General features: G+C 63.3%; 93 protein-coding genes, 1 other RNA gene and 3 pseudogenes. 36 read left to right on the top strand and 61 right to left on the bottom strand.

Annotated features, from left to right (window positions below; translation table 11 throughout):
* Positions 1-215: 215 nt before the first annotated feature.
* The 9 genes from FB597_RS10705 to FB597_RS10665 all read right to left on the bottom strand — a co-directional run bounded on the left by FB597_RS10705 (position 216) and on the right by FB597_RS10665 (position 12,682).
* A complete protein-coding gene (locus tag FB597_RS10705) occupies positions 216-2,639 on the bottom strand; it encodes a TonB-dependent siderophore receptor (protein WP_370454676.1) in 2,424 nt (807 codons plus the stop codon).
* A 203-nt stretch (positions 2,640-2,842) separates the two neighbouring features.
* Entirely contained in the window at positions 2,843-3,814 is a 972-nt protein-coding gene (locus FB597_RS10700) for a FecR domain-containing protein (RefSeq protein ID WP_255463928.1), read from the bottom strand.
* A 10-nt stretch (positions 3,815-3,824) separates the two neighbouring features.
* Positions 3,825-4,322, bottom strand: a complete 498-nt coding sequence (locus tag FB597_RS10695; protein ID WP_141911892.1) for a sigma-70 family RNA polymerase sigma factor — start codon at positions 4,320-4,322, stop codon at positions 3,825-3,827.
* Positions 4,323-4,581: 259 nt separating this feature from the next.
* Positions 4,582-5,433, bottom strand: coding sequence for an ABC transporter permease (locus tag FB597_RS10690; RefSeq protein WP_141911890.1), 852 nt, complete (start codon positions 5,431-5,433; stop codon positions 4,582-4,584).
* On the bottom strand, positions 5,423-6,307 hold the full coding sequence (locus tag FB597_RS10685; RefSeq protein WP_141911888.1) for an ABC transporter permease: 885 nt from the start codon (positions 6,305-6,307) through the stop codon (positions 5,423-5,425). Before FB597_RS10685 ends, FB597_RS10690 begins: the two co-directional genes overlap by 11 nt.
* A complete protein-coding gene (locus FB597_RS10680) occupies positions 6,304-7,407 on the bottom strand; it encodes an ABC transporter ATP-binding protein (protein WP_141911886.1) in 1,104 nt (367 codons plus the stop codon). The genes FB597_RS10685 and FB597_RS10680 overlap by 4 nt, the downstream gene beginning before the upstream one ends.
* On the bottom strand, positions 7,404-8,513 hold the full coding sequence (locus FB597_RS10675; RefSeq protein ID WP_221628545.1) for an ABC transporter substrate-binding protein: 1,110 nt from the start codon (positions 8,511-8,513) through the stop codon (positions 7,404-7,406). The genes FB597_RS10680 and FB597_RS10675 overlap by 4 nt, the downstream gene beginning before the upstream one ends.
* Positions 8,514-8,543: 30 nt before the next feature.
* Positions 8,544-10,556, bottom strand: coding sequence for a hydantoinase B/oxoprolinase family protein (locus FB597_RS10670; RefSeq protein WP_141911882.1), 2,013 nt, complete (start codon positions 10,554-10,556; stop codon positions 8,544-8,546).
* On the bottom strand, positions 10,553-12,682 hold the full coding sequence (locus FB597_RS10665) for a hydantoinase/oxoprolinase family protein (protein WP_141911880.1): 2,130 nt from the start codon (positions 12,680-12,682) through the stop codon (positions 10,553-10,555). The genes FB597_RS10670 and FB597_RS10665 overlap by 4 nt, the downstream gene beginning before the upstream one ends.
* A 289-nt stretch (positions 12,683-12,971) precedes the next feature.
* On the opposite strand from FB597_RS10665, the gene FB597_RS10660 reads away from it, so the two are divergent.
* Positions 12,972-14,477: a M81 family metallopeptidase gene (locus FB597_RS10660; protein WP_144769523.1), complete on the top strand. Its 1,506-nt coding sequence runs from the start codon at positions 12,972-12,974 to the stop codon at positions 14,475-14,477.
* Between the two features lie 9 nt (positions 14,478-14,486).
* Here FB597_RS10660 and FB597_RS10655 read toward each other — a convergent pair whose 3' ends face one another.
* Positions 14,487-15,302, bottom strand: a complete 816-nt coding sequence (locus FB597_RS10655; RefSeq protein ID WP_144769522.1) for an ABC transporter substrate-binding protein — start codon at positions 15,300-15,302, stop codon at positions 14,487-14,489.
* A 273-nt stretch (positions 15,303-15,575) separates the two neighbouring features.
* Between FB597_RS10655 and FB597_RS10650 the strand changes: the two genes are divergently transcribed.
* Entirely contained in the window at positions 15,576-17,321 is a 1,746-nt protein-coding gene (locus tag FB597_RS10650; protein WP_144769521.1) for an IlvD/Edd family dehydratase, read from the top strand.
* 155 nt (positions 17,322-17,476) lie between these two features.
* Here FB597_RS10650 and FB597_RS10645 read toward each other — a convergent pair whose 3' ends face one another.
* Positions 17,477-18,370: a LysR family transcriptional regulator gene (locus FB597_RS10645; protein ID WP_144769520.1), complete on the bottom strand. Its 894-nt coding sequence runs from the start codon at positions 18,368-18,370 to the stop codon at positions 17,477-17,479.
* A gap of 188 nt (positions 18,371-18,558) precedes the next feature.
* On the opposite strand from FB597_RS10645, the gene rarD reads away from it, so the two are divergent.
* Complete coding sequence (rarD, locus tag FB597_RS10640; RefSeq protein ID WP_141911869.1) at positions 18,559-19,452, top strand: EamA family transporter RarD; 894 nt, start codon at positions 18,559-18,561, stop codon at positions 19,450-19,452.
* Between the two features lie 150 nt (positions 19,453-19,602).
* Positions 19,603-21,129 carry a GGDEF domain-containing protein gene (locus tag FB597_RS10635; protein ID WP_255517141.1) on the top strand — a complete coding sequence of 509 codons (1,527 nt, stop codon included), beginning with the start codon at positions 19,603-19,605 and terminating at the stop codon, positions 21,127-21,129.
* Between the two features lie 124 nt (positions 21,130-21,253).
* On the opposite strand, the gene FB597_RS10630 is transcribed toward FB597_RS10635, so the two are convergent.
* Together FB597_RS10630 and pepN are read right to left on the bottom strand one after the other, a co-directional pair.
* Entirely contained in the window at positions 21,254-22,255 is a 1,002-nt protein-coding gene (locus tag FB597_RS10630) for a class 1 fructose-bisphosphatase (protein WP_144769518.1), read from the bottom strand.
* 56 nt (positions 22,256-22,311) lie between these two features.
* The gene (gene pepN, locus FB597_RS10625) at positions 22,312-25,005 is read right to left on the bottom strand and encodes an aminopeptidase N (RefSeq protein WP_144769517.1); all 2,694 of its coding nucleotides are present in this window, start codon (positions 25,003-25,005) and stop codon (positions 22,312-22,314) included.
* 335 nt (positions 25,006-25,340) lie between these two features.
* Between pepN and FB597_RS10620 the strand changes: the two genes are divergently transcribed.
* A complete protein-coding gene (locus FB597_RS10620; RefSeq protein ID WP_144769516.1) occupies positions 25,341-25,994 on the top strand; it encodes a DUF4136 domain-containing protein in 654 nt (217 codons plus the stop codon).
* Positions 25,995-26,027: 33 nt separating this feature from the next.
* Here FB597_RS10620 and FB597_RS20240 read toward each other — a convergent pair whose 3' ends face one another.
* The 4 genes from FB597_RS20240 to FB597_RS10605 all read right to left on the bottom strand — a co-directional run bounded on the left by FB597_RS20240 (position 26,028) and on the right by FB597_RS10605 (position 30,034).
* Positions 26,028-26,198 (bottom strand): hypothetical protein, encoded by a 171-nt coding sequence (locus FB597_RS20240; protein WP_183405774.1) that lies wholly within the window; start codon positions 26,196-26,198, stop codon positions 26,028-26,030.
* A 30-nt stretch (positions 26,199-26,228) separates the two neighbouring features.
* Positions 26,229-27,203, bottom strand: coding sequence for a quinone oxidoreductase (locus FB597_RS10615; RefSeq protein ID WP_144769515.1), 975 nt, complete (start codon positions 27,201-27,203; stop codon positions 26,229-26,231).
* 63 nt (positions 27,204-27,266) lie between these two features.
* Complete coding sequence (locus tag FB597_RS10610) at positions 27,267-28,184, bottom strand: DMT family transporter (RefSeq protein ID WP_144769514.1); 918 nt, start codon at positions 28,182-28,184, stop codon at positions 27,267-27,269.
* Positions 28,185-28,441: 257 nt separating this feature from the next.
* Positions 28,442-30,034: a helicase HerA-like C-terminal domain-containing protein gene (locus FB597_RS10605; protein ID WP_144769513.1), complete on the bottom strand. Its 1,593-nt coding sequence runs from the start codon at positions 30,032-30,034 to the stop codon at positions 28,442-28,444.
* Positions 30,035-30,189: 155 nt separating this feature from the next.
* Here FB597_RS10605 and FB597_RS10600 point away from each other — a divergent pair, with 155 nt between their 5' ends.
* The 10 genes from FB597_RS10600 to FB597_RS10555 all read left to right on the top strand — a co-directional run bounded on the left by FB597_RS10600 (position 30,190) and on the right by FB597_RS10555 (position 39,422).
* The gene (locus tag FB597_RS10600) at positions 30,190-30,915 is read left to right on the top strand and encodes a YebC/PmpR family DNA-binding transcriptional regulator (RefSeq protein ID WP_141911850.1); all 726 of its coding nucleotides are present in this window, start codon (positions 30,190-30,192) and stop codon (positions 30,913-30,915) included.
* A 126-nt stretch (positions 30,916-31,041) separates the two neighbouring features.
* Positions 31,042-32,310 (top strand): phosphoribosylamine--glycine ligase, encoded by a 1,269-nt coding sequence (gene purD / locus FB597_RS10595; protein WP_141911847.1) that lies wholly within the window; start codon positions 31,042-31,044, stop codon positions 32,308-32,310.
* A gap of 267 nt (positions 32,311-32,577) precedes the next feature.
* A complete protein-coding gene (locus FB597_RS10590) occupies positions 32,578-33,408 on the top strand; it encodes a mechanosensitive ion channel family protein (RefSeq protein ID WP_144769512.1) in 831 nt (276 codons plus the stop codon).
* Positions 33,409-33,530: 122 nt separating this feature from the next.
* On the top strand, positions 33,531-34,451 hold the full coding sequence (gene hemF, locus FB597_RS10585; protein WP_144769511.1) for an oxygen-dependent coproporphyrinogen oxidase: 921 nt from the start codon (positions 33,531-33,533) through the stop codon (positions 34,449-34,451).
* Positions 34,451-35,125: a nicotinate-nucleotide adenylyltransferase gene (locus FB597_RS10580; RefSeq protein WP_144769510.1), complete on the top strand. Its 675-nt coding sequence runs from the start codon at positions 34,451-34,453 to the stop codon at positions 35,123-35,125. Before hemF ends, FB597_RS10580 begins: the two co-directional genes overlap by 1 nt.
* Positions 35,125-35,889, top strand: coding sequence for a ribosome silencing factor (gene rsfS, locus FB597_RS10575; protein WP_144769509.1), 765 nt, complete (start codon positions 35,125-35,127; stop codon positions 35,887-35,889). The genes FB597_RS10580 and rsfS overlap by 1 nt, the downstream gene beginning before the upstream one ends.
* A 15-nt stretch (positions 35,890-35,904) precedes the next feature.
* Entirely contained in the window at positions 35,905-36,375 is a 471-nt protein-coding gene (rlmH, locus tag FB597_RS10570) for a 23S rRNA (pseudouridine(1915)-N(3))-methyltransferase RlmH (protein ID WP_141911836.1), read from the top strand.
* Positions 36,376-36,401: 26 nt separating this feature from the next.
* On the top strand, positions 36,402-37,016 hold the full coding sequence (locus tag FB597_RS10565; RefSeq protein WP_141911834.1) for a nucleoside triphosphate pyrophosphatase: 615 nt from the start codon (positions 36,402-36,404) through the stop codon (positions 37,014-37,016).
* Positions 37,013-38,476: a ribonuclease G gene (gene rng, locus FB597_RS10560; RefSeq protein ID WP_141911832.1), complete on the top strand. Its 1,464-nt coding sequence runs from the start codon at positions 37,013-37,015 to the stop codon at positions 38,474-38,476. The genes FB597_RS10565 and rng overlap by 4 nt, the downstream gene beginning before the upstream one ends.
* A 52-nt stretch (positions 38,477-38,528) precedes the next feature.
* Positions 38,529-39,422: a glycosyltransferase family 9 protein gene (locus FB597_RS10555; protein WP_144769508.1), complete on the top strand. Its 894-nt coding sequence runs from the start codon at positions 38,529-38,531 to the stop codon at positions 39,420-39,422.
* On the opposite strand, the gene FB597_RS10550 is transcribed toward FB597_RS10555, so the two are convergent.
* From FB597_RS10550 to dnaE, 7 genes are all read right to left on the bottom strand, one after another.
* Positions 39,410-40,834 carry an O-antigen ligase gene (locus FB597_RS10550; RefSeq protein WP_144769507.1) on the bottom strand — a complete coding sequence of 475 codons (1,425 nt, stop codon included), beginning with the start codon at positions 40,832-40,834 and terminating at the stop codon, positions 39,410-39,412. The two genes, FB597_RS10555 and FB597_RS10550, sit on opposite strands and share 13 nt — an antisense overlap.
* 145 nt (positions 40,835-40,979) lie before the next feature.
* Positions 40,980-42,074 (bottom strand): glycosyltransferase family 9 protein, encoded by a 1,095-nt coding sequence (locus FB597_RS10545; protein ID WP_144769506.1) that lies wholly within the window; start codon positions 42,072-42,074, stop codon positions 40,980-40,982.
* 73 nt (positions 42,075-42,147) lie between these two features.
* On the bottom strand, positions 42,148-43,131 hold the full coding sequence (locus FB597_RS10540) for a glycosyltransferase family 8 protein (RefSeq protein WP_144769505.1): 984 nt from the start codon (positions 43,129-43,131) through the stop codon (positions 42,148-42,150).
* On the bottom strand, positions 43,128-44,243 hold the full coding sequence (locus tag FB597_RS10535; RefSeq protein WP_144769504.1) for a glycosyltransferase family 9 protein: 1,116 nt from the start codon (positions 44,241-44,243) through the stop codon (positions 43,128-43,130). Before FB597_RS10535 ends, FB597_RS10540 begins: the two co-directional genes overlap by 4 nt.
* Position 44,244: 1 nt before the next feature.
* Positions 44,245-45,441, bottom strand: coding sequence for a glycosyltransferase family 9 protein (locus FB597_RS10530; RefSeq protein WP_255517140.1), 1,197 nt, complete (start codon positions 45,439-45,441; stop codon positions 44,245-44,247).
* A gap of 29 nt (positions 45,442-45,470) precedes the next feature.
* The gene (msbA, locus tag FB597_RS10525) at positions 45,471-47,255 is read right to left on the bottom strand and encodes a lipid A export permease/ATP-binding protein MsbA (RefSeq protein ID WP_144769503.1); all 1,785 of its coding nucleotides are present in this window, start codon (positions 47,253-47,255) and stop codon (positions 45,471-45,473) included.
* 144 nt (positions 47,256-47,399) lie between these two features.
* The gene (dnaE, locus tag FB597_RS10520) at positions 47,400-50,861 is read right to left on the bottom strand and encodes a DNA polymerase III subunit alpha (protein WP_144769502.1); all 3,462 of its coding nucleotides are present in this window, start codon (positions 50,859-50,861) and stop codon (positions 47,400-47,402) included.
* A 211-nt stretch (positions 50,862-51,072) separates the two neighbouring features.
* On the opposite strand from dnaE, the gene FB597_RS10515 reads away from it, so the two are divergent.
* The gene (locus FB597_RS10515; RefSeq protein WP_141911809.1) at positions 51,073-51,963 is read left to right on the top strand and encodes a sulfurtransferase; all 891 of its coding nucleotides are present in this window, start codon (positions 51,073-51,075) and stop codon (positions 51,961-51,963) included.
* Positions 51,964-52,034: 71 nt separating this feature from the next.
* Here the strand turns inward: FB597_RS10515 and FB597_RS10510 are convergent, their stop codons facing one another.
* Positions 52,035-52,610 (bottom strand): flavodoxin family protein, encoded by a 576-nt coding sequence (locus FB597_RS10510; RefSeq protein WP_141911807.1) that lies wholly within the window; start codon positions 52,608-52,610, stop codon positions 52,035-52,037.
* 84 nt (positions 52,611-52,694) lie between these two features.
* Positions 52,695-53,396, bottom strand: coding sequence for a pirin family protein (locus FB597_RS10505; RefSeq protein ID WP_141911804.1), 702 nt, complete (start codon positions 53,394-53,396; stop codon positions 52,695-52,697).
* Positions 53,397-53,558: 162 nt separating this feature from the next.
* On the opposite strand from FB597_RS10505, the gene FB597_RS10500 reads away from it, so the two are divergent.
* Positions 53,559-54,497 (top strand): LysR family transcriptional regulator, encoded by a 939-nt coding sequence (locus FB597_RS10500; protein ID WP_141911802.1) that lies wholly within the window; start codon positions 53,559-53,561, stop codon positions 54,495-54,497.
* Positions 54,494-55,378, top strand: coding sequence for a tRNA glutamyl-Q(34) synthetase GluQRS (gene gluQRS, locus FB597_RS10495; RefSeq protein WP_141911799.1), 885 nt, complete (start codon positions 54,494-54,496; stop codon positions 55,376-55,378). The genes FB597_RS10500 and gluQRS overlap by 4 nt, the downstream gene beginning before the upstream one ends.
* A gap of 105 nt (positions 55,379-55,483) precedes the next feature.
* On the opposite strand, the gene FB597_RS10490 is transcribed toward gluQRS, so the two are convergent.
* Together FB597_RS10490 and FB597_RS10485 are read right to left on the bottom strand one after the other, a co-directional pair.
* Entirely contained in the window at positions 55,484-56,938 is a 1,455-nt protein-coding gene (locus FB597_RS10490; RefSeq protein WP_141911797.1) for a DEAD/DEAH box helicase, read from the bottom strand.
* 420 nt (positions 56,939-57,358) lie between these two features.
* On the bottom strand, positions 57,359-58,042 hold the full coding sequence (locus tag FB597_RS10485; RefSeq protein ID WP_144769682.1) for a fumarylacetoacetate hydrolase family protein: 684 nt from the start codon (positions 58,040-58,042) through the stop codon (positions 57,359-57,361).
* A gap of 347 nt (positions 58,043-58,389) precedes the next feature.
* Here FB597_RS10485 and FB597_RS10480 point away from each other — a divergent pair, with 347 nt between their 5' ends.
* On the top strand, positions 58,390-60,207 hold the full coding sequence (locus FB597_RS10480) for a tetratricopeptide repeat protein (RefSeq protein WP_141911795.1): 1,818 nt from the start codon (positions 58,390-58,392) through the stop codon (positions 60,205-60,207).
* A gap of 259 nt (positions 60,208-60,466) precedes the next feature.
* On the top strand, positions 60,467-61,495 hold the full coding sequence (locus FB597_RS10475) for a glucokinase (RefSeq protein WP_141911793.1): 1,029 nt from the start codon (positions 60,467-60,469) through the stop codon (positions 61,493-61,495).
* 94 nt (positions 61,496-61,589) lie between these two features.
* Here FB597_RS10475 and ffs read toward each other — a convergent pair.
* Positions 61,590-61,688, bottom strand: an RNA gene (gene ffs / locus FB597_RS10470) — signal recognition particle sRNA small type.
* Positions 61,689-61,818: 130 nt separating this feature from the next.
* Complete coding sequence (gene ubiD, locus FB597_RS10465) at positions 61,819-63,303, bottom strand: 4-hydroxy-3-polyprenylbenzoate decarboxylase (protein WP_141911791.1); 1,485 nt, start codon at positions 63,301-63,303, stop codon at positions 61,819-61,821.
* 466 nt (positions 63,304-63,769) lie between these two features.
* Here ubiD and FB597_RS10460 point away from each other — a divergent pair, with 466 nt between their 5' ends.
* Positions 63,770-64,756, top strand: a complete 987-nt coding sequence (locus FB597_RS10460) for a transglycosylase SLT domain-containing protein (RefSeq protein WP_141911789.1) — start codon at positions 63,770-63,772, stop codon at positions 64,754-64,756.
* A 118-nt stretch (positions 64,757-64,874) separates the two neighbouring features.
* Here FB597_RS10460 and FB597_RS10455 read toward each other — a convergent pair whose 3' ends face one another.
* From FB597_RS10455 to FB597_RS10385, 15 genes are all read right to left on the bottom strand, one after another.
* Complete coding sequence (locus tag FB597_RS10455) at positions 64,875-66,053, bottom strand: pyridoxal phosphate-dependent aminotransferase (protein WP_144769501.1); 1,179 nt, start codon at positions 66,051-66,053, stop codon at positions 64,875-64,877.
* Between the two features lie 119 nt (positions 66,054-66,172).
* Positions 66,173-66,640, bottom strand: a complete 468-nt coding sequence (nusB, locus tag FB597_RS10450; RefSeq protein WP_141911784.1) for a transcription antitermination factor NusB — start codon at positions 66,638-66,640, stop codon at positions 66,173-66,175.
* A 102-nt stretch (positions 66,641-66,742) separates the two neighbouring features.
* Positions 66,743-67,231 (bottom strand): 6,7-dimethyl-8-ribityllumazine synthase, encoded by a 489-nt coding sequence (ribH, locus tag FB597_RS10445; RefSeq protein WP_141911781.1) that lies wholly within the window; start codon positions 67,229-67,231, stop codon positions 66,743-66,745.
* A 60-nt stretch (positions 67,232-67,291) separates the two neighbouring features.
* Complete coding sequence (gene ribBA / locus FB597_RS10440; protein ID WP_141911779.1) at positions 67,292-68,413, bottom strand: bifunctional 3,4-dihydroxy-2-butanone-4-phosphate synthase/GTP cyclohydrolase II; 1,122 nt, start codon at positions 68,411-68,413, stop codon at positions 67,292-67,294.
* An 84-nt stretch (positions 68,414-68,497) separates the two neighbouring features.
* Positions 68,498-69,499: a tRNA dihydrouridine(20/20a) synthase DusA gene (gene dusA / locus FB597_RS10435; RefSeq protein ID WP_255463932.1), complete on the bottom strand. Its 1,002-nt coding sequence runs from the start codon at positions 69,497-69,499 to the stop codon at positions 68,498-68,500.
* A 271-nt stretch (positions 69,500-69,770) separates the two neighbouring features.
* Positions 69,771-70,067 carry a hypothetical protein gene (locus FB597_RS10430; protein ID WP_144769500.1) on the bottom strand — a complete coding sequence of 99 codons (297 nt, stop codon included), beginning with the start codon at positions 70,065-70,067 and terminating at the stop codon, positions 69,771-69,773.
* A 67-nt stretch (positions 70,068-70,134) separates the two neighbouring features.
* A complete protein-coding gene (typA, locus tag FB597_RS10425) occupies positions 70,135-71,976 on the bottom strand; it encodes a translational GTPase TypA (protein WP_141911774.1) in 1,842 nt (613 codons plus the stop codon).
* 172 nt (positions 71,977-72,148) lie between these two features.
* Positions 72,149-73,165: a tRNA pseudouridine(55) synthase TruB gene (truB, locus tag FB597_RS10420; protein ID WP_144769499.1), complete on the bottom strand. Its 1,017-nt coding sequence runs from the start codon at positions 73,163-73,165 to the stop codon at positions 72,149-72,151.
* A gap of 129 nt (positions 73,166-73,294) precedes the next feature.
* On the bottom strand, positions 73,295-73,687 hold the full coding sequence (rbfA, locus tag FB597_RS10415; RefSeq protein ID WP_141911770.1) for a 30S ribosome-binding factor RbfA: 393 nt from the start codon (positions 73,685-73,687) through the stop codon (positions 73,295-73,297).
* A 134-nt stretch (positions 73,688-73,821) separates the two neighbouring features.
* Positions 73,822-76,671, bottom strand: a complete 2,850-nt coding sequence (infB, locus tag FB597_RS10410) for a translation initiation factor IF-2 (RefSeq protein WP_141911767.1) — start codon at positions 76,669-76,671, stop codon at positions 73,822-73,824.
* Positions 76,672-76,723: 52 nt separating this feature from the next.
* A complete protein-coding gene (gene nusA / locus FB597_RS10405) occupies positions 76,724-78,283 on the bottom strand; it encodes a transcription termination factor NusA (RefSeq protein ID WP_144769498.1) in 1,560 nt (519 codons plus the stop codon).
* Positions 78,280-78,774, bottom strand: coding sequence for a ribosome maturation factor RimP (gene rimP / locus FB597_RS10400; RefSeq protein WP_141911764.1), 495 nt, complete (start codon positions 78,772-78,774; stop codon positions 78,280-78,282). The genes nusA and rimP overlap by 4 nt, the downstream gene beginning before the upstream one ends.
* A 367-nt stretch (positions 78,775-79,141) precedes the next feature.
* A complete protein-coding gene (gene rluB / locus FB597_RS10395; RefSeq protein WP_144769497.1) occupies positions 79,142-81,016 on the bottom strand; it encodes a 23S rRNA pseudouridine(2605) synthase RluB in 1,875 nt (624 codons plus the stop codon).
* Positions 81,003-81,950, bottom strand: a complete 948-nt coding sequence (scpB, locus tag FB597_RS10390) for an SMC-Scp complex subunit ScpB (protein WP_141911760.1) — start codon at positions 81,948-81,950, stop codon at positions 81,003-81,005. Before scpB ends, rluB begins: the two co-directional genes overlap by 14 nt.
* A 436-nt stretch (positions 81,951-82,386) precedes the next feature.
* Positions 82,387-84,528 (bottom strand): bifunctional diguanylate cyclase/phosphodiesterase, encoded by a 2,142-nt coding sequence (locus FB597_RS10385; RefSeq protein WP_141911758.1) that lies wholly within the window; start codon positions 84,526-84,528, stop codon positions 82,387-82,389.
* 270 nt (positions 84,529-84,798) lie between these two features.
* On the opposite strand from FB597_RS10385, the gene FB597_RS10380 reads away from it, so the two are divergent.
* Positions 84,799-86,394: an FMN-binding glutamate synthase family protein gene (locus tag FB597_RS10380; RefSeq protein WP_141911756.1), complete on the top strand. Its 1,596-nt coding sequence runs from the start codon at positions 84,799-84,801 to the stop codon at positions 86,392-86,394.
* Between the two features lie 136 nt (positions 86,395-86,530).
* Here FB597_RS10380 and FB597_RS10375 read toward each other — a convergent pair whose 3' ends face one another.
* From FB597_RS10375 to ugpQ, 5 genes are all read right to left on the bottom strand, one after another.
* Positions 86,531-86,767 carry a sulfurtransferase TusA family protein gene (locus tag FB597_RS10375; protein WP_050469046.1) on the bottom strand — a complete coding sequence of 79 codons (237 nt, stop codon included), beginning with the start codon at positions 86,765-86,767 and terminating at the stop codon, positions 86,531-86,533.
* 123 nt (positions 86,768-86,890) lie between these two features.
* Positions 86,891-87,445, bottom strand: coding sequence for an NUDIX domain-containing protein (locus tag FB597_RS10370; protein ID WP_141911754.1), 555 nt, complete (start codon positions 87,443-87,445; stop codon positions 86,891-86,893).
* Between the two features lie 17 nt (positions 87,446-87,462).
* Positions 87,463-90,090, bottom strand: coding sequence for an alanine--tRNA ligase (gene alaS, locus FB597_RS10365; protein ID WP_141911753.1), 2,628 nt, complete (start codon positions 90,088-90,090; stop codon positions 87,463-87,465).
* Between the two features lie 364 nt (positions 90,091-90,454).
* On the bottom strand, positions 90,455-90,655 hold the full coding sequence (locus tag FB597_RS10360; RefSeq protein WP_141913310.1) for a hypothetical protein: 201 nt from the start codon (positions 90,653-90,655) through the stop codon (positions 90,455-90,457).
* Positions 90,656-90,871: 216 nt separating this feature from the next.
* Positions 90,872-91,648, bottom strand: coding sequence for a glycerophosphodiester phosphodiesterase (gene ugpQ / locus FB597_RS10355; RefSeq protein WP_141911751.1), 777 nt, complete (start codon positions 91,646-91,648; stop codon positions 90,872-90,874).
* Positions 91,649-91,952: 304 nt separating this feature from the next.
* Between ugpQ and FB597_RS10350 the strand changes: the two genes are divergently transcribed.
* Both FB597_RS10350 and FB597_RS10345 read left to right on the top strand, forming a co-directional pair.
* Positions 91,953-93,122, top strand: a complete 1,170-nt coding sequence (locus FB597_RS10350) for a sensor histidine kinase (RefSeq protein WP_141911749.1) — start codon at positions 91,953-91,955, stop codon at positions 93,120-93,122.
* Positions 93,123-93,133: 11 nt separating this feature from the next.
* Complete coding sequence (locus tag FB597_RS10345) at positions 93,134-93,940, top strand: LytTR family DNA-binding domain-containing protein (RefSeq protein ID WP_141911747.1); 807 nt, start codon at positions 93,134-93,136, stop codon at positions 93,938-93,940.
* Positions 93,941-93,948: 8 nt separating this feature from the next.
* On the opposite strand, the gene FB597_RS10340 is transcribed toward FB597_RS10345, so the two are convergent.
* Together FB597_RS10340 and FB597_RS20235 are read right to left on the bottom strand one after the other, a co-directional pair.
* Positions 93,949-94,413: a DUF2269 family protein gene (locus tag FB597_RS10340; protein ID WP_141911745.1), complete on the bottom strand. Its 465-nt coding sequence runs from the start codon at positions 94,411-94,413 to the stop codon at positions 93,949-93,951.
* 251 nt (positions 94,414-94,664) lie between these two features.
* The gene (locus FB597_RS20235; protein WP_186442768.1) at positions 94,665-94,805 is read right to left on the bottom strand and encodes a hypothetical protein; all 141 of its coding nucleotides are present in this window, start codon (positions 94,803-94,805) and stop codon (positions 94,665-94,667) included.
* A 239-nt stretch (positions 94,806-95,044) separates the two neighbouring features.
* Between FB597_RS20235 and FB597_RS10335 the strand changes: the two genes are divergently transcribed.
* On the top strand, positions 95,045-96,796 hold the full coding sequence (locus FB597_RS10335; RefSeq protein ID WP_141911742.1) for a glutamine--tRNA ligase/YqeY domain fusion protein: 1,752 nt from the start codon (positions 95,045-95,047) through the stop codon (positions 96,794-96,796).
* 132 nt (positions 96,797-96,928) lie between these two features.
* Complete coding sequence (locus tag FB597_RS10330; RefSeq protein WP_141911740.1) at positions 96,929-97,291, top strand: hypothetical protein; 363 nt, start codon at positions 96,929-96,931, stop codon at positions 97,289-97,291.
* A gap of 28 nt (positions 97,292-97,319) precedes the next feature.
* On the opposite strand, the gene FB597_RS10325 is transcribed toward FB597_RS10330, so the two are convergent.
* From FB597_RS10325 to FB597_RS10315, 3 genes are all read right to left on the bottom strand, one after another.
* Positions 97,320-98,333, bottom strand: coding sequence for a transporter (locus FB597_RS10325; RefSeq protein ID WP_141911737.1), 1,014 nt, complete (start codon positions 98,331-98,333; stop codon positions 97,320-97,322).
* Between the two features lie 213 nt (positions 98,334-98,546).
* The gene (locus FB597_RS10320; RefSeq protein WP_141911734.1) at positions 98,547-98,780 is read right to left on the bottom strand and encodes a hypothetical protein; all 234 of its coding nucleotides are present in this window, start codon (positions 98,778-98,780) and stop codon (positions 98,547-98,549) included.
* Between the two features lie 344 nt (positions 98,781-99,124).
* Positions 99,125-100,420: a solute carrier family 23 protein gene (locus FB597_RS10315; protein ID WP_141911732.1), complete on the bottom strand. Its 1,296-nt coding sequence runs from the start codon at positions 100,418-100,420 to the stop codon at positions 99,125-99,127.
* Positions 100,421-100,736: 316 nt separating this feature from the next.
* Here FB597_RS10315 and FB597_RS10310 point away from each other — a divergent pair, with 316 nt between their 5' ends.
* The 5 genes from FB597_RS10310 to sbcB all read left to right on the top strand — a co-directional run bounded on the left by FB597_RS10310 (position 100,737) and on the right by sbcB (position 104,827).
* Entirely contained in the window at positions 100,737-101,180 is a 444-nt protein-coding gene (locus FB597_RS10310; RefSeq protein ID WP_141911729.1) for a DUF2721 domain-containing protein, read from the top strand.
* A gap of 157 nt (positions 101,181-101,337) precedes the next feature.
* On the top strand, positions 101,338-101,640 hold the full coding sequence (locus FB597_RS10305) for an antibiotic biosynthesis monooxygenase (RefSeq protein ID WP_141911726.1): 303 nt from the start codon (positions 101,338-101,340) through the stop codon (positions 101,638-101,640).
* Between the two features lie 175 nt (positions 101,641-101,815).
* Complete coding sequence (locus tag FB597_RS10300; RefSeq protein ID WP_141911723.1) at positions 101,816-102,406, top strand: DUF3828 domain-containing protein; 591 nt, start codon at positions 101,816-101,818, stop codon at positions 102,404-102,406.
* A gap of 226 nt (positions 102,407-102,632) precedes the next feature.
* Positions 102,633-103,187, top strand: a complete 555-nt coding sequence (locus FB597_RS10295; protein WP_144769496.1) for a hypothetical protein — start codon at positions 102,633-102,635, stop codon at positions 103,185-103,187.
* A gap of 203 nt (positions 103,188-103,390) precedes the next feature.
* Positions 103,391-104,827, top strand: coding sequence for an exodeoxyribonuclease I (sbcB, locus tag FB597_RS10290; protein WP_144769681.1), 1,437 nt, complete (start codon positions 103,391-103,393; stop codon positions 104,825-104,827).
* Positions 104,828-104,861: 34 nt separating this feature from the next.
* Here sbcB and FB597_RS10285 read toward each other — a convergent pair whose 3' ends face one another.
* The gene (locus FB597_RS10285; protein WP_144769495.1) at positions 104,862-105,446 is read right to left on the bottom strand and encodes a PadR family transcriptional regulator; all 585 of its coding nucleotides are present in this window, start codon (positions 105,444-105,446) and stop codon (positions 104,862-104,864) included.
* A 285-nt stretch (positions 105,447-105,731) separates the two neighbouring features.
* On the opposite strand from FB597_RS10285, the gene FB597_RS10280 reads away from it, so the two are divergent.
* Positions 105,732-106,313, top strand: a complete 582-nt coding sequence (locus FB597_RS10280) for a peroxidase-related enzyme (RefSeq protein WP_144769494.1) — start codon at positions 105,732-105,734, stop codon at positions 106,311-106,313.
* A 7-nt stretch (positions 106,314-106,320) separates the two neighbouring features.
* On the opposite strand, the gene FB597_RS10275 is transcribed toward FB597_RS10280, so the two are convergent.
* Entirely contained in the window at positions 106,321-106,818 is a 498-nt protein-coding gene (locus FB597_RS10275; protein WP_144769493.1) for a nucleoside 2-deoxyribosyltransferase, read from the bottom strand.
* 322 nt (positions 106,819-107,140) lie between these two features.
* Positions 107,141-108,288, bottom strand: a pseudogene (locus FB597_RS10270) (IS481 family transposase).
* 461 nt (positions 108,289-108,749) lie between these two features.
* Here FB597_RS10270 and FB597_RS10265 point away from each other — a divergent pair.
* From FB597_RS10265 to FB597_RS10250, 4 genes are all read left to right on the top strand, one after another.
* A complete protein-coding gene (locus tag FB597_RS10265; RefSeq protein WP_144769492.1) occupies positions 108,750-109,550 on the top strand; it encodes an enoyl-CoA hydratase in 801 nt (266 codons plus the stop codon).
* Between the two features lie 111 nt (positions 109,551-109,661).
* Positions 109,662-110,531, top strand: a complete 870-nt coding sequence (locus tag FB597_RS10260) for a TorF family putative porin (RefSeq protein WP_144769491.1) — start codon at positions 109,662-109,664, stop codon at positions 110,529-110,531.
* A 30-nt stretch (positions 110,532-110,561) separates the two neighbouring features.
* Positions 110,562-110,954: a hypothetical protein gene (locus FB597_RS10255; RefSeq protein WP_144769490.1), complete on the top strand. Its 393-nt coding sequence runs from the start codon at positions 110,562-110,564 to the stop codon at positions 110,952-110,954.
* Between the two features lie 94 nt (positions 110,955-111,048).
* Complete coding sequence (locus FB597_RS10250) at positions 111,049-111,636, top strand: hypothetical protein (protein ID WP_144769489.1); 588 nt, start codon at positions 111,049-111,051, stop codon at positions 111,634-111,636.
* A 21-nt stretch (positions 111,637-111,657) separates the two neighbouring features.
* Here the strand turns inward: FB597_RS10250 and FB597_RS10245 are convergent, their stop codons facing one another.
* The 3 genes and pseudogenes from FB597_RS10245 to FB597_RS10240 all read right to left on the bottom strand — a co-directional run.
* The gene (locus tag FB597_RS10245) at positions 111,658-112,368 is read right to left on the bottom strand and encodes a response regulator (RefSeq protein WP_141911556.1); all 711 of its coding nucleotides are present in this window, start codon (positions 112,366-112,368) and stop codon (positions 111,658-111,660) included.
* 10 nt (positions 112,369-112,378) lie between these two features.
* Positions 112,379-112,735: pseudogene (locus tag FB597_RS20570) on the bottom strand (sensor histidine kinase); the annotation flags it as partial.
* A gap of 156 nt (positions 112,736-112,891) precedes the next feature.
* Positions 112,892-115,102 (bottom strand): annotated as a pseudogene (locus tag FB597_RS10240) (DUF4118 domain-containing protein); the annotation flags it as partial.
* Between the last annotated feature and the right edge of the window lie 241 nt (positions 115,103-115,343).

The raw sequence follows: 115,343 nt of genomic DNA, 5'->3' as shown, positions 1-115,343 counted from the left end.
GAGTAATCATGCGCAAGGACAAAGTTCCAGCCGACATCGTCATGCCGTTCAGTTAAGCGCTGAACGGCATTTTCGTTTGTGGAGGTTTGTGGAGTCCAGACTCCGTTCGCCCTGAGTAGCTGCGCAGCAGCATATCGAAGGGCAGGCAAGACTGGTAAATCACGCCAGAATAAAAGCTGCCCGCAACGATGCAGGCAGCTTTTCTTTCGGGAGTATCACCAGCGATGGCTGTAGCTCACGCTCATCACCGCCCCGGAGCCTGGCAGGCGGCTGGTGTTATTGCTGTTGCGCATGAGCTGGCTGTAGGCCGGGATGTAGTACCGGTTAAGCAGGTTCTCTATCCCCAGGGAAACCGTGTCCTTGGGCGTGAGCTGATACCGGCTCACCAGGTCGACGGTGGTATAGCTGCCGACCTCCCGGCGGCCAAACGCCGTTTGTCCGTTGAGGCGGTAATCGCGTGAAGCGAAATAGCTCGCCTGCAGGCGATTGCTCCATTTGCTATTCGGCTTGTATTGCAAATAGGCCGTGAGCTTCATCGGCGGGATGCGGTAACCGCTCATCACCTGGTCGCTGGCGCTGCCCTGCGCAGTCTCGCGCCCCCACATCATTGCGTACGTCGCGCCGCCGCCCCATGCCGAGTCGTCCGGCAGATAGTCGGCGCCGGCTTCGATGCCGGAAATCTTTTCCGCGGTGCGGGTCAGGATCAGGCCATTGTTGAAGCTCTGGATATCGCCCAGCTTGGAGGTGGTGTGAAATATCGCCAGGTTGCCGAGGACGTTGCCGAACGCGCCGCGCCATCCCAGCTCGTAGCTGTTGGTCTTCACCGGCTCAAGGGAGGAGGACGAAATATTAAAGGCCGGGGTGGCATTGCGGATCTGCACGCCGATGTCGGGAAGCTGGAAGCCCTGGCTGAACGAGGCATAGACTTCGTGTCCGGCGACAGGCTTGAATACGATGCCGGCATTGCTCATCCAGGAACTGAAGGAAACCGAACCGCCGCGAACCTTTTGCGGAGAGGCTGCTTTGCTCTGCGACAACGGGATGAAATCGTCGTAGCTGGCGTAGGCGCGCTCATAGCGCAAGCCTGCCTCAATCGACCATTGCTCATTGATTTTGTGTTGGAGCTGGGCAAAGCTGCCAATGGAGCGGGTGGTCAGCAACGGCATATAGATCAGGGTTCCGGTGCGTTGGAAGACGCTGCCGCCGCTTGCGTCGTACGCTGCGGCGTTGAAGATGTCATCCGGCATGTCGCTGCGCTCCTGGTTGAAGTCCAGGCCCCAGAGCAGCTTGGTCTTGTCACCCAGCGGCGTATTCAAGGTAGCGCGGCCGCCAAGTACGTGGGAGTTCTGCATCACCTGGTCGACATTGTTGCCGCGCGTGGAAACCGCGCGCGCATCGAAAGGGGTAAAACGGGTGAAGTAGTCGCGGTAGTACAGCTGGGCCGACAGTGTGCTGCCCAAGACATCCTGGTTCTGGTAATCCATGCTCACCAGGGTATTCTTGATCTGGTTCTGCTCCGCCAGCTGCAAGCCATCCAGGGGACGCGCGACGGCGGCGCCTGCCGGCAGTTTCGCTACCGCCGGATCCGAGCCGTAGGCGCTGTCCTGTTCCGCGACGTAGCGGCTGACAGACAACTGCAAGCGCTGGTTCTTGTCGATGCGAAAGCCCAGTTTCCCGCCCAGGGTGTAGTTGTCGCTATCGAACAGGTCGCCCTGGCTGGGTTCGGGCGCAATGCGCTTGCCTTTGCCATCGAAGGAGCCGCCCACATGCTGGTAGCCGACGTTGAACGCATAGTCCACCGCACCGCTGGAGCCGGACATATAGTGGTTCACCTCGCCGCCGAGGCCGTCGCTCCCAAGGCGGGACAGCGCGGATTTCAGCGTGAAGGTAGTCTCGGCATACGGTTCGCCGCCGGCGGGACGGGTGGTCACGGCGATCATGCCGCCGGCGGCGCCAGCGCCATAAATGGCGCTGCTCCCGCGCAGCACCTCGACCTTGTCGATGCTGGCCAGGTTCAGCGTGGCCATGTTGCGGGATGAATCGCGGTTGGTATTGAGCGGAATGCCGTCAACCAGGACCAATGTGTTCCGGCCGCGCAGCGTTTGCCCGTAGTCCGTGATCGTGTGGCTGGAATCGGCCATGCCGGGAACAATCTTGCCAAGCACGGTTGCCAGGCTATCGGACGACTGGCGCAGCTCATTGAGCTCTTCGCGCTCAATGACATTGCTCTGGCGCGTCGGCCGGATGATGGTGCTGCTGGTGCGTTGCGCGCTGATTTCAATCGGTTGCAGCTCGCCGATGGAGGCGCCCGGCGCAAGCGTGGGCGTCTTGACGGTATAGCCGCCGCCGGGCAGGCGCTGCGCCTGGAGACCGGTTCCCTGCAACAGGCGGGAAAAACCCTCATCGACGGAGTAAGTGCCCGTCAGCCCGGGACTGGTTTTGCCTTCCAGCAGCCGGCCATCAAATGACAAAGGCACGCCAGCGTGCGCGGCGAATGCCGGCAACGCCTGTGCCAGCGGACCTGGGGCGATGCTGAAGCTTTGCGCGGCGCTGGCGGTTTCCGCGGCGGCCGCCGGGGCCATCCAGGCCAGCGACGACATCGCCATCGCCGCGGCAGCCCAATGAACGGCTACCGCCATCGCCGATTTGCGCATCAATGCCGCGTCAGCCGGCCTTTCATCCGGCCGTTTACACACTGCTTTCCCGGGGTTTTCTGGGTAATTCATACTGAACCTTTCAATGTCCGAATTGAGCGTCTTCACTGGTATGCCCAACGAACGTTGAAAATGGCTCGGCTTTTCCGAAAAAAATTTCCGTGACGTCGACCGTGGCGGCGAAATGGCTATTTGGACACAATGCGCGCCCAGTAACGGGTGAAATAGTGGATGCGCACCGGCATGGTCTGCTCAAGCAGCGTCAGGCTGGCCGTCGTGTCTGCCAATGGGAATACGCCGGAGACGGGCAGTTTCCCGACACCGGAATCGACCTGCAGCAGCCCCGCGCGGTAGCGCCCCAGCTCTCCCGCAAAGGCCGCAAGCGGCATCTGGTCGACCACCAGCATGCCAGTGGTCCAGGCCAGGCCCAGCTCGCTGCACTGCGTTGCGGGTTCCACGGCATGCGCGGAGAAGGCGGCCTGGTACCCTGCCGGGACAAGCCGTTTTTCGGCGGGCGCGTCCGCAGGAACGAGTTCCACCGCGCCCTCATACACCGCAACATGCGAGCGCCCATCCAGTTGCCTGGCGGTAAAGCGCGTACCGAGCGGCTGCAGTCGGCCCTCGGCCGTTTCCACGATGAACGGCCGGGCCGGGCTGCGGTTATCCGTTGCGGTGGCGACCAAGATCTCCCCCTGCAGCAAGCGCACGCGGCGCATCTCATCGCTGTAGCGGACCTGGATCCGGGTCGACGTGTTCAAGGTGATTTTTGTGCCGTCCTCCAGCAGCAGGTCACGCTGCCCGCCGCGCTCCGTCACCACCGCGTCGCCCCGGCCGGGCCAGGGCGACAAGCGGTACGCCGCCCATGCGGCTGGACCTGCGGCCAGCACTAGCGCCAGCGTTTTGACGGCCGCGCGGCGTGAGGGCGCCGATGCCGCCTTGAGCGCCACCGCCCCCGGCGCCGGCACGCCTTTCAACTTGTCGAGCAGCACCGAGGCCTTTTGCCAAGCCATCTCGTGCTCGGCGCTGCGCTGGCGCCATTGGTTGAAGCGAGCACGCTCCTTGGGCGTCAACGGGCCATCGTGCATCTCCATCAGCCAGGTGGCGGCCTCCTGGAGAATTTCCTCGGATAGTGGCTGGCGTGGGGCTTGCTCCATCATCATTCGGCCCGCCCTAAACCACGCGCAGGCAATGACTATAGGCCTTGACCATGTAGCGCTTTACCGTCGCCAGCGACACGCCCAGCAAATCGCAGATGTCGGCATAGGGAAGGCCGTCCAGCTGGGCCAGCAGAAAGACCTGTTTTACCTTGGCCGGCAGACCGTCGAGGATCCTGTCTATGTCGGTCAATACCTCCAGGACCAACAAGCGTTCCTCAGGCGAGGGCTGCACCGGCTCCGGCGCGGCGGCGAGCGCTTCCAGATAGGCTTGCTCAAGATTCTTGCGGCGCAGATAGGTATTGACGACCCCTTTGGCCACCGTCGTCAAGTAGGCCTTGGGGTTGTCCAGGTTGCCCGGCAGCCGCCCGGAAAACAGGCGCACGAACGTGTCTTGGGCGAGGTCTGCGCCCAGATAGCGGCATTTCAGTTTCTGGCTGAGCCAGCCGGCCAGCCAGTTGTGGTGCTCGCTGTAGAGAACCCCGATTTGTTGATGCACCCCTGCATTGGACATGATTTACCTGCCTTCCAGGCGGCGATCCGCTGCTGGCGGCCGTCACACCTAAAATGATCAATCGAACAACAAGGAGTTTTCTCCCCCTTTACGCTTTTTCGACATGCGTTTATCCCCGTATTGTAATGACAATCATTACTATTTACAGTATTTATAAAAATAGTTCTCATTGAACATGCCAACCGCCAAAAAGAACGGCCGCGACATGGCGCGGCCGTTCTTCTGATCCTGCTGGGGACATACGCCTGCCGCTTGCGCGCTACATCGCCTTGGTCAACCCGATCGTGCGTTCGATCAGCACCAGCGCCAGCACCGCCAGCACGATGAAAATGGCGGACACGGCATTGACCACCGGATCGAAGGTCTGGTCGATGTAGGTGAAGATCCGCACCGGCATCGATACCGTGCCCGGCACCGTCAGGAACAGGCTGACCGAGACTTCGCCAAATGAAGTTACCGCCGCAAACACGGCGCCGGCCACAATGCCCGGCTTGATCAGCGGCAGCGTCACATGGCGGAACGTGTAGGCCGGCGTGGCGCCCAGGTTCATCGAGGCCGTTTCGAGACGGCGGTCCATCGATGCCAGGCTGACGCTGACGGTCCGCACGGCATACGGCAAGGCCACCACGATATGGCCCGCCGCCAGCCCGAGCAGAGAGCCGGCCATCCCGGCGCCGGTCAGCACATACAGCAAGGCGATGCCCAGCACCACTTGCGGAATGATCAGCGGCGAGAGCACGAATGCCTGGATCACGGAACGTCCCGGGAACTCCAGCCTGGCCAGCGCATAAGCCGCCGTCGTCCCCAGCAGCGTCGTCACCGGCGTGGCGATGAGCAGCAGCCAGGCGCTGACTTCGAGCGCCCGCAGCCAGCCCGGATTGTCGATGAAGGCGCGGAACCAGCGCAGCGAGAATTGCTGCGGCGGGAACTGCGGATACGCCTCCGGGCTGAATGCCGACAGGAAGATCACCAGCACCGGCAGGCTCAGGAACACATACACCAGCGCCCCGGCGCCGATCCCGGCCAGCCGCCAGGCCTTGGCCGACGCCGTGCTTTGCGCGGCGGCCGCGGTAGCCGCAGTGACATGGACAGCAGGCTGATCAGTGGCCATAGACACGACGCTCCCAACGTTTTTGCAAGTAAGTCATCACGCCCGCGATGCCGGCCGTCACCGCCAGCAAGGTCAGCGACAAGGCGGCCGCCAATGGCAGGTTGGCAATCTGGAGCGCCTGCTGGTAGATGCCGATGGGCAGCAGCGGCTGCAGTCGCCCGCCGATCAGCAATGGCGTGACATAACTGCCCGCCGCCAGCGCGAAGACGATGATCGCACCGCTCATCATGCCGGGAATCGTCAGCGGCAGGATCACGCGGGTGAACGTATGGAACGGCCCGGCGCCCAGGCTTTGCGAGGCGCGCGGCAAGGCTTCGGGAATGTCGCCCAGCGACGTCGCCAGCGGCAGCACGGCGAAGGGCAGCATCACCTGCACGTAGGCGACGATGACGGCCTTCATGTTCCACAGCAGCGCCAGCGGCGAATCGATCAGGCCGGTGTGGCGCAGGATGTCGTTGATCAGGCCGTTTTGCGCCAGCAGCACGATCCACGCGAACGTGCGGATCACCACGCTGGTGAGCAGGGGCGAGATCAGGATCACATACAGCAGCGTGCGCCAGCCGCGGCTGCGCGTGGCCACCAGCAGCCATGCCGCCGGATAGGCCAGCAGCACGCACAGTGCCGCCGTCAGCGCCGCCACCCACAAGGTGGTGCCCAGCGCCGACAGGTAATGCGGCGATGTGAACACCTGCGCATATTGCGCCAGGCCATAGGTCGGCAGCAGCATCAGCATGCTGTCCACGTTGCGCAGGCTCAGCGCCGCCAGCAGGATGCCCGGCACTGCCAGGAATGCCGCCAGGAACAACATCGACGGCGTCAGCAGCAGCCAGGGAAACAGCGTGCCGCCCGGCCCTTTCTTGTCGGCCAGGCTCATGCGGCGCTCCCGGCCGCGCCTGCTTCGGGCGGCAGCGGCACGAGGTCTTGCGCCGACCATGACAATTGCACCGGCGACCCCGGCGCGGGAATGGCCGCGAATGCCGATTCGGGGGCATCGACCGCCAGCTCGCCGTGGCCAGCCAGCGCCACGGTGATATGGATGCCCGCGCCAGTGTAGCCGGCGTCGCGCACGATACCGCTGGCAGCGTTGATGGCCGGCGCGGCAGCGCCGCCGGGCGCCAGGCGGATGCGTTCCGGACGCAGCAGGAACAGGGCCTCGTCGGCGCTGCCGTGCGCCGGCAGCAAATGCAACGGCGCCTGGGACGCCCCTGCGTGATGCAGGGCGGCATAGCCGCCGTTGGCCTCGCGGCGCGCCGCGATCAGGTTGGCCTGGCCGACGAATTCGGCGACAAAGCGGTTGGCCGGCTGGCGGTACAGTTGCAGCGGCGTGCCGACCTGCTGCAGGCGCCCGCGGCCCAGGATACCGATGCGGTCGGACAAGCCGAGCGCCTCTTCCTGGTCGTGCGTGACCATCACGGTCGTGATGCCCACGTCGCGCTGCATGCGGCGCAATTCGGCCTGCATTTCCTTGCGCAGCTTGGCATCGAGATTGGACAGCGGTTCATCCAGCAGCAGCACCTGCGGGCTGATGGCCAGCGCGCGGGCGATCGCCACGCGCTGCTGCTGGCCGCCGGAGAGCTGGTGCGGCATGCGATGTCCCAGTTCGGACAGCCGCACCAGGTCCAGCATGTCCCCCACCCGCTTGCGGATCGCATCGCCGCCCGACTTGCGCACGCGCAAGCCATAGGCCACGTTGTCGAACACATTCAAGTGCGGAAACAGGGCGTAGTTCTGGAACACCATGCCGATGTCGCGCTGGTGCGGCGGCAGCGCCGTGATGTCGCGTCCGCCGATGGCCACCCGCCCGGCGCTGGGCGCCAGGAATCCGGCAATGATGTTGAGCAGCGTGGTCTTGCCGCAGCCGCTGGGACCGAGCAGCGAGAAGAACTCGCCCTGCCCGATCGCCAGGTCTACGCCGTCCAGCGCCTTGAGCTCGCCGAACTGCCGCGCAACGGCATGGATTTCAATTGCGCTCATTTACCGCCGCCCAGCGCCTGCGCCCAGCGGTTGGTCCAGTCGGCCACCTTCGGCGTGGCCGTTTCATAGTCGATCCAGATCAGCTTCTTGTACGCCTCTTCGCCGACCTGCACCTTGGTCTTGAGTTCTTCGTCGTACTGCACGTCGCGATTGGTCATGCCGTACAGCGACTTGTCGGAGAACGCCTTCTGCACCTGCGCGCCGGAGAGGAAGTCCACCAGCTTGTAGGCATTGGCCAGGTTAGGCGCGCCCCTGGCGATGACCCAGTTGGCCGCGCCCACCACAGGGCCATCGGTCGGGTAGGCGAAGCCGACCTTCAGTCCGCTCTTTTGCAGCGCGAACACGCGGCCGTCCCAGTAAGGCACGACCCATGCGTCGCCGCGTTCCAGCAAGGTCTGGATGGCGCCCGGGCTGTCCGGGAAGGCAACCGCGTTCTGCTTGAGTTCGGCCAGCTTGGCAAAGGTCTTCTCGACGGCGGCATCGTCCTTGAGTTCGCCGCCCAGCGCGTGGGTCAGGCCGGCGAAGAATTGCAGGCCGGCGGCATAGGCCGGGGACGATACGGCAACGTGGCCCTTGTATTCAGGCTTCCACAGATCCAGCCAGCTGGTCGGCGGCGTCTTGACCAGGTCCGTGCGATAGGCCAGGCCCAGTTGGCCCAGGCTGAAGGCGGCGGCGTAGGTCTTGCCGTCGCGCACGAATTTTTCCTGCACGGTGCCGTAGAGCTTGTCCAGGTTCGGGATGTTCCTGGCTTCCAATGGCTCCAGCAGATTGGCGGCGGCGGCGCGCTGCACCGAGTCCGGCTGGAAGACCACCACGTCGAATGCCGGGTTGTTGCCGTTGGCTGCGCGCAGCTTGGCCAGCCATTCCGCATCGGCGCCCGGTACGATCTCGACATTGATGTTGTTGTCCTTGGCGTATTGCTCAAGGCCGGCGGCGCGGATGTTCTTTTCCCAATCGCCGCCATAGACGCCGATGACGACCTTGTCGGTCGCCGCCGGCGCGGCAGCTGCCTGCGGGGCATCGGTTTTCTTCTCGCCGCAGCCGGCCAGGACGGCCACTGCCAAGACGGTCATGGCCAACGTCGGAATAATGCGGATGGATTTCACTTGCTTGCTCCAGTCAGGTTGGGTGGATGGTTAGTTATGCATTGCCGATACGGCGGAAACCAGTTCCGCCACCGCGGCCTCAAAGCGTGAGGCCGCGTCGGCCAGTGCGGCATCGGCGGCCGTTTCGCGCGGGAACTCCGGCGGCAGCCCGCCAAGCGCCGCGGCGAAGATCTGCTTGCGGCGGCGGCTGCGCGCGGCCGCAGGCAAGGCAAACAGGGCGGCGTTGAGGCGATCCAGGTGTTCGGGCCTGAACACGCGTTCCCACGCATCGCGCTCCGGGCCGAAGCGGCCGATGCCCTTGCTGCCTTGCGCGCGCGCCTGTTCTGTCGCCGCCGCATCGACCGCCAGGCGGCCTTGCCCGCCGATGACGACGCCGTATTCGCTGCGCGCCGCCTGCGGCGACAACAAGCCGCGCTGCACATCGGCCAGGACCGCCGCGGCATCGCGCCGGAACGGATCGCCCCAGCCGCCGCCGCCGGGCGTACGGATTTCGATTTCATCGCCCGCCAGCACCGGCAGCAAGTCGATCTTGCCCAGTTCGCGCGGCGCCTCGCCCTGGCGATGCAGGACCAGGCCGGCCGCTGCGCCGGCCTGGCCGCCGTGGGCGCCCCACGGGCGGAAACGCAAGCGCTCCATGCCGCGCGCCAGCACGAAGGTATCGTCCTGCAGGATACGGAAGCGGATCTCCTGGCCATTGCCGCCGCGCCACTGGCCGGCTCCGGCCGAGCCGGGGCGCAAGCCATAGCGCAGGATCTCGATGCCGGTCTCGGCCTCGACCGTTTCCACCGGATTGTTGGACAGGTTGGAAATGCTGCTGTCGCGCCCGTCTGCGCCATCGTAACCGCGGCGACCGCCGGTGCCGCCGACCATCGGCTCGACCACTTGCACGTTCTGGCCGTGGCCATGGCGCGCGGGTTCGGCCACCACCACCGGAATGATGGTGCCGCCGCTGGCCGCCGGCATGTGTTCAGGCAAAGCCTGGCCGAGCACGCCGTTGAGCGCATCGTTGACGCGCACGGCCGCCGCATGGCGCACACCGACGGCGGCGCCCGGCAAGGGATTGACGATGGTGCCGGCCGGTGCAATCACCGATACCGGCGCCAGCAGGCCGGCATTGATCGGCACGCCCTTGTCGAGCGTAGCGATGAGCGCCAGGATGCGCAGCGTCAGCCAGGCGTGCGGCAAGCCGTGGCTGGGGATGTTGATGGCGGCGGCCACTTGCGGATCGCTGCCGGTGAAGTCGAGCGTGATGTTGCCGCCGGCCAGGGTGACCGCCAGCGCGATACGCACGGGCAAGCCGGCGCCGGCTTCATCATCCAGGTAATCGACAAAACGGTAGGTGCCGGCCGGCACTTTCGACAGCACCGCCCGCGCGCGCCGCGCGGCATAGTCGACCAGGTCGGTCTGGGCATCGAGGAAGGAGGCCACGCCGTGTTGCGCCACGGTCTGCGCCACGCGGTCCCGGCCGGTCGCCAGCGCGCCGAGCATGGCCTTCAGGTCGCCCATGTTGGCGTCCGGCGTGCGGCTGTTGGCGGTGAACAGCAATACCACGTCGTCATTGATCTGGCCGCCGCGCATGATCTTCACCGGCGGGATCTGCAAGCCTTCCTGGAAGATTTCATGGTTGCTCGGCGAAATGCTGCTCGGCACCTTGCCGCCGACGTCCGACGCGTGCAGGAAGCCCCAGCCATACGCCACGATGCGGCCTTCATGGAAATAGGGCTGCACCACCTGCAAGTCCGGCAAGTGCGTCGCCAGGCCCTTGGAACGGTACGGATCATTGGTCAGGATCACGTCGCCCTGTTGCAGCGGGCCGACCGCCTCGATCGTGGTCGTGCAGTCCAGGCCGACGAAGCCGGAGACGCCCAGCGCGCGCGGATAGGCGAAGAACTTGCCGTCCAGGCCCACCAGCGCGCAGCAGAAGTCGGCCGTTTCCTTGACGTAAAGGGTGCGGCCGGTGCGCTGCAGCGTGAGGCACATTTCTTCGGCAATGGAGGTGAGCTTGTTGCCGAGGATTTCGATGCTGACGGGATCGAGCTTCATGCTGCGCCTCCTTGTTCCGACGGTTGCGGTTGCAGTTGCGCCGGCCCTCGCCCTTGCGCGGGGGTGAGATGCAGGTTGCCCAGCGCATCCGTGCGCGCCTGCCAGCCGGGCAATACCAGGACGGTGGTGTCGTCCTGCTCGACAACCGCCGGGCCGTCGAACGCGTCGCCGGCGCCCAGGCTGTCGCGGGCATAGATGGCGGCGTCCTGCCAGGCGTCGCGCAGGAACACCTTGCGCGTGGCGCGCGGCGCGGGCTTGCCCTGGCCGGCGAAACGCGGCACGTTGGCCGCCGCCACCATGTGGCCGACAATGGCCAGCCGCACGGTCGACACATCGACCGGCGCCTGCGCATCGCGGAATCCATAGAGGCGTTCATGCTCGCGGTGAAAGTATTCGGCCAGCGTGGCCGCATCCAGCGGCGACGGCAGCGGATGCGGCAAGGCTACGTTCAATTCGTAGGCTTGTCCGGCATAGCGCATGTCCAGCGCCGGCCAGAACGACGGCGCGCCGGTGCTGGCCACGCCCTGCGCCTTGAGCCAGCCTGCGGCCTGCGTTTCCAGTTCCTGCCAAATGCGGCCCACCGCGCCGGCCGCGGTGTCGTCGAGCGTCACGCGCAGGCTGCGCACGAAGTCGCGGCGCAGGTCGGCGGTGGCGGCGCCCAAGGCACAGAAGGTGCCCGGTTTCAGGGGCACCAATACATGCGCCAGGCCGGCCTCCTCGGCCAGCCAGTTGGCGTGGGTGGGGCCGGCGCCGCCGAAAGGCACCAGCGCGAACTCGGCAGGATCGAGGCCGCGCTGGGCCAGGTTCTTGCGCAGTTCGGAAGCCATCTGCGCCGACGCCACCGCCAGCGCGCCGGAGGCCGCGCGCTCGACGCCATCGGCGCCATCCAGTTTCAGCGCGCCGGCGACCTTCTCCAGCGCGGCTTGCGCGCGTTCCGGATAGAGCGACATGGCGCCGCCGACAAACGCGGCGGCATCCAGCACGCCGGTGGCCAGGTAGCAGTCGGTGACGGTCGCATCGACGCCGCCCCGACCATAGGCGGCCGGGCCGGGATCGGCGCCGGCGCTTTCCGGGCCGACTTTCAATACGCCATGTTCGTCCACCCGGATCTTGGAACCGCCGCCGGCGCCGATGGCAGACACGCCAATGACCGGCAATACCAGCGGCAAGCCGCCAATGTCGGTACGCGTGACCATCTCAGCCAGGCCATGCTGGGACACGGCTATGTCGCTGCTCGTGCCGCCCATGTCGAAGGTGACGATGCGCGGCACGCCGGCCGCCGTGGCCAGGCGCGCGGCCGCCACCACGCCCGAGGCCGGCCCCGACAGCACGGTATCGATCGGGCGCGCCAGCGCCGCATTGAGCGACAGCGAACCGCCATTGGAGGCCGTCACCAGGATCGGCGCCGCTACCCCCAGCTCATCAACCAGTTCGGACAAGCGTTCGAAATAACGCTGCATCAAGGGTTGGATATAGGCGTTGAGCGCAGCGGCCACGGTGCGTTCGTATTCACGGATTTCCGGCCAGACCTGGGCCGCCGAGATGATCTTGGTGCCGGGCGTATGCGCCTCGATGTCCCGCGCCAGCGCCGCCTCCTGCTCAGGCTGGAGGAACCCGTTGATCAGCATGATCACCGCGGTATCGACTTCCAGGGCGCGGACGTCTTCGGCGGCCCGGCGGATGGCGTCGGCCTGCGGCCAGCGCGTGGCATCGCCATCGCGGTTGAAACGGGCGCCGATTTCCACCACGCGCTCGCGCGGCAGGAACGGCTCTTCCCGGGTGGCATGGAAGTCGAAGGACGATGGCATGCGCGCGCGACCGATTTCCAGCACGTCGCGAAACCCCTCGGTCACGATCAGCCCCACCCGCGCGCCGCGCCGCTGGATGATGGCGTTCAGGCCGATGGTGGTGCCATGCAGCAGCACGCCGATATCGTCAGGCTTGAGGCCATGCTTGCCGATCAGCGCAACCAGGCCGTTGCGCACCGCCAATGCCGGATCGGCGGGCGTGCTGGGTTCTTTGTGATAGGCGAGCTGTTGGCGTGCCGCATCGTAGAGGACAAAGTCGGTAAAGGTGCCGCCGACGTCGATGCCGATGCGCGCGCCCGTCGAATGGACGGAATTCAATGCAGAGGCTCCAGAAAATTGCCCCGTTTCCCATCAGCCGGGAAGCAAGCTGATCCTTGGGAATTCGAAGCAAAGTGCGAAATTTTAGGATCTGGCCATGACCAGGAGAAATGAATTTTCGGAATTAACTTATGCGATATTCGACTGTAGTCGAAGGACTCTCATGCTGCCAGCACCATTATGATCGAGTCTGGCCACCGATGCTTCCCGGCATGTTTTCGCGGTAACTTATCGGCCTCGCCCTTGTTCGCTTTTACCCGATTGACTTGATCGATTGTCAGGATCTCGCATGCGCATCGCCATTGGCGGCTTCCAGCACGAAACCAATACGTTCTCCCCCACGCCTGCCGGCTGGCAGGATTTTCTCGCCGCCGACACCTGGCCTGGCCTGTTGCAAGGCCCGGCGCTGCTGGCGGAGATGACGCCGGCCGGCGGCGCCCAGGCGCGCAATATCCCGATTGCCGGCTTCATCGGCGCGGCGCGGGATGAGGGTGCGCATACGCTGCTTCCCCTGTCCTGGTGCGCCGCCGGCCCCTCCGGCCGCGTGACCGAGGACGCCTTCGAACGCGTCGTGGCGCTGCTGCTGGAGGGAATCGCCCAGGCCCGGGCCGACGCCGTCTATCTCGACTTGCACGGCGCCATGGCCGCCGCCCACATCGACGACGCCGACGGCGAGATCCTGCGCCGCGTGCGCCTGGCCATTGGCGACGATATCCCGCTGGTGGCCAGCCTGGACCTGCATGCCAATGTCTCGCCGCTGATGGTCGACAGCGCCGACCTGCTGCTGGTCTACCGCACCTATCCGCATGTGGACATGGCCGCCACCGGCGCACGCGCCTATGCCTGGCTGGCGCGCCGGCTGCAGGGCATGCCGCGCCCGCGGGCGGCATGGCGCCGCATCCCCTTCCTCATTCCGATCTGCTGGCAATACACCGGCGCCGAACCGGCGCGTTCGCTGCGGCGACTGCAGGAAGCGCTCGACAGCGACACGCTGGCCGCCGGACTGGCCATGGGTTTTCCCGCGACCGATGCTGACAAATGCGGCCCGGCGGCATGGTCCTATGCGGCCAGCGCCGACGCCGCGCGCGCCGCGGCCGACCGGCTGGCCGCAGCCGTCGAGGCCGCCGAATCCGGTTTCGCGGGCGACATCCTTGACGCCCGCGACGCCGTCGCCCGCGCCCAGGCGCTGCTGCGTTCGCCAGGCGTCACCGGCCCGGTCATCATCGCCGACGGCCAGGACAATCCCGGCGCCGGCGGCAGCGCCGACACGACCGGCCTGTTGCGCGCCCTGGTCGCGGCCGACGCGCGCAACGCCGTCATCGGCCTGCTGGTCGATGCGCAGGCTGCGACGCAAGCGCATGCGGCTGGCGCAGGGGCCGAGGTGCGCCTGGCGCTCGGCGGCAAATCCGGGATCGCCGGCGATGCGCCTTTCGAGGCGACGTTTCGCGTCATGCGCCTGCACGGCGGCGATGTCGATGCCACCGGCAGCGTCTTCAAGGGTTACCGGCTCACGCTGGGTCCATCGGCCCTGTTGCAGATCGGCGGCGTGCAGGTGATCGTCGTTTCCCGGCCGGTCCAGCTGTTGGATCTGGCGCTGCTGCGTTTCGTCGGCCTGGCGCCGGAGAGGCTGGACATCATCGCCGTCAAGAGCGTGGTGCATTTCCGCGCCGACTTCGAGCCGCTGGCGCGCGCCGTGCTGCTGTGCGCCTCGCCGGGCGCCTTTGCGCTCGACCCGTCGACGCTGCCCTGGACCAAGCTGCCCGGCGACATACGTCGCAAGCCGGCGTCGCCCTGAGGCGCCCGGTTATTTTGCCGGCGCGATGACCGGTGCTGACGTTTGCCCCTTGGCGGGTGCATCGAACTTGAGTGCCGAGGTATAACGATCCAGGATCGCCTGCAACTCGCCGCGTTTTTGCATCGACTCCAATTGGGCGTTGATCCTGGGCAGATACTTGACGCAGGGATTGGCCTTGCTCAGGGCGATGAAATTATCCGTTGCGGTCACATACGGCTTGAGCGCCATGAAGCGGTCGGTCTGCCGGGTCTGGCTCAGATAGACCATGCCGCTGTAATAGCCGGTGATGAGATAGTCGATGCTGCCGGCATCGAGCTTGCTGAAGTTCATATAGGCCTTCTGCGCCTGTTCCACCTTGAGGTTATCGCGCAGGAACTCGTCGAAACCGCCGCCGAACTGGTTGCCCATGGTGATGGCGCCGCGCTTGCCGGCCAGGTCCTTCCAGCCTGAATAGCTGAAACTGCGGTCGCGCGCGACAAATACCGCAATCGGATTGGAGAAAAGCGGAACCGCAGTGAAAGCCAGGTATTGCTGGCGCTCGGGCGTGTTCTTCAGGGAAGCCACCATGGCCACTTCACCGCTTTCCGCATCCTTCAGTACGCGATGGAACGGCCCCACATAGCGTACCTCGAACGGGATCTCCAGCGCGGCCAGCGCGTGCGAGGCGATTTCGATGCTGGCGCCGGTCAGGCGCTTGCCGTCGTACCAGTGCAAGGGCGCATAGTCGGAATCGGCGGAAATGACGACTTTCGTGCATTCGGCCCCTTGCGCCGCCGTGGCGATGGCCGCGACCATCAGCAGGCCGGCAGGCATGAATCCCTTCATGGCATCTCCTCTGTGCCGGGCAGCGCCGGGCGCGCCTCCCGCATCCCTTGTTTTTTTCTTGGTGCGATGAAACCAGCATAACAGCAACTCGCGACAGCGCAACCGCAATCCCGCCGGCCAAACCTAAAAAATTTTTTGGTATGAAGATCAAGACACGCGCTGTTTGGCTCTCCATCCCTTTGAAATACTTGTCGCAGTTGAAAGGATGATCGCGGGCCGCCGCCCTCTCCGTTTGAACGCCCTCCTCCAAGAACGCTTCCAGGGAAATCAACCATGCGCAAGAAACCACCCGCCGATGACAAGGCACAGCCCGCCACCGGCATGCGCCGCGGATTGACATCCTACGGCGACCAGGGCTTTTCGCTGTTCCTGCGCAAGGCGTTCATCAAGGGCGCCGGCTATACCGACGATGCGCTGGCCCGCCCGGTGATCGGCATCGTCAACACCGGCAGCGCCTACAACCCCTGCCATGGCAACATGCCGCAGCTCATCGAGGCGGTCAAGCGCGGCATCATGCTGGCCGGCGGCTTGCCGATGGACTTTCCCACCATCTCCATCCATGAGAGTTTCGCCGCGCCCACCTCGATGTATCTGCGCAACCTGATGTCGATGGATACGGAAGAAATGATCCGCGCCCAGCCAATGGATGCCGTGGTATTGATCGGCGGCTGCGACAAGACGGTGCCGGCGCAGTTGATGGGCGCCGCCTCGGCCAAGCTCCCTGCGATCCAGCTCATCACCGGTTCGATGCTGACCGGATCGCACCGCTCCGAACGCGTGGGCGCCTGTACCGATTGCCGCCGCTACTGGGCCAGGTACCGCGCCGACGAAATCGACGACGAGGAAATTGCCGACGTCAACAACCAGCTGGTCGCCAGCGTCGGCACCTGTTCGGTGATGGGCACGGCCAGCACCATGGCTTGCATCGCCGAGGCCATCGGCATGACGGTGGCCGGCGGCGCCTCGCCGCCGGCGGTGACCGCCGACCGCATCCGCGTGGCCGAACAGACCGGCGCGCGCGCCGTGCAACTGGCCCACAGCGGCCTGACGATCGACCGGATCCTGACCGAAAAGGCTTTCGACAACGCCCTGCGGGTGCTGCTGGCCATCGGCGGCTCGACCAACGCCATCGTGCACCTGGCCGCCATTGCCGGACGCGTGGGCCTGGAAATCGATCTGGCCAGGCTCGACCGCATGGGCCGCGAGACGCCGGTACTGCTCGACCTCAAACCCAGCGGTTCGCACTACATGGAGGATTTGCACAAGGCAGGCGGCGTCACCACCTTGCTGCGCGAACTCAAGCCGCTGCTGCATCTGGATGCGATGACGGTCAACGGCATCACGCTGGGCGAACAGTTGGCAGCGCAAGGCCCCGGCTTCGCGCAGGACGTGGTGCGCAGCTTCGCCGATCCGATTTACCCGCAAGGCGGATTGGCGGTATTGCGCGGCAACCTGGCGCCCGGCGGCGCCATCATCAAGCAATCGGCGGCCGATCCGCAACTGATGGAACATGAGGGCCGCGCGGTGGTGTTCGATAACCTGCAGGACCTGGCCGAACGCATCGACGACGAATCGCTCGACGTCCATGCCGACGACATGCTGGTGCTCAAGAACATCGGCCCGCTGGGCGCGCCCGGCATGCCGGAGGCAGGCTACATCCCGATCCCGCGCAAGCTGGCGCGCCAGGGCGTCAAGGACATGGTGCGCATTTCGGATGGCCGCATGAGCGGCACCGCGTTCGGTTCCATCGTGCTGCACGTCACGCCCGAGGCAGCCATTGGCGGGCCGCTGGCCTATGTGCGCACGGGCGACCGCATCCGCCTGTCGGTGTCCCGGCGTGAACTTTCCCTGCTGGTTTGCGAACAGGAACTGGCCCGGCGCGCGCAAGAGCATCCGGTCGTCAAGCCCGTCGCCGGGCGCGGTTACCGCAAACTGTTCCTGGAAAACGTGACGCAAGCCGACCAGGGCGTCGACTTCGCATTCCTGCGCGCGGAAAACCTGCAGCGCAAGGATACTTAGAAGCTGTTGCGAAATGACCTGATCACCGTTCGAACTGAGCAGATCCTTCGGGGCCGTATCGAAGGCGTATCGTCCGTGAGCCTTCGATACGCGGCTTCGCCGCTCCTCAGTCCGAACGGACGGATACAACCCAACAACAATGTCGCAACAACCTCTTAGCGCACGCTCGTCCGCGCCCCGGCCAATGCCCTCACCGCCTCGTCGGCGAACACGCGCGCCAGCGCCACATGCGGCGAATGGCGCGCGGTGATCAGGCCGACGCGGCGTACCGGCGCACGGCCTGGCAGCTCGACCTTCACCAGTGCCTGGCCGCCGTCCCACAACGCCGACCAGTCGGGCAACAGCGATACGCCCAGGCCTTTGCCGACCATCGCCGCAATCGCCAGCAGGCTGTCGATCTCCAGCCGCTGATGCGGCACGATGCCATGGTCGCGCAGATAGCGGTCGGCCAGCTGGCCGCCCAGCACGTTGCGGTTGTAGCGGATGAAGGGCTCATGCCGCAGCAACGCGTGGGCGTCTTTCCCCGCGCTGCCGGCCGGCGCGATCACCACCAGCGGCTCCTCCATCAGCGGCAGCCATTCGCAGGTCTTGGGCACGGCGAACTGCGGTTCCACCACCACGGCGGCATCGAGTTCGCCGGCCGCGACCTTGCGGCACAACTCCACCGAGGCGCCCGGTTCCACGTAAATGCTGACGTTGGGATAACAGCGATAGAAACGCTGCAGCAGCGACGGCAATACGCCGGTCATGGCCGAGACGAACACGCCAAGGCGCAGTTCGCCGACCTCGCCTGCGCCATCGCGCGCCAGGGCCTGCATGTCACGCGCCGAGCGCAGCAAGGCATGCGCGCTTTCCAGCACTTTCAGCCCTTGCGCGGTGGGCCGCACGGAACGTCCCGAACGCTGGATCAGCGGTGCGGCCAGGCTTTGTTCCAGCGAACGCACGCGCGCGGCCACCGCAGCAGCGGTCAGGTCGAGCCGGCGGGCGGCCTCCGCGAGCGAACCGCTTTCCACCACGGCGACGAAGCTTTGCACATATCGGATATCCATCGGAACCGGTCTCATCCATCGTTTTAGAACTCATTCCATAAATAGGAGTGAGTTCTAGTTGTCCACGCAGTGTAGCGCGTCAAGGCGGCATCTTGTGTCCGGCCTCTGACGCCGGCATCCGCATGCCGTAGAATCGCGTCTTTGCCGCTGCCCGACCGAGGCGCAGCGGCCAACCCGATTGGCATCGTATGAACCACCATGAAACCGTCCGCGGCATCGGCCTGTCGGTGCTGGCGTCCACGCTGTTCGCCCTCCTCTCCGGCTATACCCGCCTGCTGGCGCCGCTCGACGGCCTGGACATCTTCGCCTGGCGCATCCTCTGGACCACGGTCGCGGTACTGGCCCTGATCGCCTGGCGCCGCCACGGCGCGCAACTGAAAACGGCCTGCGGCGAGATCGCCCGCGATCCCGGCAAGTGCCTCTCGCTGCTGGCCATGGCCGCCATGCTGGGCGTGCAGCAATGGCTGTTCTTGTGGGCGCCGGTCAACGGCCGCGCGCTGGAGGTGTCGCTGGGATATTTCCTGCTGCCGCTCACGATGGTGCTGGTGGGACGTTTCCATTACGGCGAGCGGCTCAATTTGCTGCAGCGCATGGCGGTACTCTGCGCACTGGCCGGCGTGGCGCACGAACTCTGGATGACGCGCGCGTTTTCATGGCCCACGCTGCTGGTGGCGCTGGGCTATCCACCCTACTTTATCTTGCGTCGCCGCATCAGGCTGGATTCGCTGCTGGTCTTCACGGTCGAACTGTTGCTGCTAGTGCCGGTCGCCGCCCTGGCGTTGGCGCTGAACGGTTCGTTCTCTCTTACGGTGCGGGAACCGGCAATGTACCTGTTGCTGCCCGGGCTGGGCATACTCAGCATGGTGGCGCTGACCTGCTATCTGCGCGCCGGCAAATTGCTGCCGATGGGATTGTTCGGCATCCTCGGCTATGTCGAGCCGGTGCTGCTGGTGCTGGTCGCCATGGCGGTGCTGGGCGAGTCGCTCGGCGCGGCCCAGTTGGGCACTTATGTGCCGATCTGGATATCGGTGGGACTCACTGCCGTCCATAGCGTGCGACTCATGCGCCGGCCGCCGAATTAAGCATGTTTTCCCTTTCAATTTTCCGGCTGCGGGCTTAACCTTCTCCCTATACTGATCCTTACGGCTGCCAGCTGGGGGGACAAAAACAGGCGGCCGATTTCAAGGGGTATTCGCATGCAAGCGATACGGCCAGGGGAACGCCAGGAAAAGATGCACCCCGTATCAAAACGCGCCAAGCTGTTTGTCGTCCTGGCCTGCGTGGCCATTACGGTACTGCATGGATGGCAAAGCTGGGGGGCGCGCAACAGCGACCTGGACAACGCCCGGATTTCCTCCGGCAACATGGCCAGGGCGCTGGCGCAACATGCCAACGATGCCTTCCAATCCATCGACGGACTGTTGCTCAACGTGGCCGACCGCGTCGCCTCCCAAGGCATGGGCAATCCCCTGGTGGCGGAGATGGCGCCGTTGCTGCATCGCCTTTCCGTTGAAATGCCTGAACTGGATGGCTTGCTGATCTGCGACGAGCTGGGCAACTGGGTCGTCAACTCCTCCGGCGAGCCGCATCAGGACGGCAACAGCAGCGACCGCCCCTACTTCATTTTCCATCGCGGCCACGACGACCGCACTCCGCTGATCGGCACGGTACTGCGCAGCCGCAGCACGGGCCGCTGGGTCATCCCGGTCTCCCGGCGCATCAACCACCAGGACGGCAGTTTTGCCGGCGTCGCGCTGGCGACGATCGACCTGGCCTACTTCACCGAGTTTTACCGCACGTTCGATGTCGGCGCCCGGGGATCCATCGGATTGCTGCTGCGCGACGGGACGCTGCTCACGCGCCAGCCTTTCGATGAAAAACTGGTCAACCGGGACTTCAGCGACAGCCGGCTGTTCCGCCAGTTGCTGCCGGCCGCCCAGACCGGCGCCATCGCCAACAATTCACGCATCGACGGCGTGCGCAGGCTGTTCAGCTACCAGGCGATCAGGAAGTATCCGCTGGTGGTTACGGTCGCCTTGTCCGAAGACGATGTCCTGGCCGACTGGTATCAGGAAACGGCGGTCTACAGCATAGGGGTTCTGCTCCTGCTGCTGCTGATCGCGACCTTCGGCTGGCACCTGATCGGCCAGATCGAATTGCGCCTGCAAGCCGAGCTCAAGGCTCTCAAAGCCAAAGACGAACTGCAGGAGTTGAACCGTACCCTGGAAACGCTGGCGCACCAGGATGGCCTGACCGGACTGGCCAACCGCCGCCATTTCGACCATGTGCTGGAGAAAGAGTACCGGCGCGCCTGCCGGGGCGGCGGCCCATTGTCGCTGGTGCTCATCGACGTCGATTTCTTCAAGCAATACAACGACATCTATGGCCACCAGGCCGGCGATGAATGCCTGCGCCAGATCGGAAAAGTGCTCAAGAACCAGGAGCGCAGGTCTTCCGATCTGGCCGTGCGCTACGGCGGCGAAGAGATGCTGTTGCTGCTGCCCAATACCGATGAAGCCGGCGCGGCGCAAATCGCTGAAACCATCCGTGCCGGCATCCAGGCGTTGGGCATTGCCCACAGCGCCAGCCCGGCCGCCGTGGTCACCGTGAGCGCCGGCGTCAATAGCATCCTGCCCGACCGGCAGCACATCCCGCCGATGGAAGAACTGCTCGGAAAAGCCGATGCCGCGCTGTACGAAGCCAAGCGCGGCGGACGCAACCAGGTGCGGCAGGCCAGGCAAACACCCGATATCGCCTGAGCCGAAAACCCGCGGCATGAAAAACGGCGCCGGCATGCTGCATGCCGGCGCCGTTTTCGATGCTGTGCAAGCCGTCCTGCGACGGCCTGCTGCTTCAAGCCCGCTTATTGCCGCTTATTCCCGTTTATTCCTTGTGATAGGAAGTCACGCGCTCCACTTCGTTCTTCGATCCCAGGAACACGGCCACGCGCTGGTGCAGTTTTTCCGGCTGGATGTCGAGGATGCGCTGCTTGCCATCGGTGGCGGCGCCGCCTGCCTGCTCGACGATGAAGGCCATCGGGTTGGCTTCATACATCAGGCGCAGCTTGCCTGGCTTTTCCGGTTCGCGGGCGTCGGCCGGGTACATGAAGATGCCGCCGCGATTAAGGATGCGGTGCACGTCGGCCACCATCGAGGCGATCCAGCGCATGTTGAAGTCCTTGCCGCGCGGACCGGTGACGCCGGCCAGCATTTCATCGACATAACGCTTGACCGGCGGGAACCAGTGGCGCTGGTTGGAGGCGTTGATGGCGAATTCCTTGGTGTCGGCCGGGATCTGGATGTCCTTTTGGGTGAGCACCCAGGCGCCCATTTCGCGGTCCAGCGTGAAGCAATGCACGCCGTCGCCGGTGGTCAGCACCAGCACGGTTTGCGGGCCGTACACGGCATAGCCGGCGGCGACCTGCCTGGTGCCGGGCTGCATGAAGTCCTTTTCGCTCGGCTCGGCCATGCCGTCCGGCGCCTTGAGCACCGAGAAGATGGTGCCGATGGAGACGTTGACGTCGATGTTGGAAGAGCCGTCCAGCGGGTCGAACATCAGCAGGTATTCACCCTTCGGGTAGCGGTTGGGGATGCGGTGGATGGTCTCCATTTCCTCGGATGCCATGGCCGCCAGGTGGCCGCCCCATTCGTTGGCTTCCAGCAGGATCTCGTTGCAGATCACGTCCAGTTTCTTCTGCACTTCGCCCTGCACGTTTTCGCTGCCGGCGCTGCCCAGCACCTCCCCCAGCGCGCCCTTGCCGACGGCGTGCGAAATCGACTTGCAGGCGCGGCCGACGACTTCGATCAACAGGCGCAGTTCGGACGGAATCTTGTTGTGCAGGCGCTGCTGCTCGATCAGGTGTTGCGTGAGGCTGATGCGTTTCATGGTGTTCTTCCCTGTTTGAAAATGATGAATGCTATGTCTGTGCGCGATTCCTGGGCTCAATCCGCCAGCGCCTTGGTGACGACTTCGGCAACGTCGCGCGACAAATCGGGCGACGACGCCACCTGTTGCAGCGCCAGGCGCATTTTCTCCTGCAGCGCCGGCGTGTATTTGCGCCAGCGGTCCAGGCTGCGCGCCAGGCGCGCGGCGACTTGCGGATTGCTGCCGTTGAGTGCGATGACCTGTTCGGCCCAGAAGGTGTAGCCATTGCCGTCCAGCGCATGGAAAGCCGAGGGGTTGCCGTTGCAGAAGCTGAAGATCAGGCTGCGCGCGCGATTGGGGTTCTTGAGCGTGAATGCGGGGTGCGCGGCCAGCGAGCGCACGGTGTTGACGTCGGCATCGCGGGCCGTGGCTTGCAGCGTGAACCACTTGTCGATCACCAGCGCCTCGCTGTCGAACTCGTCGTAGAAACCTTGCAGCGCCTCGCTCTTGCCGCTGGCGGTACTGTTGACCAGCGCCGCCAGCGCGGCCAGGCGGTCGGTCATGTTGTTGGCCTCGGCGTCCTGGCGCTGCGCCAGTGCCAGCGCTTCGGCGTCATCCAGCTCGGCCAGGTAGGACAGCGCCACATTCTTGAGTGCGCGGCGGCCGGCCGAGGCGGCATCCGGACTGTAGGCGCCGGGCGTCCGGTTGGCATGATAGGCCGCCAGCAGATCGTCGCGCAGCGCGCGCGCCAGCGAACGGCGCAGGAACTGGCGGGCGATGTGGATGGCGTGCGGATCGATCACTTCCATCTGCTCGGCGATCATGGTTTCGGACGGCAGCGTCAGCGCCAGTTCGCGGAATGCCGGATCGAGCGACTCATCGTTGAGCGTGGCGCGCAGCGCATCGGCCAGGGCGCCATCGTGTTCGATGTTGTTGAGCACGGTATCGACCGCCACCACATGGCCGGACTGGCGCGCGGCCTGCACCGCGACCGTGAGGTTGAGCAGGCGGCGCATGGCCAGGCGCTGCCCGGCTTCCCAGCGGTTGAACGAATCGCTGTCGTGCGCCATCAGGAAGGCCAGCTCGGCATCGCTGTATTCGTATTTCAGCACCACCGGTGCCGAGAAGCCGCGCAGGATCGACGGCACCGGCGCCGCATCGATGCCGGTGAAGCGGAACGTCTGCCTGGCCTTGGTCAGTTCCAGCACGCGGGTACCGGCTGCTGCCCCGGCGCCCTCGCCTTCGAGCTTGAGGGGGATGTCGCGTCCCTTGGCGTCCAGCAGTCCGACGGCGACGGGGATATGGAAAGGCAATTTCTTCTTCTGGCCGGGCGTGGCCGGGCAGCTTTGCTCCAGCGTCAGTTCCAGGGTCTTGCCCCTGGCGTCGTAACGCACGCTGGCATCGACCTGCGGGGTGCCGGACTGGCTGTACCAGCGTTCGAACTGGCTCAGGTCGCGCTGGTTGGCGTCGGCCATGGCGGTACGGAAGTCGTCGCAGGTCACGGCCTGGCCGTCGTGCCGCTTGAAGTACAGGTCCATGCCCTTGCGAAAGCCCTTGCGGCCCAGCAGGGTCTGGTACATGCGCACCACTTCGGCGCCTTTTTCGTAGATGGTGACGGTGTAGAAGTTGTTGATCTCGACGTAGGAGTCGGGCCGCACCGGGTGCGCCATCGGGCCGGCGTCTTCCGGGAACTGCGCCTGGCGCAGCACGCGCACGTCGTCGATGCGCTTGACGGCGCGGCCGCTGTCGGTGCCGATCATGTCGGCCGAGAATTCCTGGTCGCGGAAGACGGTGAGGCCTTCCTTCAGCGACAGCTGGAACCAGTCGCGGCAAGTCACGCGGTTGCCGGTCCAGTTGTGGAAATATTCGTGCCCGACCACCGCTTCGATGTTGGCGAAGTCGACATCGGTGGCGATGCGCGGGTTGGCCAGCACGTACTTGGTGTTGAAGATGTTCAAGCCCTTGTTTTCCATCGCGCCCATGTTGAAGTCGCCGACGGCGACGATCATGAAGCGGTCCAGGTCCAGCTCCAGGCCGAAGCGCTCGACGTCCCAGGCGATGCTGTTCTTGAGCGAATCCATCGCATGCTGGGTCTTGTCGAGGTTGCCCTCTTCCACCCACACCTGCAGCAGCACTTCGCGGCCGGACTTGAGCTTGTAGGTCTCTTCCTGGCAGACCAGGTCGCCGGCTACCAGCGCGAACAAATAAGACGGCTTCTTGAACGGGTCTTCCCATTTGGCGTAGTGGCGGCCGCCGGGCAGGTCGCCCTGCTCGACCAGGTTGCCGTTGGACAGCAGCACCGGGTATTTCTTCTTGTCGGCGCGCAACATGACGGTGTACTTCGCCATCACGTCCGGACGATCCGGGAAGAAGGTGATCTTGCGGAAGCCCTCGGCTTCGCACTGGGTGAAGAAATTGCCGTTGGAGACGTACAAGCCCATCAGCGAGGTATTGCGGTCGGGATGGGTGAGCGTCTCGATCTCCAGCACGGCCTTGGCCGGCGCCGCCGGAATGGTCAGCACGTGGCCGGCCAGGCGGTAGTCGCCCTTGGCCAGCGTCTTGCCGTTGACGCGCAGGGCGACCAGTTCCAGCTCTTCGCCGAACAGCACGATGTCGCGGCCGGCCGCGGCCGGGTTGCGGCGCATGGCGATGCGGGTCGCCACGCGGGTGGCGGCGGGTTCCAGGTCGAATCCCATTTCAACGGTATCGACCAGATAGTTGGGAGCGGCGTAGTCTTTACGGTGGATCGTCTGTGGCGTATCGGTGCGCATGGAGCCTGTCCGGGAAAGGAAATGAAGAAAAAACGGGCCAAAGCCGGATTTTACCAATCAACCCGCGCCTCGCGGACAGAAAGACGGCAATCGCGGCGGCGAAATCCATCCTGCTTCTGGCACAGACCTGCGCTGGCGCGGAACGTTCTTGCCTTTCCGGAAAAGCAGGGGTTGCCGCCTGTGCTGCGACGGCAACCGCTTTCGCCTGCCGCACTACTGCCGCACTACAATAGACGCCATGCTCGCCCGGGATCGAAACACGCCTGTGCCGGTCGAAGCTTCATCGCCCGACCCGGCCACGCCGCGGGCAGTTTTATCTTGATTGGAGATATGCCATGAAACACCGGCTCTTTTTATTTATCGCGGCCGCCAGCCTGCTGCTGTCGGGCTGCGCTTCCGTGGTCGAAAGCGATGTGACCGCCTTCCACGCATGGCCGGCCGAGGCCAATGGCAAATCCTACGTGTTCGCCCCTGCCAAGGAACAGGAGAACAATCTCGAATACGGCAACTATGCCCGCCTGATCGGCCAGCAGTTGCAAGCCCTGGGCTTTCGCGAGGCGGCCGACAAGAAGTCGGCGCAACTCAGCGTCAGTTTCCGCTATGGCATCAACACCGAGCAGGTGGTGGTGACCCGCCCGGCCTACGATCCCTTTTTCTATGGCCCGGCGCCCGGCTGGGGCCGTTTCGGCCCCCACCCTTACGGCTTCTACGGCCCCTACGGGCCTTTCTACGATCCGTTCTGGTACGGCGGGCCGATGCAGACCACCAGCTATCCGGTATTCCTGCGCCGCCTGCAGATCGGCATCGCCAACGCCGGCGACGGCAAGCCGCTGTATGACGTGGTGGTCGACAGCGACGGCAACCGCGGCGGCCTGGCGGCGGCCATGCCCTACATGGTGCGCGCGGCCTTCTCCGAATTCCCCGGTCCCAGCGGCGTGACCCGGCACATCAAGATCCAGGTCGAAAAAGACGGCAAACCCGCGCCATGACCTGCGCCTGAATGCCAGGCCCAACCGTGGCGGTTACGAGAAATAGGCTTCGCTGCCAAAGGTAATGGCCACGATCAGCAACACGGCGCAAATCAGCACCGCCAGCAAGCGCCCGAACCTGGGCGAGCCGTCATCCCCGGCCGGCTGCTCCGGCGGATGCCCCATCGGGTTGCTGCGCCCGGGATCGTTCTGCAAGTCACTCATGGCATTGGCCTCCAGGCCTCGCGGCAATGGTCAGGGAATCAGGATAGTCGAGCCGGTGGTCTTGCGCGCTTCCAGGTCGGCATGCGCCTGCCCCGCATCCTTGAGCGCATAGCGCTGGTTGATCTCGATGCTGATCTGCTTGCTTTCGACCATGGCGAACAGGTCGGCGGCGGTGGCGTCGAGGTCGGCGCGGGTGGCGGTATAGTTGCCCAGCGATGGCCGGGTCAGGAACAGCGAACCGCGCGATACCAGTTCCGACACGCCGAACGGCGCGACCGGGCCGGAAGCGCTGCCGAAGCTGACCATCATGCCGCGCGGGCGCAGGCAATCCAGCGAACCGATGAAAGTATCCTTGCCGATCGAATCGTAGACCACCGGCACGCCTTTTCCACCGGTGATTTCCTTGACGCGCTCGACGAAGTTCTCCGTCTTGTAATTGATGACATGGGTGCAGCCGTGCTTGAGCGCCAGCGCCGCCTTTTCGTCGCTGCTGACGGTGCCGATCACGTTCACGCCCAGCGCGCGCGCCCATTGGCAGGCAATCAGGCCGATCCCGCCGGCGGCGGCGTGGAACAGGATGGTCTCGCCGGCCTTGACCGGATAGGTCTGGCGCAGCAGGTATTGCACGGTCATCCCTTGCAGCATCATGGCCGCGGCGGTATCGAAGCCGATCGCATCGGGCAGCTTGACCAGTATGTCGGCCGGCATCACACGCTCTTCGGCATAGGCGCCGTTGGGGCGGCCGGCATAGGCGACGCGGTCGCCCACCTGGAAGCCGGCCACGCCGGGACCGACCGCCTCGATGGTGCCGGCCGCCTCTTGCCCCAGGCCGGCAGGCAGCGGCTGCGGATACAGCCCGGAACGGAAATACACATCGATGAAGTTCAGGCCGACCGCCGCGTGGCGGATGCGCACCTCGCCCGGCCCGGGTTCGCCCACCTCGACATCGACGTATTCCATCACCTCGGGGCCACCGGTCTTGCTCATGCGGATTGCTTTTGCCATGTCAGTCTCCTTTTTTCACTGGATCGATCGGGATATCGGATTGGCCGTCTCGAGACAGCCGGTTCAAATCTTCTTGCGCGACAGCAGCCAGATGCCCGACAGCACCAGCGCCGTGCCGACCAGCTGGATGCCGGTAATGGGTTCGTCCAGCAGGGCCGCGCCCATGAACAGCGTCGACACCGGCCCCACCAGCCCGGCCTGGGCGGCGGTCGGAGCGCCGATGCGCGCCACCGCGACCATGGTCAGGAACACCGGCAACACCGTGCAGAACACGGCGTTGAACAGCGACAGCTGGTAGACGCCGGCGGCCTGGACGAACAATGCGGACGGCATGCGCAAGATGAAGAACTGGATCACGCAGGCGACGGTGGACACGCACATCGCATACGCCACCAGCCGGATCGCGCCGACGCGGCGCACCAGCTCGCCGGAAGAAATCAGGTAGATCGAATAGGTGAAGGCCGAACCCAGCACCAGCGCGCTGCCGAGGATGACATTGCTGCCGCCGGTATTGAGGTCGTGCAGCAGCACCAGCACGGTACCGAAGTAAGACACGGCCAGCGCCGCCCATTCGATCCAGCCGACCCGGCGCTTGAAGAAAGCAAAGGCAATCAGCATCACGAAGGACGGCGTCAGGAACAGGATCAGCCGCTCCAGCCCGGCGGAAATGTATTGCAGGCCGAGGAAGTCGAGGAAGCTGGACAGGTAATACCCCATCAGGCCCAGCACCGTGATGCGCAGGTAATCGGCGCGCGCCAGCGGCGGTTCGCTGCGGGCCTTCCAGATCGCCACCGCGAGGAACATCGGGAAGGCGAAGATCATGCGCAAGGTGAGCACCATCACGGCGTCGACCTGGTAGCGGTACATCAGCTTGGCGACGATGGCCTTGGCGGAAAAGAAGACGGCGCCGACGATAGCCAGCAGCAAACCGCCGAGGAAGGCCTGGCGGTGGGAAGAATTATGGGCGATGGTAGAACTCATTTCATCAGTAGGCGTGAGTGCGAGCGTATCCCGTCTGGGATGGAGTACAAGGCACGAACTTGGGTCAAGACTGGGCGTCTTGATGCAAGTTCGTAACGCGGCAATCCGCCCAAATGAGCCGCTCCCTACGGGTTCTGTTCAGAACGCATTTCACGCCTACTGATGAAATGAGTTCTCGTGGTCGCGATTGTAAACCGTCCGGCGAATGGCCGCCGGACAGGGGTTTATCCGGCCCCCGCCTGCCGCTGGCAAGCGGTTCAACGTTTCTTCATCAGCGAACCCAGCACGCCGCGGATGATTTCGCGCCCGACCTGCGAGCCGATGCTGCGCGCGGCCGACTTGACCATCGCCTGCAGCGGCGAATCGCTGCGGCGGCTGCTTGCGCCGCCGCCGAACATGCCGCCGGCGGCATCCTTGAGCAAGTCGCCCAGGCCGCCGCCCTCGTCTTGCTGCTGCGGTTGTTGTGATGGTTGCGGCTGCTGCGGTTGTTGCGATTGTTGCGCCGGACGCCCGGCCGAAGCACCCCAGGCATTCGGATCGGCCGGGACGGACTGCGGCGCCGGCTGCTGCTGGGCTGTACGGCCCTTCAAGCGTTCATAGGCAGATTCGCGGTCGATCGCCTGTTCGTAGATGCCGGTCACCAGCGAAGCGGCCATCAGCGCGCGCCGCTCGTCGTCGGTCACCGGGCCGATCTGCGAAGCCGGGGTCAGCACGTAACCGCGCTCGACCACGTTGGGCCGGCCTTTCTCATCCAGGAACGACACCAACGCCTCGCCCACGGCCAATTCTGTGATGGCTTGCGCGGTATTCAACTGGGGGTTGGCGCGGAAAGTCTCGGCGGCGGCCTGCACCGCCTTCTGGTCGCGCGGGGTGTAGGCGCGCAGCGCGTGCTGCACGCGATTGCCGAGCTGGCCCAGCACGGTGTCGGGGATGTCCAGCGGGTTCTGCGTGACGAAGTACACGCCCACGCCCTTGGAGCGGATCAGGCGCACCACCTGCTCGATCTTTTGCAAGAGCGGCTTGGGCGCCTCGTCGAACAGCAGGTGGGCTTCGTCGAAGAAGAAGGCCATCTTGGGCTTGTCGAGGTCGCCCACTTCCGGCAGGTGCTCGAACAGTTCGGACAGCATCCACAGCAAGAAGGTGGAATACAGGCGCGGCGCATTGAGCAGCTTGTCGGCCGCCAGGATGTTGATGATGCCCTTGCCCGCGGCGTCGGTCTGCATCCAGTCCTCGATGTTGAGCATGGGCTCGCCGAAGAATTTGTCGCCGCCCTGCTCGTCGATGGCGATCAGCCCGCGCTGGATGGCGCCGATGCTGGCCGCCGAGATGTTGCCATATTCGGTCTTGAACTCGGCCGCGTGATCGCCCACGTGCTGCAGCATGGCGCGCAGGTCCTTGGTATCGAGCAGCAGCAGGCCGTTGTCATCGGCGATCTTGAACACGAGCTGCAGCACGCCTTGCTGGGTATCGTTCAGGTTCAGCATGCGCGATAGCATCAGCGGCCCCATGTCGGAGACCGTGGCGCGCACCGGATGGCCCTTTTCGCCGTAGACATCCCAGAATGCCACCGGGGCGGCGGCCCAGGCCGGTTCGGGCAGGGCCAGCTGGGCCAGGCGCTGCTTGAGCTTGGGCGAGGCGCTGCCGGCCTTGCCCAGGCCGGACAGGTCGCCCTTGACGTCGGCCATGAACACCGGCACGCCGATATCCGACAGCGCCTGGGCCAGCACCTGCAGCGTCACCGTCTTGCCGGTGCCGGTGGCGCCGGTGATGCAGCCATGGCGGTTGGCCAACTGCGGCAACAGGCTCAGTTGCTGCGCGGCGTTTTGTGCAATGGGAAGCGGATTGGTCATGGTCTGGGGGCTCTCAGGGCAAAAAATCGGGGAATGGCGATATGGTAAAATTCTGGCCCGATTATAGTCAGAACCTGCCCCGGAAATGTTCCTGATGTTACCGATGTGTGCGCTGATGCGTTCTGGCATTACTTATCTAGTAAGAAAGATCCAACATGGCTGGACACAGCAAATGGGCCAATATCCAACACCGTAAGGGCCGTCAGGACGAAAGGCGCGGCCGTATCTGGACCCGCCTGATCAAGGAAATCACCGTGGCCGCCCGCATGGGCGGCGGCGACCCGGACGCCAATCCGCGCCTGCGCCTGGCAGTGGATCGCGCCTCGGATGCCAACATGCCCAAGGACAACGTGACCCGCGCCATCCAGCGCGGCACCGGCGCCCTGGACGGCGTGAACTACGAGGAAGTGCGCTATGAAGGCTACGGCATCAACGGCGCGGCCATCATCGTCGATTGCATGACCGACAACCGCGTGCGCACCGTGGCCGAAGTGCGCCACGCCTTTTCCAAGTTCGGCGGCAACATGGGCACCGAAGGCTCGGTGGCCTTCCTGTTCAAGCACTGCGGCCAACTGATGTACGCGCCCGGCACCGACGAGAACGCCGTGATCGAAGCCGCGCTGGAAGCCGGCGCCGAAGATGTGGTCACCGACGAGGAAGGCGGCATCGAGGTCCTGACCGGCCCCAACGACTTCTCCGCCGTCAAGGCCGCGATGGAAGCCGCCGGCTTCAAGGCCGAAGTGGCCGAAATCACCATGAAGCCCTCGACCGAGACCGTGTTCTCCGGCGAAGATGGCGTCAGGATGCAAAAACTGCTGGACGCGCTGGAAAACCTGGACGATACCCAGGAGCTCTACACCAACGCCGTCATTGAAGAATAATCCGCCACTCCTGCTCCGTTTCTTAGCTCCGTTTCTTAGCTCCGTTTCTTAGCTCCGTTTCTTAGCTCCGTTTCTTAGCTCTGTTTCTTAGCTCCGCGCCCCAGTTCATTTTTTAAGCGAATCCACATGAAAATCCTAGTTGTCGGCTCCGGTGGCCGTGAACATGCCCTGGCCTGGTCCATTGCCAAGTCGCCGCGCATCCAGACTGTCTATGTCGCGCCCGGCAATGGCGGCACCGCACTGGACGAACGCCTGCAAAACATCGCCATCACCGACCCGGCCGCGCTGGCCGACTTCGCCGAGAAGGAGCATGTGGCGCTGACCGTGGTCGGCCCGGAAGCGCCGCTGGCGGCCGGCATCGTCAACGTGTTCCGCGCGCGCGGCCTGAAAATCTTCGGCCCCACCAGGGAAGCGGCCCAGCTGGAAAGCTCCAAGGACTTCGCCAAGGCCTTCATGAAGCGCCATGCGATCCCGACCGCCGAATACCAGACCTTTTCCGATGTGAAGGCGGCGCACGACTACATCGCGCAAAAGGGCGCGCCGATCGTGATCAAGGCCGACGGCCTGGCCGCCGGCAAGGGCGTGGTGGTCGCCATGACGCTGGAAGAAGCGCATTCGGCGATCGACATGATGCTGTCGGACAACAAGCTGGGCGACGCCGGCGCGCGCGTAGTGATCGAGGAGTTCCTGGCTGGCGAGGAAGCGTCCTTCATCGTCATGGTGGACGGCAAGAACATCCTGCCGCTGGCCACCAGCCAGGATCACAAGCGCCTGCAGGACAACGACCAAGGCCCCAACACCGGCGGCATGGGCGCCTATTCGCCCGCCCCCATCGTCACCCCGGCGCTGCATGCGCGCGTGATGCGCGAAATCATCGTGCCGACCGTGCAGGGCATGGCCAAGGACGGCATCCCGTTCTCCGGCTTCCTGTATGCCGGCCTGATGATCGACGACGAAGGCAATCCGAAGACGCTGGAATTCAACTGCCGCATGGGCGACCCGGAAACCCAGCCGATCATGGCGCGCCTGAAAACCGACCTGCTGACGGTATTCGAGCACGCGGTGTCCGGCACGCTGGACAAGGTGGAACTGGAATGGGACCGCCGCACCGCGCTGGGCGTGGTGATGGCGGCCTACAACTATCCCGACACGCCGCGCCAGGGCGACCTGATCACCGACATCCCGGCCGAGACGCCCGATTGCGTGACCTTCCACGCCGGCACCACCCTGACTGGCGACCGCCTGACCACCTCGGGCGGCCGCGTGCTGTGCGTGGTGGGCCTGGGCGACAGCGTCAAGGTTGCCCAGAAGCATGCCTATGCCGCCGCCGACCTGATCCACTTCGAAGGCTCGCAGATGCGCCGCGACATCGGCTGGCGCGCGCTCAAGCGCTGAAAATCCTGAACTCGCCGGCCGGCGCTGTTGACATGCCGGCCAGAGGAAGACCATGACCGCTCCCCCGCAAAGCATGCCGTTTTGCGGGGGAGCGCTCTTTTTGGACGGCCTCATCGCATAAAATGGCTGTTGTATTGCAACAAATGTGCGCCACGGCGAACTAATCAGCTTGCGCAGGCCCGCTCAGGATGTTGTCATCCTGGTCAGCTTCAGACGGCCTGCTCGTATTCCCGGACGAAAAACACAAAAGCAGAAAAGGAACCCCGCATGCAACAGCCTCTCCTCAACCTTGACACCCTGATCAACCTCTACCTGGTGCCTTTCGGCCTGAAGATGATTGCCGCCATCGCCATCTGGATCATCGGCGGGATCCTCATCAATACCCTGGCCAAGGTGGTGCGGCGCGTGCTCACCGCCCGCCAGTTCGAAGCCACGCTGATCAACTACGCGATTTCCGTTACCCATGTGGTGCTGCGCATCCTGCTGGTGATGGGCATCCTGGAAGTGTGCGGCATCCCCACCACCTCGTTTGCCGCCATGATCGGCGCGGTCGGCGTGGCGCTGGGCGTGGCCTGGTCGGGCCTGCTGGCCAACTTCGCGGCAGGCATCTTCCTGGTGGTGCTGCGCCCGTTCAAGGTCGGCGACTACATCACCGCCGCCGGCCAGACCGGCACCGTCGCCGACATCGGCCTGGTGACCACCATCCTTACTACCGACAACAACCTGCGCGTGGTCATCGGCAACAACAAGCTGTTCTCGGAAAACATCGTCAACTACAACGTCAACGCCACCCGCCGCACCGACCTGCGTTGCCAGATTGCCTATAACGTCAATCCCCAGGAGGCCATCGCGCGCCTGATGGAGCGCATCATGACCATTCCCAATGTGCTGGAAACCCCGGCGCCGTCGGTCGTTATCCTTGAGTTCAATGCCATCGGCACGCTGCTGGCGCTGCGTATCCATGCCTCTACGCCCAATTTCGGCCAGGTCTCCAACGATGTCCAGAATGCCATCGCCGAGGTCTGCATCAAGCAAGGCTGGCCGGCGCCGGCGACCTACCAGGTGTCGGTGCCTGCGGCGCAGCCGCCTCAGGCCTGAGCGGAAATTGCCACAAACCAGCCCGGCACCCGCCGGGCTTTTCGTTTGCCCGCCCCGGCAAAGGCCTGGCAAGGTACAATCTCAGGGTTTAGAACTCATTACGTGCCCCAGAGCGACACGCCGTGACCACCTCCCCCAACGCACAAAGCACCACCTCCTCCGTCAAGGCCTACCTGCAGGATTTGCAACAGCGCATCGTCGCCGCCCTTGAGCAGGCCGACGGCAAGTCCTTCCTGTCCGATTCGTGGGTGCGCCCCGAAGGCGGCGGCGGCACCTCGCGGCTGCTGGAAGAAGGCAATGTGCTGGAGCGCGGCGGCGTGGGCTTTTCACATGTGATGGGCAAGAACCTGCCGCCTTCGGCCGCGGCCAACCGCCCGCACATCGCCGGACGCGAGTGGGAGGCAATGGGCGTGTCGCTGGTGCTGCATCCGCGCAACCCGTACATCCCGACGGTGCACATGAACGTGCGCTTCTTCACCACCCATGCGCAGGGAGAAGAGCCGGTATGGTGGTTCGGCGGCGGCATGGACCTGACGCCCTATTACGGCTTCGCCGAAGACGCGCGACATTTCCACCGCACCTGCCGCGACGCGCTGGCGCCCTATGGCGACGATCTCTATGCGCGCTTCAAGCAATGGTGCGACGAATATTTCTACCTGAAGCACCGCCAGGAGCCGCGCGGCGTAGGCGGCATCTTCTTCGACGATTTCAACGCGCTGCCCTTCGAGGAGGCCTTCGCCATGCAGCGCAGCGTGGGCGACGCTTTCCTGGACGCCTACCTGCCGATCCTGCAGGCGCGCCGCGACATGCCCTATGGCGAGCGCGAACGCGACTTCCAGGCCTACCGCCGCGGCCGTTATGTCGAATTCAACCTGGTGTTCGACCGCGGCACGCTGTTCGGCCTGCAGTCGGGCGGACGCACGGAATCGATCCTGATGTCGATGCCGCCCCTGGTGAAATGGCGCTACAACTGGCAACCCGAGCCCGGCAGCGCCGAAGCGCAGCTGTACTCGGACTTCCTGGTGCACAAGGAATGGCTGTAATGGCACCGCCTGTGCAGGTGGCACAGCGCTGCATTGCCGTGCTCGGCGGCAGCTTCGATCCGGTGCACAATGGCCATGTTTTCCTGGCCGAGCATTTCGTGCAACTGCTCCAGCCTGACGAGCTGCGCATCATTCCCACCGGCAACCCGTGGCAGAAGCACGGCTTGCAGGCCGCGCCGAGCGATCGCGTGGAGATGGTCAGGCGCGCCTTCGATCGCCAGCAGGTACCGGTGGTCATCGATGAGCAGGAAATCCGCCGCACCAGCGCGACCTATACCATCGATACCCTGCGCGCACTGCGTGCCGAGCTGGGGCCGGAGGTATCCATCGTGTTCCTGATGGGCGCCGACCAGTTGCAGCACCTGGATACCTGGCAGCACTGGCAGGAACTGTTTGAGTATGCGCACCTGTGCGCGGCCTCCCGGCCCGGCTTCGAGCTGGCCGACGCTCACGTGCCGCCGGCCGTGAGAGAAGAATTCAAGCGGCGCAGCGCTGCGCCGCAAGAGATCCGCAGCACCACGCACGGATACGGCTACCTGGCCCTCGGGCTGGCGGTCGATATCTCGTCGACTGAAATCCGTGCCCAGCTGCAACGCGGCATCCGACCCGATTCGCTGATTCCGGGCAGGGTGCTAGACTATATCGAACAACAACATCTGTACCGAACTCAATAATGGACATCAAAAAACTGCAAACCCTGGTCGTGGACGCGCTGGAAGACGTCAAAGCGCAAGAAATCCGCATCTTCGACACCACCCACCTGACCAGCCTGTTTGACCGCGTGGCGATCGCCTCCGGCACCTCGAACCGCCAGACCAAGGCGCTCGCCTCGTCGGTGCGCGACAAGGTCAAGGCCAAGGGCGGCAATGTCATCAGCATCGAAGGCGAAGACACCGGCGAATGGGTGCTGGTCGACCTGGGCGACATGATCGTCCACATCATGCAGCCTGCGATCCGCACCTATTACCGCCTGGAAGAGATCTGGGGCGACAAGGAAGTCAAGCTGGGCGCCGCCAAGCGCACCGGCACTTCGGCCGCTGCCAGGCGCGTCGCCGATCAGGCTGGCGAAACCGCGGCCCCCAAGATCCGCCGCACCAGGGCACAGGCCGAGGCCGTCGAAGCCAGCCAGGCGCTGGACGATGACGACGACGCGCCGAAAAAGCCGGCCCGCAAGCCACGCACCACCGCCGCCACCGGTACTGCCGCCACGGCGTCCAGGCGTACCGCAGGCACTGCCGCGACCACGCGCACCACACGCACTACCACCGGCACCAAGGCCACCGCGCCCAAGACCAAGACCACCACGACCCGCAGCAGCACCGCCAAGGCCGGCAGCAAGACCGCCGCGCCCAAGACGCCGGCCGGCAAGACCGTGCGCGTGGCGGCAGCCAAGAGCGCAACCGCCAAGAAGCCTGCTGCCAAGCGCGCCAAAGCCTAAACCGCTCCGCGATCGATGCAACTGATCATCGCGGCGGTCGGCCACAAGATGCCGGCCTGGATTGAAACCGGCTTTCAGGAATATGCCAAGCGCATGCCCCCTGAATGCCGCATCCTGCTCAAGGAAATCAAACCCGTCGAACGTTCCGGCAGCCGCACGGCCGAAACCGTGATGGCGCAGGAGCGCGAGAAGATCGAGGCGGCGCTGCCCAAGGGCGCGCGCGTGATCGCCCTCGACGAGCGCGGCCGCGACTGGACCTCCGTCCAATTATCGCAACAGCTGGTGCAATGGCAGCAGGACGGACGCGACGTCGCTTTCGTCATCGGCGGCGCCGACGGGCTCGATCCCGGCTTCAAGGCCGGCGCCGACACGTTGATACGCATTTCCAGCATGACCCTGCCGCATGGGATGGTGCGTGTAATGCTGGCAGAACAACTGTACCGGGCGTGGTCGATTACCCAGAATCACCCGTATCACCGCGCCTGATGTCTATAACCATTGCCTATGGCTGAATGAAACCAGCGGACCAAAAAATCTACCTGGCCTCCAAGAGCCCGCGCCGACGCGAGCTGCTGCGCCAGATCGGCATCGATTTCGAGCTGCTGCTGTCGGAGAAGGAAGTCGATGAAAGCGTGCTGCCCGACGAGAGCCCGCTGGATTATGTCGCCCGCGTCACGCGCGACAAACTCAACAGCGCGCAGCAGACCATGATCCTGCGCCAACTGCCGCATCGCCCCATCCTCGCGGCCGACACCACAGTGGTGATCGACCAACTGATCCTGGGCAAGCCGGCCGACCATGACGAAGCAGTACGGATGATCACCCGCCTGTCCGGCCGCACCCACCAGGTGCTGACCAGCATCGCCGTGGGACTGACCATCGGCGTGGAAACCGAGGTCTGGCAAATCACCCAGCAATCCGACGTCAGCTTCGCCGAACTCGGCGCCGACGCCATCGCCGCCTACTGCAACACGCTTGAGCCCTACGACAAGGCCGGCGCCTACGGCATCCAAGGACTGGCTTCGATGTTCGTCTCCAATATCGTCGGCAGCCATTCCGGTATCATGGGCTTGCCGCTGTTCGAGACGGCGCAACTATTACAAAAAGCGGGCGTTCGAATCCTATGAGCGAAGATATTCTGATCAACATCACCCCGCAGGAGACGCGCGTGGCGCTGATCCTGCAGGGCGCGGTGCAGGAGCTGCACATCGAGCGCACGCTCTCGCGCGGCCTGGCGGGCAATATTTACCTGGGCAAAGTCGTGCGCGTGCTGCCCGGCATGCAGTCGGCCTTCATCGACATCGGCCTGGAACGCGCGGCCTTCCTGCACGTGGCCGACATCTGGGAAGCGCGGCCGCACGATGGCCAGAACGCCCCGGCCATCGCCATCGAGAAGCTGCTGCACGACGGCCAGACCGTGACCGTGCAAGTCATCAAGGATCCGATCGGCACCAAGGGCGCGCGCCTGTCCACGCAGATATCGATCGCCGGCCGCATGCTGGTCTACCTGCCGCAGGACAAGCACATCGGCATCTCCCAGCGCATCGAGAACGAAGCCGAACGCGAACTGTTGCGCAGCAAGGTGCAGGCGCTGCTGCCGCCGGAAGAGAAAGGCGGCTTCATCATCCGCACCATGGCCGAGGACGCCTCGGACTCCGACCTGCAAATGGACGTCGAGTACCTGCGCAAGACCTGGGCCACCATCGTCAGCCAAAGCAAAACCAATCCGGCGCCCACGCTGCTGCACCAGGATCTCTCCCTGGCCCAGCGCGTGCTGCGCGACTTCGTCAACGACGACACCGCGACCATTCAGGTCGACTCGCGCGAGAACTTCCGCATGCTGCAGGAGTTCGGCACGCTCTACACGCCATCGGTACTGACCAAGCTCGCGCACTACCGCGGCGAACGTCCGTTATTCGACCTGTACGGCGTGGAAGAAGAGATCGAACGCGCGCTGGGCAGGCGCGTAGATCTCAAATCGGGCGGTTACCTGATCGTCGACCAGACCGAGGCGATGACCACCATCGACGTCAACACCGGCAGCTTCGTCAACGGCCGCAACTTCGACGACACCATTTTCAAGACCAACCTGGAAGCGGCGCACGCCATCGCGCGCCAGTTGCGCCTGCGCAACCTGGGCGGCATCATCATCCTCGATTTCATCGACATGGAAAGCACCGAGCACCGCGCCGCGGTGCTGGCCGAACTGGGCCGCGCCTTACAGCGCGACCGCACCAAGATCTCGGTATCCGGATTCTCGACGCTGGGCCTGGTGGAAATGACCCGCAAGCGCACCCGCGAATCGCTGGCCCACATCCTGTGCGAAACCTGCCCCGCCTGCAAGGGCCGCGGCCAGGTCAAGACCTCGCGCACGGTATGCTACGAGATCCTGCGCGAGGTGATGCGCGAAGCCAAGCAATTCAACCCACGCGAATTCCGCATCCTGGCCTCGCAAGTGGTGGTGGACATGTTCCTGGAAGAAGAGTCGCAGCACCTGGCGATGCTGGGGGATTTCATCGGCAAGCCGATTTCGTTGCAGGTGCAGAGCGATTATCAGCAGGAGCAGTATGACATTATTCTGATGTGACCCGCCCGACGAAGTGTGACCGATACGAACCTTCAGCTGCTCTTGATATTGTTTGGCACCCATCACTGTGAATAATAACCAGAATCAGCCGGCGAACGTTCTCGCAGCCTATGTCAATTTCAGCAAGCTCCGTCTCGGGGACCGTATGGCATCGGCTTGGTACGCACAGCATCGCCGCCTGCGTACCGGCGAACGCTTCGGCGCACTGGACCAGCACTTGCTGATCCCCGAGCCCTTCCCAATGGAATTGTATTTCCCGGACACATTCACTGCGGTCAATGAAGAGCAGATCAAGTCGATGGCGCTGCCTGAATGGGATCAGACAGTACTATGGCTTAATGCCACCAACGAGTTCGGCAGACATCCGGTCAATGGATTCTTCGAGCACATACCCGATTCGGTCCTGCAAGCGGCCCAGAAACTCTCAAGTATTCGCGTTTCCCACAAGCCTTATGTACTGATGCATATTCTCGATGATGCACTCTACAATCACAAACGAAACTGGCGGCGTGAAGATGCATTGGCGGTAGCCAGGGCGCTCGAAAAAAAAGGCTGCGAAGTGATCCTACTGAATCCGGAACCGGGGAAGTTCAACGGCAACTATCAGGACATGATGGCCCAAATGCTGGCTGCCGATGCATTCATTGGCGGCGATACTGGCCCCAGCCACCTGTTTGCGCAATTATGCCCGCACAAACCTCAACTGGCGATCTATCCAGACATGAAAGAAGATCGAGAAATCTTTCGGGCACTTCAAGAATCCTTGGGACTGCCCCTACCATGGAACAGCCTTCCCAAAAAGTGCAATCTGGCGATGATTGAGCTGCAACTGGCAAGAGCAACGACACGGCGCGGCTTCAAGATCCGCCGACGTCAGTATCAACGTTTCTTCCCATCCGATGTGATCGGGGTTCTGATGCCGATGCTCAAGGCTTATCGAGGGTAAGCAACGCCAGATTCACGAAAGTGTCTGACTGCAGCCATCAGCAATGCAAGCATGATGGTGTAAAACAAAGCACATTCGCGCCATGCGAACATCACGTCCACAAGGCCATCTGCAATGTAGGACAAGCATAAGGTTGCCCCCATCAACATCGCAACTTCTGCCTGCGGCGTATGCCGCCGGAATTCCCGTAAAAAATACCAAAGCGGCACAAGATAGAGCGCCAGCAAACTCACGATGCCAACAGAACCAAACAACACTGCTGTAAACAGAAACTCGTTATGAGAATGCGGAAATGTCGCGCTATCGCGAGTAATCAGCCCCCGATCAGCCATCTCTTCGAGAGCTTTAGAATAGCCATTCACCCCCACCCCCACCAGAGGATGTTCCGTGAAGATTATGAGCGATGCCCTCCAAAGCTGGTAGCGGGCGCCCAAAGACGAATCCATATTGCTGTTCTGCCTGAGGCCATTGATATCGGCCCCCGCTTGCACAAGCCGTTCGCGCACCGTAGTAGTCGATCCATAGATCCCACCGATTACCAGCAGGATCACCAACGCTACTGCCATCTTCCGAAGCAAACGACCTCGCGGCATGAAGGCCACGCAAGTTGCTACAACAAAAATGGGAATCGCCAGCCATGCACCGCGCGATTGATACAAGTAGACCGAATACAGCCCACCGATCCCTGCAATCAATTTGAAAATCATCGATAGCAGACGAAATCTGCCTGACAATGCCCCTTCATCCCATTTGATGGACAACACGGCCAGCGCCCCCAATATCATCGCCAATTCGGTGTACGCAATAATAGGCATGAAATTAACATAATCACGAGCGACGCCTCCTTGGGTCATCAAGTATGTCTTGGCAGTTGCGATCAGGGCACCCACGCCAAACATGAAGCCAAGCCAACGGAAATGCCTGGCATCCAATTGCAGGAAGGCCCAGAACAGGACAATGAAACCCATGAATCTGATCCCGATGTTGACATCCTTCAGGGTTCCGTTACCAACCACCATCTGGTTCAGCAGGATGCACAATGTGAAAGCAGACATGGCCAGATAGACGTGCCAACACTGGCGCCATGATTTCAAATATGCAGCGATGCTCTCACGCCCTCCGATGAAAATGGCAATCAGGCCCAACAGTAGCAGCAGATAAAAACAAACGCCTGCCAGGCGGTTGACCGTCATTCCGAGAACGACAAAAACTGCTGCTACCGCAAAAAATAACTGCCTGAAAAACGACGGCATCGATGATTGTCGTGTCATATTCCCCATCTCTTCACGTATGCAATGATCGTCCACATAAACATGCCATAAGTCATCACCACTGACGTTAGCTGCGGATCCACACCAAATTTTATTTTTTTCATGTTGACCATCACACCAATTATTCTTGGCCGTATGCACATCTAGCAATAGCTCTACAGGCTCAACTATTGGCTTGCTGATTCCTTCTCAAAAACTATCGGTAGTAACTGATCGCTCCTCTCTTTTTACACGAGGCCATTAGCGATTAGCTAAACAGAAACTGTTTCCGGCTACGATTGCCCGGTCAAATCTCATCAAGCAGATCCTCGACAGATATCTCGATAACCCATCCCTTACGCGTCTTGACGCTGAGAACCTTGCTGGAGGCTGCATCAATCGGGACCCACTCCGGGCTGGTCTGGCGCATCAGGGCGATTACAGGGACGTGCACGGCATTGGCCAGATGCATGATTGCCGTTTCCACCGATACCACCAATGAACACAGTGCGAGCGTAGCGGGCAGCTGGAAGAAATTCTCGTCAGCGCTGAACAAGTGCAATCCGTCCGCGCCATCTGCAAAAAGGCGCCGTGCTTGCGCCAGTTTTTCCGGAACGCAATTGATGATGAAATGTGCCTCTTTCCATTCATCCCGTTCTCGCATGCGTTGCGCCAGTTCGATCATGCGCTCCAATGGCCAGCTGCGCTCTTCCGATTTGGAAAAAGCATTCAGGAAGACCAACCTGGCGCCTTCCCGCACGCCAGCCCTCCGCAAATCATCGCGAGCCCGTTGCTGCCATTCTTCCGGGATATCGATATAGGGAAAGCGGCGATCCTCCGAAATGGCAATACCGAACAGTTGCTCAAACCAGCCGGCATAGATAGCACTGATATGACGGCCATTGAGATCGAAGGTGCTGTAAGCAGGTATATGCGCATCCAGTTTGCGATAGGCCAAATGCTTGCGGATATCAAGAAAACGCACACGCTTCTTCTGCCCCACGACGAAACCGTTGGGACTGAGCTTGCGCGCAAGCTCGGCGTACAGGTGCCGTCGCAGGACGGCGAACGACACCACGATAGGATATTGCTCCTGCTGCGCCTGCAAGATCGATTGCTTGTAAAGCGCCGGACTGTAAGTCCTGTCGTAGATCTTGTCGAACAACCCGCACGACCTGACCCAGTCATAGAGCGAATACTTGCTCAAGTGATCCCATTGGGAAGCGTCGGAAGTACGACGTACTTCATCCACCCATAAGTGCATGCGAATATGCGGATAGGATTCAGCGAAAGCGCGGAAGCAATTCTGCATATAGGTGAAATCACCCAACGCGAGGTGGGCGACGAAGAGGATCTTGTCCGCTTTTTCAAGCAGCCCGGCAGGAACCAATTGGTCGGCCATGTGTTTTCTTTCTTATCGCAGGAATTTCAGATTACCAGCCAACATTAAGGCCTTGGAGCAAAAGGCCTCGCCTTCATTTGCGCGCGCGGCGCACCAGCAGGTAGCGCCAGTACCAGCGCAGGCTGTCCAGCCGGTTGCCACGTGCCCATTGGAAGCGCGAATGCATGCGCAGTTCCTTGTAGTTGGTCGGCTCGATATCGAGCGACTGATCCGACCACGCCGACAGCGCATGGTACTTCTGGAACAGGCGCACAGAATCATGCCCGCTCCAGACACCCCACGGCTTGACCGATCCTGCAAAGTGGATGAAGGTTGCCGCTCCCGCGGGAATGGCCAGCGCGGGGCGGTTGTTCTCCAGGTCGCCAACCAATCCATAGAGGTAATTCCAGCGTACGCCGACAAAGCGTGCGCGCCCGTCCAGCACCACATTAAGGGCATCTTGGTCGGGGAAGCGAAAATTCTCGCCGTCTTTCAAAATGGCATCGATGGTTTGCTGGGTAATCCCGGCTTCGATCCACTTCGGGATGTTGATGTACAGCATGCCCGAATTGAAGTAGCGCGGATGTTTCAGCTTGAGCGCCTCCACACGGCGCCGCGTGGTCGCCTCGGCGTCAGGCACCACGAGGGCAATATCATCCGCCAGATCAAGTCTTGCCAGTTCATCGATGCTACCCACGCAAAGGATGTCGGCATCCAGATAAAGCACACGGTCGGTATAAGACTTAAGAATGTCTGGAATCACCAGCCGCGCGAAGATGGCAGAAGAATAGTAGGACGACCTGGTGTACTGGTCGAAGCGGGAGAACAACTCCGCGTCGAGCAAATGCAGATGCACCGTGGTGCCAGGCCGCTGCGCCAGACTCTCGAAGCGGCGACGATTGTCCTCCGACACCTTGGTCGCCAGCACATGGAAGACAAAATTCCGTTCCGCATTATTGGCAATGATGGAAGCGATGGTCGCTCCCATGCAACGAAAATAGCGATCATCCACGCAAAACACCACGTGGAAGGCATCAGCATTTCCGGATTGCGCCGCCATCTGCGCGATGGCGGTCATCGCAACACCTCCAGCACTTCCTGTACGCCGATAGCGTCAACCCAATCGTTGCGCTTGGCGGCCATGATGACGGTGCTACGCTCACGATCGATCGGCGCCCACTCTGGATTCTTCCGGCGCATAAGCGCCACTACCGGAACATGCACTGCGTTGGCCAGATGCATGACGGCGGTCTCGACCGAAATGATCAGGCCGCTGCGCTGCAGGAGCGCGGGCAATTGAAAGAAGTTCTGCTGCGCGCTGAACCAATGGGTATGGGGAGGCAAACGATCCGCGACCTGCGCCTTGGCCTGCTCGATCTCCTGCGGCGTAGCATTGATCACGAACGTGGTGGCCCGCCATTCATCCTTCTGCTGCAAGGCGTTGATCAAGTCCACCACCTTGACTACCGGCCAGCAACGCTTCCTGGTCTTGGCGAAAGGATTGATGAAAACCAGGCCGGGCTTACCTGCCGCCAATCCCGGAACATCGGGAGTCACGCCCCATTGCGCCAACTGCTTTTCCGCAGCCGCATGCCATTGCTGTGGGATATCGACGAAGGGATAGCGGTCCGCCCCTTCGACCACAAGCCCGGACAACTGGCGGAACCAGTCGGCGTAGACATCGGTAATGTGGTATCCCGCAAATCCCGCGAACGGAGCGAACGATGCATCCAGCTTGCGGTAGGCCAGAAAATCAGAGGGGGCATACCAGCGCGGCTTGCGCCTCATGCCGACCACCCAGGCATCGGGCCCGCCGGCGGCGCGTGCCAGTCCGGCATACTGGGCTGGGCGCAGCGTGGCCAGCGATACCACCAGCGGATAATGTTCCGCGCGCGCCTCGGTGATTGATGCGGCCAGCAGTTGCGGACTGTAGGTGCGCCGATAAACCTTGGCAAAGAAAGGGCAGCTCTCCGCCCAATCGTACAGGGCATAGTTCTTCAGGTAACCCCATTTGGCCTGGTCGCCCGTACGCCGTACCTCGTCAATCCAGATATGCACCTTGAGATGCGGGTTGGCTTCGGCGAAAGCCTTGAAGAAGTTCTGCAGATACGTGAAGTCGCCGATCGCCAGATGAGCGATGAACAGGATCTTGTCGGCTGCAGCCAGGCGCCGTGGAGGAATGAGCGGCATTTCAGCTAGCCATCCGTTGCAATTGCGCAGGTGTGAAGCGCGGCGCACTGCCCATCGGCATGTGCAGGAACTCCATCACCGTATCAACACTGATCTTGTTAATCCAGTCATCAGGCTCGGGGGTGTACACGATATTGGTGTTGGCGGCATCGATCGGCGCCCACTCAGGATTGATCTGGCGCATCAGCGCCACCACCGGCACACGCACGGCATTGGCCAGATGCATGATGGAGGTTTCGACAGTGATGATCAGGTCGCTCTGCTCCAGCATGGCCGGCAGTTGGAAAAAATGATCATGCGCGCTGAACAGGCGAATGCGAGGAACGCCCGAGGCCTGCACTTCGCGCTGGGTACTTTCCCATTGCTCCGGCATGGTATTGATGACGAAATCCGCTTCGGCCCACTTGGGATCGCCCTGCATGCGACGCACCAGCTCAGTCGCCTTGGCCAACGGCCAGGATCGCTCCGGCGGTTTGGAAAAAGCGTTAAGGAATACCAAAGGATGCTGGCGCCGATCCTTGGCCGCAATACCCCAGTCTTCCAACTGGCGCAATGCATCGTCTTTCCACTGCTGCGGCACGTCCATGGTCGGCACGCGCTTCTCATGCGGAACCTGGATGCCGAACAGGCCGGTAAACCAGTTCGCGTAGACATCGCTCACATGCAGTGTTTTGTCATGCGAATACACTGGAATGGCGCCATCGAGCGCACCATAAATCATGTGCTTGCGGAAGTCATAGAAACGCACCCGCTTGGTCATGGCCACAACAAAACCCTTTTTACTGATCTTGCGTACCATCTTGGCATACATCGGGCGACGCGCCAGTCCAAAGGAAACGACGATAGGATAGTCCTCGGCCTGGGCCTCCCGGATCGAATCGCGCAGCACAAAAGGGCTGTAGGTCTTGGTGTAGAGCTTCTCGAACATCGGGCAGGTCTGCAACCAGTCGAACACGACGTATTTCTGCAGGTGCCGCCATTGGCGGAAGTCATAGGTGCGCCGCACTTCGTCCACCCACAGGTGGATCTTGATATGCGGATAGGCTTCAGCAAACGCCTTGAAGCAAGCCTGCATATATGTAAAGTCACCCAAGGCGAGGTGCGCCACGAACAGGATCTTGTTCGACTTCTGCAACACCTCAGGCGGGACGATCTGGCTCAACATGGGAAGCGATTTTGCGTCAACTTGTCTGGTCATGCGTTTTTCTTTGGATATTCGCCCGTGTTTCAGAGCAGTTTCTTCAATTGCTGCAACTTGACTTCATCCTGCTCGGTTCCTTCACCCGAGAATTGCAGGTGATACAGCTTGGCATAGGCACCATTCTTTTCCAGCAATTCATTGTGTGAACCAACCTCAACCACCTGGCCAGCCGACAGCACCACAATGCGATCGGCACGCTCCACCGTCGACAGGCGGTGGGCGATCACGAAGGTGGTGCGGCCTTCCATCAGCCAGTCCAGTGCCGCCTGCACCGCGCGTTCCGATTCCGTGTCCAGCGCGGAAGTGGCTTCATCCAGGATCAGGATCGGCGCATTCTTATAGATCGCACGCGCGATCGCCAAGCGCTGGCGCTGGCCGCCGGACAGGCGTGAGCCATTGTCGCCGACGACCGTATGGATACCGTCATGCAACTCCTTCATCAGGTTGCCCAGATGAGCGGCCTCCAGCGCTGCCTCGACCTTGGCCAAATCTGGATGAGGGTCGCCATACGCCACGTTATCGATAATCGTGCCATTGAACAGCACCACGTTCTGGCTGACCATCGCGATCTGTTGGCGCAGGCTGCGAAGCGAAATGTCTTCGATAGGTTCGCCATCCAACAAGATCTGACCGGATGTGGCCGAATAGAAGCCGGGGATCATGTTGACCAATGTCGATTTTCCGCCGCCGGACATGCCGACGAACGCCACGGTCTCGCCCGCATTCACACTCAAATTCACATGGTCCAGCGCCAACTGGTCGCGCTCGGGGTAGCTGAAACACAGGTTGACCAGGTCGATCTTGCCGGCAGCGCGCTTTCCCAGATTGCGGCCACCGGTGCGTTCGGTCGGCATGTCGATCAGACTGAACACTGCTTCGGCCGCGGCCATGCCGCGCTGCAGGGGACCATTGACTTCAGCCAATTGCTTCAGCGGAGTCAGCAACATCAGCATGGCAGTGATAAAGGAAACGAAACCGCCCACCGTGATCTGGCCATTGCCCGACTGGATCAGCGCCATGACGATCACGATCGCCACCGCCGAAGCCGTCATGAATTGCGTGATCGGCACGGTGGAAGAAAAAGTCTTGGTCATGCGCATGGTGTAGCGGCGCAGGTTTTCCGATCTCTCATGGAAACGCTGTTTTTCGAAATCCTGTCCACCGAAAATCTTGATGACTTGCTGGGCGCGTGTCGACTCTTCGATTACTTGGGTCAGCTCGGCGTTGACGCGCAATGAATCCTGGTTCAGTTTCTTGAGATTGCGGCTGGTGAAGCGCACCACAATAGCCAACAGCGGCAGCAAGACCAGTGTGACGATAGTCAGCACCCAGTTCAAATACAGCAGCCACGCCAACAGGCCCAGCACCGTCAACGCCGACCGGATGATAGAGGTGAAGATACGGGTCACCATGTCAGTGATGCCCTGTACTTCAAACATGATGGAATTGATCACCTTGCCGACGCTGTTGGTGGCATAGAAGGCCAGTGGAAAATCCAGCATGCGCGCGAACATCTGCCCACGCACTTCGTTCAGGATCCGCGTGGTCACCCATGTCATCAGGTAACTGCTGGCGAAGGTGGAGGCGCCACGGATGACGAAAATGCCGATCACCGCCACCGGCACCAGCCACAGGGAAAACGCCGGCTTGCCGACGAAGCCCTTGTCGAGCAGCACCTGGAAGATATAGGGAACCACCGGCTCGGTGCCCGCTGTCACCGCCATGGCGATAAAAGCCAGCACCAGGCGCCAGCGATAAGGCTTGTGCATGTGCAACAGGCGGATGAAGTGCGGCGAGATGTTCAGTTTCATTCTTTGGTTCCAAAAACGAGCGCCTGGGGTGGCGCCCGCGATATTGCATGATTGCCCGCCGTAGCTGTGGCAAGGTGTCCCGGTCAGCCCAAACCTGCGATTCTACCGTTGCGGCAGCACAAGCTTATGGTCATATTCCGAATCTCAATACTCGACAATCACCGCTTCCTTCCCAAACGAAGCCACCAGCGAACTCTGCAAGCTATCGCTGGGATTGATCCGCCAGGCATCTCCCAGCACCACCTCGCAGCCGGCGTCCGGCTGCAGGTAGCGCATTACGAACGGCAGGCCTTGCTCCTGGCGGTGGGCTGACAGCGTGTCGCGCAGCAAGGCGGTATCGACCGCTTTGTTGATCTGCACCACCATGCGCACGCCATACTGGATGCGCGCCGCGCCCAGGTCCATGACCTTTTCGGCCGAGACCCGCAATCCGCCGTTGAAGCGGTCCTCGGAAACACGGCCCTGCACCACCAGCAGTTCGTCTTCCTTGATCAGGTGCTTGAACGGTTCGAACACTTCGTTATAGATGGTGGCTTCGATCACGCCGGTGCCGTCGTCCAGCGTGCAGATCACCAGCTTGCCGCGCTGGGTCATCTGCACCCGCACGGCGGTGATGATGCCGGCCATGCTGCGCGGTTCGCGCGATGGTTCGAGGCTGGATATCTTGGTGCGCACGAAACGGCGCACTTCCTTTTCGTAAGCCGAGAACAGGTGGCCCGACAGGTAGAAGCCCAGCGCGCCCTTCTCTTCGGTCAGGCGCTGCTTGTCGCTCCATGGCGTGACTTGCACGTATTCCAGCGGCGCTTCGAGGTCGCTGTCGTCGCCGCCGAACAGGCTGACCTGGTTGGCCGATTTCTCGGCCTGCTCCGCGCTTTCCCAGGCCAGGTTGACCGAGGCTTGCAGGATGGCGCGGTCGACCTTGAAGCAGTCGAAAGCGCCGGCGCGGATCAGCGAGTCGATGGTGCGGCGGTTGATCTGCTTCTTGTCGACGCGCTTGGCGAAGTCGAACAGATCCTTGAACGGCCCGCCGTCCTTGCGCGCCTCCAAAATGGATTCGATGGCGTTCTGGCCGGCGCCCTTGACGGCGCCCAGCCCGTAACGGATCTGCGTGGCCTTCTTGCCCGGTTCGCCCACCGGCATGAAACGGTAGTCCGAGAGGTTGATGTCGGGCGGCAGGATGGCCAGCTTGCAGACGTCGATCGCGTCTTCGATCAGGATCTTGACCTTGTCGGTGTCTTCCATCGCCAGCGACAAGTTGGCTGCCATGAACGCGGCCGGATGGTGCGCCTTGAGGTAGGCGGTGTAATACGACAGCAGCGCGTAGGCGGCGGCGTGCGACTTGTTGAAGCCGTAGCCGGCGAACTTTTCCATCAAGTCGAAGATCTCGTCGGCCTTCTCGGTCGACAGGCCGTTCTTGGCGGCGCCCTCGCGGAACAGCTCGCGGTGCTTGGCCATTTCCTCGGCCTTCTTCTTGCCCATCGCGCGGCGCAGCAGGTCGGCGCCGCCCAGCGAGTAGCCGCCGATCACCTGCGCCATCTGCATCACCTGCTCCTGGTAGACCATGATGCCGTAGGTCTCGGAGAGGATGCCCTCGGTGCGCGGGTCCGGGTAGTCGAAGGCTTCGCCGTGCTTGCGCTTGCAGAAGTCGGGGATCAGGTCCATCGGGCCCGGGCGGTACAACGCCACCAGCGCGATGATGTCCTCGAAACGGTCGGGGCGCGCGTCCTTCAGCATGCCTTGCATGCCGCGGCTTTCAAGCTGGAACACGGCGACCGTCTTGGCCTTGGTCAGCAGCTCGTAGGAAGCGCGGTCGTTCAACGGCAGCTTGGCCAGGTCGAAGTCGGCCATGGCCGGGTCGAGCATGCGGATGTAGCGTTCGGCGCGGTCGAGGATGGTCAGCGTGGTCAGGCCCAAAAAGTCGAACTTCACCAGGCCGACGGCTTCCACGTCGTCCTTGTCGTACTGCGAGACCACGCCGGCGTCGCCGCCCTGCGTGTAGAGCGGGCAGAAGTCGGTCAGCTTGCCGGGAGCGATCAGCACGCCGCCGGCGTGCATGCCGATGTTGCGGGCGATGCCTTCGACCTGCTGGGCCAGGCCCAGCAACTGCTTGACCTCTTCTTCGTTTTCCAGGCGTTCCTTGAGCAGCGGCTCTTCCTCGATGGCGTCGGCCAGCGTCACCAGCTTGCCCGGCTTGAACGGGATCAGCTTGGAGATGCCGTCGCAGAAGTTGTAGCCGAGGTCGAGCACGCGGCCCACATCGCGCACCGCGCCCTTGGCGGCCATGGTGCCGAAGGTAGCGATCTGCGAGACCGCCTCCTTGCCGTAGCGGTCCTTCACGTATTGGATGACGCGGTCGCGGCCTTCCTGGCAGAAGTCGATGTCGAAGTCGGGCATCGAGACCCGTTCCGGGTTCAGGAAGCGTTCGAACAGCAGGTTGTAGCGCAGCGGATCGAGGTCGGTGATCAAGAGGCAATAGGCCACCAGCGAACCGGCGCCAGAACCCCGGCCGGGGCCGACCGGCACGCCGTTGTTCTTGGCCCACTGGATGAAGTCGGCCACGATCAGGAAGTAGCCCGGGAACTTCATCTTGATGATGGTGTTGTTCTCGAACTCCAGGCGCGCCTCGTAGCGCGGGCGCTCCTTCTCGCGCTGGGCCTCGTCCGGATACAGGTGCTTCAAGCGTTGTTCCAGGCCGGCCTTGGTCTGCGCCACCAGGAAGTCGTCGATGGTCATGCCGTCCGGCGTGGGGAAGTCCGGCAGTTGCGGCTTGCCCAGCTGCAGCACCAGGTTGCAGCGCTTGGCGATCTCGATGGTATTGGCGATGGCGCCCGGCAGGTCGGCGAACAGCTCGGCCATCTCGGCCTGCGACTTGAAGTATTGCTGGTCGTTGAAACGGCGTACCCGGCGCGCATTGGCCAGGATCTCGCCTTCGGCGATGCAGGTGCGCGCCTCGTGGGCGATGAATTCTTCGGTGGACTGGAACTGGATCGGGTGCGTGGCCACTGTCGGCAATCCCAGCCTGGCGCCCAGCGCGACGGTCTGGCGCACCTGGATATCCATGTTGGGATGGCCCGCGCGCTGGATCTCGAGGTAGTAGGCGCCCGGGAAAATCTCCGCCCAGCGCCTGGCGCATTCTTCGGCCAGCGCCAGGTTGCTGTTGTCGATCGCGATGCCGACGTCGCCCCCCTGGGCGCCGGACAAGGCGATCAGGCCGTTGCCGCCTTCCTGGCGGCGCAATGCGTCCAGCCATTCCATGCGCACTTCGGCACGGCCCTTGTAAATATTTTCCAGCCAGGCGCGCGACAGCAATTCGCACAGCTGCAGGTAGCCGTGGTGGTTTTTGACCAGCAGCAGCAGGCGCGCAGGTTTTTCGCGGTCGGCGTCGTTGGTGATCCAGATGTCGCAACCGGCGATCGGCTTGATGCCCTTGCCGCGCGCGGCCTTGTAGAACTTGACCATGCCGAACAGGTTGGCCAGATCGGTGACGGCCATCGCCGCCTGGCCATCCTTGGCGGCAGCCTGGACGACGTCATCGATGCGCACCAGGCCGTCGACGATGGAGTACTCCGAATGCAGTCGGAGGTGAACGAATTGCGGTGTAGTCATGGGGCCACATTTTACCGGAGGTTGGGAGCTCCTCTGCTCCGAATTCGCCGGTTTTTGCGTACGCAAACCCTGCTTGACAAGGCCGCGCGCAAGCCTGCCGAGCGCGGCTGCGATGCGTGCTTGATCTGCATCAGCGAAGCGCCAAATAGCTGCGAAAACGGGGCTCGCGCGTATATAATGCTGACAATTCAAAGACTTAGAGCAAACAACCATGCAGTCCCCGGATACCCCCTACGTCAACATCGCCGCCTACAAATTCATCACCTTCGACGACACGGCCGAAAAGCGTCCGCAATTCCTTGAGTTTTGCCAGAAGCACAACCTGCGCGGCACCATACTGCTGACCCCGGAAGGCATCAACCTGTTCCTGGCCGGCCTGCGCCACGAGATCGACGCCTTCCTGGCCTGGCTGCGCGCCGATGCGCGCTTCGCCGACATCGTGGTCAAGGAGAGCTTTTCCGAAAAGCAACCCTTCACCCGCATGCTGGTCAAGCTCAAGGCCGAGATCATCACGATGAAACACCCGCTGATCAAGCCGGAACAAGGCCGCGCCCCGTCGGTGGAGCCGCAGGACCTGAAGCGCTGGCTGGATCAGGGCCATGACGACAACGGCAAACCCGTGGTGATGGTCGATACCCGCAACGCCTTCGAGGTCGATGTGGGCACCTTCGAGCACACGGTCGACTACCGCATCGCCAAGTTCACCGAATTTCCGCAAGTCATCGCCGAGCACAAACCCGATTTCGACGGCAAGACGGTGGTCACCTTCTGCACCGGCGGCATCCGCTGCGAAAAGGCCGCGATCCACATGCAGAACATCGGCTATGACAGCGTCTACCAGCTCGAAGGCGGCATCCTGCGCTACTTCGAGGAAGTCGGCGGCGCCCATTACCAAGGCGACTGCTTCGTGTTCGACTACCGTACCGCGCTGAGCCCCGACCTGAAGGAAAGCCAGACCGCGCAATGCTTCGCCTGCCGCGCCGTGGTCACGCCGCGCGAGCAGTTGTCGCCGGACTACGTGCCGGGCAAGTCATGCCCGCATTGCGCGCCCAAGCAACGCGCGACGGCCGACGCCGCCCCAGCGGCCGCCGTGCAAGCCTGATCGTCCGCGCTCCGCTCCAATGAAAAAGCCCACCTCGCAAGAGGTGGGCTTTTTGCTGGGCGAAAGCCCGGTTACTTCTTGAACTTGGCGGCAGTCTCAACCACGCGCGCGCCGAACAGCTTGGCGGTTTCCAGGTCGCCCGGCAGCGGGCCTTCTTCCGGCGAGGAATCCGACGGGCTTTGCGCCATCAGGCCCGAGAAGGAACCGACGAAATTGATGTCGTTGCGCTGCGCAGCCTTGCTGTTGGCCGGCATCAGGCCGGTGCCGACCCAGATCATGCTGTGTTGCATGCCCAGCGTGAACAGGTAGTGCAGGGTCGACAGCTTGTCGCCGTTCATGGTGGCCGAGTTGGTGAAGGCGGCGCCGACCTTGTCTTTCCACTTCTGGCTGAACCAGGGCTTGGACGAGGCGTCGGCGAATTTCTTGAACTGCCACGAAACGCTGCCCATGTAGGTCGGCGAACCGAAGATGATGGCGTCGGCCGCATCCAGCGTCGCCCAGTCGGCGTCGGTGATATTGCCTTCGGCATTGATGGCGATCAGCTCGACGCTGGCGCCGGCAACCGCCGCGGCGCCGGCATGGACTGCTTCGGCCTGCTTCTTGGTATGGCCGTAGCCGGAATGGTAGACGATGGCGACTTTAGTCATGATGTTTCCTTCTCGAGTGGGAGTTTGGGTACTTCAAAAAAACCGCCGGGTGATCGGCTCCGGCGGGTACTGCAACAACAAGGTTTAACGCGGCAGGTCGAACAGTAGCACTTCGGCCTTGTCGCCGCCGTTGATCTCCAGCTTGTCGACTTCGGCCAGCTTGAGCGCGTCGCCGGCTTCCAGCGCCTGGCCGTTGACGCTCACCTTGCCGCGCGCCACGTGCACATAGCCGAGGCGCCCTTGCGGCAGCGTGTAGCTGGCGTGCTGGTCGCCGTCGAACAGGCCGGCGTACAGCAGCGCATCCTGGTTCATGCTGACCGAACCGTCGCGCCCGTCCTTGGAGGCCACCAGGCGCAGCTTGCCGTCCTTGTCGGCGGCCGAGAAATGCGCTTCCTGATAACCGGGCTCGGCGCCGTCCCGATCCGGCATGATCCAGATCTGCAGGAAGTGCGCGCCGCCAACCTGCGAGTGGTTGTACTCGGAATGGCGCACGCCGGTGCCGGCGCTCATGCGCTGCACGTCCCCCGGGCGGATCACGCTGCCGTTGCCCATGCTGTCCTTGTGGGCCAGTTCGCCTTCCAGCACGTAGGAGATGATCTCCATGTCGCGATGGCCGTGGGTGCCAAAACCCTGGCCGGCGGCCACGCGGTCTTCGTTGATCACCCGCAGCGGGCCGAAGCCCATGTGTTGCGGATCGTAATAGTCGGCGAAGGAAAAGCTGTGATACGAATCCAGCCAACCGTGGTTGGCGTGTCCACGATCGTTTGCTTTGCGCAGTTGCATCATGACAACACCCCTTTCAGTGAATTCTGTATGTCTCGGATTGATTCATACAAATTGTTTGTCGATGTAGCCACTATAGACACTATCTTTTTCTGGCATAAGGCCTAAAATTCATACGGCTCATTCAAATAATTTAAACAAGACAGATCCCACCGAGGCGCCCTCTTGAACCTGACCCTGGAATCCCTGCTGATCCTCGACATGATCGACCGCAAAGGCAGCTTCGCCGCCGCCGCGCTGGCCCTGGATCGCGTGCCCTCGGCACTCACCTACAGCGTGCGCAAGCTGGAAGACGACCTGGATGTCTTGCTGTTCGACCGCCGCGGCCACCGCGCCCAGTTGACCCCGGCCGGCCAGCAGTTGTTGCAGGAAGGCCGCCACCTGCTGCTGGCCGCCAACGATCTCGAGCAGCGCGTCAAGCGCACCGCTACCGGACGCGAAACCGAGCTGCACATCGTCCTCAACAGCCTGATTCCGTTCGGCAAGATGCGGCCGATCATCGAGGCCTTCGACCGCGAACAGTCCGGCACCCGGCTGCGCTTCACTCCGGGCGTGCTGACCGGCGCCTGGGAGAAGCTGATCGAAGGCCGCGCCAACCTGGTCATCGGGGTGACGCTGGACGGGCCGGAAATCGTGCGCACCAGCGGGCGCTTTCAGATGCATGAACTGGGTATGGTGGATTGGGTCTTTGCCGTCGCGCCCCACCATCCGCTGGCCCATGCCGCGGAGCCGCTGCCGGCCGAACTGGTACGCAGCCACCGTGCCGTGGCCGTGGGCGACAACAGCCAGTCGCTGCCGACATTGACCATGGGGCTGCTGTCCGGCCAGGAGACGCTGACGGTGGCCACGGTGGCCGACAAGCTGGAAGCGCAATTGGCCGGCCTGGGTTGCGGCCACCTGCCGCGCATCTGGGCCGCGCCTTACCTGGCCAGCGGCGCGCTGGTCGAAAAGCAGACGCTGGCGGCCAAACCCAACGACAATTTCATGATCGCCTGGCCCAAGGCGGAACAGGGCAAATCGCTGAAGTGGTTCATCCAGCATCTGTCGCAGCCGGAGGTGCAACGCTCGCTGCTGGGCCCGGTCGCGCCCGGAAGGAACGCATGAGCGGCAACGCTTACGTCGGCCGCTTCGCCCCCTCGCCCTCCGGTCCGCTGCATGCCGGATCGCTGGTGGCGGCACTGGCCAGCTTCCTGGATGCGCGCATCCACGGCGGACGCTGGCTGGTGCGCATTGAAGACATCGACGAAACCCGCACCGTGCCCGGCGCCGCCGACGGCATCATAGCGACGCTGGCGGCGCTGGGCATGCATTCGGACGGCCCGGTGCTGGTGCAAAGCCAGCGCAAGGCCCGCTACCTGGCGGCACGCGAACGACTGGGTGGGCTTGCCTACCCTTGCGGCTGCAGCCGCAAGGAAATCGCCGACTCGCGCGTGGGCATCGCCAGCGATGGCGCGGCCATCTATCCCGGCACCTGCCGCCACGGGCTGGCGCCCGGCAAGGCGGCGCGCACGCTGCGCCTGCGCGTCCCCGACGCCGGCATGCCGGGCGAGCTGGTGCGCTTCGACGATCGCTGGCTGGGGCCGCAGCAACAGCATCTGGCCAGTGAAGTGGGCGACTTTATCCTGCTGCGCGCCGATGGTTTTTGGGCGTACCAACTGGCGGTAGTGGTGGACGATGCCGAGCAGGGCGTGACCGATATCGTGCGCGGCGCCGACCTGCTGGATTCGACCGCACGCCAGATCTACCTGCAAGGCCTGCTGGGCTATCCGACGCCGCGCTACCTGCATGTGCCGCTGCTGATGAATGACGTGGGCGAAAAATTTTCCAAGCAGAACGGCGCGCAGGCGATCGATCTCCACCGGCCGCTGGATGAGTTGCAACGGGCCGCGACGTTCCTGGGATTGGATACGGCCGCAGCGCATGACAGGGAGGGCTTCTGGCGCCTGGCGCTGGCGGCCTGGGATGTGCGCTTCGGCGCCGGATGACGCGACCTAACGCCACCCGGCCGCCATCGCGATGCCACAAAAAAAGTCCGCATAATGCGGACTTTTTTGCGGACTTTACGGACTTGGATCTTGAACCGGAGCGGCTCAGCGCTTGGGCATGCCACCCAGCAGCGCCGCTACCTTAGGCTTGGGACGATTCGACTTGGGCAGGATTTCCGGCTTGGTGGATACCTCTGCGGCACCGGTCGGCTCGTAAGGCTTGAGGAACCATGGATCCACCTTTTCGCGACGCGACACCGGGGCGCCGCCGTCGCGGCTGCGCTCGCTCCGCTCGGGACGGCCGGCGCGTTCACTGCGCTCACCGCGAACGCTGCGTTCGCCGCGCTCCGCACGCTCATGGCGCTCGCGCGTGCGCGGGACGAAGCCGGCCAGTTCCGCGCGTTCGAATTTCTTCTTGATCAGCTTTTCGATATCGACCAGCAGGCGCTCGTCCTTATCGCAAAACAGCGAGATGGCATCGCCCGATGCGCCGGCGCGACCGGTACGGCCGATGCGGTGGACGTAATCCTCGGCGTTGTAAGGCAGGTCGTAGTTGATCACGCATGGCAGTTCGGCGATATCGAGACCACGGGCGGCCACGTCGGTCGCCACCAGCACTTCGATCTGGCCTTGCTTGAAGGCTTCCAGCGCGGCCATGCGCTCGGACTGGCTCTTGTCGCCGTGAATGGCCGAGGCCTTGATGCCATCGCTTTCCAGCTGGCGCGACAGGCGCGAGGCGCCGATCTTGGTATTGGAGAATACGATCACCTGCTTCAAGCCGCGCTCGCGGATGATGTGGGTGACGGCCTCGAGCTTGGCACTCTCATCCACCTTGTAGATGGTTTGCGTGACGGTCTCGGCGGTGGCGTTGCTGCGCGCGACTTCGATGGTGACAGGGTTGTTCTGGAAGCTGGCGGCCAGCTTCTTGATTTCAGGCGAGAAGGTCGCCGAGAACATCAGGTTCTGGCGCTGCTTGGGCAGCAGGTTGATGATGCGCTGCAGGTCGGGCAAAAAGCCCATGTCAAGCATGCGATCGGCCTCGTCCATCACCAGGATCTGGGTCTGCGACAGGTTCACCGTCTTTTGCTGCACGTGGTCGAGCAGCCGGCCCGGGGTGGCGATCACGATCTCCACGCCGGCGCGCAATGCGGCCGTCTGCGGCGCCATGTCGATACCGCCGAACACCACGGTCGAGCGCAGCGGCGTGAAGCGCGAATAGGCCTTGACGTTCTCGGCCACCTGGTCGGCCAGCTCGCGGGTCGGCGTCAGGATCAGCGCGCGCACCGGATGGCGCGCCGGCGATACGCTGGTGCTGGCATAGGCCAGCAAGCGCTGGATGATCGGCAGCGAGAACCCGGCGGTCTTGCCGGTGCCGGTCTGCGCCGCGCCCATGACATCGCGTCCCTGCAGCACGACGGGGATCGCCTGTGCCTGGATCGGGGTGGGATGGACATAGCCTTGCTCGGCCAAGGCCTTCAGGATATCCGGCGAAAGGCCGAAATCTTCAAAGCGGACGGCGGGTGCAGTCGATGCTGCGGACGCGGACGTGGTGTCGGACATGGTTTATTGCGAACGGTGCGACAGCGCCGCGGCAGCCTGTACAACGGCTCCGATGCATGGGGTGCATGCGCACGGGTTCAATTGCTTTCAGTGTTGAAGAGTATTACGCGAGGCCGGGCCAAATCAACGCGGCGGCTCGCTTCGGATGATGCATCTGCTGACCGGGCCAGTACCTGTTCACACCGAATCTGTGCGTGCCAACGCGCAGAAGGCGCGCCGATGGTATTGCCCGGAAGATCGCTATTATACGCCGCATCGCAACAGGCTTCATGACAGTTTGGTGTCCGCCCCTGCGAAGGCGAGGCAAATCGGCAAAAACATTGCCATTTTGACATCGATATAGACATCCAAAAAAACCGGCGCCGCCCCGTCAAGGCCGCGGCGCCTGCTTCATTGGGCCGGGAAGCCAACCCGCCCGGATCAGCCGATGGTGACGTTGATATCGAGCAGACCGTCGACATGGCCTTCCAGCCGGTCGCCCTTGACCACCGCGCCCACGCCTTCCGGCGTGCCGGTGTAGATCAGGTCGCCCGGGAACAGCTCGACCAGGCCGGACAGGTAGGAAATGGTTTCCGCCACGCTCCAGATCAGGTCGGACAAATCGCCCTGCTGGCGCACTTCGCCATTGACCTTGAGCCAGACCGCGCCCTTGTCGGGATGGCCGACCTTGGATACCGGCAGCAGCGGCGCGCACGGCGCCGACTGGTCGAAGCCCTTGGCCATGTCCCAGGGACGGCCCAGCTTCTTGGCGGCGGCCTGGATATCGCGACGGGTCATGTCGAGCCCGACGGCATAGCCGAACACCAGTTCCAGCGCCTTTTCCACCGGCACGTCGCGCCCGCCCCGGCCCAATGCCACCACCATCTCGATCTCGTGGTGATAGTCGCTGGTGGCCGCCGGATAAGGCACCACCGAATCGGTCGGCACGATGGCGTCGGCCGGCTTCATGAAGAAGAATGGCGGTTCGCGGTCCGGGTCATGGCCCATCTCGCGGGCGTGGGCGGCGTAGTTGCGGCCGACGCAATAGATGCGGCGCACCGGGAAAGGATCGCCGCCAACCACGGGAATAGTGGACTGGACAGGCGCGGGGATGGCGAAACTCATCGGGAAGACTCCGTAGTGGATGGTGGCCGGTCGAGCGGCCATTTCTGCATTTCTCAATCTATGACGGCGCGGCGCACTGGCGTCGCCTTGCCGGTGCCCAGTGTAAAAGAAAAGGCGCAGGGCTGCTTGGCACTGCCCTCACGGCCCTGCCGCCAATGCCGCCGGCCAGGAACCTGTTCCCGATCTCGCGCGGAAACAGGTTCCAAGATATAGGCGGCAATTCCGGCTGTAATCCGCTGGATAAAAAACGGCGAATTTGGGACACTTGCGGCAGCACAACGCGCGGCGCCGGGTATTGCCGGCCACTCCGCTTTTTTCATTGCAGCAGACCAAGCCTCCATATTCCTATGCGTCAACAAGCAAATGCCGCCACCATCCTGTTGCAACAGGCGCTGGCGCTGCATCAGAAGGGCCAGATGGCGCCCGCCGAAGCACTCTACAAAAAAGCGCTGGCCAAAGCGCCCGGCCACTTCGAAGCCAACTACCTGTACGGCATGCTCAAGCTGCACCAGGAGGATTGGGACGCTGCCGAAATGCAGTTGGGAAAAGCGATCAAACTCAATCCGCGGCACGTGGATACCTATTTCGACCATGCCGGCGCGCTGGAACACCTCGGCCGTGACCAGGATGCCGTCCAGAGCTACGACCGCGTCATCGAACTCAAGCCCGATTTCGCCGATGCCTTCATCAAACGCGCGCAGGTGCTGCGGCGGCTTGGGCGCAGCCGCGACGCCCTCGCGGACTGCGACAAGGCCGTGGCGATCGCGCCGGACAACGCCGAGGCCTGGTTCCAGCGCGGCAACTGCCAGTACGACCAGTTCAACTTCCGCGAATCCCAGGAAAGCTACAAGCGTGCGGTGGCGCTGCGGCCGGATTTCATCGAAGCGCTGTTCAACCTGGGCAATGCCCACAAGGACTTTTATCGTTTCGGCGATGCGCTCGAGGCCTATGACCGCGCGCTTGCCGCCGCCCCCGACTTCACCCAGGCGCATATCAACAGGGGTTACGTACTGTTCCGCCTGCACCGCCCCCATGAGGCGCTGGAAGCCTATGATCGCGCCCTGGCGCTGGACGACAGCTCCCATGACCTGTGGTTCAACCGCGCGGCGACGCTGGAAGAGCTGCGCCGCTTCGACGAAGCCAAGGAAAGCTATCGCCGGGCCCAGATGCTCGATCCGGCCACGAACTCGGCGCGCTGGAACGAGGCCTTGATGCAATTGCGCCAAGGCGACTTCCGCAACGGCTGGCAGCAGTACGAAGCCCGCTGGGAAACCCGGCAGATGCAAGACCAGCGGCGCAGCTTCCAGCAGCCCCTGTGGCTTGGCCAAGAATCCCTGCAAGGAAAAACCATCCTGCTGCATGCCGAACAAGGTTTCGGCGACACCTTGCAATTTGCGCGCTACGTGTCGGTAGTCGCGGCAAAAGGCGCCAAGGTCATCCTTGAGGTACAGCCGGCGCTGGAACGACTGATGCGCACTGTACCCGGCGTGAGCGAGGTAGTCGCCCGCGGCGGCGCGTTGCATCGCGCTTTCGATTTCCACTGCCCGCTGATGAGCTTGCCGCTGGCCTGCCAAACCTTTTCCGAAGACGCCATCCCGCGTGCGCCTTACCTGAGCACCGACCCCGGCCAATGGGCCGCTTGGCACCGGCGCCTGCCGCAAAACCGCGCCTTGCGCGTGGGGCTGGCCTGGTCCGGCAGCTCGCAGTCGACCGATCCCAGCGCGGTGGCCATCGATGCCATGCGTTCGGTTGCGTTTGCCGAGCTGGCCCCCATCGTGGAACTGGCGCGCAGCCGGGGCGGCGTCGAGTTCGTCTCGCTCCAGGTGGGCGAGGCTGCCGTCGCGCAGTTGCAAGCGCATCCGCTGCGCGACCGTGTGCACGACTTCTCCGCCCAGTTGACCGACTTTTCCGAAACCGCCGCACTGGTTGCCAATCTCGACCTGGTCATCAGCGTCGACACATCGGTGTGCCATCTCGCCGGCGCGCTGGGCAAGCCGGTCTGGCTGCTGGATCGCTTCAACGGCTGCTGGCGCTGGCAGGTCGACCGTACGGATTCGCCCTGGTACCAGAATTTCACCATCTTCCGCCAGGATACCCAAGGAGATTGGAGCGGCGTCGTAGCGCAAATGCAGGAAGCGCTGACGCTGCACCTTGCCGGCGAATAAGCCCGCAAACGCCATCGCGCCGGATCAGTCGCCGGGTTGCTTCCTGCAGGCAATCCGGCTTTTTCACGCCTCGCGCCAGCGGACTACCCATCGACCAGACGTGCGCCCGGAACCTGTGCCGGCATGCGGCCTCATAACAGGCAGGACAGGCAGGAAATTGGTTATCCTCTTCGTACCCTTTCGTATCTCTTGATACCTTTGACACAACATGGATGGCGGCGCCACCCACCGCCATCCCGCAACGACAAGGACCACGGGAATGCAGACTGGCCAACCGAGCAGCAACGCCACCACCCATGCCGGCCACGGCGAGCATGCCGACGGCCCGCGCCTGCTAGCCGATATCGGCGGCACCAACGCGCGCTTCGCCCTGGAACCCGGGCGGGGCCGCATCGAAGCCATCAAGACCCTGTCGGCTGCCGATTACCAGGAATTCACCGATGCCGTACAGGCCTACCTGCAACAAGCCGGCCAGCCGCCGGTACGGCATGCGGTAGTGGCCATCGCCAATCCGGTGCAAGGCGACCAGATCAAGATGACCAACCATGACTGGGCGTTCTCGATCGAAGCGGCGCGCCAATTGCTGCGCCTGGACACGCTGCTGCTGGTCAACGATTTCACCGCGCTGTCGATGGCGGTGCCGCGCTTGGCCGCATCCGAACTGCAGCAAGTGGGCGCAGGCCAGGCCGTAGCCGGCAGCCCCATCGGCCTGGTCGGCGCGGGCACCGGCCTGGGCGTGGGCGGCCTGGTATATGGCGGGGAGCGCTGGCTGCCGCTGGCCAGCGAAGGCGGGCATGTGTCCTTCTCGCCGGCCAATCCGCGTGAGGCCGCAATTCTTGCCTATGGCTGGCGTACTTACGAGCATTTGTCGGCCGAGCGGCTGGTATCGGGGCCGGGGCTGGAACTGATCCACCAGGCGCTGCGCGACATCGAAGGGCTGCCAAGCGAAGCGCTCAAGGCGGAACAGATCGTGGAACGCGGCCTGCGGCAAGGCGATCCGCACTGCAAGGAAACCGTCGATATTTTCTGCAGCATGCTCGGCACCGTGGCGGCCAACCTGGCGCTCACGCTGGGCGCGCTGGGCGGCATCTACATCGGCGGCGGCGTGGTGCCGCATCTGGGCGATTACTTCGCGCGTTCGCCGTTCCGCCCGCGTTTCGAGAACAAGGGGCGCATGTCGGCGCTGACAAGAAAGATCCCGACCTTCGTGATTACCGCCGACTATCCGGCCTTCATCGGGGTGTCCGCCATCCTCGGAGACAAGCTGGGCGACAAGCGCGCTGCATAACCGAAGCTAGCGGGCCGAATGCGCGGCACACCAACGTTGCCTGAGGTTCAAGGCGTTTGGCAGGCGATGTAGACGACGGGAGAGAAGAAAGAGAAGAGGCGAGCCTTGTCTGCGGCACTTGCGGGAAATGGCTGTGGCTGCTTCGTTCCCGACCTGACCAGGTTGACCATGCCACAATGCGCAGGGGCCCGCCGGGGCGAATTGTACTCCATTTCACACTGCCCCGGCCAGCGAATTCGGCATCCCGCCTGCGCCACAATGAAAAGCCGCGCAAATTGTTTATACAATTGCGCGGCTTTTTCAGTCGATGGCCATGCGGCCGATCAGATCCCCAACTGCTGCCAGATATCGTCCACGCGGCGCTTGACCTCGTCGCTCATGGCGATGGGCGTGCCCCACTCGCGGCTGGTTTCGCCCGGCCATTTGTTGGTGGCATCGATGCCCATCTTGCTGCCCAAACCGCTGATGGGCGAGGCGAAGTCGAGATAGTCGATCGGCGTGTTATCCACCATCACCGTATCGCGTACCGGATCGACCCGCGTGGTGATGGCCCAGATCACTTCCTTCCAGTCGCGGATATCGACGTCCTCGTCCACCACCACGATGAACTTGGTGTACATGAACTGGCGCAGGAAACTCCACACGCCGAACATCACGCGCTTGGCATGGCCGGCATACGACTTCTTCATCTGCACCACCGCCATGCGGTAGCTGCAGCCTTCGGGCGGCAAGTAGAAATCGGTAATTTCGGAGAACTGCTTCTGCAGCAGCGGCACGAACACCTCGTTCAAGGCCACGCCCAGCACCGCCGGTTCGTCGGGCGGCTTGCCGGTATAGGTCGAATGGTAGATGGCGTCGCTGCGCATGGTGATGCGGTCGATGGTGAAGACCGGGAACCAGTCCTGCTCGTTGTAATAGCCGGTGTGGTCGCCATAGGGGCCTTCGAGCGCGTGCTCATAGCCCGAAGGATGGTCTGCATCCGGATAGATATGCCCTTCCAGCACGATTTCGGCTGAGGCCGGCACGCGCAACTCGCTGCCCATGGCCTTGACCAGCTCGGTGCGGCTGCCGCGCAGCAGGCCGGCGAACTGGTATTCGGACAGGCTGTCCGGCACCGGCGTCACCGCTCCTAATATAGTGGCGGGATCGGCGCCCAGGGCGACCGCCACCGGATAAGGCTGGCCGGGGTTGGCGATGCAATGCTCGCGGAAATCGAGCGCGCCGCCGCGATGCGCCAGCCAGCGCATGATCACCTTGTTCGGGCCCAGCACCTGCTGGCGATAGATCCCCAGATTCTGGCGTTTCTTGTGCGGCCCCTTGGTAATCACCAGGCCCCAGGTAATCAGCGGCGCCACGTCGCCCGGCCAGCAATGCTGGATGGGCAGACGCGAGAGGTCGACATCCCGGCCTTCCCACACCACATCCTGGCAAGGCGCCGAACTGCGCTCCTTGGGCGCCATGTCCCATAGCGACTTGACCAGCGTCCCCAGGCCCAGCACATCCTTGAAACCCTTGGGCGGCTCCGGCTCTTTCAGGCGCGCCAGCAAGTGGCCGATACGGCGCAATTCCCCGATATCTTCAGCGCCCATGCCCAATGCGACCCGGTGCGGAGTACCGAAAAGATTCGCTAAGACCGGGATATTTTTCTCATCCACACGCTCAAAAAGGAGCGCCGGACCTTCCGCCCGGAGCGTGCGATCGCAGATCTCGGTCATCTCCAGATGGGAGGAAACAGGCAGGGATATGCGCTTTAATTCGCCTTTTTGTTGCAATTTGGAAATAAAATCGCGCAGATCCGTGTATTTCATACTTTTTAACAAATTTCTTTTTGCATGACAGCCGGCTCAGGTATCCCCGGCAAACGCTTGATTCTATTGATTTTTGAAGAAAGGCCACGCTGAAAATGAGACACAAAAGTTATGAAAAACAGTTTTTATAGTATTGACTCGATATAAAGTGACTTCTACAATGCGCCCACCCTAAACGAAAGGGCGTGAGCCAAGAAGCTCAACAGGCTTGAAACAATCACAACAAGCTTGCAAGGTATCCAGGGACCGGGGTCCCAGCAACACAAAGAAGTGTCATCCAAGGCGTCAGCCTTACTCCCCGAAACATCGTCATCCGACGGCACGGCCAGCAGGCCTCGCGGATGACTACTTGCCGTAACGCCTTGCGACGGTAACGTAATAGATTGCAGCAACGCCAGTCCAGCTATCCGGTCTCCACTTCTTGGCCGGCGAGCCCTGTATTTGCCGCAATAACGCAGGAGGTTCAATGTCTAACCAAGCTACCGAGGCGCCTTTAGCAGGCGCCCCGCAGATGGTTCAGCGTGCCGCGCTCTGGAATGCATCCCTGAACGCGCGCATTGGTCAATTTTTCAGCGTTGCCCACCGTGCAATCACGGTACTCGGCATCGCCGCCCTGTTCGTACTCGGGCTGATGTTCTTCAATCCGGACCTGGCCGACAAGCTGATCAGCATGTCGCCCTTCTCGGATTCGGCCGACGACGTGCAAACAGCCGACGCAGTGGCTGTGCCGCCGCTGGCCGAACTGATGTCGCCGGCGGCGCCGGTTCCCACCATTCCGGTGATCGCTGGGGCTGCCGCAACGGCGTCGGCAACCGGCCCGGCAATGTCGGCAGAAGACCGCCAGCTGCTGGGCACGCCTCGCCAGCAGAAGCTGGTGACCAGCTGGCTGGCCAAGCGTTACCGCGTGGCCAACGATGCCGCCGACATGCTGGTATCGGCCACTTACCTGACGGCACGCGACATCAAGCTCGACCCGCTGCTGATCCTGTCGGTGATCGCCATCGAGTCCCGCTTCAATCCCTTCGCCGAAAGCCCGATGGGCGCGCAGGGCCTGATGCAGGTGATGTCCAAGGTGCACCATGACAAGTTCCAGGACCTGGGCGGCATCAAGGCAGCCCTGAATCCGGTTGCCAACATCCGTGTCGGCTCGCAGATCCTGAAAGAATACGTGACCCGCGGCGGCTCCATCGAAGCCGGCCTGAAGTCCTACGTCGGCGCGGCTGACATGGCCAACGACGGCGGCTACGGCGTGAAGGTGCTGTCCGAATACCAGAACCTGAAGCAAGTGGCGATGGGGAAGAACGTGTCGATCTACACCACCGCGACCGTGAAGCTGCCGCCGGCAGCCCCGGCGGTCTCCGCCAGCGCCGAGCCCAAGCCGGCAGCCGCAAACAACGTTGCCTCGGCATCTGCCGCCAAGCCGCGGACGGAAGAACAACTCGCTGCCTTATGAGCGTGTTGCGCTTGAATATTACCGGTATTCAAAACGCAAAAAAGGAGCCTTCGGGCTCCTTTTTCTTTTCCTGCTGCCAACGCCTCGGCAGCCGACGCCATCGATATCCTCCGTATCCTCAGGCCGCCTTGCGGCTGGCGAAGAAGGTTTTCAGGCGCGCCACCGCCTCCTGCAGGTTTTCCATCGACGTCGCATACGACAAGCGGATATAGCGGCGCGCGGTAAAGGGGCCGAAATCCAGGCCCGGCACCAGTACCACGCCCGCTTCGTTGAGCATGTCGAGCGTCAGCCGGTCGGCATCGTCGGACAGCGCACTGCAATCGGCGTAGACATAGAAAGCGCCGTCCGGCACCACCGGCACCTTGAAGCCCAGGCTTTCCAGCGCCGGCACGATATAGTCGCGGCGGCGCTTGAACTCCGCCTTGCGCTCTTCATAGATGGCGATCGACTCGGCAGAGAAGCAAGCCACACCGGCATGCTGGGCAATCGATGAGGCGCAGATGAACAAGTTCTGCGCCAGCTTCTCGATCTGCGGCACCAGGGCCGGCGGCAACACCAGCCAGCCCAGGCGCCATCCGGTCATGTTGAAGTACTTGGAGAAGCTGTTGATCACCACCACGTCCTCGCCCAGCGACAGCGCCGAGAACGGCGTTCCCTCATACGACAGGCCCTGGTAGATCTCATCGACGATGGTGAAGCCGCCGCGCTCGCGCACTTCGGCCACAATGTCGCGCAATTCCCCGGGCAGGATGGAAGTGCCGGTCGGATTGGACGGCGAAGCCAGCAGCACGCCACGGGTGGCCTGGCTCCAGTGCTCGCGCACCATCTGCGCGGAAAGCTGGAAGCGGTGTTCCGGGCCGCTGGCGATCAGCTTGGCCTGGCCTTCGAAAGCCGCGACGAAATGACGGTTGCAAGGATAGCTGGGATCCGGCATCAACACTTGCGCGCCCTTCTCCACCAGCGCGGCACAGGCCAGCAACAAGGCCGCCGAGGCGCCGGCCGTGACCACGATGCGCTCGGGCGCGATCTCCAGTCCGTAGACGCTGCGGTAATGGTCGGAAATCGCCTGCCGCAATTGCGGCAAGCCGGTCGCCGAGGTGTACTGCATCTTGCCGTCGGCCATGGCGCGCGTGGCGGCTTCCACCACCGCCGGCGGCGCGGTGAAGTCGGGTTCGCCGATGCCCATGTGGATGATATGGCGCCCCTGCTGCTCCAGCACGGCGGCCTTCTTGGCCAGCTCCATGACGTGGAAGGGGGCGATGTTATTGAGGCGGGAGGCGAGTTCGTTCAGGCTCATGGAAAATCCGGGAAGCGGGTGGCGCGCCTGGGCGGCAGCGCATGCAACAGAGATGGTGCGGCCGGGCGGCCACCGGGCTTGACGCCGGCCGCCCGAGGCGCCGCGCCGCGAACAAGTGCTTAGCGGCGGCCGGCGCCGACTTCGGTGGCGCGCACTTGCGCCGCGAAGCGATCGAGCACGCCGTTGACATACTTGTGGCCGTCGATGCCGCCGAAAGACTTGGTCAATTCCACGGCCTCGTTGATCACCACTTTGTAGGGAATCTCGATGTGATGTTGCAGTTCGTAGGCGCCGATCAGCAACGCGGCATGCTCTACCGGCGACAGTTCCTTGATGGAGCGGTCGATCAGCGGCGCCAGGCCGGCGCGCAATGCCTGGGCATCGCGGATGGCGCCGTTGAGCAGCGTGTCGAAGTGTTCGGCGTCGGCTTTGTCGAAACCGTGCGCTTCGCGGATGTGGGCTTCGATTGCGCCGCTGTCCTCATGGTTGAGCAGCCACTGGTACAAGCCCTGCAACGCGAACTCGCGCGCCCGGTGGCGCGGTGTGCGATTCTTGTTCGAATTGGCGTGTTGAGATTTGTTCGACATGATGAGTGCGGCGCGAAGCCGTGAATGCTTTACTTGAATGAATACTTGAAACTGCCGGAAAAAACCGCCGCGCTGCTGCCTGTGCAGCGGCGCGGCAACGGCTTATTCCTCTTCGTCGGTCGCCTGGCCCAGCTCTTCCAGGACGATCGACAGGTTCGCCATTTCGACCGCAACGCGGGCCGCGTCGGCGCCCTTCTCGGCCATGCGCACTTCAGCCTGCTCGTCGTTCTCGGTGGTCAGCACGGCGTTGGCGATGGGCACGCCGAAATCCAGCGCGATGCGGCTGATGCCGGCGCCCGATTCGTTGGAAACCAGCTCGAAGTGGTAGGTTTCGCCGCGAATCACCGCGCCCAGCGCGATGAGCGCGTCGAACTGCTCGGTCTCCGCCATCTTCTGCAGGGCCAGCGGGATTTCCAGGGCGCCCGGCACGGTGACGTGCAGGATGTCCTCGTCGGCTACCCCCAAATGCTTCAATTCGGCCAGGCAGGCCGCCAGCAGGCCATGGCAGACGTCTTCATTGAAGCGCGCCTGCACGATGCCGATGCGCAAGCTTTCGCCATTCAAATCCGCTTCAAAAGTTCCAATGGTCATGGCTTTTCCTTATTAGGTTGTTGACTTGCGTGATTGCTGATCTTGGTCGTTCCGTACTACTTATACGCCATCGCGCGCCTGGTAACCGGTGACTTCCAGCTTGAAGCCTGCCATCGACGGCATCTTGCGCGGACTGGCCAGGAGCTTCATCTTGCACACGCCCAAATCCTTCAGGATCTGGGCGCCGATGCCATAGGTGCGCAAATCCAGGCGGTCGGCGCGCAGCGGCTTGGCGGCATTGGCGCCGCCAACCTGGTTGAGCGCACCGAACTGGTCGAACATCTGCTGGGCCGATTCTTCGCAATTGAGCAGCACCACCACGCCGCCCGGCGCGGCCTGCACCGCCTTCATGGCGGCCGCCAGGTTCCACGAATGGGTGGTGACTTCGGACTCCAGCAAATCGAGGATGGACACCGGCTGGTGTACCCGCACCAGGGTTTCCTGGCCAGGCTGGATCTCGCCATGCACCAGCGCCAAATGCGCGCCGCCGGATGGCGTGTCGCGATAGGCGATGGCCTTGAAGTTGCCGTGCACGGTCTGCATGTCGCGTTCGGCCACGCGCTCGATGATGCTCTCGTTGCGGCTGCGGTAATGGATCAGGTCGGCAATCGTGCCGATCTTCAGGCTGTGCTTCTCGGCGAACTCCATCAGGTCCGGCAGGCGCGCCATGGTGCCGTCGTCCTTCAGGATCTCGCAGATCACGGCGGCCGGCGTCAGCCCGGCCAGGGCGGTCAGGTCGCACCCGGCTTCGGTGTGGCCGGCGCGCATCAGCACACCGCCCTTTTGCGCGCGCAGCGGAAAGATATGGCCCGGGTTCACCAGGTCCGACGGCTTGGCGTGCTTGGCCGCGGCTACCTGGATGGTGCGCGCGCGGTCGGCGGCGGAAATACCGGTGGTCACGCCCTCGGCCGCCTCGATCGAGACGGTGAAGTTGGTGCCGAACTGCGTACCGTTGCGGCTGGCCATCATCGGCAGGTCGAGCTGGTCGCAATGTTCTTCGGTGAGCGTCAGGCATACCAGGCCGCGCGCATGCGTAACCATGAAATTGATGGCTTCCGGCGTGACGAAATCGGTCGCCAGGATCAGATCGCCTTCGTTTTCGCGATCTTCTTCGTCGACCAGGATCACCATGCGTCCGGCACGGAGTTCGGCGACGATTTCTTCTGTTGTAGCGAGTGGCATATGATTTTCTTTTCCCATCTGGAACCCGCTATTTTAAAGGATTGCGGGCGTCCTCACCCTGCCTGTGGCGTGCTTTGCCGCGATTTATTGATCCTGGATGGCCTGCGTGCGCGCCAACGCTTCCTGTAACAGGGCCGGATCGCCCAGCGCCAGCCTCTTCGAGTCCGACAACGTCTGGCGGAAGGCGCGCGCGCCGGGCACGCCGGCCAGCAGGCCCAGCATATGGCGGGTCATGCTGTTGAGGCGCAGGCCGCGGCCATTGTCGCCGTGCAATGCCAGCTGGCGTTGCATGTATGGCAGCATGGCGGCGATCACCTGTTCGCGGCTCGGCTGGCGGCCGCCGTCCAGGGTCGGGTAATAGCGCGCGTCGAAACCGGCCATCAGGTAAGGGTTATGGTAAGCCTCGCGGCCCAGCATGACGCCGTCCACGTGCTGCAAATGCTCGTCGATCTCGGCCACGGTCTTGATGCCGCCATTGATCAGGATTTCCAGTTCCGGGAAATCTTTCTTCAACTGGTAGGCATAGTCGTACTTCAAGGGCGGAATCTCGCGGTTTTCCTTCGGGCTCAGGCCCTTCAGGATGGCGTTGCGCGCGTGCACGATGAATGTCTTGCAACCCGCTTCGGCGATGGCGCCGACGAAATCGCGCACGAAATCATACGATTGCACGTCGTCGATGCCGATACGGTGCTTCACGGTGACGTCGATCGACACCGCGTCGCGCATGGCCTTGACACAATCGGCCACCAGCGCCGGCTCGCCCATCAGGCAAGCGCCGAACGCTCCCTTTTGTACGCGCTCGGACGGGCAACCGCAGTTCAGATTGATCTCGTCATAGCCCCATTGCTCGCCCAGCTTCGCGCTATGCGCCAGGTCGGCCGGCTCGCTGCCGCCCAGTTGCAAGGCGACCGGGTGCTCTTCCTCGTTGAAATCGAGATGGCGCGGCACGTCGCCATGCAGCAGCGCGCCGGTGGTCACCATCTCGGTGTACAACCAGGTGTGGCGCGTGATCTGGCGATGGAAGACGCGGCAGTGCCGGTCGGTCCAATCCATCATCGGGGCCACGCTGACAGTGCGTGGGGGCAAGTGTTTCTTCATGTGCTAAAGGATCGTAATCCGTAAATCGTTTCGGCCGCCGATGGGCGATCCGGCGCGCCGCATCTCCAGTGTCTGCGATGGCATGGCGGGCTGCAAGCAGGCGCCGCCGGCGGTCAATCGCCGGCCATGCACAGGGCAAATCGGCGGGCAAATAGAAAGCCCGCAAGGCTTTCGCGTTGCGGGCTGGTGTCCCCTCTATCCTCTGTGAGATAGGATTTTTATACTGCGGACACGATTCTGCACCACAAACCGACAGCCGTCATTTCGCAATGCACAAAAATAGTGCCGTGGAAATAAAACCAGCCATGCCGCCTGCGGAAATGGCCTTCCCGCGGCAACCAGGCAGCTTGATATCAATCGTTGCCACGCCAACCACAAGGCCCCATGCGCTAGGCACGTGCAGGGGAAACAAGGCAAACGCGGCAAAAAAAAAAGCCCACAACCGAAGTTGCGGGCTTGAATCCAATTCTTTAGGAGGAAATTGGAGGAGACAGGTGTAACTATATGGCAGCGCATCATAGCTGTCTGCTTTATTGTGCTGATATCTGGTATTCACAAAAAAGATATCAGCCCAGACCTGCCCCGCTCCAACGGCAACCGCACGCAGCTGCCGTTTCCCCGCATCAAATCGATTCTTCGCGCGACGCCTTCTTGCGCTCGTGTTCCTTCAGGTGACGTTTGCGCAGGCGAATGCTCTTCGGCGTGACTTCGACCAGCTCGTCATCCTCGATGAATTCGACGGCGTATTCCAGGTTCAGCTCGATAGGCGGCACCAGGCGCACCGCTTCGTCGGTGCCGGAAGCACGCACGTTGGTCAGCTGCTTGCCCTTGATCGGGTTCACCACCAGGTCGTTGTCGCGCGAATGGATGCCGATGATCATGCCTTCGTAGACCGGGTCGTTGTGGCTGACGAACATGCGGCCGCGATCCTGCAGCTTCCACAGTGCGTAGGCCACGGCGGCGCCGTCGTCCTGCGAGATCAGCACGCCGTTGCGGCGGCCGGCCAGTTCACCCTTGGTGGTATCGACCGGCTTGTAGTCGTCGAACACGTGGCTCATCAGGCCGGTGCCGCGGGTCAGGGTCATGAATTCGCCCTGGAAGCCGATCAGGCCACGCGCCGGGATGTGGTATTCCAGGCGCACACGGCCCTTGCCGTCCGGTTCCATGTTCTGCAGGTCGCCGCGGCGGCGGCCCAGTTCTTCCATCACGCCGCCCTGGTGGGTTTCTTCGACGTCCACGGTCAGGTTCTCGTACGGTTCTTCGCGCACGCCGTCAACCATGCGGAACACCACGCGCGGACGCGACACGGCCAGTTCGAAGCCTTCGCGGCGCATGTTCTCGATCAGGATGGTCAGGTGCAGTTCGCCGCGGCCCGACACTTCGTAGGTCGAGTCGTCGTTCTCGGCCTGCACCACGCGCAGCGCCATGTTGGACTTCAGTTCCTTCTCCAGGCGGTCGCGGATCTGGCGGGTGGTGACGAACTTGCCTTCGCGGCCGGCCAACGGCGAGGTGTTGACCATGAAGTTCATGGTCAGGGTCGGTTCGTCGACCTTCAGCATCGGCAGGCCGTTGGGCGCGTCCGGCGCACAGATGGTGGAGCCGATGCCGATTTCCTCGATACCGTTGATCAGCACGATGTCACCGGCCAGCGCTTCATCGACCAGCACGCGTTCCAGGCCCTTGAAGGTCAGCACCTGGTTGATACGGGCCTTGGTCGGCTTGTCTGTCGGACCGTTCATCCAGACCACGTCCTGGCCGCCCTTGACGCGGCCGGCGAGGATACGGCCGACGCCGATCTTGCCGACGTAGGACGAGTATTCCAGCGAAGTGATCTGCAGTTGCAGCGGCGCGTCCGGATCGTCCTTGCGCGCCGGCACGTACTTCAGGATGGCATCGAACAGCGGTTCCATGCTGCCGCTGCGCGCTTCCGGATCCAGGCTGGCGTAACCGTTCAGGCCCGAAGCGTAGATCACCGGGAAGTCCAGCTGCTCTTCGGTCGCGCCCAGCTTGTCGAACAGTTCGAAGGTGGCGTTGATGGCCCACTCGGCGCGCGCGCCCGGACGGTCGATCTTGTTGAGGACCACGATGGGCTTCAGGCCCAGCGCCAGCGCCTTGCGAGTGACGAAACGGGTCTGCGGCATCGGGCCTTCCTGGGCATCCACCAGCAGCAGCACGCTGTCGACCATCGACAGCACGCGCTCGACCTCGCCGCCGAAGTCGGCGTGGCCCGGGGTGTCGACGATGTTGATGTGGGTGCCCTTGTACTCCACCGCGCAGTTCTTCGACAGGATGGTGATGCCGCGTTCCTTTTCGATGTCGTTCGAATCCATCACGCGGTTATCGACCTGCTGGTTGTCGCGGAAGGTGCCGGACTGGCGCAGCAGTTGGTCGACCAGGGTGGTTTTGCCGTGGTCGACGTGGGCAATGATGGCGATGTTGCGAATTGCGCGGATATTGTTTGACATGGTGAATGTAGGTTGATGCCGATTCTTGGAAGGCGCGCATTATAGCATGCTGCGCCGCATGAAATTTAAAAAGACCTGTATTTTCAACGGCTTGCCGCCCCTTCGCGACAACCGCGAAGGAGCGGCAAAAACCGCTTTACTGCCCATTTGCATCCCCGGCCTGCGCACCTGCTCAGGCGGTGGACACCAATCGTTCCGGCGCCAGGATGGCGTATTCCTGCAACAAGCCGGTGCCCAACAGGCAACCGTCGGAAACGCGGTACACCCGCACCCGGCCGGCTTGCTCCGGCACTGCCACGCCTTCCTTGCCCAGGGCCAGCCGCTGTCCGTGCAAAAAACGACGCGCCAGTTCATCCGGCAGCTGCACGGCGGCAAAACTCTGCAGCAAGCCGTCCACCGGCAACAACATGTCCTTGCGCTGCGCCAGCTCGCCGGCCGCCTCGAGTTGCTCCAGCGTCACCGCGCCTGCCAGCGTCAGCGGGCCGACACCGGTGCGGCGCAATGCGTTCAGGTGCGCGCCGCAACCCAGCGCCTGGCCGATGTCCTCGCCCAGCACGCGAATATACGTCCCCTTGCTGCAGGTGACGCGGATAGTCAGCATCGGCGCCTGGTAGGCCAGCATTTCCAGATGATGGATGGTGACCGCGCGCGCCTCGCGCTCCAGCGTAATGCCGGCGCGCGCGTATTCGTACAAAGGCTTGCCGTCGCGTTTCAATGCGGAATGCATGGGCGGCACCTGGAGGATGTCGCCGCGATACTGCGCCAGCGCCGCTTCAATCTGTGCGGCCCCGATCTCGACGGCATGCTCGCCGATGACCTGCCCTTCGGTATCGCCGGTATCGGTCTTGATGCCAAGGTGGACGACGGCCTCGTAGGTCTTGTCGGCCTCCAGCAAATCTTGCGAGAACTTGGTGGCCTCCCCGAAGCACAGCGGCAACAGGCCGGTGGCGAACGGATCAAGGGTGCCGGTATGCCCGGCCTTGGGCGCATTGAGCATGCGCTTGGCGCGGATCAGGGCGTCGTTGCTGGAGAGGTCCGCCGGCTTGTCCAGCAGCAGCACGCCATGCACCGGCATACGCGGTGGGCGCGGCACGCGCGCCGCCGGAGCCGGGCGTTTCTTGCGCTCGCCATCCTGCTCTTGCGTTGCCTGGGGGGAGGACGATCCGTGCGCCGGTATGTTGTCTGCCATGTGATGGACGAACGGCCTGTGAGCTGCGTCGAGCGCCAGGCGATGCCGGGCATGCGCGGCCGGGCCGGCCGATTGATATGTCAATGAATGCCGCGGTCCTTGACCGCGCGCGGCATAGGACGCCAAGCCTCAGGCTTCGTCGTCCGCGTCCTTGGCGCGCGTGGCATTGGCTTCGTCGATCAGGCGCGACATTTCAATGCCGCGCGCGGTCGAGTTGTCGTGCACGAAATGCAGTTCCGGCAAGGTATGGATAGTCAGCCTGCGGCCCAATTGGGTCCGCAGGAACCCTGCCGCCTTGCGCAGGCCGGCCAGCGTGTTCTTCACCGCCTCAGGATTGTCCACCAGCGTGGTGAAGAAAATCTTGGCGTGCGCGTAGTCAGGCGTGACCTGCACTTCGGTAATGGTGATCATCCCTACGCGCGGATCCTTCAATTCGAAGGCGATCAATTCCGCCAGATCGCGCTGGATCTGGTCGGCGACGCGCAAGCCGCGCCCGGGGATGGATTTGCTGTGTTTTGCCATTGTTCAAAAAAACAATCCGCCGGTGGCTGCGCGGGAAACTCTCCCGCATTGCTGCGACGGATGTTGCTGTTGCTTGTGGAAGCGCGTTGCCAGCGCGGCCGCCGACGGGACGATCCCGCCGGGCGGCCCCGGAATTACAGCGTACGCGCCACTTCCTGCACTTCGAAGATCTCGAGCTGGTCGCCCACTTCGATGTCGTTGTAGCCCTTGAGCGAGAGACCGCACTCGAAGCCCGACTTGACTTCCTTGACGTCGTCCTTGAAGCGCTTGAGCGAATCCAGTTCGCCGGTCCACACCACCACGTTGTTGCGCAGCAGGCGGACTTGGGAACCGCGCTTGACCAGGCCTTCGAGCACGTAGCAGCCGGCGATCGAGCCGACCTTGCTGACCACGAACACCTGGCGGATTTCCACCAGGCCCAGCGCCTGTTCGCGCTTTTCCGGCGCCAGCATGCCCGACATCGCCGCCTTCACCTCGTCCACCGCATCGTAAATGATGTTGTAGTAGCGGATGTCGACGCCGTTGGCTTCGGCCAGCTTGCGCGCGGAGGCGTCGGCACGGGTGTTGAAGCCGATGATGACCGCCTTCGATGCCACCGCGAGGTTGACGTCGTTTTCGGTGATGCCGCCGACTGCCGCATGCACCACCTGGACGCGCACTTCGGCGTTCGACAGTTTCTGCAGCGACTGCACCAGCGCTTCCTGCGAACCTTGCACGTCGGTCTTGATGATCATCGGCAGGTTCTTGACCTCGCCTTCGCTCATCTGTTCGAACATGTTCTCCAGCTTGGCGGCCTGCTGCTTGGCCAGCTTGACGTCGCGGAACTTGCCCTGGCGGAACAGGCCGATTTCGCGCGCCTTGCGCTCGTCGGTCATGACCAGCACTTCTTCACCGGCCGACGGCACTTCCGTCAGGCCCTGGATTTCGACCGGGATCGACGGGCCGGCTTCGCTGATGTTCTTGCCGTTCTCGTCCAGCATGGCGCGCACGCGGCCATAGGCGGAACCGGCCAGCACGACATCGCCGCGCTTCAAGGTACCGGACTGCACCAGGATCGTCGCCACCGGGCCGCGGCCCTTGTCCAGCTTGGCTTCGATCACCAGGCCGCGGGCCGGCACGTCGACCGGCGCGGTCAGTTCCAGCACTTCGGCTTGCAGCAGCACGTTTTCCAGCAGCGAGTCGATGCCTTCGCCGGTCTTGGCCGATACCGCGATGAACGGAGCGTCGCCGCCGTATTCTTCCGGCACCACTTCTTCCGCGATCAGTTCCTGCTTGACGCGGTCGGGATTGGCGCCCGGCTTGTCGATCTTGTTGATTGCCACCACCAGCGGCACGCCGCCAGCCTTGGCGTGGGCAATCGCTTCCTTGGTCTGCGGCATCACGCCGTCGTCGGCCGCCACCACCAGGATGACGATGTCGGTCGCCTTGGCGCCGCGGGCACGCATCGCGGTAAACGCTTCGTGGCCCGGGGTATCCAGGAAGGTGATCATGCCGCGCGGGGTTTCCACGTGGTATGCGCCGATGTGCTGGGTAATGCCGCCGGCTTCGCCCGACGCCACCTTGGTGCGGCGGATGTAGTCCAGCAGCGAGGTCTTGCCGTGGTCGACGTGGCCCATCACGGTCACCACCGGAGCGCGCGGCAGCGCTTCCGCGTCGGTATGCTCTTCGCCTTCGACCAGCAATGCTTCCGGATCGTCCAGCTTGGCGGCATGCGCGCGGTGGCCCATTTCCTCGACCACGATCATCGCGGTTTCCTGGTCCAGCACCTGGTTGATGGTGACCATCTGGCCCAGCTTCATCAAGTGCTTGATGACCTCGGAAGCCTTGACCGCCATCTTGTGCGCCACTTCGGCCACGGTGATGGTTTCCGGCACGTACACGTCGTGCACCACGGCTTCGGTCGGCACTTGGAAATTGCTTTCGCGCTGGTCGTCGCTATGCGAATGGCGGCGGCCCTTGGGGCCCGAGCGCCAGCCGTCGCGGCCACCGCCGGCGCCAGTCGCGCCGCGGGCCTTCATGCCGGTGCCGCGCTTCTTGGCGTCGTCCTGCCAGGTCGAGGAGACATTGGCCGACTTGATCGACTTCTTGTCCGCCGCGACTGCCGGTTTCTTGTCCGCCGGCTTGTCGCCCGGCTTCTTGTCGGCCGGCTTGTGCAACGTGCCTTCCGATGTCTTGGCCGCGGCGGCCGGCGCCGGTTCCGGCGCCTTCACGACCCGGCGCGGCGCATTCATCATGGCCTTGATCTGCGCCACTTCGTCTTCCACCGCCTTGCGCGCGCGCTCGGCGGCGGCAGCGCGTTCGGCGGCTACCTTGGCGGCCTCGGCCGCCTTCTTCTTGGCTTCTTCGGCCGCAGCGCGCTTCTTCTCTTCCTCAGCCGGATTCGGCGCGGCCTGCGCGGCCTGCGCGCCAGCCTTGGCCTTCTCGGCTTCAATGGCGGCCTCGGCGGCCGCACGGGCGGCTTCCGCCTCGGCGGCCTCACGGGCGCGCTGCTGCTCCAGTTCGGCAGCCTGGGCCTGGGCGGCACGTTCGGCCTCCAGTTGCGCCAGACGCTCTTCCTGCGCCTTCAGTTCTGCCTGGCGGCGAGCTTCCTCTTCCTGACGCGCCTGCACCTGGTCCGGGGTTTCGGCCTGCTCGTGCGGAACCGCCGCGGCGCGCGCCGAAGTTTCCTCCGGCGTCGGTTCGTCGCGTTTGATGAAAGTGCGCTTCTTGCGCACTTCCACCTGGATCGTGCGCGATTTGCCGGTCGCATCGGCCTGCTTGATCTCGGTGGTTTCCTTGCGGGTCAACGTGATCTTTTTCTTCTCGCCTTCCGGCGAGGCGCCACGCGAACGGCGCAGGTGTTCAAGCAGGCGGTCCTTGTCTTCCTTCGACAGGGAATCGGATGCGGAGCTCTTTTCGACGCCGGCCGAACGCAGCTGGGTCAACAGCAGGTCGGCGGGCATTTTCAGCTCGGTGGCAAATTGGGCAACGTTGGTACTCGCCATTCAGTCCTCTTTTCTATGTGGCTCGGCAGATGATGTGAAGTGATGCAAAGCCTCAACGGGCTTCGGTCGCACTCCATGCCTTGGCCTGCAACGCCTTGGCGCGCTCATCGTATTTGGCATCGATGAGCTTCATTTCATCGTCGGTCACATCTTCAAATGCATTTTCAATCAGTTGGCGCGCGCGCTCGGACGGCAGGGCCAGGATCGCGCCGAACTCGTCATACGCCAGGCCGGCGAAGGCCGCCAGCGTCTTCACGCCGGCCAGGCCCAGCTTGCCGGCCAGCACACGGTCCAGGCCGTCGAAATTGATCAGTTCCTCGTCCATGCCTTCCAGGCCTTCTTCGGAAGCGATCGCTTCGGTTACCAGGGCATCGCGGGCGCGGTTGCGCAGCTCGTTGACGGTCTCTTCGTCGAACGATTCGATCTCGAGCATCTCGTTGATCGGCACGTAGGCGATTTCTTCCAGGGTCGAGAAGCCTTCCTCGACCAGGATGTCGGCCACTTCCTGGTCGACGTCCAGCTTTTCCATGAACAGCGTGCGGATCGCCGCGGTTTCCAGCGCCGACTTGTCGGCCGATTCCTCGGCGGTCATGATGTTGATCTGCCAGCCGGTCAGCTCCGCTGCCAGGCGCACGTTCTGGCCGCCGCGGCCGATGGCGATGGCCAGGTTTTCCTCGTCAACCACCACGTCCATGGCGTGCTTTTCCTCATCCACCACGATCGAGGTGACGTTGGCCGGGGCCAGTGCGCCGATGACGAATTGCGCCGGATCTTCCGACCACAGCACGATGTCCACGCGCTCGCCGCCCAGCTCGCCGGTGACGGCCTGCACGCGCGAACCGCGCATGCCCACGCAGGTGCCGATCGGGTCGATGCGCTTGTCGGCGGTAAATACCGCGATCTTGGCGCGCACGCCCGGATCGCGCGCGGCCGACTTGATTTCCAGCGAGCCTTGTTCGATTTCCGGCACTTCCAGCTCGAACAGCTTCATGATGAATTCAGGCGCGGTGCGCGACAGGATCACCTGCGGGCCGCGGGCGCTGCGGTCGATGCGCAGGATGAAGGCGCGCACACGGTCGCCGATACGCAGGTTTTCCTTCGGGATCATCTGGTCGCGCGGCAGGCGCGCCTCGATCTTGCCCGACTCGATGATGGCGTCGCCGCGCTCCATGCGCTTGATGGTGCCGGTCACCAGGGCATCGCCGCGGGCCAGGAAATCGGCCAGGATCTGCTCGCGCTCGGCGTCGCGGATGCGCTGCAGGACCACCTGCTTGGTATCCTGCGCGAAGCGGCGGCCGAACTCGACCGACTCGATCGGCTCTTCGATGTATTCATCGACTTCGATATCCGGGAACTGTTCCTTGGCTTCGAACAGCAGCACTTCCTGGTCGGGCAGCTGCAGGCCGGCCTCGTCGGGCACTACGTGCCAGCGGCGGAACGACTCGAACTCACCGCTTTCGCGGTCGATCGATACGCGGATGTCGACTTCGCCCTCATAGCGCTTCTTGGTGGCCTGGGCCAGCGCGTGTTCCAGCGCTCCGAAGACCACTTCCTTATCGACGTTCTTTTCGCGTGCCAGTGCATCGACCAACAACAAAATTTCGCGACTCATCCTTTGCGACTCCTAAAATCGACCTGTGGCACCAGGTGTGCCTTATCCACATCAGCCAGCGTAAAACTCAATACGGCTGCCGACCCATCGTTTGCTTCAAATTCCAGCATCAGGTTCTCGCCCTCGGGCTCGCGCAGCATGCCCTGGTAGCTCTTGCGGTTGGCCGTGCCCGGCATGGGCACGCGCAACTTGACGATCGCTTCGCAATCGACAAAGCGGACAAAGTCCGCCTGCTTCTTCAGGGGCCGGTCCAGCCCTGGCGAGGAAACCTCCAGACGCTCATAGGCCACGTTCTCCACAGTGAAGACGTGCACCAGCTGATGCGTCACCTTCTCGCAATCCTCGACGGTGATCGAACGCGCCTCCTCGGCAGCCGGGTCGAACGGGAAATCGATATAGACGCGCACAAGACCGCGCGCCGCCTTCTCGAACTCGACCAGCTCGTAGCCCATTCCCGACAGGGTGGATTCAATCAACTCCAGCAATTGCAAGACTATTTCTCCGTAATGGCATCGGCACGCCCCGCCAGGGACGCCGATGTCGAATCTGTTCAGCAAAAAAAAAAATGGGCATCCGCCCATCTTTTGTTATCTCTTGCGCAACACCGAGATCACATCACGCGAACCTCCCTTCATCCATCTAACTCATGGCGCTGGCGGATCTTTCAATGAATTAGCACATATGCGATTCGCGGCGGTTGCGTTTAACTTGCGCATTATACTCGATTACGGTATGCGCAGCAATTCAAGATTGGGGCGAAATGCGCCGGGCGCGACAGCAACGCCCGGAAAAAGCGCCTCGCAAACCCGCCGGGCGCCTCAATTGCCTTGCAGCAACCAAACGCCCGGAACGGGAGCGTCAGCGCGTACGGCGGCGCGTCATGCCAGGCAGGCCGGACAATGCAAAGCTGCCGGCGCCGCCACGCTGCGGGCGGTTGTTGCGACGCTGGCTGCCGATGTCCGGGAAACCCAATGCGGTTTGCAACGGATCGGGCTGGCGGCTCTTCTGCTGCCCGCCCTTGTTGCCGCCGCCGTTGCCATTGCCGTTATTGCCGCCATTGCCGCGGCCACGCTGTTGCGGACCGCCCTTATTGCCCTGCATCTGGTTGCCGCGCGGGCCGGCGTTCTTGGGGTTGCCGCCCGTGCGCTGCTCGCCGCCGCCCGGCTTTTCCAGGCCGCAGGCGGCCAGCAGATTGCGCACGGCGTTTTCTTCCAGCTCTTCCCAGCGACCGCGCTTCAAGGTCTGCGGCAACGTCATCGCCCCATAACGGGTGCGGATCAGGCGCGATACAGTCAGGCCGACCGCTTCGAACATGCGGCGCACCTCGCGGTTGCGGCCTTCGCCGATGGTCACGCGATACCACTTGTTGACGCCTTCGCCGCCGCCGTCGGCGATACGCGAGAACTGCGCCAGGCCATCGTCGAGCTCAACGCCGTGCAGCAGCTTCTGGCGCATGCCCTCTTCCAGCTCGCCCAGCGTACGCACCGCGTATTCGCGCTCGATGTTGTAGCGCGGATGCATCAGCCGGTTGGCCAGATCGCCCGAGGTCGTAAACAGCAGCAGGCCTTCGGTATTGAAGTCGAGACGCCCCACGGCCAGCCACTTGCCCGCCTTCATCGTGGGCAGGCGGTCGAAGACCGAATTGCGGCCTTCCGGATCGGAATGGCTGACGATTTCGCCGGCCGGCTTGTGATAGACCAGCACGCGCGGCGGACGCTTGGAAACCTTGCGCTGCAGCAGCTTGCCATTGATGCGGACCTGGTCGGTCGGCAGGATGCGCTGTCCGATATGGGCCGGTTCGCCATTGACCGACACGCGGCCGGCGACGATCAGTTCTTCCATGTCGCGGCGGGAACCGAGGCCGGCGTCAGCCAGCACCTTGTGCAGCTTGGGCGCATCGTCCTCGGCGGTCAGGTCGCGGCGGCCGTTCTTGCCGCGCAACTGGTGCGGATGACGGTTCTGGCTCTTGCCGCCGTCTTCCCGGTCATAGGCTTCGGAGGTAACGAAGGAAAAAATGTCGTCCGACGGTTCGGCCGCGCGCAGGCCCAGCTGCGGCGCCTTGGGCTTCTTGTGTCCCTTGTCGAAAACATTCTTGCCTTGCTGCCCGTGGTTCGGGTTCTGTGCCTTGAACTGGCCGCGCGGCTCCTGGACAGCGCCTGCCTCGGGCGCGCCGCCTTTTTGCTGGGCGCTGGCTTCGGCACGCTGGGCCGCACGGTTGTTGCGCAGGGCGCGGGGGCCGCGCACGCCGCGGCGGGCCGGCTTGGCCCGGTTCGGATCGGCCGGCGCGTCCAGCAACACCGGCGGCGCCACGATCTCTTCACCGACGGTGACGATGACCTTGGGCGGCTCCTGGGCCGGCGCATCGATTGCCAGGCTCAGTTGCTTGGCAGGCTTGACAGGCTTGGCCGTCGCCGGCTCTTCGGGCTTGTCGGCTTTCTTCACGCGCGGCTTGGCGGCGCGCGGCTTTTTCTCCGGCGCCGCCGTGTCGGCAGGCGCCGCAACGGCCTCAGCTGGCGCGGCCGCCTCTTCGCTCACGGCCTTCTTGGCCCGCGGCGCGCGCTTCTTGGGCGCCGGCGCCTCGGCATCGGCCGCAATCGCCACAGGCGCGCCAGATTCTGCAGGCGCCGCCACTGCGGCCTTGCGGGTGCGTTTTTTCACCGGCTTTTCGGTCGCGGCGGCATCAGCCGCAGCAAGCTCAGCGCTTTGCTCGTCTTTGGAACTAATTGGTTTCATTCTTCGAATCTTGATTGTGCAGACCCGGCTCGGCTTTATCTTCCCGCTCAGCGGCCTGGTCAGTGGTGTCGATGTGCACGCCGGCCGCTTCATCGGCGGTCTCGAGGGCGTTTGTGCCTGTTACGGCAACGTCTTGTTCAAAAGGTTCTTGCGTTTGTTCGGTATGCTGCGCCTGGTCTGCCACTTCCCCGTCCTGGGGCGCGGCGGCATCGCTATTTGCTTCGGCCTGCGCGACGGCGACGCTGGCGGCGTCCTCGCCGGGAAGCGGCTCGCCCAGCTCCAGCTGGCCGCTGTGCGACGCCTCATCCGCGCCGCCCTCTTCTCCGCCTTCCAGCGCGGCCGCCCCGCTGCCTTCCAAGGCCTGCAATTCCAGCAGCGCCCCTTGGACTGCCGCTTCGCCGCCGACCGACTGCAACGGCGGCAGCTCTTCCAGCGAAGTCAGCCCCAGGTCGTCCAGGAACTTGCGGGTCGTGGCAAACAGGGCCGGGCGTCCCGGCACGTCGCGATGGCCGATCGATTCGATCCAGCCGCGGTCTTCCAGCATCTTGATGGTTTGCGAATTGACAGCCACCCCGCGGATTTCTTCAATGTCACCGCGCGTCACCGGCTGGCGGTAGGCGATGATGGCCAGCGTTTCCAGCGTGGCGCGCGTATATTTCGGCGGCTTTTCCGGATTCAGCCGTTCCAGATAGACCTTCATCTCCGGACGGCTCTGGAAGCGCCAGCCGGTCGACAGGCCGGCCACTTCCACCCCTTTGTCGGCCCAGTCCGCACGCAGTTCTTCGAGCAACTGCCGGATGACATCAGCGGTGATCTCGCTGGCTTGGTCGCTTTCCGGGTCGGCGTACAGCTTTTTCAGGTCATTGATCGATAAAGGCTCATGCGTGCAAAGCAATGCTGTTTCGAGGACTTTCTTCGCCTCTGCAATATTCATGTACGACTCTTGTGCGTCTTGTTAAACAAAAGTTTGGCTTGCACCGGGCCCGGCGGCATGGTTGCGCCGATCCGCGGCGCCGCCCAAGGAACCGTCACTCGCAAACCTGCTGCGCTGTGCTTGATGCTGTTGGTGCTGCTTTCCGGCGCCCGACTTATAGGAGATTGAATGAGCTGGAAATTAAGACCCGGGCAAATCGGCATCGCGGTGGCATCATGCTTTTGCCAAACCGTCACGTCGCGGGTTGCTGACGACCGATCTGCACCATTTCAACTATCGACTTTGCATCATGGAGCCATTATTGGCCGCACAGGTTGCGGCGGTCTGGCGCAAAGTTGAAAAAGTACTGCGTGGAGTGTAGCACAAACATTTCCGGGCATGGCGCTTGTTGCGGCGCCTACACAATTATTTGCAGCCGCCGTCAGGGCCGCCGGCATCACCCCGGGCGCGACGCTTCCTGGCGCAGGCGCTCGGTGAAGTCGGCCACTGCCATCGGCTTGCCAAAGTAATAACCCTGCACTTCGTCGCACCCGTTCTCGCGCAGGAATGCATGCTGTTCCTCATCCTCCACCCCTTCGGCGATCACCCTCAGGTTGAGGATATGCGCCAGCGAGATCACCGCCTTGACGATGGCCGCGCTGTCGGCATCGCGGGCGATGTCGCGCACGAAGGACTTGTCGATCTTCAAGGCGTCGACCGGGAAACGGCGCAGGTAACTCAAGCTGGAATAGCCGGTGCCGAAATCGTCCACCGATATCTGCAAACCCAGGCGCTTGAGCGTGTTCAAGGTCGCCACGGTCTTCTCGGCGTCCTTCATGACCACGTTTTCCGTGATTTCCAGCTCCAGCCAGGAGGCCGACAGGCCGCTCTCGGCCAGCACGTTGGCCACGAACTCGGGCAAAGCCTGGTTCATCTGGCGCGGCGACAGGTTCACCGCCACCGGAATCGGCGGCAGGCCGGCATCCTGCCAGGCCTTGTTCTGGCGGCAAGCCGTGCGCAGCACCCACTCCCCGATCGGCACGATCAGCCCGGCCTCTTCGGCGAACGGGATAAAGCGGTCGGGCGCAACCATGCCCTGCTCGGGCGACTCCCAGCGGATCAGCGCCTCGGCGCCGATGATGCGGCCATCCTTGAGGCTCAACTTGGGCTGGTAGAACAGCTTGAATTCCTGCTGGTCCAGCGCGCGGCGCAGGCTGATCAGCATTTCCAGGCGATTGCTGACCTGGGTATCCATCCATGGCGCAAAGAACTGGAAGTTGTTGCGGCCCTGCTCCTTGGCCTTGTACATGGCCGAATCCGCCTTCTTGAGCAGGGTTTCGACATCCTTGCCATCCGTCGGGTAGCGGCTCACGCCGATGCTGGAGGTGATGTGGAACTCGCGCTCCCCCGCCTGCCAGGGACGCGACACCGCCGCCAGGATGCGCTGCATGACCTCGGCAATGCCGACATCGCCCTCGGTCTGGTTCTGCAAGACCAGCACAAACTCATCGCCGCCCTGGCGCGCCACCATATCGCTGTCGCGCAGGCATGACAGCAGGCGCTGCGCCACTGTCTTGAGCAGTTCGTCGCCGACCTGGTGCCCGAGGCTGTCGTTGATGTACTTGAACTGGTCGAGGTCGACGAACGCCACCGCGGTCAGGCCGCCCTTCTGGCGCGCGCTGTGGATGGCGCGCTGCAGGTGCTCGTGCAGCATATTGCGATTAGGCAACCCGGTCAGCGCATCGTGCGTGGCCTGGTGGCGCATCTCCGCCTCGTACAACTTGCGCTCGGTGATGGCTTCCACCGTGCCTTCGTAGAACACCAGGGCGCCGGCGTCGTCATAGACGGCCCGGGCGTTTTCGGAAATCCAGATGATGTCGCCGTCGCGCCGGTAGACGCGCGACTCGAAATTGGAGACCGAACCATGCTCTTCCATCAAGCGCATGAACTCGCTGCGGCGATCGGGCTCGACATAGAGCTGGTGGCGTATATCGCGCAGGCTGACGATCAGATCCTCCGGCGACCGGTAACCGTAAATGCGCGCCAGTGCCGGATTGACGGCGATATAGGTGCCGTCGGGCGTGGTCTGGAAAACGCCCTCGATGGCGTTTTCGAAGATGCTGCGATAACGCCGCTCCGCCTCCTGCAACGCCTGCGCCGCCTCCTTGCGCTCGGTCACGTCCTGCATGAAGCCCTCCAGGGCCTCGACCTCGCCGGCGGCATTGCAGATGCCCACGCCGCGCCCCCATACCCAGCGGATCGCGCCCCCGGCATGCACGATGCGGTACTCGACATCGAAGCGGCGGCGCAAGCGCACGCAATCGTCGACATGCGCGCGCACCATCTGGCGGTCATCCGGGTGAACCAGCTCAAGGAAGGAAACGCGCTGGTTCAGCAGCAGCTCTTCAGGCAAATACCCCGTCAATTGCAGGCTGCCTTCGCTGACGAATTCCATGGTCCATTGGGCATCGTCGCGGCAACGGTAAACCACGCCGTCCAGATTGGCGAGCAAGGTCTCCAACAGGCGCGGCGAGCGTGGAATCGATTGGGCAGGCGTGTTGTCGTGGTCGGAAATGACCGGTGAAGCTGCTGTTTTCATAAAAACATTGCGTGTCTCATCCCGCCGCGCAAGTAAAAGTTATCAATTGCCCCCCTTCCCCAGGCGGCTTCGTTGTACTGATTCACTCAAGCAATAAAGATGCCATTGACCCGAACACCGGGCGGCAGCGGCATTCAACCCCACCGTCTGGGAAAATCGCTTGGAAAGACCCCTCAATTCGACGCAAGCGCGAGCTCTGCCGCGGCGTTAGAATCCTGCAAACATCGCCGGCGGCATCGGCTCAACAACAACTACGAGCGGACTTTCATCATGTGGGCAAATCGTTATTTCGTATTCTGGCTCGTCATTCTCCTGACTACCGCCCTGGCGCTGCTGGCCGCAGGCCAGTACATCAGCTGGGGCTGGGCGCTGCTCCCCCTGGTTTTTTCCGGGATCGGCATCCGCGACCTGCTCCAGCGCAAGCACGCGGTCTTGCGCAACTACCCGCTGATCGGGCATTTCCGCTTCATATTCGAATCGATCCGGCCGGAGATTCGCCAATACTTCTTTGAAGGTGAAATGGATGGCCGGCCGTTCTCGCGCAAGAAACGCAGCATCGTCTACCAGCGCGCCAAGGCGGATGTCGACAGCCGCCCCTTTGGGACCGAGATCGACATGCAGCAAGGCGGCCACGAGTGGATCGGCCATTCGCTGTCGCCCACGCAGATCGCCAGCCACGACTTCCGCGTGACGGTCGGAGCAGGACGCGCGCAACCGTATTCGATGTCGGTGTTCAACGTTTCCGCCATGAGTTTCGGCTCGCTCTCGGCCAATGCCATCCGCGCGCTCAACCACGGCGCCAGGAAAGGCAACTTCGCGCACGACACCGGCGAAGGCTCGGTCTCGGCCTACCACCGCGAGTTCGGCGGCGACCTGGTGTGGCAGATCGCCTCCGGCTACTTCGGCTGCCGCAACGCCGACGGCAGCTTCGATGAAGAGAAATTCGCGGCACAGGCACAGGCGCCGCAGATCAAGATGATCGAGGTGAAACTCTCCCAGGGCGCCAAGCCCGGCCATGGCGGCGTCTTGCCGGCCGCCAAGATCACCCCGGAAATCTCCGCCACCCGCGGCATTCCGATGGGAGTCGATTGCATCTCGCCGGCCACCCATTCATCGTTTTCAACGCCCATCGGCCTGCTGCAATTCATCGAAAAGCTGCGCCAGCGCAGCGGCGGCAAGCCGGTCGGCATCAAGTTGTGCATCGGCCATCCATGGGAGTTCTTCGGCATCGCCAAGGCCATGGTCAAGACCGGCATCGTCCCCGACTTCATCACCGTCGACGGCTCCGAAGGCGGCACCGGCGCCGCGCCACTGGAGTTCGTCGACCACGTCGGCATGCCGCTGCAGGAAGGCCTGCTGATGGTGCACAACACGCTGGTGGGCATCGGCCTGCGCGACCAGGTGAAGATCGGCGCATCCGGCAAGATCATCACCGCCTTCGACCTGGCGCGCACGCTGGCGCTGGGGGCCGACTGGTGCAATTCGGCGCGCGGCTTCATGTTCGCGCTGGGCTGCATCCAGTCGCAAAGCTGCCACACCGACCGCTGCCCGACCGGCGTGGCCACGCAAAACGCCACGCGCGCCCGCGCCCTGGTGGTGCCGGACAAGGCCGAACGCGTCTACCGTTTCCACCAAAGCACCTTGCATGCGCTGCAGGAACTGGTGCAGGCCGCCGGGCTGCCGCATACCTCGGCGCTACGGCCACACCATATCGTACGGCGCATCAACGACCACGAAGTCCAGCTGATGTCGAACGTGCTGAAGTACTTGCAACCCAACGATCTGCTGGATGGCAACTATCGGTATCAGGTGTATGAGAAATACTGGCCGATCGCCAGGGCGGAGAGCTTCCACCCGGAATTCTGAAGCGCCGGCGGCACAGGCCCGCGCCCGCTTCGCGAAAGCGGAGCGACAGGCGAAGCGGAAAACAAAAATGCCGTTCGCATATATCGAACGGCATTTTTCAATTCACCAGCGGGCATGCAGGCGATTGCCCGCCTGCTCACTTGCGCTTCATGAAGAAGATGAACTCGTGGTCTTCATTTTGGACTTGCGACAGCAGGTCATTGCCCGTTTGCTTGGCAAAGGCCTGGAAATCACGCACCGAACCGGTATCGGTGGCGGTGACCCTCAATACCTGGCCGCTGCACATGTCGGCCAGCGCCTTCTTGGTCTTGAGTATCGGCAGCGGACAGTTCAAACCGCGCGCATCCAATTCCCGGTGAAATTCTATGGTCATTACAGCGACTCAATATGGAACACAACGGAAACGATTTTACTGCAAAGATGCGCCGAGTTGATGCATCGCACAAGAACTGTTGTATTCGCCGCACTAAGCTTGTGCAGAAGCAACTAAACCGCGTCAGTGCGAGACTTCCGGCGTAGGGATCGGTGTCGTCGAACCGGCGAATTCCACATACTGCACCGGCAGCTTGCGCGCTCGCATCCAGTCCGCCACGGCATGCCCGGTGCCGGCCGGCCAGGGCCGCAAGTCGGCCGGATCCGACAAGCGATATTCGACCAGCTCCGGCGACAGCTTGATGGCGCCGGTCGCCTTGACGTAGTAGGCGATGATCAACTCATTCTTGCGAATGAATTCATAGACGCCGATCAGGCTGATTTCCCGGGCGTCGAGATCGGTCTCTTCCTTGATCTCGCGCGCGATGCCCTCCTCCGGCGTCTCGCCGCGCTCCATGAAACCGGTGATCAGCGCGAAGCGGCCTTCGGCCCAGGCCGCATTGCGGGCGGTGAGCATCTTGCCGTCGATTTCAACCAGCCCGGCCAGCACCGGCAGGGGATTGTCCCAATGGGTCCAGTGCCCCTGCGGGCAACCCAACCTCACCTTGCCCGCTTCGCCCTCATCGGCGCGCAGCACCAGGTCGGTGGCGCAGACCGGACAGAACTTGAAATCGCTCATGCAAACCCCGTCATCGGTCAGAACTTGGCGCCGACCCAGTCGGCCACGCCCTTGAGCGCGCCGGGCAGGCCGGAAGGATCGGTGCCGCCGGCTTGCGCCATGTCGGGACGGCCGCCGCCCTTGCCGCCGACCTGCTGGGCGACAAAGTTGACCAGTTCGCCGGCCTTGACCTTGGCGGTGGCGTCGGCGGTGACGCCGGCGATCAGGCTGACCTTGCCGTCCTTGACCGAAGCCAGCACGATGGCAGCGCTCTTGAGCTTGTCCTTCAACTTGTCCATCGCCTCGCGCAGGGTGGCGACATCGGCGCCTTCCAGCGTCGCGGCCAGCACCTTGATGCCCTTGATGTCGACGGCCTGGCTCACCAGTTCGTCGCCCTGGCTGGAGGCCAGCTTGGATTTCAACGCGGCCAGTTCCTTTTCCAGCGCCTTGACCTGGTCCTGCACCTGGCCGATGCGCGGCAGCAGTTCTTCCGGCTGGGTCTTCAAGGCTGCGGCGGCTTCGGCCACGCGGTTCGACAGCGACTGCACCAGCGCCAGCGCGCCTTCGCCGGTGACGGCTTCGACCCGGCGGATGCCGGCGGCGACGCCGCCTTCGGAGACGATCTTGAACAGGCCGATGTCACCGGTGCGCGCCACGTGGGTGCCGCCGCACAGTTCGGTGGAGGTGCCGATCGAGAGCACGCGCACTTCGTCGCCGTACTTCTCGCCGAACAGCGCCATGGCGCCCGCGGCGATGGCGTCGTCATAGCCCATCAGCCTGGCGCTGGTGGCGGCGTTGGCCAGCACTTCGCGGTTGACGATCTCTTCGACGCGGCGGATTTCCTCGGCCGTCATCGGCGCGTTGTGGCTGAAGTCGAAACGGGTCTTGTCGGCATCGACCAGCGAACCCTTCTGCGACACATGGCTGCCCAGCACTTCGCGCAAGGCCTTGTGCATCAGGTGAGTAGCCGAGTGGTTGCGCATGGTGCGCGCGCGCTGGTCGGCGTCGACCCTGGCGGCGACAGTGTCGCCCACGGCCAGGCTGCCCTTGATCAATTGGCCGTGGTGACCGAACACGTCGGCCTGGATCTTTTGCGTATCGGCCACGGCGAACAGGGCGCCGGCCGGCGCTTCCAGCACGCCGGCGTCGCCGCTCTGGCCGCCGGACTCGGCATAGAACGGCGTGGCATCAAGCACCACGATGGCGTCCTGGCCGGCATCGATCTTCTGCACCGGGCTGCCGGCCACGTACAGCGCGAGCACCTTGGCCTGCTGCGCCAGCGACTCATAGCCGACGAATTTGGTCTTGTCGCCGGCGTATTCGATGGCGGCGGCCATCTTGAACTTGCCGGCCGCGCGCGCGGTGCTCTTCTGGCGCTCCATGGCGGCGGCGAAGCCGGCCTCGTCCAGCTCGACATTGCGCTCGCGGCAGATGTCGGCGGTCAGGTCCAGCGGGAAGCCGTAGGTGTCGTACAGGGTGAAGGCGGTTTCGCCATCCAGCTTGCCGGTGTTGGCGGCCAACGCGGCTTCCAGGATCTTCATGCCGTGTTCCAGCGTTTCGCCGAAACGCTCTTCCTCCTGCTGCAAGACCTGTTCGACGCGCGCGGCGGCTTCCGGCAATTCCGGATAGGCCGCGCCCATCTGTGCCACCAGGTCCTTGACCAGTTTGTAGAAGAACGGCTTGGTCTGGCCCAGCTTGTGGCCGTGGCGCAGCGCGCGGCGGATGATGCGGCGCAGGACGTAGCCGCGGCCTTCGTTGCCGGGGATGACGCCGTCGACGATCAGGAAGGAAGTCGCGCGGATGTGGTCGGCGATCACCTTGAGCGAATTGTTGGCCAGGTCGGTGGTATTGGTCTCGCGCGCGGCGGCCTTGATCAGCGCCTGGAACAGGTCGATCTCATAGTTGCTGTGCACGTGCTGCAGGATCGCGGCCAGGCGCTCCAGGCCCATGCCGGTGTCGACGCAAGGCGCCGGCAGCGGGGTCAGCACGTATTCGCCGGTCTTGGGATCGATCTGGCGGTCGAACTGCATGAACACGTTGTTCCAGATCTCGATGTAGCGGTCGCCATCGGCGTCCGGGCTGCCCGGGGGGCCGCCCCAGACGTCCGGGCCGTGGTCGTAGAAGATTTCCGAGCAGGGGCCGCAGGGACCGGTCTCGGCCATCTGCCAGAAATTGTCGGAGGCATACGGCGCGCCCTTGTTGTCGCCGATGCGCACCACGCGCTCGGACGGCACGCCGATTTCCTTGGTCCAGATGTCGTAGGCTTCGTCGTCGGTCTCGTAGACGGTGGCCCACAGCTTCTCGGCCGGCAGGCCGTAGACCTTGGTCAGCAGCTCCCAGGCCCACTTCAGCGATTCGCGCTTGAAGTAGTCGCCGAAAGACCAGTTGCCCAGCATCTCGAAGAAAGTATGGTGGCGCGCGGTATAGCCGACGTTTTCCAAGTCGTTGTGCTTGCCGCCGGCGCGCAGGCAGCGCTGCACCGAAGCGGCGCGCACGTAGTTGCGCTTGTCGGTGCCGAGGAACACGTCCTTGAACTGAACCATGCCGGAATTGGTGAACAGCAGGGTCGGGTCGTTGCCCGGAACCAGGCTGGACGAGCGGACGATGGTGTGTCCTTGGGATTCAAAGAATTTCAGAAACTTGTCGCGAATTTCGGCTGAGTTCATGGTTCGAAGGCTGGTAAAAAACGGTGCAAAAAGTGATTGCGAATCGGCGATTATACGTGATACTGCGCGCGATACCGCACGCGACAAGCAAGCGCGCCGCCTCCGTCAAGGGCGTTGCCGGCCGGACACTGCCCGGCCGGCGGATCCGGGTCATCCCGGGCTGCCGGACAAGCGGCGAGACAACACGCCGGCGAAAAAAAACCCGCCGGAAAACTCCGACGGGTCACAGGTTCGGCTCCTCCGGACGGTGCGCTGCATTGCGCCATCCGGATCCTTAACAGCCAGCCTTCCCCTTCCCTTCAATTCTTGCCGCCGGCATACCGGCCGTGCGGCATCAATGCGATCAAGCCGCATCAAACCCCAATCAGGCGCCCTTGTTGACGGGCATGGCCTGCTTGGCGTGCTTTTTATGCTTTTTGTGCTTTTTAGCGTGCTTCTTGTGCTTGGGCGCCGGTTTGGCTGCCGGCGCTTCGGCCGCCGGGGTTGGAGCCGGGGCGGGCTGTGCCATGACCGGCAGTGCAAAGGCGGCAACGAGTACGGCGGCCAGCAGTTTATTGATCTTCATCGTTTTCCTCATCTCAGTGTTATGTTCTTCACAAGTCCACCGGCGCGCTCTTAAGCCGGCCTTGTGTCTCCTTAACGCACTTTCATTGCGGGACGTTGACAATGCCAGTGCTGCGTCCCGGCCGTCCCGATGCGAACGGCACAATGATCATAACCAGCCCGTCCCGCATCCGGTCCTCCGGTAAGAACAGGATTTGCCGCCCATTTCGCCGCAGGCCTAATAAGCATCGGCGCGGATCAGGTCGATACGGTCCGTGCAGAAGGCATCCACGCCCCAGTCCATGATCTGCGCCGCCCGCGCCGCATCATTGACGGTGTAGCAGAACAAGGCATAGCCGGCCTCCTTGACCCGGCGCGCCAGTTCCGGCGTGAGGTGGCGATGGTTGGTGTGCAGGGCGACGGCCTGCAGTTGCTGCAGGTGCGCTTGCCAGTCGTCGGCAAGCGTGTCCATCAGAAAACCGCGCGGCAGGTCGGGCGCGGCCTCCCGGGCCGCCATCAACGCGTCGAAAGAAAACGACGACAGCACCGGCAACGCGGCCGCCTGGGCCGACGCCGGATCGCCGCGCCAGGCTTCCAGTGCCGCGCTGAAGCGCCGCCCCACCGCCAGCGCGGTCAGCTCGCCGGTACGCGCCGCCTGCGCCGGGGCGGCGGGCTTGATCTCGACGTTCATCCAGATGCCATGCCCGATGCAGAAATCCAGCCCCTGCTCCAGCGTGCAGATGCGCTCGCCGGCAAATGCGGGGCCATGCCAGGCGCCGGCATCGAGCTCGCACAGTTGCGCCCAGTCGGTCTCGGCGATCTGCCCGGCGCCCGGCAGCGTGCGGCCGCGCTGGGGATCGTGCATCAGGATCGGCACTTCATCGCGGGTCAGCATGACATCGAACTCCGCAGCACGATAGCCGAAGCGCAGGCCGGTGCGAAAACCGGCCAACGTGTTTTCCGGCGCCAGCGTGCCGCCGCCGCGATGGGCGAGTACCTTGGGATAGGGCCACATGATCGTTCTCCATTATCGATACGGCGCATGGCGCAGATCGCGCCACGCTTGCCGCGCTTTGCGCCATCGCTCCGGCATTTCGTCGCCGGCCGCTGGCGCATCTTGGCGCCTGCGACCAGGATCATACGCAACCTGGGCACCTGCCGCCACGGATTGTCGCGCCGCGAAGTGCTACCCGGCCGGGGAATCGGGGTACTATTTCACGCCCGGGCGTTTTCGCCCCTTTCCCCGCCCGCAGGAAGCGGCGATGATGCAACGCCAAGTGCGTCGCGCTTTACCGGCCTTACCCGAACTGCCTGAACGAATGAATCAACAAGACACTTCCGTCCCGCCCCGCCTTGTCCTGCTGTTGCGCGAACTGGTGAAATCGCTGGTGCCCACGCTCGTCATCAACCTGATGTGCGCGCTGGCCGTGACCTATCTCATGCGCATCGGCGGCAGTTTCTACGAAAACCTGCAGGTGGCGATGTGCATCGGCATCCTGGCGATGGTGCTGATCAACGGCACGCGACTGGCGATCTGGGGCGACGGCGAACCGCACAAGCTCGGCTTCGCCCTCTCGCTGCTCGTGCTGGCGCCGCTGTCGGTGCTGCTGGGACGCCTGCTGGCCAGCCACCTGATGGGGCAACCGATCCTATCCCTCCTGCCCGAGCGCAGCGACAACATCATCGGCGTGATCGTGCTGACCTTCCTGGCCTGCTTCGGCGCGGCCCTTTTCTTCTGGAACCGCGAGAAGATGACCGCGCTGCAAGCCCATGCCAGCCAGGTCGAAAAGCAGGCGGTGCAGGCGCAATTGCAGATGCTGCAGGCGCAGATCGAACCGCACATGCTGTTCAATACCCTGGCCACGCTGCAAACCCTGATCGGCTCCGAGCCATTGCGCGCGCAGCAGATGCTGGACCAGTTGATCCATTACCTGCGCACCACGCTGTCGGCATCGCGCGCCGACAGCACTTCGCTGAAGAAGGAATTCGACCTGATCAAGGCCTACCTCGGGCTGATGTCGCTGCGCATGGGCATGCGCCTGTCCTATACGCTGCAGCTGCCGGAAGAACTGGGGCGCCTGCGCCTGGCGCCGATGCTGCTGCAGCCGCTGGTGGAAAACGCCATCAAGCATGGCCTGGAGCCCAAGGTCGAAGGCGGCAACTGCACGGTGCGCGCCGCCCTGCACCAGGACATGCTGGTGCTGAGCGTGTTGGACACCGGCGTCGGGCTGGCCACCGGCATCAGCTTCAACAGCCCTTCTCCCAAATCCGAACTGGCGGCGCTGACCGGCAGGAAAGAACCGGAGATCGGCATGCACTTCGGCCTGGACAACATCCGCGAACGCCTGTCCACGCTCTACGGCCCGCTGGCCGAACTGATCCTCACCCACAACGTGCCGGCCGGCACCATGGCGCAGATCACGATCCCGCTCAAGGCGCTCAAGGCGGTGCACCGCCCTGCCAGGGGCATGCGCGCCGCCGGCCATTGAAGACGAACGCCATGCCATCCATCTCCGCCCTCATCGCCGAAGACGAACCGCTGCTGGCCGCGGCGCTGCAACAGGCGCTGGCGCGCGCCTGGCCGGAACTGGGCACGGCACCGGTCGCCGCCAATGGCATCGCCGCGCTGGAGCAGGCGCTGGCCCTGCTGCCGGATGTGCTGTTCCTGGACATCCGCATGCCTGGCCGCAGCGGGCTGGAGGTGGCGCGCGAGCTGGCCGACGCCTGGCCGCCGGCGCGGCCGTTTCCGCTGATCGTGTTCGTCACCGCCTACGACAACTATGCGGTGCAAGCCTTCGAACAGGCCGCGGTGGATTACCTCCTGAAACCGGTCAACGATGCGCGCCTGGCGGCCACGGTGCAGCGCCTGAAATCCTTGCTGCAGCAGCGCGCCGCCGGCAGCGCCGATGAGCACCTGCAGCGCGCACTGGCGCAATTGCGGCGCCTGGCCGCGCACGACGCGGAAGAGCCGTCGCCGGCGCCGCGCCTGGACATCATCCGCGCCGCGGTCGGCAACCAGGTGCGCATGATCCCGGTCAACGATGTGCTGTATTTCGAAGCCACCGACAAATACGTCAATGTCGTCACCGCCGAAGGCGAAGCGCTGATCCGCACCAGCCTGCGCGAACTGATCCCCCGGCTCGATGCGCAGCAGTTCTGGCAGATCCACCGGGGCACGGTGGTGCAGGTGCGCCATGTGCAGGCCGCGGTGCGCGACGAGGCCGGCAAGTTATCGCTGCTGCTGCGCAACCGCCCCGAAAAACTGGCGGTCAGCCGACTGTTCGCCCACCTGTTCAAGCAGATGTAAGCCGCTTATCAGCCCGGCTTGGCCACCATCAGCCAGGCCGCCGCCAGCGGCATCAAGGTCGCCGCCGATCCGGCCACCGCCCATACCCGCGCCAGCCCGCGATAGGCGGCCGGAACCGCAGCCCCCGCCGGCAAGGCATTGAGCAGGCGCGCCTGTTTCCATTGCACGGGAATGAGCACCGTCAACCACAGCACGCCGGTGGCGACGAACAGCGTGTAAGCGGTTTTGAGCCAGAAGCTGCCCGCGACGCCGCCGAACGCCGGCGCCATCATATGGCCCGCCGCCGCCAGCAAGACGATGCCGCCCAGCGTGAAAACCACATCCGCCCAGTTGGTCGCCTTCACCGCGAAGCGGATCACGGCCAGCTCGCCGCTGCGGTCGGCCAGCGTTTTCCAGAAGGCGGTGACGATGATATTTCCGAGGAAAAGCACGGCCCCCAGCAGATGGATGGCCTTCAAGGTTGTCAGCGACATGGCGGGCTCACTTTGATCGAAATGGAGACAGATGCGCCAATGTCGCACGACAGCCGGCGCCGCGCCAGCGCCATGCGACGAGGCGCCGCAAACGGGCGGTGAAAAACAAATGGCGGCGACCGGAATGCCGGTTGCCGCCATGAAAAGCGCCATCAAAGCCCGCCAAGATGGGTTAGTGCGAATCCGCCTTGGCATCCGCCCGATATTGCCTTGCGGATATCCCCATCCCGATCGGGACGCTATCGGGCGTCTTAACGGCCGTAGTAATACCCCGGCCCATAATACGGCCGGTAGTAATGCGGATGCGGCGGACCGGCCGGCACCACCACGCAGGCCGACAAGGTGGCCGCCGCCACACCGGCGGCCACCAGCAATTTGATGAGTCGTTTCATGATGCCCTCTCCTTTATCCTGTGACGGGCCCGGCAACGACGCGGGCCATGCCGGCAGATTGCCACCCGAGCCCTGTCACAGGTAATTCGCAGCCGTATCATCTGTAACAAGAAAGCCGCGGCCGATTCGCCCGAGGCCGGCAAATTTTCGCCGCGGCACCAGCGCAAAGCCCAATGCAAGCAGGCGCGCTGCGGTAGAATGCTTGATCCGCATAAATAGGCATTCTCCCGATTCATCCCATGAGCAACGAACTGAAAAACGGACATTCACCGGCCCCCTCGACCAATTTCCTGCGCGGCATCATCGAATCCGACCTGGTTTCCGGCGCCTACGCCGGCCGCAGCGGCAAGCAAGGCGAGGCACTGCCCCAGGTGATCACCCGTTTTCCGCCCGAACCGAACGGCTACCTGCACATCGGGCACGCCAAGTCGATCTGCCTGAACTTTGGCCTGGCGCACGATTACGCCGGCCGCTGCCACATGCGCTTCGACGACACCAACCCGGAGAAGGAAGAACAGGAATACGTCGACACCATCCTCGACTCGGTCAAGTGGCTGGGTTTCTCGTGGGAGCATGAGGGCAAGCAGCACCTGTACTACGCCAGCAACTACTTCGACACCATGTACGCCGCCGCGCAGGCACTGATCCGCCGCGGCCTGGCCTATGTCGACGAACAGAACGCCGAGCAGATGCGCGAGAACCGCGGCACCCTGACCGAACCCGGCAAGAATTCGCCGTGGCGCGACCGCACGCCCGAGGAATCGCTGCGCCTGTTCGAGGAAATGCGCGACGGCAAGCACCCGGACGGCTCCATGATCCTGCGCGCCAAGATCGACATGGCCAGCCCCAACATGAACCTGCGCGATCCGGCCATCTACCGCATCCGCCACGCCACCCACCACAACACCGGCGACAAGTGGCGCGTGTACCCGATGTACACCTTCGCGCACCCGATCGAGGATGCGCTGGAAAACATCTCGCACTCGATCTGCACGCTGGAATTCGAAGACCAGCGCCCGTTCTACGACTGGCTGCTGGACCGCCTGGCCGAGGAAGGCTTATTCAAGCGCCCGCTGCCGCACCAGTACGAATTCGCGCGCCTGAACCTGACCTACATCATCACCAGCAAGCGCAAGCTGCGCCAGCTGGTGGACGAGAAGATCGTCTCCGGCTGGGACGACCCGCGCATGCCCACCATCGTCGGCCTGCGCCGCCGCGGCTATACGCCCGAGGCGATCCGCCTGATGTCCGAACGCACCGGCGCCTCCAAGAACAACAGCTGGATCGACTACAGCATCCTGGAAGGCGCGCTGCGCGACGACCTCGACCCCAAGGCGCCGCGCGCCGTGGCCGTGCTGCGCCCGTTGAAACTGATCATCGACAACTTCCCCCAAGGCCAGAGCATCGACTGCAGCGCGCCGGTCTACCCGCCGGCCCATCCGCAGCACGACACCGAACAGCGCCATTTTCCGATCACCCGTGAATTGTGGATCGAGCGCGAGGACTTCATGGAAGAGCCGACCAAGGGCTACTTCCGCCTGTTCCCCGGCAACAAGGTGCGCCTGCGCTACGGCTACGTGGTCGAATGCACCGGCTGCGACAAGGACGAGAACGGCAACGTCGTCGCCGTGCACTGCAACTACTTCGAAGACAGCAAGAGCGGCACCGAAGGCAGCTCCAACTACAAGGTCAAGGGCAACCTGCACTGGGTCAGCGCCGAGCACGCGCTGGCCACCGAAGTGCGCCTGTACGACCGCCTGTTCAGCGACCCGCACCCGGACGCCGGCGGCAAGGATTTCCTCACCGCGCTGAACCCGAACTCCAAGGAAGTGATCACCGCCTACCTGGAGCCGACGCTCAAGGCCGCCCTACCGGGCGACATCTACCAGTTCGAACGCCACGGTTATTTCGTGGCCGACCGGATCGATTCGGCCGAAGGCAAGCCGGTGTTCAACCGCGCCGTGACGCTCAAGGACAGCTGGGGCAAGTAAGCAAGCAAGGAAGGCGGGTGAACAAGCACCCGCCGCACGCTGGCCGCGCAATCGATTCCGGGGACGCGCGGCGCGGCATCACAGGCATACCGGCGACCGCACGGGCCGGGCAAGCAAGAGGGGAACAAGCTCATGTTCGAGCAGATCAAGATCCAGCGCATGTCGATGGGCACCATCTACAAGCTGCTGGCTATCGGCACCACGTTTTCGCTGGTGCCGTTTTCGGTATTGATGGGGGTGCTCTCGCTGTTCGGCGCGCAGACCATCACCTGGGACGGCAAGCACCTGATCGGTTATGACGGCCTGGTCGCCTCGCCCTTCATCGGCCTGTTCCTGTCGGGCTTCATCACCCTGTTCCTGGGCACGCTGTGCACCATCGGGCTGTGGCTTTATTCGCTGTGGCGCCCGCTGGCGCTGCGCGTGGAACCGGTCGACAACCTCGACATCGACCGCCTGATCCGCGAGAACGAAGAAGCCATGGCCGAACGCGACTGATGGGCTGACGGCCGCTCCGGCAACCAGCTCACCAGATCTTGAGCCACTTGAGAAAGGCCACGGTAGCCACGCCGAGGCCGAGCATCACCGCCATCACCATCCAGAACGAAGCCTCGTCATGCAGGCCCGGCAACCCCGCCACGTTCATCCCGAAAATCCCCGATACCAACGTGGCCGGCATCAGCAGCGCGGTCAGGATCGACAGCGCCATCAGGTTGCGGTTCATCTGCTCCGACATCTGCGAAGCGATTTCCTCCTGCAGCAGCTTGGCGCGCTCGTACACCGCTTCCACGGTCGAATGCAATTCATTGAGTTCGTCCAGCGCGTGGGTCAGGTCCTCCAGCGCCTCGGGGGCCACCCAGGATGGCCGCAGGCGGTTGAACTGGCTCAGGATGCGGCGCTCCGGCGCGATGAAACGGCGCAGTTCGGCCAACTGGCGCCGTATGCTGCCCAGTTCGGCGCGGTCTTCCGAGCGGCGGTCCGAGAGCACCGAAAATTCGATATCGTCCACCTTGTCGTTGAGGCTGTCGAGCCGCGCATTGAAACCGTCGGCCAGGCAACGCAACAGCTCCGCGAACAAGTCCATCGTGTTGTCGAAGCCGGCGCCGTCGAGCACCTTCTGGCGCAGCAGGTTGGTCGAACACAGCGGCTGCGTGCGCAGCGTCAGCAGACGTGTGCGGTCGAGGTAGAAATGCAGCGCGCCCTTCTCGGTGCCGGTGTCGCCGATCTCCATCTTCATGTCGGTGAGCGTGCCGTAGACGCTGTCGGCCGTCATGTGCAGACCGGGATGGGTATCGCTGCTGAGAAGGAACTCGGTGATGTGCTCAGGCACACCGCTGTGGTGCTCCATCCATTGCCGGATCTTCACATCGGCGGTCTTGACATGCAGCCAGGTAAACTCCGGCCCCGCGGGACGATGGTCGATCACCTCGTTCCATTTCATCTGGCGCGCGCGGCTGTCTTCGAAGCGGAAGGCGCAGATGAATCCGGCCGGCTCATAGAGCAGATGCAAGGCTTGCGGCGTTTCCGGCGGATTGTGCATGGATGGACTGGGCGGCATGAAAGTCGAGGCATTCTACAAGCCGACTTTGACAAATTTGTGACAGGCCGGTGACTGCCGTCGACGCACACTTGGGCTTGCGCATGCGGCCGCGTATCGCCGCAGCCGGGCCTGCCCCGTCGCCCGTCCCAAGGCGCCGCGCATCCGGCCGCTGGAAATGGCCAGCCGGCGGTAGCGCCGCCCTCAACCAGTCATTCAGTAATTGAGGTTGCGATTGGCGTAGGCTTCGCGCGCGATGTTGCACACTTTGATCTGGGCCGCGTCCATACCCGAAGTGCCGTTGAGCGAGCACTGGTCGGCGACCGACTTGGCTTCGTCCAGATGCTGGCGGAAATAGGTGTAGTCCTTCTTGCCGGCGAAAGCATCGCATGCGCACAGCAAAGGCAGCATGACGCACAGCAGTGCGGACAAACGGATGGTGGTGCTCATTGGAATTCCCCTTGTAAAACGCAGGATCTGATGAAACCGTTCGCCCCTGCGTGGACGCCTTGCCCGGATCGTCTCCGGTGTCGCCCGCGTCCGGCGCCCTCCCACGGGAGCCGGTTTCTGGTCGTATCGCGCTGCGACGCCGCAAAGTATAGTCAGCAAAGTTGAATTGCTCAATGGAAATCTTTTGCCGATTTGATGTCGCGCGACGTCCGCTCCAGGAATCCCCCGGATCGTTGGCAAACGCGCCATGAAACTTGAAAGAGACACAAAAAAACGGGCCGGTCGCCATGACCGGCCCGTTTCATTTCCGGCAAGCGCGGCCTTCGCCACGCGCCTGGTTCAACTCATCCGCGACGCTTGAGCAATGCGTAAAGGATGATGGCGCCGAAGGTGGCGGTACCGATGCCGCCCAATGCGAAACCGCCCAGCTTCAACGTGAAGTCGCCCGCGCCCAGCACCAGCGTCACGGCGGCCACGATCAGGTTGGTATTGTTGGAAAAGTCGACCTTGTTCTCCACCCAGATGCGTGCGCCGGACACCGTGATCAGGCCGAACACCACGATCGACACGCCGCCCAGCACCGCGCCGGGAATGGTCAGGATGACCGCGCCGAACTTGGGCGAGAAACCCAGCAGGATGGCGATCACCGCCGCCACCACGAACACCAGCGTCGAATAGATCTTGGTGACCGCCATCACGCCGATGTTCTCGGCATAGGTGGTCACGCCGGTGCCGCCGACGCTGCCCGAGAGCATGGTCGCCAGGCCGTCGCCGACGAAGGCGCGGCCCATGTAGCGATCCAGGTTCTGGCCGGTCATGGCCGACACCGCCTTGATATGGCCCAGGTTCTCGGCCACCAGGATGATCGCCACCGGCGCCAGCAGCGCCATCGCGCCGGCCTGGAATACCGGGGTGGCGAAGTGCGGCACGCCGAACCAGGCGGCGTTGGCCACGGTGGAAAAGTCGATCGGCTTGCCCAACCCGGCGCCATTGGTCAGGATGGCGTAGATGACATAGGCCAGCAGCAAACCGACCAGGATCAGCAGGCGCTGCAGCATGCCGCGCGTAAATACCGCCACGAAACCCACGCACAGCACCGTCACCAGCGCCATCCAGGAATCGAAGCTGTTGCCGGATACGCCCTTGACCGCGATCGGTGCCAGGTTCAGGCCGATCACCGCCACCACCGAACCGGTCACCACCGGTGGCATCAGGTTCTCGATCCAGCGCGTGCCGACCCAGCCCACCACCAGGCCGATCACGGTGTACAGCGCGCCGCAGGCGATGATGCCGCCCAGCGCCACGCCGAGGTTGGGATTGGGGCCGGAACCGGCGTAGCCGGTCACCGCGATCACCAGGCCAATAAAAGAAAAGCTGGAACCCAGGTAGCTCGGCACGCGGCCGCCCACCAGCAGGAAAAACAGCAAGGTGCCCACGCCCGACATCAGGATCGCCAGGTTGGGATCGAACCCCATCAACAGCGGCGCCAATACCGTGGAGCCGAACATCGCCACCACGTGCTGCACGCCCATGGCCACGGTCTGCGGCGCGGGCAAGCGTTCATCGGCGGCGATGACAGCCCCCTGGCCGTCATGGGTGCCGCTGCGCAGCCGCCATTGGGGAAAATAAGAGCCCGACATGGATATCCTTTCGTTATGGTTTATTGGATCGTGGGCTAGTGTATTGATGGCCGCTTCAAATAACAATTAGGCAGCAGGCCGGGCACGATAAAAAATGCAAAAAGATTTGCGCGACGGAAGATGCTGCCGCACGGCGGTGCAGGAAAACGGCGGTGGTGCACCCGCCGCCCCAAAACGGCGAGGACGCCACGCCTTGGCGCGGGAATGCCGACGCGGCTGGCCGCCGCCTGCACATGGGCATGTTTCTTGCGAAACAAGTAACGATAGCGTCGCGCTCCCGCGGGCGCCGCCTGCCCTATTCCCGATGTCGATGCCGATGATGAACCTGACCACGCCCGCCTTGCTGTTCCCGGCCACCTCGCTGCTGCTGCTGGCCTATACCAACCGCTTCCTGGTGCTGGCGCAACTGATCCGCAACCTGCAGACCCAGCACAAGGACGACGGCCGCGACCTGGTGATCCGCCAGATCCTCAACCTGCGCAAGCGCATCGTGCTGACCCGCTACATGCAGGCGCTGGGCGTGTCCAGCTTCATCATGTGCGCCGTCTCGATGTTCCTGATCTTTGTCGAGCACGGCCACCTGGCCGAAGCCTTCTTCGGCATCAGCCTGTTCTTGCTCGTGTTGTCGCTGCTGGTATCGTTGTGGGAAATCATGATCAGCACGCGCGCCATCGAGATCGGCCTGGAAGACATGGAGCAGAAGCTGCGCCAGGCCGCCGCGCGGCGCGCCGCCATCGCCGATGAGAAACCCGTCGCGTGAAGCGAATTCACCGGCTGCGCAAATTTTGTTGACCGCGCCCGCCGTCGGAAAATGTGATAATCCTTTAGGACCCGTTTCACAATGAAACGGGTTCTAAGCGCTGCGCCAGGCTGCCACGGCCGGCGCCGGCGTCACTTGATCGACTATGGAGACCCACATGATCCTGGAACTGGCGGACATCCGCATCCAACCCGGCAAGCAAGCCGAATTCGACGAAGCCATCACGCGCGGCGTGGCGCAGACCATCGCCAAGGCCAAGGGTTATCTCGGCCACCAGGTGCAAAAGGGCATCGAGTCGCCCGAGCGCTACCTCCTGATGGTGCAGTGGGCCACGCTGGAAAACCATACCGTGGACTTCCGCGAATCGCCCGCCTTCACCGAATGGCGCGGCATCGTCGGCCCGTTCTTCGCCGGCCCGCCGCAAGTCGAGCACTTCTCGCTGCTCAACGCATCGGCATAAGCCGCCGCTCCCGCCGCTGGCCATTTGCCGGCGGTTTGCGGAACAATTGCGTGCAAAACCTGACTAAAAACCGCGAGCAGGCCGGCGCGGCAAGCACAACCAGCAAGGCGCCGCCTGCCCACACACTGCCATGACAAGACCGGCGCGCAACTTGCCGCACGCCAGGAACAGCCGGATGACCAGATTACCCCGTTTGCATTTCCCTTCCGTCCACACCCGCCGCCGATCCCGCCTGCTCGCAGGCGCCTCCACCCTGGCCGCGGCGCTGGCGCTGGGCGGCTGCAACAACTTCAGCGGCGAAGAACAGCGGCAAGCCGACGTCATCAGCGCTTTCTACACCCTCCACCTCAAGACCAACGCGCCCGGCCTGCCCCCGGCCGATGAGCTGCGGCAATACCAGCCACTGGTGAGCCGGGCGCTGTACACCCTGCTCACCCAGGCCGAAGCGGCCGACGTCCGTTACCACACGATGGTCGGCAACCAGGCGCCGCCCATCGTCGAGGGCGACCTGTTCACCTCGTTGTATGAAGGCGCCACCTCGTTCTCGGTCAAGTCCTGCGATAGCGACGACCAGCGCTCCTCCTGCCAGGTCGCGTTCGAATACAAGAAAGACGGCGCCGCAGAAGCATGGAACGACAAGATCCTGCTGGTGCGCGAAGACAACCGCTGGCGCATCGACGATATCGAATTCATCGGCAACGACCAGTCCTCGCAACGCGAATATCTGAGCGACACCCTGGCCGACGCCATCAAGGAAGCAGAATAAGTGCCGATAAATGGCCAGGCGCCGGCAAATTCCGGCCTTGTCCGAAAAGAAACCCCGGCCGCCCGATGGCCGGGAATTGGCGGCGTTTTGACGATGTGTTCTCGGCCTCCCGCGGTTCGGAAAAGGCATACACTTGCCCGCAAGAATACTTGTCGCCTTGCTACCGGATCACTGCAGCCACGCAAGAACGGAACCGTAGACGGGCGGCCCAGGGGAGAATTGGAACGTGAAGCGGATCGGGAAAATATTTATCGTCGCAGCCAGCCTGTTGCTTGCCGCATGCACCAGCAATGAAGAAAGCAAGGCCAAGGAACTGGTATCGGATTTCTACCGGATGCACCAGTCGGCCCGCCCCTCCGGCGCGCTTACCCTCAACGAACTGATCACCTTCCGCCATTTCCTGTCGGTGCCGCTGTTCAACCTGCTCAAAGATGTCTCGGTCGCCGAAGAGGCGCGCTCCGCGCAGTCTGCCGCCGCCCCATTGCCGCCGCTGCTCGAGGGCGACATCTTCACCGCCAATCCCGGTGGCGCCTCCACGTTCCGCGTCGTCCAGTGCGACATGCAAAAGCGCGAAAGCGAATGCTCGGTCGAACTGATCTACAGCGACGCCAAGCTCAAGGCTCCGGCCAAGTGGGTCGACAAGGTCCTGCTCACGCGCGACGCGCGCGGCTGGATCATCGACAACATCCAATACGCCGGCGGCCAAGCGCCCATGCGCAACGGCAACCTGCAAGACACGCTGCTCAAACTGCTCAAGCGCGACGCGGCGCCGCTGCAATAACTCTGCCGCAATCACTCGAAAAGTCTCCAATCTTCCCGCTGACGCGCCACTGCGGCGCGTCCGGCCACCAACACGCTCTATAATCGCGCGATCGACATTGGATCAAGACGCCCAGTCTTGATCCAATGCCGCGCCTTGCACTTCATCCCAAACGGGGTAATCCCGCACTCACGCCTATTGATGAAATGAGTTCCAACGCCGCGATGTCCAACCACACCTTCCTCTGGCACGACTATGAAACCTTCGGCGTAATCCCGCGCCGCGACCGCCCGGCGCAGTTCGCCGCCGTGCGCACCGACGCCGAACTCAACGAGATCGGCGAACCGATCATGGTCTACTGCAAACCGGCGCCGGACTATTTGCCCGATCCGGTCTCCTGCCTGATCACCGGCATCACGCCGCAGACCTGCCTGGAGCGCGGCCTGCCCGAGCACGAGTTCGCCGCGCAAATTGAACGCGCACTGGCCGAACCCGGCACCATCGGCGTGGGCTACAACACCATCCGTTTCGACGACGAGGTCACGCGCTTCATGTTCTGGCGCAACCTGATCGATCCCTATGCGCGCGAATGGCAAAACGGCTGCGGCCGCTGGGACCTGCTGGACGTGGTGCGCCTGTGCTACGCGCTGCGCCCGGACGGCATCGTCTGGCCGACCAGGGAAGACGGCAGCGTCAGCTTCAAGCTGGAACATCTCTCCAAGGCCAACGGCCTGCTGCACGAAGCGGCGCACGACGCGCTGTCCGACGTGCGCGCCACCATCGCGCTGGCGCGCCTGATCCGCGAGAAGAACCCGCGCCTGTTCGACTTCGCGCTGGCGCTGCACAAGAAAGACAAGGCCGCGGCCGAGATCGGCCTGCCGCAGAACAAGCCCTTCCTGCACGTGTCGGGCATGTTCCCGGCGACGCGCGGCTGCCTGGCGCTGATGTGGCCGCTCGGCATGCATCCGACCAACAAGAATGAAGTGATCGCCTGGGACCTGGCCAGCGACCCGGCCGAACTGGCCAGGCTGGACGCGGCCACCGTGCGCGAACGCATGTTCAGCAAGGCCGACGCCTTGCCCGAAGGCGTCACGCGCCTGCCGATCAAGAGCATCCACCTGAACAAGTCGCCGATGGTAGTCGGCAGCCTCAAGACGCTTTCCGCGGCCCGCGCGGCCGAGCTGGGCATCGACATCGACGGCGCCTTGCGCAATGCCGATATCGCCGCCGCGCTTCCCGATCTGGCGGCACTATGGCAGGACGTCTTCCACCGCGAAAGCGATGGCGCGCCCGATGTCGACGAAGACCTCTACGGCGGCTTCATCGGCAATGGCGACCGTCGCCAACTGGCGCAGTTGCGCGCAATGCCGCCGCAGGAACTGGCGCGCGCCAGCGTCTCCTTCGACGACGCGCGCCTGGACGAAATCCTGTTCCGCTACCGCGCGCGCAATTTCCCCGAGACGCTCAGCGCCGAAGAAACCCAGCACTGGGAAGAACACCGCGCGGCGCGCCTGTTCGAAGGCAAAGGCGGAGCCCGCACCATCGCCCAGCTGTTCGAACAGATCGACACGCTGCAAGAGCAGGCCGACGACGAACGCGCCCAGGATATCCTCGGCGCGCTGTACGACTATGCGGAGATGATCGCCCCCGCCAACGGCTAAGAGACGAACCGGCCGCTCAGCGCGGCCGATCCGATCAAACCCGCTCCACCGCCACCGCGGCCTGGTCGATGATATCGACCACCGCGTGCAGTTCTTCCTTGCTCAACGCCCCCTTGGCCAGGCGCGTATGCAGCGCCATGCGAAAGTTCTGCACCGCGCGGCGCAGTTCGGGCGAGTCGGCATCAGGGCGTTCCTGCCGGCGCATCTCGAACTTGCGCAACACCTGCTGCAGCAAGGCTTCATTTGCCTTGAGGTCGGCCTCGCCTTCGGCACTGATGCGATACAGTTTCTTGCCGCCCTCTTCCGCCGCCACCGTGGCGTAACCCATTTCTTCCAGCAGCGTCAGCGTGGGATAGACCACGCCCGGGCTCGGACTGTAGCCGCCGCCGACCAGTTGCTCGATGGCCTTGATGATTTCATAGCCGTGGCGCGGCTTCTCCTGCAGCAGGTGCAGCATCACGATGCGCAATGCGCCCTGCTCGAACATGCGCGCGCCGCGGCCGCCTTCGCGGCCGCGCGGGCCGCCCTCATCGAACATGCCGCCTGCGCCATGATGCGGACGGTCAAAACGGTGATGCTTGGGGCCGTGGCCTGCACGCGCCATCAAATGTCTGAACATGGTGCTTCCTTTTCATCTGTAGTGTTCATCTGGTGTTGCGCCTGAATGGCGCCCGGGTACGGGCTTGCGGGAAGCCCTTCATCGATCGATGAACATAAGATATATCTTAGAAATAGCAAAATCAAGATATATCTTAATAATATTTTTTATTATCGAAAAGGAAATATCGAAACAGGGAATGCCCATCGTCAGCCCGGCGACACTTGCTCCCTGCCAAAAGTGGTAAGTTGGCGCGTATCGGGCGCACACGCACCCGGCAAAAAAGACATCGACAAGGAGATCACCATGCCCCAACCGCCAATTGGCCGCTTTCCCGTTCCCGAACTGAAAGACCTGCCCGAAGATATCCGTGCGCGCATCCTGGCCGTTCAGGAAAAGTCCGGCTTCATCCCCAACGTCTTCCTGGTGCTGTCGCACCGTCCCGACGAATTCCGCGCCTTCTTCGCCTACCACGATGCGTTGATGGACAAACCCGGCAAACTGACCAAGGCCGAGCGCGAGATGATCGTGGTCGCCACCAGCAACGCCAACCAATGCCAATATTGCGTCGTCGCCCACGGCGCGATCCTGCGCATCCGCGCCAAAGACCCGCTGCTGGCCGACCAGGTCGCCATCAACTACCGCAAGGCCGACATCACGGACAAGCAAAAAGCCATGCTGGACTTCGCCATGAAGGTCTCAGCCAGCGCCTGGGCCGTCAACGACGATGATTTCGCCGAACTCAAACGGCACGGCTTCGGAGAAGAAGAGGCCTGGGACATCGCCGCCATCGCGGCCTTCTTCGGCATGTCCAACCGCCTGGCCAACGTCACCAGCATGCGCCCCAACGACGAGTTCTACCTGCTGGGACGGGTGCCGGTGCAATAAGCGCCTGTCAGCGCACGCCGCCATGCCAGCGCGCCACCAGCGCCAGGCACTCGCGCAAATCGCCATGCACCAGCTCGCAGGCATGCGCCAGCATCAGGTTGCGCGGCAAACCGAAGTCCTCGATCAGCATGCCGTCGCGGCAATAACCGGGCTCGGCATGCGGTATCTGACTCAATAGATCGGCCTGCGGCGTGTTATAGCACCACACCTTCTTGCCGCGGCCGACGGCATAACCGACCTCGAACACCGTCCCCGAATCCGGCTCATGGCCACGGAAGTTGGACACGTTCGCCACCACATAATCCGCCGAATCGATCAACGCCATGTTGAGATCGAAGATAGCGCGCGACACCTCCGCCTTGCTCTGCCCCGTGACTTCATCATCCCCCGGACACAATGCCGCCAAACCGAGTTCGGCGCACCACTGCCTGATACGTTCCTTGTGCTGCGCATAGTCGCGCTGGAAGACGTCGGGGCCGGCCATGTAGATGCGGGGATGAGTCATGCAGAATCCATAGAACGATTGAGAACAGAGCGATGGAGAATACGCGAAATTCCGAATGGAATCATGTGAAGCGCCGAACCAACGCGTAGATACGACAGCGACCAAAAACACCGAAGCCGCAGGCGAGCAGCAAGCACCGCAAAGCCGAAGGCGAGCCGGACAAGAAGTCCGCATCTAACCAGCCGCCGGCGCGGGAACCCCGAAGGGGCTGGGTAGTTGCCTTGTTGGAGCAGTGCTCCAACCCTTTCTTTGCTTACTTTCTTTGGCGGAGTGTATAGACCGGAGACATGGGTAACAAATGTGCCGGGACATAGGTAACACTTCAATCGTAGGCACTGTTTTGTCGTAAATCAATTTTTGCGAAGCGTTGATGAGAGAAGTACAGGTCGTACACCCCATCCAGCGAAGGATGCGGCCGTGCGGCAATCCGATGTCGGTGCAGGGCATTCGATACCTTGAAGCGCTTGCCCTGAAGCACGATCTTGCCGTCCCATCCGACCTCCAGCACCAGATCTGTTTGCGCGTACTCAACTGGTGGCAACGTTTGAGCGTAGGCAATACGGCTAGGCTGGTAGCGCGTGGCTGGCGTGTGCATGGCCAGCGCCTCATGCGGACGCTCGTGGTTGTAGATATGCCGCCAAGCATTGAAGGCTGCCTGCGCTTGTAGAAAATCGCGGTAGTGTCTGCCACGCAGAATCTCGCATTTGAGGCTGCGATGGAAGCGTTCATTCTTGCCATTGGTCTGAGGATGGGCTGGCCGGCTGTGGCTGATGCCAATGCCCAGCTGGATGAGCCAGATCGTCAGTTGCGTGATGCCGTGGGCCGATTTCGAGGTGCTCCCCCAGAGGGCACCGTTGTCGGTGTTGATGCGCAGGGGCATGCCATAGCGGCGGAACACGTCTTCCAACGCCGCCTGTACTTGCGTCCGATCGGGCCGCGCACGGCAGTCAAGGTGATGTTGTAGCGAGAGTGGTCGTCGATGATGGTCAGCGGATGACAGGTGCCCGCACCGGTTTCGAAGTGGCCCTTGAAGTCCATTTGCCACAGTTCATTGGGCCGGGCGTGTTCGAAGCGTTGGAACGGCGTACTGTCGGCGCTGGCCTGTGCATCGATGAGGCCATTGCGCTGGAGGATGCGGGTAATCGTGCTGGGGCTGGGAATGCCTTCGTGGCCCAGATCCAACAGGCGGCGATGCAGCTTGCGTGCGCCCCAGGCTGGATGCTGGTGGCGCAGTTCGATGACCCGGGTTTCGATCTCGGAATGGGTGCGTGCCGGACTGTTGAGTGGGCGACGCGAACGATCCGCCAATCCGTTTCGGCCTTCTTCGGCCACACGATTCAACAGTTTGTAGCCGGTCTTGCGGCTGATGCCGAAACGCTCGCACAACAGGCTGATGTTGGCGTCTTCCTGACGGGCCAAGTTCGTAAACTCTTCTCGCAGTGACATGATGTCAACAGTTCTCCAGGGCATGGTGGGCCATCCTTTGGGCTTCGTTTCGAACCCCAAAAGTGTTACCTATGTCCCGGTACACGTGTTACCCATGTCTCCGGTCTATACAGCGAGACAAGAAAAGTGAGCGGCTGCCGGCTGAAGCAATGCTTCAGCCCCCCCCGGCGCTCCCTTCCGACCGGAGAAAGAAAAGCATAAAGCCAGTACATCGACCAGCAGCAAGAGCAGACTATACAAAACAAAAAAACATCAAGCCAATATACCAACACGCAGCAAGACCTCCCCCAAGCCAACCGCACCAGTTCATCCTCAAATTGACGCGCCCCGGCTTCCCCTCCCCGACCACGACAACAACCGCGCCGTCGCCGCACAATGGCTGGACGATAACCGCCAGCGCTGGACCCGCGTGAAATAATTGCAAGCGCGCGCGCCCGCCGCCGCGTTACCATCTGGCGCAGACAACAACATCAAGGAGACCGGCGATGAGCGCACAAGATCACGCATCCCAACCCATCCTGCTGCGGGAAGACAGGCAAGGCATCACGACCCTGACGCTGAACCGTCCACAGCAATTCAATGCCCTTTCCGAAGCCATGCTCGATGCGCTGCAAACGCAGCTCGAGCAACTGGCCGCCGACGACAGCGTGCGTTGCGTGGTGCTGGCCGCCAACGGCAAGGCATTCTGCGCCGGCCACGACCTGCGGGAGATGCGCGCCACGCCGCAGATCGGCTACTACCAGGATTTGTTCCGCCGCTGCAGCCGCGTGATGCAGGCCATCCAGGCGCTGCCGGCGCCGGTGATCGCACGCGTGCACGGCATCGCCACCGCGGCGGGTTGCCAGCTGGTCGGCAGCTGCGACCTGGCAGTCGCCTCGCACGCTGCGCGCTTCGCGGTGTCCGGCATCAACGTCGGCCTGTTCTGCGCCACCCCCTCGGTGGCCTTGACGCGTAACGTGCCGATCAAGCGCGCCTTCGAGATGCTGGTCACCGGCAAGTTCATCGAGGCGCAGACCGCATCCGACTGGGGCCTGATCAACCAGGCGGTGGAACCGGAGGAACTGGATGCGGCAGTCGCCGCGCTGGCGGCACATATCGTCGCCAAGAGCCCGGTGTCGGTCCGCTACGGCAAGGCCATGGTCTACCGCCAGAAGCAGATGGCGCTGTCCGACGCCTACGACTATGCGGCCGATGTCATGGCGCGTAACATCATGGAAGACGATGCGATGGAAGGCATCGATGCCTTCCTCGAAAAACGCGCGCCCAAATGGGGGCCGCCGGCGTAAACGGCGCACTGTTTTTTTTATGGCCTGTTAACGCTGCGCACGCAAAGTTTTACCCGGATTAAACGCCGCCTTGCCTAAGCTGAATGCTCCTCAACCCGTGGAGCTTCCAGCATGAACCGCAAGACACAACAAGAACAGCAAACCCGCTTCCCGCAACACCCACCGCTGGGCCGTCGCCGCCTGCGCAACGCGCACCTGGCCGGCCTGGCGACGCTGGCCGCCGCCGGCGCGCTGCTGGCCATCGCCGTGATCGCTCCGGCGCAGGCCGCCGAGGGCACGGCAGCCGCAGAATCCGCAGAAATCGCCAATGTCTCGCCGCTGCACCTGAGCGGCAACCTCGGCGTGGTCAGCCAGTACGTCTTCCGCGGCACCACCCAGACCGACAAAAAACCGGCCCTGCAAGGCGGCTTCGATCTCACGCACGACAACGGCCTGTACGCCGGCATCTGGATGTCCAACGTCAGCTGGATCTCCGACGCCAACCCGGCCGCCTCGGCCGGCCTGGAAGCCGACCTCTACGCCGGCTGGAAGCCGGCAGTCAGCGACTGGCTCAACGCCGACATCGGCGTGCTGCACTACGCCTATCCCGGCAGCTATCCGGGCGGCATGACCAAGCCCGACACCACCGAGATCTACGCCGGACTGGATGCCAGATGGATCGCCTTCAAGTATTCGTACAGCACCGGCAACACCTTCGGCAATGCCGATACCAGCGGCAGCAGCTATGCCGACCTGTCGGTGAACCATGAACTGTTCGCCGGCATCATCGGCATCGCCCATATCGGCCGCCAACGCTATACCGGCCCGAATTCCGCGGCGCTGTCCTATACCGACTGGAAACTCGGCGTCACGCGCGACTTCTCCGGCTACGTATTGGGCCTGGCCTATACCGATACCAACGCCGCCGACGCCGGCTACACCATCCGCGGCAAGAACATCGGCAGCAGCCAGGTGGTGCTGTCGCTGAACAAGGCGTTTTGAATTTGAGAAGCCGGCACAAGGATTCCCCTCATGCGTACCCCAAGTTCCCCGAGACTGCACCCGCTCTCCCCGCGCCACTTCTTCCTGCGTACCGGCCACCGTCGCTACTATCGCTGCGCACTGGCCGCGCTGCTGCTCTGCATCGCCTGCGCCGGCCTGTTGCCGCTGGCCCAGGCGGTCGTCCCCTATCGCTCTCCCGACGACTACGGCCCCTCGTCGCAGGCGCAACAGCACCGCGGCGACTGCCGCCGCCAGGTGCGGCAAGCGCTGGATGGAAAGATAGAAAGCGAGGATTTCGTCGCCCGCGCCGGCCGCGAATATTTCAGCTACGTGGTGCGTCAGAACCTGCGCAAGGTGATGTTCATCTGCGATGCGCGGACCGGCGAGATACGCAGGCAGATCGATATATGGGGGGATCTTTAGGTTGCACCCGATGAGACAGCAGCAAGCCGGCGGGTAGACAAAACGGGGAACTGGCGGCAAGATGCGGCATCGTTTCCAACCCGGGCCGACCCGCATGCAAACCGACTACAGCGCCATTCTCCAGTGGATCTATCTGTTCAACTCCCTGGCCTTGATCCACCTGGCCTTCAGGCAGTTGATGAAGCGCCGCAAAGGCCGGCAGCTGGACCAGCAGATCAAGGCGGCTTCCTCCGGCCAATGGATCGGCGCCGCGCCCGATGCCCTGGTTCGCCAGCTCGGCGCGCCGGCCAGCCAGGGCGCGCCCGATCAAGGCCAGGGCACCTATGTCTGGCAGGGCGAGCGCCATGTCCTGGAAGCCATCTATCGCGACGGCCAATGCACCGGGATCGAAACGCGCCAGCATGCCGGCGACCTGTTCCCCAATCTCAACACCTACTTCAACTGCGCCGTGCTGGCCGCATTGGCATGTTCATGGAAATTCCTGGCGGCGCAAAGCGGCGCGCAAGACGCCGGTGAAGCGCTACCGGTCTCAGCGGCGGCCAGGCAGTATGCGGTCAACTTCGTGCTGTTCCTGCTGGGCGCCTGGATCGTCTCTTTCGGCTTGAAACGCCATCAATTGCTGCTCTGCGCCGGCTGCATCGTCATGGCGCTGCTGAGCCTGCCCCTGATCGACTGGCCGTAACAAGCTGCGGCGGGAACAGGCTCACTCGCCCACCACTTCGGCCACCCGGTAGCCCACCCCGATCTCGGTCAGGATATGCACCGGCTGCGCCGCATCCCGCTCCAGCTTCTGGCGCAGGCGCTGCATGTAGATGCGCAAGTAATGATGGTCTTCCGCATGCGACGGCCCCCAACCGGCCACCAGCAATTGCCGGTGCGTGATCACGCGGCCGGCGTCGCGCAGCAGGGTGGCGAGCAGGCGGTATTCGATCTGCGTCAGGTGCAGCGCCTCGCCGTTGCGGGTGACGCTGCGCGCCGGCAAGTCGACCAGCACATCGCCCATGCGGTAGCGGCCGCTGGCCTTTCCTTCACCGGCGGCGCGCGCGTGGCGGCGCAATTGGGCGCGCATGCGGGCCAGCAGCTCGGGCATGCCGAAGGGCTTGACCAGGTAGTCGTCGGCGCCGGCGTCGAGCGCGTCGACCTTTTCCGACTCCTGCGTGCGGGCCGACAGGATGACGATGGGCACGCCGCTCCAGCCGCGGATCTCGGTGATGACCTGCTTGCCATCGAGGTCGGGCAGGCCGAGGTCGAGGATGACCAGGTCCGGCTTGCGGGTGCCGGCTTCGGTCACGCCTTCGCGCGCGGTCCTGGCCTCGTGGACGATGAAGCCTTCCTGCTCCAGCGCGCTTTTGACCAGCTTGCGGATATGCGGGTCGTCTTCGATGAATACGATGTTGCCTGCGTGTTCCTGCATGTTCTTGTCCTCATTCCTCGGGGAGTGCCGGCTGCACTTCCACTGGCAGGGTAAAGCAGACCGTGGCGCCCGGCCCGGCCTCCTGCGGCGCGATCCATATCCGGCCCTGGTGGGCTTCGACGATGGCGCGGCAAATCGCCAGGCCCAGGCCGACGCCGGGCGTACTCGACTCGTTGTCGCCGCGCGTGAACTTCTCGAAAGCGTGTTGCGCCATGGCCGGCGGAAATCCCCGGCCATGGTCGGATACGCTCACCTTGACCTGTTCGCCGCTTTCCGTCGCCTCGACATGGGCGGCGATGGCAATGCCGCTGCCCGGCGGCGAGTACTTGATGGCATTCTCCACCAGGTTGGCGAATACCCGCTCCAGCAGCACCGCATCCACCCGCAGCAGCGGCAGGTCGGCCGGCAGGCGCGTTTCCACCGTGCGGCCTTCGAGCGCCTTGGACAGCAAGCGCAGCGCCGAACCGGCCACTTCCTCCAGCGCGTTCCACTGGCGGTTCAGCGTCACCACGCCCGCCTGCAGGCGCGCCATGTCGAGCAGGTTGTTCATCAGCCCGACCATCTTCTGCGACTGTTCGCCGATGGTGCGCGCCATGGCGCGGGCGTCCTCGTCCAGCCGGGGAGTGGCGGCCAGCACGTCGGCGCTGCCGACCAATGAGGTCAGCGGCGTGCGCAGGTCGTGCGAGATGGCCGACAGCAGCGAGTTGCGCAGGCGCTCGGACTCCATGCTCACCAGCGCGTCCTGCGCCACTTCGGCATAGTGCAGGCGTTCGATCGCCATGGCAATCTGCGAACAGAAGATCTCCAGCATCTGGCGGTTTTCAGGCAATGCCAGCTGGGCGGCGGCAAGCTGGCGCTCTTCTTCGTTCGCCCCCTCGATGGCAAAGGCCAGCACGCCGCGCGTGCGCATGGTGGCCGTCAGCGGCAGGTACAGCGCGGCGGCCGAAGGCAGCGTGGCGGTACCCTTGCCGGCCGGCTGGCCATTGTCGTAGACCCATTGCGCCACGCCGGCGTCCACGCTCCTGAGCACATGGACGCCGCCCGCTTCCTGCGCCGGCTCGGCCGGGCGCAGCTGGTTGGCGCTGTCGGGCAAGAAAAAGGCAATCCGCGCCCCGAACACCGCGGCCAGATGGCGGCGGCCGATCTCCAGGATCTGGTCCAGCGTCAGCAGCGCCGACAATTCCTTGCCCAGCATGTAGAGGTTGGAGGCGCGCGCCTCGCGCTGCATGGCCACGCGCGCCTGGCGCCGCAGGCGCGCGGTAAGCGAACTGATGAACAGCGATACCGCCAGCATCACGACCAGCGTCAGCAGGTATTGCGCGTCCGATACCGAAATCGAGAAGCGCGGCGCGACAAAGAAGAAATCGAAGGACAGCACCGACAGCACCGACACCAGCGCCGAGGCCGATCGCCCATAGCGCATCGCCACCAGCATCACGCCGACCAGATACAGCATGATGACGTTGGCCGGATGCAAAAAGTCGTTGAGCACGAAAGCCAGCGCCGTGGTGACGGCGCAGCTGACCGCCGCCCAGGCATAACCGCGCGTGCGGCGGCGGCGCGTGAGCAAGGATTCGGCGACGCTGGCGGCGCTGTCATCGCGGCCGGCATCCTCGCCGCGGACATCATGCCGGGCGCGCGGACGCGCCACGGCATAGATGTCGAGTTCTTCGCCCATGGCGGCGATACGCTGCGACAGCGAACCGCCGGGGCGGCGCAGCAGCCGGCGCCAGCCGCCGCGTTGCTGCCCCACCACCAGCTTGCCGGCATTGCGCGCGCGGGCGAACTGCAGCAGCGCCGCGGCCAGGTCGTCGCCGCTGATGCTGGCGGTTTCCGCCCCCAGCGATTGCGCCAGCTTGAGATAAGCGACCACGCGTTCGCGCCCGGCCATTGGCCGGCGGCTGTTGGCCAGGTCGACATGCACCGCCAGCCATTCAGCCTGCAGCTTGGCCGCCAGGCGCGCCGCCTCGCGGATCAGGCGTTCCTCGCCGGCGCCGCTGCCGATGGCCACCACGATGCGTTCGCGCGCCTGCCATAGCTGGGCGATGGAACGGTCGGCGCGGTACTCGCGCATGTCGGCGTCGACGCGGTCGGCGGTGCGGCGCAGGGCGATCTCGCGCAGCGCGATCAGGTTGCCCTTGCGGAAAAAATTGCGCCCGGCCTTCTCGGCCTGCTGCGGCAGGTAGACCTTGCCTTGCTTCAGACGCGCCAGCAGCTCATCGGGCGGGATATCGACCAGCATGACGTCATCGGCCTGGTCGAACACGTGATCGGGCACGGTCTCGAACACGCGGATGCCGGTGATCTGGCCGACCACGTCGTTGAGACTTTCGATGTGCTGGACGTTCAAGGTGGTATAGACATCGATGCCGGCGCGCAGCAGTTCATCGATGTCCTGCCAGCGTTTGGCATGGCGCGAGCCGGGCACGTTGGAATGCGCCAGCTCGTCCACCAGCATGACCTGCGGCTTGCGTTGCAGGGCGGCGTCGAGATCGAATTCGGGCAACTGGCGGTCGCGGTAAGCCACCATCTTTATCGGCAAGCGCTCGATCCCCGCCAGCTGCGCCTCAGTCTCGGCGCGGCCGTGGGTCTCGACTACCCCGGCGACCACGTCGATGCTTTGCGCGCGCAGCACCTGGGCCGCCTCCAGCATGGCGAAGGTCTTGCCCACGCCGGCCGAAAAGCCGAAAAACACCTTCAGACGACCGCGGGCCTGGCGGTCTTCTTCGCGCATTACGCGTTCGAGCAGGTCGTCTGGATTGGGGCGGGTGGTCATTTTTGATGGGTGTTTTGGAGCATTGTAGTTGGTTCTTTGGGTTTTTTTGGGTTGCTCTGGGTAGTCTGCTCTTGCTTCATGCAGATGTACTGGCTTTATGCTTTTCTTTCTCCGGTCGCAGCGGAGCGCCGGGGGCGGCCCGGCAGCCGCTCACTTTTCTTGTCTCGCCAAGAAAAGTAAGCAAAAGAAGGCGACGCAA

The organism is Herbaspirillum sp. SJZ099 (assembly GCF_007828355.1).
Taxonomy (GTDB): domain Bacteria; phylum Pseudomonadota; class Gammaproteobacteria; order Burkholderiales; family Burkholderiaceae_D; genus Herbaspirillum.
The sequence above is the reverse complement of the archived record's forward strand: the minus strand, read 5'-3'. Positions and strand labels throughout refer to the sequence as shown.

What these genes read in the sequence shown, in the direction of transcription:
- FB597_RS10285 (WP_144769495.1), bottom strand. Translation starts at nt 105,446, where the DNA reads ATGTTCAGACATTTGATGGCGCGTGCAGGCCACGGCCCCAAGCATCAC.
- ubiD (WP_141911791.1), bottom strand. Translation starts at nt 63,303, where the DNA reads ATGAAATACACGGATCTGCGCGATTTTATTTCCAAATTGCAACAAAAA.
- FB597_RS10265 (WP_144769492.1), top strand. Translation starts at nt 108,750, where the DNA reads ATGAGCGCACAAGATCACGCATCCCAACCCATCCTGCTGCGGGAAGAC.
- FB597_RS20240 (WP_183405774.1), bottom strand. Translation starts at nt 26,198, where the DNA reads ATGAGTGACTTGCAGAACGATCCCGGGCGCAGCAACCCGATGGGGCAT.
- gluQRS (WP_141911799.1), top strand. Translation starts at nt 54,494, where the DNA reads ATGAGCGGCAACGCTTACGTCGGCCGCTTCGCCCCCTCGCCCTCCGGT.
- ribH (WP_141911781.1), bottom strand. Translation starts at nt 67,231, where the DNA reads ATGACCATTGGAACTTTTGAAGCGGATTTGAATGGCGAAAGCTTGCGC.
- FB597_RS10620 (WP_144769516.1), top strand. Translation starts at nt 25,341, where the DNA reads ATGAAACACCGGCTCTTTTTATTTATCGCGGCCGCCAGCCTGCTGCTG.
- FB597_RS10260 (WP_144769491.1), top strand. Translation starts at nt 109,662, where the DNA reads ATGAACCGCAAGACACAACAAGAACAGCAAACCCGCTTCCCGCAACAC.
- FB597_RS10505 (WP_141911804.1), bottom strand. Translation starts at nt 53,396, where the DNA reads ATGATGCAACTGCGCAAAGCAAACGATCGTGGACACGCCAACCACGGT.
- FB597_RS10475 (WP_141911793.1), top strand. Translation starts at nt 60,467, where the DNA reads ATGCAGACTGGCCAACCGAGCAGCAACGCCACCACCCATGCCGGCCAC.
- nusB (WP_141911784.1), bottom strand. Translation starts at nt 66,640, where the DNA reads ATGTCGAACAAATCTCAACACGCCAATTCGAACAAGAATCGCACACCG.
- FB597_RS10275 (WP_144769493.1), bottom strand. Translation starts at nt 106,818, where the DNA reads ATGACTCATCCCCGCATCTACATGGCCGGCCCCGACGTCTTCCAGCGC.
- rbfA (WP_141911770.1), bottom strand. Translation starts at nt 73,687, where the DNA reads ATGGCAAAACACAGCAAATCCATCCCCGGGCGCGGCTTGCGCGTCGCC.
- FB597_RS10510 (WP_141911807.1), bottom strand. Translation starts at nt 52,610, where the DNA reads ATGACTAAAGTCGCCATCGTCTACCATTCCGGCTACGGCCATACCAAG.
- FB597_RS10250 (WP_144769489.1), top strand. Translation starts at nt 111,049, where the DNA reads ATGCAAACCGACTACAGCGCCATTCTCCAGTGGATCTATCTGTTCAAC.
- ugpQ (WP_141911751.1), bottom strand. Translation starts at nt 91,648, where the DNA reads ATGTGGCCCTATCCCAAGGTACTCGCCCATCGCGGCGGCGGCACGCTG.
- FB597_RS10650 (WP_144769521.1), top strand. Translation starts at nt 15,576, where the DNA reads ATGCGCAAGAAACCACCCGCCGATGACAAGGCACAGCCCGCCACCGGC.
- pepN (WP_144769517.1), bottom strand. Translation starts at nt 25,005, where the DNA reads ATGCGCACCGATACGCCACAGACGATCCACCGTAAAGACTACGCCGCT.
- FB597_RS10540 (WP_144769505.1), bottom strand. Translation starts at nt 43,131, where the DNA reads ATGACCGCCATCGCGCAGATGGCGGCGCAATCCGGAAATGCTGATGCC.
- dnaE (WP_144769502.1), bottom strand. Translation starts at nt 50,861, where the DNA reads ATGACTACACCGCAATTCGTTCACCTCCGACTGCATTCGGAGTACTCC.
- FB597_RS10325 (WP_141911737.1), bottom strand. Translation starts at nt 98,333, where the DNA reads ATGCACAATCCGCCGGAAACGCCGCAAGCCTTGCATCTGCTCTATGAG.
- FB597_RS10255 (WP_144769490.1), top strand. Translation starts at nt 110,562, where the DNA reads ATGCGTACCCCAAGTTCCCCGAGACTGCACCCGCTCTCCCCGCGCCAC.
- FB597_RS10485 (WP_144769682.1), bottom strand. Translation starts at nt 58,042, where the DNA reads ATGAGTTTCGCCATCCCCGCGCCTGTCCAGTCCACTATTCCCGTGGTT.
- rlmH (WP_141911836.1), top strand. Translation starts at nt 35,905, where the DNA reads ATGCAACTGATCATCGCGGCGGTCGGCCACAAGATGCCGGCCTGGATT.
- alaS (WP_141911753.1), bottom strand. Translation starts at nt 90,090, where the DNA reads ATGAACTCAGCCGAAATTCGCGACAAGTTTCTGAAATTCTTTGAATCC.
- FB597_RS10305 (WP_141911726.1), top strand. Translation starts at nt 101,338, where the DNA reads ATGATCCTGGAACTGGCGGACATCCGCATCCAACCCGGCAAGCAAGCC.
- ribBA (WP_141911779.1), bottom strand. Translation starts at nt 68,413, where the DNA reads ATGCCACTCGCTACAACAGAAGAAATCGTCGCCGAACTCCGTGCCGGA.
- FB597_RS10660 (WP_144769523.1), top strand. Translation starts at nt 12,972, where the DNA reads ATGCGCATCGCCATTGGCGGCTTCCAGCACGAAACCAATACGTTCTCC.
- FB597_RS10645 (WP_144769520.1), bottom strand. Translation starts at nt 18,370, where the DNA reads ATGGATATCCGATATGTGCAAAGCTTCGTCGCCGTGGTGGAAAGCGGT.
- FB597_RS10535 (WP_144769504.1), bottom strand. Translation starts at nt 44,243, where the DNA reads ATGCCGCTCATTCCTCCACGGCGCCTGGCTGCAGCCGACAAGATCCTG.
- FB597_RS10635 (WP_255517141.1), top strand. Translation starts at nt 19,603, where the DNA reads ATGCACCCCGTATCAAAACGCGCCAAGCTGTTTGTCGTCCTGGCCTGC.
- FB597_RS10685 (WP_141911888.1), bottom strand. Translation starts at nt 6,307, where the DNA reads ATGAGCCTGGCCGACAAGAAAGGGCCGGGCGGCACGCTGTTTCCCTGG.
- FB597_RS10590 (WP_144769512.1), top strand. Translation starts at nt 32,578, where the DNA reads ATGCAACAGCCTCTCCTCAACCTTGACACCCTGATCAACCTCTACCTG.
- FB597_RS10370 (WP_141911754.1), bottom strand. Translation starts at nt 87,445, where the DNA reads ATGAGCGATTTCAAGTTCTGTCCGGTCTGCGCCACCGACCTGGTGCTG.
- typA (WP_141911774.1), bottom strand. Translation starts at nt 71,976, where the DNA reads ATGTCAAACAATATCCGCGCAATTCGCAACATCGCCATCATTGCCCAC.
- FB597_RS10565 (WP_141911834.1), top strand. Translation starts at nt 36,402, where the DNA reads ATGAAACCAGCGGACCAAAAAATCTACCTGGCCTCCAAGAGCCCGCGC.
- FB597_RS10605 (WP_144769513.1), bottom strand. Translation starts at nt 30,034, where the DNA reads ATGACCAATCCGCTTCCCATTGCACAAAACGCCGCGCAGCAACTGAGC.
- FB597_RS10695 (WP_141911892.1), bottom strand. Translation starts at nt 4,322, where the DNA reads ATGTCCAATGCAGGGGTGCATCAACAAATCGGGGTTCTCTACAGCGAG.
- rarD (WP_141911869.1), top strand. Translation starts at nt 18,559, where the DNA reads ATGAACCACCATGAAACCGTCCGCGGCATCGGCCTGTCGGTGCTGGCG.
- FB597_RS10615 (WP_144769515.1), bottom strand. Translation starts at nt 27,203, where the DNA reads ATGGCAAAAGCAATCCGCATGAGCAAGACCGGTGGCCCCGAGGTGATG.
- infB (WP_141911767.1), bottom strand. Translation starts at nt 76,671, where the DNA reads ATGGCGAGTACCAACGTTGCCCAATTTGCCACCGAGCTGAAAATGCCC.
- FB597_RS10600 (WP_141911850.1), top strand. Translation starts at nt 30,190, where the DNA reads ATGGCTGGACACAGCAAATGGGCCAATATCCAACACCGTAAGGGCCGT.
- FB597_RS10380 (WP_141911756.1), top strand. Translation starts at nt 84,799, where the DNA reads ATGTGGGCAAATCGTTATTTCGTATTCTGGCTCGTCATTCTCCTGACT.
- FB597_RS10670 (WP_141911882.1), bottom strand. Translation starts at nt 10,556, where the DNA reads ATGAAGCTCGATCCCGTCAGCATCGAAATCCTCGGCAACAAGCTCACC.
- msbA (WP_144769503.1), bottom strand. Translation starts at nt 47,255, where the DNA reads ATGAAACTGAACATCTCGCCGCACTTCATCCGCCTGTTGCACATGCAC.
- FB597_RS10630 (WP_144769518.1), bottom strand. Translation starts at nt 22,255, where the DNA reads ATGAAACGCATCAGCCTCACGCAACACCTGATCGAGCAGCAGCGCCTG.
- FB597_RS10655 (WP_144769522.1), bottom strand. Translation starts at nt 15,302, where the DNA reads ATGAAGGGATTCATGCCTGCCGGCCTGCTGATGGTCGCGGCCATCGCC.
- nusA (WP_144769498.1), bottom strand. Translation starts at nt 78,283, where the DNA reads ATGAGTCGCGAAATTTTGTTGTTGGTCGATGCACTGGCACGCGAAAAG.
- FB597_RS10315 (WP_141911732.1), bottom strand. Translation starts at nt 100,420, where the DNA reads ATGTCGGGCTCTTATTTTCCCCAATGGCGGCTGCGCAGCGGCACCCAT.
- FB597_RS10310 (WP_141911729.1), top strand. Translation starts at nt 100,737, where the DNA reads ATGATGAACCTGACCACGCCCGCCTTGCTGTTCCCGGCCACCTCGCTG.
- FB597_RS10690 (WP_141911890.1), bottom strand. Translation starts at nt 5,433, where the DNA reads ATGGCCACTGATCAGCCTGCTGTCCATGTCACTGCGGCTACCGCGGCC.
- FB597_RS10360 (WP_141913310.1), bottom strand. Translation starts at nt 90,655, where the DNA reads ATGAAGATCAATAAACTGCTGGCCGCCGTACTCGTTGCCGCCTTTGCA.
- FB597_RS10515 (WP_141911809.1), top strand. Translation starts at nt 51,073, where the DNA reads ATGCAGTCCCCGGATACCCCCTACGTCAACATCGCCGCCTACAAATTC.
- FB597_RS10455 (WP_144769501.1), bottom strand. Translation starts at nt 66,053, where the DNA reads ATGAGCCTGAACGAACTCGCCTCCCGCCTCAATAACATCGCCCCCTTC.
- FB597_RS10580 (WP_144769510.1), top strand. Translation starts at nt 34,451, where the DNA reads ATGGCACCGCCTGTGCAGGTGGCACAGCGCTGCATTGCCGTGCTCGGC.
- scpB (WP_141911760.1), bottom strand. Translation starts at nt 81,950, where the DNA reads ATGAATATTGCAGAGGCGAAGAAAGTCCTCGAAACAGCATTGCTTTGC.
- FB597_RS20235 (WP_186442768.1), bottom strand. Translation starts at nt 94,805, where the DNA reads ATGAAACGACTCATCAAATTGCTGGTGGCCGCCGGTGTGGCGGCGGCC.
- FB597_RS10280 (WP_144769494.1), top strand. Translation starts at nt 105,732, where the DNA reads ATGCCCCAACCGCCAATTGGCCGCTTTCCCGTTCCCGAACTGAAAGAC.
- purD (WP_141911847.1), top strand. Translation starts at nt 31,042, where the DNA reads ATGAAAATCCTAGTTGTCGGCTCCGGTGGCCGTGAACATGCCCTGGCC.
- FB597_RS10300 (WP_141911723.1), top strand. Translation starts at nt 101,816, where the DNA reads ATGACCAGATTACCCCGTTTGCATTTCCCTTCCGTCCACACCCGCCGC.
- FB597_RS10680 (WP_141911886.1), bottom strand. Translation starts at nt 7,407, where the DNA reads ATGAGCGCAATTGAAATCCATGCCGTTGCGCGGCAGTTCGGCGAGCTC.
- FB597_RS10375 (WP_050469046.1), bottom strand. Translation starts at nt 86,767, where the DNA reads ATGACCATAGAATTTCACCGGGAATTGGATGCGCGCGGTTTGAACTGT.
- FB597_RS10545 (WP_144769506.1), bottom strand. Translation starts at nt 42,074, where the DNA reads ATGGCCGACCAATTGGTTCCTGCCGGGCTGCTTGAAAAAGCGGACAAG.
- FB597_RS10345 (WP_141911747.1), top strand. Translation starts at nt 93,134, where the DNA reads ATGCCATCCATCTCCGCCCTCATCGCCGAAGACGAACCGCTGCTGGCC.
- FB597_RS10460 (WP_141911789.1), top strand. Translation starts at nt 63,770, where the DNA reads ATGTCTAACCAAGCTACCGAGGCGCCTTTAGCAGGCGCCCCGCAGATG.
- rsfS (WP_144769509.1), top strand. Translation starts at nt 35,125, where the DNA reads ATGGACATCAAAAAACTGCAAACCCTGGTCGTGGACGCGCTGGAAGAC.
- FB597_RS10700 (WP_255463928.1), bottom strand. Translation starts at nt 3,814, where the DNA reads ATGATGATGGAGCAAGCCCCACGCCAGCCACTATCCGAGGAAATTCTC.
- rng (WP_141911832.1), top strand. Translation starts at nt 37,013, where the DNA reads ATGAGCGAAGATATTCTGATCAACATCACCCCGCAGGAGACGCGCGTG.
- FB597_RS10530 (WP_255517140.1), bottom strand. Translation starts at nt 45,441, where the DNA reads ATGACCAGACAAGTTGACGCAAAATCGCTTCCCATGTTGAGCCAGATC.
- truB (WP_144769499.1), bottom strand. Translation starts at nt 73,165, where the DNA reads ATGGCAGACAACATACCGGCGCACGGATCGTCCTCCCCCCAGGCAACG.
- FB597_RS10340 (WP_141911745.1), bottom strand. Translation starts at nt 94,413, where the DNA reads ATGTCGCTGACAACCTTGAAGGCCATCCATCTGCTGGGGGCCGTGCTT.
- FB597_RS10245 (WP_141911556.1), bottom strand. Translation starts at nt 112,368, where the DNA reads ATGCAGGAACACGCAGGCAACATCGTATTCATCGAAGACGACCCGCAT.
- FB597_RS10385 (WP_141911758.1), bottom strand. Translation starts at nt 84,528, where the DNA reads ATGAAAACAGCAGCTTCACCGGTCATTTCCGACCACGACAACACGCCT.
- sbcB (WP_144769681.1), top strand. Translation starts at nt 103,391, where the DNA reads ATGTCCAACCACACCTTCCTCTGGCACGACTATGAAACCTTCGGCGTA.
- rluB (WP_144769497.1), bottom strand. Translation starts at nt 81,016, where the DNA reads ATGAAACCAATTAGTTCCAAAGACGAGCAAAGCGCTGAGCTTGCTGCG.
- FB597_RS10335 (WP_141911742.1), top strand. Translation starts at nt 95,045, where the DNA reads ATGAGCAACGAACTGAAAAACGGACATTCACCGGCCCCCTCGACCAAT.
- FB597_RS10330 (WP_141911740.1), top strand. Translation starts at nt 96,929, where the DNA reads ATGTTCGAGCAGATCAAGATCCAGCGCATGTCGATGGGCACCATCTAC.
- FB597_RS10610 (WP_144769514.1), bottom strand. Translation starts at nt 28,184, where the DNA reads ATGAGTTCTACCATCGCCCATAATTCTTCCCACCGCCAGGCCTTCCTC.
- FB597_RS10490 (WP_141911797.1), bottom strand. Translation starts at nt 56,938, where the DNA reads ATGTCCGACACCACGTCCGCGTCCGCAGCATCGACTGCACCCGCCGTC.
- FB597_RS10705 (WP_370454676.1), bottom strand. Translation starts at nt 2,639, where the DNA reads ATGGCGGTAGCCGTTCATTGGGCTGCCGCGGCGATGGCGATGTCGTCG.
- FB597_RS10480 (WP_141911795.1), top strand. Translation starts at nt 58,390, where the DNA reads ATGCGTCAACAAGCAAATGCCGCCACCATCCTGTTGCAACAGGCGCTG.
- FB597_RS10320 (WP_141911734.1), bottom strand. Translation starts at nt 98,780, where the DNA reads ATGAGCACCACCATCCGTTTGTCCGCACTGCTGTGCGTCATGCTGCCT.
- FB597_RS10350 (WP_141911749.1), top strand. Translation starts at nt 91,953, where the DNA reads ATGAATCAACAAGACACTTCCGTCCCGCCCCGCCTTGTCCTGCTGTTG.